The 104,885-nt window shown below is 68.2% G+C and carries 93 protein-coding genes and 3 pseudogenes (1 of these 96 only partly in view); 36 read left to right on the forward strand and 60 right to left on the reverse strand.

The window, feature by feature from the left end; all coding sequences use genetic code 11:
- Window positions 1-166, forward strand: partial view of a DUF6891 domain-containing protein gene (locus ACFO8M_RS25920; RefSeq protein WP_387980904.1) — the end only. The gene continues 749 nt to the left of window position 1, outside the view; only the last 166 of its 915 coding nucleotides appear in the window; the start codon falls outside the window, past its left edge; it ends in the stop codon at window positions 164-166.
- A gap of 56 nt (window positions 167-222) precedes the next feature.
- Here ACFO8M_RS25920 and ACFO8M_RS25925 read toward each other — a convergent pair whose 3' ends face one another.
- The gene (locus ACFO8M_RS25925; RefSeq protein WP_387980906.1) at window positions 223-1,332 is read right to left on the reverse strand and encodes a hypothetical protein; all 1,110 of its coding nucleotides are present in this window, start codon (window positions 1,330-1,332) and stop codon (window positions 223-225) included.
- Between the two features lie 63 nt (window positions 1,333-1,395).
- Between ACFO8M_RS25925 and ACFO8M_RS25930 the strand changes: the two genes are divergently transcribed.
- Window positions 1,396-2,316: an MBL fold metallo-hydrolase gene (locus ACFO8M_RS25930; RefSeq protein WP_387980908.1), complete on the forward strand. Its 921-nt coding sequence runs from the start codon at window positions 1,396-1,398 to the stop codon at window positions 2,314-2,316.
- A gap of 67 nt (window positions 2,317-2,383) precedes the next feature.
- On the forward strand, window positions 2,384-3,622 hold the full coding sequence (locus ACFO8M_RS25935) for a hypothetical protein (RefSeq protein WP_387980909.1): 1,239 nt from the start codon (window positions 2,384-2,386) through the stop codon (window positions 3,620-3,622).
- Window positions 3,623-3,698: 76 nt separating this feature from the next.
- On the opposite strand, the gene ACFO8M_RS25940 is transcribed toward ACFO8M_RS25935, so the two are convergent.
- From ACFO8M_RS25940 to ACFO8M_RS25955, 4 genes are all read right to left on the reverse strand, one after another.
- Entirely contained in the window at window positions 3,699-4,553 is an 855-nt protein-coding gene (locus ACFO8M_RS25940; RefSeq protein WP_387980911.1) for an NAD-dependent epimerase/dehydratase family protein, read from the reverse strand.
- Window positions 4,554-4,878: 325 nt separating this feature from the next.
- Window positions 4,879-5,994: a dCTP deaminase gene (locus tag ACFO8M_RS25945; RefSeq protein WP_387980913.1), complete on the reverse strand. Its 1,116-nt coding sequence runs from the start codon at window positions 5,992-5,994 to the stop codon at window positions 4,879-4,881.
- The gene (locus ACFO8M_RS25950) at window positions 5,981-6,211 is read right to left on the reverse strand and encodes a DUF1653 domain-containing protein (RefSeq protein ID WP_387980915.1); all 231 of its coding nucleotides are present in this window, start codon (window positions 6,209-6,211) and stop codon (window positions 5,981-5,983) included. Before ACFO8M_RS25950 ends, ACFO8M_RS25945 begins: the two co-directional genes overlap by 14 nt.
- Window positions 6,204-6,806 (reverse strand): GTP cyclohydrolase II, encoded by a 603-nt coding sequence (locus ACFO8M_RS25955; protein ID WP_387980917.1) that lies wholly within the window; start codon window positions 6,804-6,806, stop codon window positions 6,204-6,206. The genes ACFO8M_RS25950 and ACFO8M_RS25955 overlap by 8 nt, the downstream gene beginning before the upstream one ends.
- Before the next feature lie 402 nt (window positions 6,807-7,208).
- Between ACFO8M_RS25955 and ACFO8M_RS25960 the strand changes: the two genes are divergently transcribed.
- Window positions 7,209-8,057 (forward strand): MBL fold metallo-hydrolase, encoded by an 849-nt coding sequence (locus tag ACFO8M_RS25960; protein WP_387980919.1) that lies wholly within the window; start codon window positions 7,209-7,211, stop codon window positions 8,055-8,057.
- 15 nt (window positions 8,058-8,072) lie between these two features.
- On the opposite strand, the gene ACFO8M_RS25965 is transcribed toward ACFO8M_RS25960, so the two are convergent.
- Window positions 8,073-8,975 (reverse strand): helix-turn-helix transcriptional regulator, encoded by a 903-nt coding sequence (locus tag ACFO8M_RS25965; RefSeq protein WP_387980920.1) that lies wholly within the window; start codon window positions 8,973-8,975, stop codon window positions 8,073-8,075.
- Between the two features lie 101 nt (window positions 8,976-9,076).
- Between ACFO8M_RS25965 and ACFO8M_RS25970 the strand changes: the two genes are divergently transcribed.
- The gene (locus ACFO8M_RS25970; RefSeq protein ID WP_387980922.1) at window positions 9,077-10,495 is read left to right on the forward strand and encodes an MFS transporter; all 1,419 of its coding nucleotides are present in this window, start codon (window positions 9,077-9,079) and stop codon (window positions 10,493-10,495) included.
- Here the strand turns inward: ACFO8M_RS25970 and ACFO8M_RS25975 are convergent.
- Window positions 10,492-11,133, reverse strand: a complete 642-nt coding sequence (locus tag ACFO8M_RS25975; RefSeq protein WP_387980924.1) for a nucleoside/nucleotide kinase family protein — start codon at window positions 11,131-11,133, stop codon at window positions 10,492-10,494. The genes ACFO8M_RS25970 and ACFO8M_RS25975 overlap by 4 nt on opposite strands.
- 109 nt (window positions 11,134-11,242) lie before the next feature.
- Here ACFO8M_RS25975 and ACFO8M_RS25980 point away from each other — a divergent pair, with 109 nt between their 5' ends.
- Both ACFO8M_RS25980 and ACFO8M_RS25985 read left to right on the forward strand, forming a co-directional pair.
- A complete protein-coding gene (locus tag ACFO8M_RS25980; protein WP_387980926.1) occupies window positions 11,243-11,611 on the forward strand; it encodes a PadR family transcriptional regulator in 369 nt (122 codons plus the stop codon).
- Between the two features lies 1 nt (window position 11,612).
- Window positions 11,613-12,977, forward strand: coding sequence for a permease prefix domain 1-containing protein (locus tag ACFO8M_RS25985; protein ID WP_387980927.1), 1,365 nt, complete (start codon window positions 11,613-11,615; stop codon window positions 12,975-12,977).
- A gap of 1,416 nt (window positions 12,978-14,393) precedes the next feature.
- Here ACFO8M_RS25985 and ACFO8M_RS25990 read toward each other — a convergent pair.
- Genes ACFO8M_RS25990 through ACFO8M_RS26020 form a run of 7 tightly spaced genes read right to left on the reverse strand, consistent with a single transcriptional unit; the run spans window position 14,394 to window position 22,034 of the window.
- Window positions 14,394-15,395: a sugar phosphate isomerase/epimerase family protein gene (locus tag ACFO8M_RS25990; protein WP_387980929.1), complete on the reverse strand. Its 1,002-nt coding sequence runs from the start codon at window positions 15,393-15,395 to the stop codon at window positions 14,394-14,396.
- Window positions 15,388-16,233, reverse strand: coding sequence for a sugar phosphate isomerase/epimerase family protein (locus tag ACFO8M_RS25995; protein WP_387980931.1), 846 nt, complete (start codon window positions 16,231-16,233; stop codon window positions 15,388-15,390). Before ACFO8M_RS25995 ends, ACFO8M_RS25990 begins: the two co-directional genes overlap by 8 nt.
- 1 nt (window position 16,234) lies before the next feature.
- Window positions 16,235-17,434 (reverse strand): substrate-binding domain-containing protein, encoded by a 1,200-nt coding sequence (locus ACFO8M_RS26000; RefSeq protein WP_387980933.1) that lies wholly within the window; start codon window positions 17,432-17,434, stop codon window positions 16,235-16,237.
- Window positions 17,435-17,450: 16 nt separating this feature from the next.
- Complete coding sequence (locus ACFO8M_RS26005) at window positions 17,451-18,461, reverse strand: ABC transporter permease (RefSeq protein ID WP_387980935.1); 1,011 nt, start codon at window positions 18,459-18,461, stop codon at window positions 17,451-17,453.
- Window positions 18,458-19,459, reverse strand: a complete 1,002-nt coding sequence (locus tag ACFO8M_RS26010; RefSeq protein ID WP_387980937.1) for an ABC transporter permease — start codon at window positions 19,457-19,459, stop codon at window positions 18,458-18,460. The genes ACFO8M_RS26005 and ACFO8M_RS26010 overlap by 4 nt, the downstream gene beginning before the upstream one ends.
- The gene (locus ACFO8M_RS26015; RefSeq protein WP_387980938.1) at window positions 19,456-20,943 is read right to left on the reverse strand and encodes a sugar ABC transporter ATP-binding protein; all 1,488 of its coding nucleotides are present in this window, start codon (window positions 20,941-20,943) and stop codon (window positions 19,456-19,458) included. Before ACFO8M_RS26015 ends, ACFO8M_RS26010 begins: the two co-directional genes overlap by 4 nt.
- Complete coding sequence (locus ACFO8M_RS26020; RefSeq protein ID WP_387980940.1) at window positions 20,940-22,034, reverse strand: Gfo/Idh/MocA family protein; 1,095 nt, start codon at window positions 22,032-22,034, stop codon at window positions 20,940-20,942. Before ACFO8M_RS26020 ends, ACFO8M_RS26015 begins: the two co-directional genes overlap by 4 nt.
- Before the next feature lie 124 nt (window positions 22,035-22,158).
- Between ACFO8M_RS26020 and ACFO8M_RS26025 the strand changes: the two genes are divergently transcribed.
- The 3 genes from ACFO8M_RS26025 to ACFO8M_RS26035 all read left to right on the forward strand — a co-directional run bounded on the left by ACFO8M_RS26025 (window position 22,159) and on the right by ACFO8M_RS26035 (window position 25,005).
- Window positions 22,159-23,352, forward strand: a complete 1,194-nt coding sequence (locus tag ACFO8M_RS26025; RefSeq protein ID WP_387980941.1) for an ROK family transcriptional regulator — start codon at window positions 22,159-22,161, stop codon at window positions 23,350-23,352.
- Between the two features lie 2 nt (window positions 23,353-23,354).
- Entirely contained in the window at window positions 23,355-24,284 is a 930-nt protein-coding gene (locus ACFO8M_RS26030) for an aldo/keto reductase (RefSeq protein WP_387980943.1), read from the forward strand.
- 97 nt (window positions 24,285-24,381) lie between these two features.
- Window positions 24,382-25,005 carry an ADP-ribosyltransferase gene (locus tag ACFO8M_RS26035; protein WP_387980944.1) on the forward strand — a complete coding sequence of 208 codons (624 nt, stop codon included), beginning with the start codon at window positions 24,382-24,384 and terminating at the stop codon, window positions 25,003-25,005.
- Between the two features lie 49 nt (window positions 25,006-25,054).
- Here ACFO8M_RS26035 and ACFO8M_RS26040 read toward each other — a convergent pair whose 3' ends face one another.
- Both ACFO8M_RS26040 and ACFO8M_RS26045 read right to left on the reverse strand, forming a co-directional pair.
- Window positions 25,055-28,321 (reverse strand): DUF4132 domain-containing protein, encoded by a 3,267-nt coding sequence (locus ACFO8M_RS26040; protein ID WP_387980946.1) that lies wholly within the window; start codon window positions 28,319-28,321, stop codon window positions 25,055-25,057.
- A gap of 41 nt (window positions 28,322-28,362) precedes the next feature.
- Window positions 28,363-28,923, reverse strand: coding sequence for a TetR/AcrR family transcriptional regulator (locus ACFO8M_RS26045; RefSeq protein ID WP_387980947.1), 561 nt, complete (start codon window positions 28,921-28,923; stop codon window positions 28,363-28,365).
- 91 nt (window positions 28,924-29,014) lie between these two features.
- Here ACFO8M_RS26045 and ACFO8M_RS26050 point away from each other — a divergent pair, with 91 nt between their 5' ends.
- Complete coding sequence (locus tag ACFO8M_RS26050) at window positions 29,015-29,857, forward strand: alpha/beta fold hydrolase (RefSeq protein WP_387980948.1); 843 nt, start codon at window positions 29,015-29,017, stop codon at window positions 29,855-29,857.
- Window positions 29,858-29,920: 63 nt separating this feature from the next.
- Here ACFO8M_RS26050 and ACFO8M_RS26055 read toward each other — a convergent pair whose 3' ends face one another.
- Together ACFO8M_RS26055 and ACFO8M_RS26060 are read right to left on the reverse strand one after the other, a co-directional pair.
- Window positions 29,921-31,444 carry an Hsp70 family protein gene (locus tag ACFO8M_RS26055; RefSeq protein ID WP_387980950.1) on the reverse strand — a complete coding sequence of 508 codons (1,524 nt, stop codon included), beginning with the start codon at window positions 31,442-31,444 and terminating at the stop codon, window positions 29,921-29,923.
- A gap of 77 nt (window positions 31,445-31,521) precedes the next feature.
- The gene (locus ACFO8M_RS26060; RefSeq protein WP_387980951.1) at window positions 31,522-32,310 is read right to left on the reverse strand and encodes a TetR/AcrR family transcriptional regulator C-terminal domain-containing protein; all 789 of its coding nucleotides are present in this window, start codon (window positions 32,308-32,310) and stop codon (window positions 31,522-31,524) included.
- Between the two features lie 27 nt (window positions 32,311-32,337).
- Between ACFO8M_RS26060 and ACFO8M_RS26065 the strand changes: the two genes are divergently transcribed.
- Together ACFO8M_RS26065 and ACFO8M_RS26070 are read left to right on the forward strand one after the other, a co-directional pair.
- On the forward strand, window positions 32,338-32,862 hold the full coding sequence (locus tag ACFO8M_RS26065; RefSeq protein WP_387980953.1) for an SRPBCC family protein: 525 nt from the start codon (window positions 32,338-32,340) through the stop codon (window positions 32,860-32,862).
- Between the two features lie 157 nt (window positions 32,863-33,019).
- The gene (locus ACFO8M_RS26070; protein WP_387980954.1) at window positions 33,020-33,796 is read left to right on the forward strand and encodes an NAD(P)H-dependent oxidoreductase; all 777 of its coding nucleotides are present in this window, start codon (window positions 33,020-33,022) and stop codon (window positions 33,794-33,796) included.
- A 16-nt stretch (window positions 33,797-33,812) separates the two neighbouring features.
- Here ACFO8M_RS26070 and ACFO8M_RS26075 read toward each other — a convergent pair whose 3' ends face one another.
- On the reverse strand, window positions 33,813-34,898 hold the full coding sequence (locus tag ACFO8M_RS26075) for a DUF5937 family protein (protein ID WP_387980956.1): 1,086 nt from the start codon (window positions 34,896-34,898) through the stop codon (window positions 33,813-33,815).
- Between the two features lie 99 nt (window positions 34,899-34,997).
- Here ACFO8M_RS26075 and ACFO8M_RS26080 point away from each other — a divergent pair, with 99 nt between their 5' ends.
- Window positions 34,998-36,311: an MFS transporter gene (locus ACFO8M_RS26080; RefSeq protein ID WP_387980957.1), complete on the forward strand. Its 1,314-nt coding sequence runs from the start codon at window positions 34,998-35,000 to the stop codon at window positions 36,309-36,311.
- Here ACFO8M_RS26080 and ACFO8M_RS26085 read toward each other — a convergent pair.
- A complete protein-coding gene (locus tag ACFO8M_RS26085; protein WP_387980958.1) occupies window positions 36,219-37,004 on the reverse strand; it encodes a hypothetical protein in 786 nt (261 codons plus the stop codon). The two genes, ACFO8M_RS26080 and ACFO8M_RS26085, sit on opposite strands and share 93 nt — an antisense overlap.
- A gap of 32 nt (window positions 37,005-37,036) precedes the next feature.
- A complete protein-coding gene (locus tag ACFO8M_RS26090) occupies window positions 37,037-37,186 on the reverse strand; it encodes a hypothetical protein (RefSeq protein ID WP_387980960.1) in 150 nt (49 codons plus the stop codon).
- Window positions 37,187-37,662: 476 nt separating this feature from the next.
- Here ACFO8M_RS26090 and ACFO8M_RS26095 point away from each other — a divergent pair, with 476 nt between their 5' ends.
- Window positions 37,663-39,285, forward strand: coding sequence for an AAA family ATPase (locus ACFO8M_RS26095; protein WP_387980961.1), 1,623 nt, complete (start codon window positions 37,663-37,665; stop codon window positions 39,283-39,285).
- Window positions 39,286-39,488: 203 nt separating this feature from the next.
- Here the strand turns inward: ACFO8M_RS26095 and ACFO8M_RS26100 are convergent, their stop codons facing one another.
- The gene (locus ACFO8M_RS26100; RefSeq protein WP_387980962.1) at window positions 39,489-39,950 is read right to left on the reverse strand and encodes a hypothetical protein; all 462 of its coding nucleotides are present in this window, start codon (window positions 39,948-39,950) and stop codon (window positions 39,489-39,491) included.
- A gap of 193 nt (window positions 39,951-40,143) precedes the next feature.
- Between ACFO8M_RS26100 and ACFO8M_RS26105 the strand changes: the two are divergent.
- Window positions 40,144-40,242: pseudogene (locus ACFO8M_RS26105) on the forward strand (endonuclease NucS); the annotation flags it as partial.
- 39 nt (window positions 40,243-40,281) lie between these two features.
- Here ACFO8M_RS26105 and ACFO8M_RS26110 read toward each other — a convergent pair.
- Together ACFO8M_RS26110 and ACFO8M_RS26115 are read right to left on the reverse strand one after the other, a co-directional pair.
- On the reverse strand, window positions 40,282-40,941 hold the full coding sequence (locus ACFO8M_RS26110; protein ID WP_387980963.1) for a hypothetical protein: 660 nt from the start codon (window positions 40,939-40,941) through the stop codon (window positions 40,282-40,284).
- A 36-nt stretch (window positions 40,942-40,977) separates the two neighbouring features.
- Window positions 40,978-44,286: a DUF4132 domain-containing protein gene (locus ACFO8M_RS26115; protein WP_387980964.1), complete on the reverse strand. Its 3,309-nt coding sequence runs from the start codon at window positions 44,284-44,286 to the stop codon at window positions 40,978-40,980.
- Between the two features lie 115 nt (window positions 44,287-44,401).
- Between ACFO8M_RS26115 and nucS the strand changes: the two genes are divergently transcribed.
- Window positions 44,402-45,067, forward strand: a complete 666-nt coding sequence (gene nucS / locus ACFO8M_RS26120; protein ID WP_387980965.1) for an endonuclease NucS — start codon at window positions 44,402-44,404, stop codon at window positions 45,065-45,067.
- 54 nt (window positions 45,068-45,121) lie between these two features.
- On the opposite strand, the gene ACFO8M_RS26125 is transcribed toward nucS, so the two are convergent.
- Window positions 45,122-45,550: a hypothetical protein gene (locus ACFO8M_RS26125; protein WP_387980966.1), complete on the reverse strand. Its 429-nt coding sequence runs from the start codon at window positions 45,548-45,550 to the stop codon at window positions 45,122-45,124.
- A 188-nt stretch (window positions 45,551-45,738) separates the two neighbouring features.
- Window positions 45,739-47,829 (reverse strand): alpha-galactosidase, encoded by a 2,091-nt coding sequence (locus ACFO8M_RS26130; protein ID WP_387980967.1) that lies wholly within the window; start codon window positions 47,827-47,829, stop codon window positions 45,739-45,741.
- 253 nt (window positions 47,830-48,082) lie between these two features.
- On the opposite strand from ACFO8M_RS26130, the gene ACFO8M_RS26135 reads away from it, so the two are divergent.
- The 3 genes and pseudogenes from ACFO8M_RS26135 to ACFO8M_RS26145 form a co-directional block, all read left to right on the forward strand.
- A complete protein-coding gene (locus ACFO8M_RS26135) occupies window positions 48,083-49,165 on the forward strand; it encodes a mannose-1-phosphate guanylyltransferase (RefSeq protein WP_387980968.1) in 1,083 nt (360 codons plus the stop codon).
- Between the two features lie 8 nt (window positions 49,166-49,173).
- The gene (locus ACFO8M_RS26140; RefSeq protein WP_387980969.1) at window positions 49,174-49,710 is read left to right on the forward strand and encodes a hypothetical protein; all 537 of its coding nucleotides are present in this window, start codon (window positions 49,174-49,176) and stop codon (window positions 49,708-49,710) included.
- Between the two features lie 329 nt (window positions 49,711-50,039).
- Window positions 50,040-50,291 (forward strand): annotated as a pseudogene (locus ACFO8M_RS26145) (WhiB family transcriptional regulator); the annotation flags it as partial.
- A 315-nt stretch (window positions 50,292-50,606) separates the two neighbouring features.
- Here the strand turns inward: ACFO8M_RS26145 and ACFO8M_RS26150 are convergent.
- Window positions 50,607-51,083 carry a metallopeptidase family protein gene (locus tag ACFO8M_RS26150; protein WP_387981046.1) on the reverse strand — a complete coding sequence of 159 codons (477 nt, stop codon included), beginning with the start codon at window positions 51,081-51,083 and terminating at the stop codon, window positions 50,607-50,609.
- Window positions 51,084-51,159: 76 nt separating this feature from the next.
- Here ACFO8M_RS26150 and ACFO8M_RS26155 point away from each other — a divergent pair, with 76 nt between their 5' ends.
- The 5 genes from ACFO8M_RS26155 to manA all read left to right on the forward strand — a co-directional run bounded on the left by ACFO8M_RS26155 (window position 51,160) and on the right by manA (window position 55,896).
- A complete protein-coding gene (locus tag ACFO8M_RS26155; RefSeq protein ID WP_387980970.1) occupies window positions 51,160-51,594 on the forward strand; it encodes a DUF3499 domain-containing protein in 435 nt (144 codons plus the stop codon).
- Window positions 51,595-51,709: 115 nt separating this feature from the next.
- Window positions 51,710-53,089: a phosphomannomutase/phosphoglucomutase gene (locus ACFO8M_RS26160; RefSeq protein ID WP_387980971.1), complete on the forward strand. Its 1,380-nt coding sequence runs from the start codon at window positions 51,710-51,712 to the stop codon at window positions 53,087-53,089.
- Window positions 53,090-53,092: 3 nt separating this feature from the next.
- Window positions 53,093-53,266, forward strand: coding sequence for a Trm112 family protein (locus ACFO8M_RS26165; protein ID WP_205326859.1), 174 nt, complete (start codon window positions 53,093-53,095; stop codon window positions 53,264-53,266).
- Window positions 53,267-53,390: 124 nt separating this feature from the next.
- Window positions 53,391-54,584 carry an SIS domain-containing protein gene (locus tag ACFO8M_RS26170; protein WP_387980973.1) on the forward strand — a complete coding sequence of 398 codons (1,194 nt, stop codon included), beginning with the start codon at window positions 53,391-53,393 and terminating at the stop codon, window positions 54,582-54,584.
- A 163-nt stretch (window positions 54,585-54,747) separates the two neighbouring features.
- Window positions 54,748-55,896 (forward strand): mannose-6-phosphate isomerase, class I, encoded by a 1,149-nt coding sequence (manA, locus tag ACFO8M_RS26175; RefSeq protein ID WP_387980974.1) that lies wholly within the window; start codon window positions 54,748-54,750, stop codon window positions 55,894-55,896.
- Window positions 55,897-55,973: 77 nt separating this feature from the next.
- On the opposite strand, the gene ACFO8M_RS26180 is transcribed toward manA, so the two are convergent.
- Window positions 55,974-57,002 (reverse strand): GNAT family N-acetyltransferase, encoded by a 1,029-nt coding sequence (locus ACFO8M_RS26180; protein WP_387980976.1) that lies wholly within the window; start codon window positions 57,000-57,002, stop codon window positions 55,974-55,976.
- 342 nt (window positions 57,003-57,344) lie between these two features.
- Between ACFO8M_RS26180 and ahcY the strand changes: the two genes are divergently transcribed.
- Entirely contained in the window at window positions 57,345-58,790 is a 1,446-nt protein-coding gene (gene ahcY / locus ACFO8M_RS26185) for an adenosylhomocysteinase (RefSeq protein ID WP_387980977.1), read from the forward strand.
- A gap of 51 nt (window positions 58,791-58,841) precedes the next feature.
- Here the strand turns inward: ahcY and ACFO8M_RS26190 are convergent, their stop codons facing one another.
- The 6 genes from ACFO8M_RS26190 to ACFO8M_RS26215 form a co-directional block, all read right to left on the reverse strand.
- Complete coding sequence (locus ACFO8M_RS26190; protein ID WP_387980978.1) at window positions 58,842-59,717, reverse strand: serine hydrolase; 876 nt, start codon at window positions 59,715-59,717, stop codon at window positions 58,842-58,844.
- A 164-nt stretch (window positions 59,718-59,881) separates the two neighbouring features.
- The gene (locus ACFO8M_RS26195) at window positions 59,882-60,778 is read right to left on the reverse strand and encodes a hypothetical protein (protein WP_387980979.1); all 897 of its coding nucleotides are present in this window, start codon (window positions 60,776-60,778) and stop codon (window positions 59,882-59,884) included.
- Between the two features lie 157 nt (window positions 60,779-60,935).
- Window positions 60,936-62,114, reverse strand: a complete 1,179-nt coding sequence (gene moeZ, locus ACFO8M_RS26200; protein WP_387980981.1) for an adenylyltransferase/sulfurtransferase MoeZ — start codon at window positions 62,112-62,114, stop codon at window positions 60,936-60,938.
- Window positions 62,115-62,225: 111 nt separating this feature from the next.
- Window positions 62,226-63,065, reverse strand: a complete 840-nt coding sequence (locus tag ACFO8M_RS26205; protein ID WP_387980983.1) for a DUF3152 domain-containing protein — start codon at window positions 63,063-63,065, stop codon at window positions 62,226-62,228.
- Window positions 63,066-63,132: 67 nt separating this feature from the next.
- On the reverse strand, window positions 63,133-64,122 hold the full coding sequence (locus ACFO8M_RS26210) for an alpha/beta fold hydrolase (RefSeq protein WP_387980985.1): 990 nt from the start codon (window positions 64,120-64,122) through the stop codon (window positions 63,133-63,135).
- Window positions 64,123-64,127: 5 nt separating this feature from the next.
- Window positions 64,128-66,227, reverse strand: coding sequence for a hypothetical protein (locus tag ACFO8M_RS26215; RefSeq protein ID WP_387980987.1), 2,100 nt, complete (start codon window positions 66,225-66,227; stop codon window positions 64,128-64,130).
- 176 nt (window positions 66,228-66,403) lie between these two features.
- Between ACFO8M_RS26215 and ACFO8M_RS26220 the strand changes: the two genes are divergently transcribed.
- Both ACFO8M_RS26220 and ACFO8M_RS26225 read left to right on the forward strand, forming a co-directional pair.
- Window positions 66,404-67,030: a TetR/AcrR family transcriptional regulator gene (locus tag ACFO8M_RS26220; RefSeq protein ID WP_387980989.1), complete on the forward strand. Its 627-nt coding sequence runs from the start codon at window positions 66,404-66,406 to the stop codon at window positions 67,028-67,030.
- A gap of 154 nt (window positions 67,031-67,184) precedes the next feature.
- Window positions 67,185-67,412: a DUF3107 domain-containing protein gene (locus ACFO8M_RS26225; RefSeq protein WP_387980990.1), complete on the forward strand. Its 228-nt coding sequence runs from the start codon at window positions 67,185-67,187 to the stop codon at window positions 67,410-67,412.
- 50 nt (window positions 67,413-67,462) lie between these two features.
- Here ACFO8M_RS26225 and ACFO8M_RS26230 read toward each other — a convergent pair whose 3' ends face one another.
- From ACFO8M_RS26230 to ACFO8M_RS26270, 9 genes are all read right to left on the reverse strand, one after another.
- Window positions 67,463-69,184 (reverse strand): LpqB family beta-propeller domain-containing protein, encoded by a 1,722-nt coding sequence (locus ACFO8M_RS26230; protein WP_387980991.1) that lies wholly within the window; start codon window positions 69,182-69,184, stop codon window positions 67,463-67,465.
- The gene (mtrB, locus tag ACFO8M_RS26235; RefSeq protein ID WP_387980993.1) at window positions 69,168-70,799 is read right to left on the reverse strand and encodes an MtrAB system histidine kinase MtrB; all 1,632 of its coding nucleotides are present in this window, start codon (window positions 70,797-70,799) and stop codon (window positions 69,168-69,170) included. The genes ACFO8M_RS26230 and mtrB overlap by 17 nt, the downstream gene beginning before the upstream one ends.
- Window positions 70,799-71,488 (reverse strand): MtrAB system response regulator MtrA, encoded by a 690-nt coding sequence (gene mtrA / locus ACFO8M_RS26240; RefSeq protein ID WP_030155693.1) that lies wholly within the window; start codon window positions 71,486-71,488, stop codon window positions 70,799-70,801. Before mtrA ends, mtrB begins: the two co-directional genes overlap by 1 nt.
- A gap of 73 nt (window positions 71,489-71,561) precedes the next feature.
- The gene (locus tag ACFO8M_RS26245) at window positions 71,562-72,938 is read right to left on the reverse strand and encodes an NAD(P)/FAD-dependent oxidoreductase (protein ID WP_387980994.1); all 1,377 of its coding nucleotides are present in this window, start codon (window positions 72,936-72,938) and stop codon (window positions 71,562-71,564) included.
- Window positions 72,939-72,958: 20 nt separating this feature from the next.
- A complete protein-coding gene (locus ACFO8M_RS26250; RefSeq protein WP_387980995.1) occupies window positions 72,959-73,573 on the reverse strand; it encodes a hypothetical protein in 615 nt (204 codons plus the stop codon).
- Between the two features lie 60 nt (window positions 73,574-73,633).
- Window positions 73,634-74,992, reverse strand: a complete 1,359-nt coding sequence (locus tag ACFO8M_RS26255; RefSeq protein WP_387980997.1) for a DUF58 domain-containing protein — start codon at window positions 74,990-74,992, stop codon at window positions 73,634-73,636.
- Window positions 74,989-75,984, reverse strand: a complete 996-nt coding sequence (locus ACFO8M_RS26260; protein WP_387980998.1) for an AAA family ATPase — start codon at window positions 75,982-75,984, stop codon at window positions 74,989-74,991. Before ACFO8M_RS26260 ends, ACFO8M_RS26255 begins: the two co-directional genes overlap by 4 nt.
- Window positions 75,984-76,493, reverse strand: coding sequence for a hypothetical protein (locus ACFO8M_RS26265; RefSeq protein WP_387981000.1), 510 nt, complete (start codon window positions 76,491-76,493; stop codon window positions 75,984-75,986). The genes ACFO8M_RS26260 and ACFO8M_RS26265 overlap by 1 nt, the downstream gene beginning before the upstream one ends.
- Complete coding sequence (locus tag ACFO8M_RS26270) at window positions 76,490-77,218, reverse strand: DUF4129 domain-containing protein (RefSeq protein WP_387981002.1); 729 nt, start codon at window positions 77,216-77,218, stop codon at window positions 76,490-76,492. The genes ACFO8M_RS26265 and ACFO8M_RS26270 overlap by 4 nt, the downstream gene beginning before the upstream one ends.
- A 187-nt stretch (window positions 77,219-77,405) precedes the next feature.
- On the opposite strand from ACFO8M_RS26270, the gene ACFO8M_RS26275 reads away from it, so the two are divergent.
- Window positions 77,406-77,861 carry a helix-turn-helix domain-containing protein gene (locus ACFO8M_RS26275; RefSeq protein ID WP_387981004.1) on the forward strand — a complete coding sequence of 152 codons (456 nt, stop codon included), beginning with the start codon at window positions 77,406-77,408 and terminating at the stop codon, window positions 77,859-77,861.
- 190 nt (window positions 77,862-78,051) lie between these two features.
- On the forward strand, window positions 78,052-78,414 hold the full coding sequence (locus tag ACFO8M_RS26280) for a hypothetical protein (protein WP_387981006.1): 363 nt from the start codon (window positions 78,052-78,054) through the stop codon (window positions 78,412-78,414).
- A gap of 32 nt (window positions 78,415-78,446) precedes the next feature.
- Here the strand turns inward: ACFO8M_RS26280 and ACFO8M_RS26285 are convergent, their stop codons facing one another.
- From ACFO8M_RS26285 to pruA, 9 genes are all read right to left on the reverse strand, one after another.
- Window positions 78,447-78,875 carry a protein-tyrosine phosphatase family protein gene (locus ACFO8M_RS26285; RefSeq protein WP_387981008.1) on the reverse strand — a complete coding sequence of 143 codons (429 nt, stop codon included), beginning with the start codon at window positions 78,873-78,875 and terminating at the stop codon, window positions 78,447-78,449.
- Between the two features lie 64 nt (window positions 78,876-78,939).
- Complete coding sequence (locus ACFO8M_RS26290; protein WP_387981009.1) at window positions 78,940-80,217, reverse strand: MFS transporter; 1,278 nt, start codon at window positions 80,215-80,217, stop codon at window positions 78,940-78,942.
- A 34-nt stretch (window positions 80,218-80,251) separates the two neighbouring features.
- Window positions 80,252-82,684, reverse strand: coding sequence for a CHAT domain-containing protein (locus ACFO8M_RS26295; RefSeq protein WP_387981010.1), 2,433 nt, complete (start codon window positions 82,682-82,684; stop codon window positions 80,252-80,254).
- A 91-nt stretch (window positions 82,685-82,775) separates the two neighbouring features.
- A complete protein-coding gene (locus ACFO8M_RS26300) occupies window positions 82,776-83,306 on the reverse strand; it encodes a carboxypeptidase regulatory-like domain-containing protein (RefSeq protein ID WP_387981012.1) in 531 nt (176 codons plus the stop codon).
- Window positions 83,296-83,907 (reverse strand): RNA polymerase sigma factor, encoded by a 612-nt coding sequence (locus tag ACFO8M_RS26305; protein ID WP_387981013.1) that lies wholly within the window; start codon window positions 83,905-83,907, stop codon window positions 83,296-83,298. Before ACFO8M_RS26305 ends, ACFO8M_RS26300 begins: the two co-directional genes overlap by 11 nt.
- Before the next feature lie 9 nt (window positions 83,908-83,916).
- Complete coding sequence (locus ACFO8M_RS26310) at window positions 83,917-85,461, reverse strand: S8 family peptidase (RefSeq protein WP_387981014.1); 1,545 nt, start codon at window positions 85,459-85,461, stop codon at window positions 83,917-83,919.
- A gap of 338 nt (window positions 85,462-85,799) precedes the next feature.
- Window positions 85,800-86,099 carry a DUF397 domain-containing protein gene (locus ACFO8M_RS26315; RefSeq protein ID WP_387981016.1) on the reverse strand — a complete coding sequence of 100 codons (300 nt, stop codon included), beginning with the start codon at window positions 86,097-86,099 and terminating at the stop codon, window positions 85,800-85,802.
- Between the two features lie 77 nt (window positions 86,100-86,176).
- Window positions 86,177-86,434 (reverse strand): hypothetical protein, encoded by a 258-nt coding sequence (locus ACFO8M_RS26320; RefSeq protein ID WP_387981018.1) that lies wholly within the window; start codon window positions 86,432-86,434, stop codon window positions 86,177-86,179.
- A gap of 149 nt (window positions 86,435-86,583) precedes the next feature.
- On the reverse strand, window positions 86,584-88,209 hold the full coding sequence (gene pruA / locus ACFO8M_RS26325; protein WP_387981020.1) for an L-glutamate gamma-semialdehyde dehydrogenase: 1,626 nt from the start codon (window positions 88,207-88,209) through the stop codon (window positions 86,584-86,586).
- A gap of 213 nt (window positions 88,210-88,422) precedes the next feature.
- Between pruA and ACFO8M_RS26330 the strand changes: the two genes are divergently transcribed.
- Window positions 88,423-89,352: a hypothetical protein gene (locus tag ACFO8M_RS26330; protein WP_387981021.1), complete on the forward strand. Its 930-nt coding sequence runs from the start codon at window positions 88,423-88,425 to the stop codon at window positions 89,350-89,352.
- A gap of 47 nt (window positions 89,353-89,399) precedes the next feature.
- On the opposite strand, the pseudogene ACFO8M_RS26335 reads toward ACFO8M_RS26330, so the two are convergent.
- The 3 genes and pseudogenes from ACFO8M_RS26335 to ACFO8M_RS26345 all read right to left on the reverse strand — a co-directional run.
- A pseudogene (locus tag ACFO8M_RS26335) lies at window positions 89,400-89,780 on the reverse strand (DUF6912 family protein); the annotation flags it as partial.
- A gap of 4 nt (window positions 89,781-89,784) precedes the next feature.
- A complete protein-coding gene (gene secA, locus ACFO8M_RS26340) occupies window positions 89,785-92,688 on the reverse strand; it encodes a preprotein translocase subunit SecA (protein ID WP_387981023.1) in 2,904 nt (967 codons plus the stop codon).
- Window positions 92,689-92,867: 179 nt separating this feature from the next.
- The gene (locus ACFO8M_RS26345; protein ID WP_387981047.1) at window positions 92,868-93,140 is read right to left on the reverse strand and encodes a zinc ribbon domain-containing protein; all 273 of its coding nucleotides are present in this window, start codon (window positions 93,138-93,140) and stop codon (window positions 92,868-92,870) included.
- A 427-nt stretch (window positions 93,141-93,567) separates the two neighbouring features.
- Here ACFO8M_RS26345 and ACFO8M_RS26350 point away from each other — a divergent pair, with 427 nt between their 5' ends.
- The 3 genes from ACFO8M_RS26350 (at window position 93,568) to ACFO8M_RS26360 (ending at window position 96,956) form a co-directional block, all read left to right on the forward strand.
- Window positions 93,568-94,689 (forward strand): GNAT family N-acetyltransferase, encoded by a 1,122-nt coding sequence (locus ACFO8M_RS26350; RefSeq protein WP_387981025.1) that lies wholly within the window; start codon window positions 93,568-93,570, stop codon window positions 94,687-94,689.
- A gap of 68 nt (window positions 94,690-94,757) precedes the next feature.
- Window positions 94,758-95,726 (forward strand): GNAT family N-acetyltransferase, encoded by a 969-nt coding sequence (locus ACFO8M_RS26355; protein WP_387981027.1) that lies wholly within the window; start codon window positions 94,758-94,760, stop codon window positions 95,724-95,726.
- Window positions 95,727-95,810: 84 nt separating this feature from the next.
- Window positions 95,811-96,956 (forward strand): L,D-transpeptidase, encoded by a 1,146-nt coding sequence (locus ACFO8M_RS26360; RefSeq protein ID WP_387981048.1) that lies wholly within the window; start codon window positions 95,811-95,813, stop codon window positions 96,954-96,956.
- 159 nt (window positions 96,957-97,115) lie between these two features.
- On the opposite strand, the gene hpf is transcribed toward ACFO8M_RS26360, so the two are convergent.
- The 5 genes from hpf to ACFO8M_RS26385 form a co-directional block, all read right to left on the reverse strand.
- Complete coding sequence (gene hpf / locus ACFO8M_RS26365; RefSeq protein WP_387981028.1) at window positions 97,116-97,790, reverse strand: ribosome hibernation-promoting factor, HPF/YfiA family; 675 nt, start codon at window positions 97,788-97,790, stop codon at window positions 97,116-97,118.
- A 442-nt stretch (window positions 97,791-98,232) separates the two neighbouring features.
- Entirely contained in the window at window positions 98,233-98,874 is a 642-nt protein-coding gene (locus tag ACFO8M_RS26370; protein ID WP_387981030.1) for a ComF family protein, read from the reverse strand.
- Between the two features lie 16 nt (window positions 98,875-98,890).
- The gene (locus ACFO8M_RS26375; protein ID WP_387981032.1) at window positions 98,891-100,249 is read right to left on the reverse strand and encodes an ABC transporter permease; all 1,359 of its coding nucleotides are present in this window, start codon (window positions 100,247-100,249) and stop codon (window positions 98,891-98,893) included.
- Window positions 100,249-101,541: a peptidoglycan-binding domain-containing protein gene (locus ACFO8M_RS26380; protein ID WP_387981034.1), complete on the reverse strand. Its 1,293-nt coding sequence runs from the start codon at window positions 101,539-101,541 to the stop codon at window positions 100,249-100,251. The genes ACFO8M_RS26375 and ACFO8M_RS26380 overlap by 1 nt, the downstream gene beginning before the upstream one ends.
- A gap of 108 nt (window positions 101,542-101,649) precedes the next feature.
- Window positions 101,650-102,342: a ferritin-like fold-containing protein gene (locus ACFO8M_RS26385; RefSeq protein WP_387981035.1), complete on the reverse strand. Its 693-nt coding sequence runs from the start codon at window positions 102,340-102,342 to the stop codon at window positions 101,650-101,652.
- Between the two features lie 240 nt (window positions 102,343-102,582).
- Here ACFO8M_RS26385 and ACFO8M_RS26390 point away from each other — a divergent pair, with 240 nt between their 5' ends.
- The gene (locus ACFO8M_RS26390; protein WP_387981036.1) at window positions 102,583-104,439 is read left to right on the forward strand and encodes a DEAD/DEAH box helicase; all 1,857 of its coding nucleotides are present in this window, start codon (window positions 102,583-102,585) and stop codon (window positions 104,437-104,439) included.
- 117 nt (window positions 104,440-104,556) lie between these two features.
- Window positions 104,557-104,784 (forward strand): hypothetical protein, encoded by a 228-nt coding sequence (locus ACFO8M_RS26395; protein ID WP_387981037.1) that lies wholly within the window; start codon window positions 104,557-104,559, stop codon window positions 104,782-104,784.
- Window positions 104,785-104,885 lie beyond the last annotated feature (101 nt).

Below are 104,885 nucleotides of genomic sequence, written 5' to 3' on the forward strand. Positions count from 1 at the left end.
CTACCTCGCCTACGGGTCGCGGTCGAACGAGCCCGAGGACACGGTCGCCGTCGGGCGCGAAGTCGTGGACACCCTCCAGGCCCACGGCCTGCGCACCGCGTGGAACGGCTCCGAGAGCACCCGCATCCAGATCACCGACCTCGAATGGCAGAAGCGACTCGAGTGACCGCCAGCGCGGCCCGCTGAAGCCAAGGACGCCAGGGCGACCGGCAGCGCGGCGGGTCAGCCGGCCAGGTATTCCTGGGCGTTGGCGAGGTACTCCTCGATGCTCTCTTCCCAGGCGTAGAGCTCGGTCTCGCGTTCGAGGAGCGGGTCGACGTACTTGCGAGCCCAGGCCTCTTCGATGCCGTCGCGCAGGCCCGCGCTCTCAGCGCAGTCGGCGAAGTCGAGGGCCATGGCGAACTCGTAGGCGACGGGGTCCTCGGTGTCCTCGGCCTCGTCCGTCAGCTCGGGGGTGACCTCCGGATCGCTCTCCATGCCGGAGGTCTCGCCGTAGACCAGGTTCAGGTATTCCCAGACCGGCAGGCCGCCGAACTCGTCGAACTCCCATTCGCCGTAGCCGCGTTCGTCGACGCAGGCGAGGAAGTCGGCTTCCTGGTCGGCGTGGTCGGCCGCGAACTCGGCCTTGAAGCCCTCCTCGCCGATCTCGGTCAACGGCGTCTCCACGTCGGGTTTCGACCAGTAGACCTCCCCGGTCTCCTCGTCCTCGTCCTCCTGGACACCGCCGTAGACGACCTCGATGGTCTTCAGCTCGCAGCCGCCCGGCGGGGCCTGCTCGGGGTCGGCCTCCATGAACTCCTCAGCGTCCATCGCCTGCATCTCCTGCCAGGCCGCGAAGCCTTCCGGCCCGAGGAACGCCTCCATCCAGTCGGCCTCGTACTCCGTGCCCATGGCCTCGAATTCCTCGCGGTCGAGGTCCCACTGAGGGTTCCACCAGCCGTCCTCCTCGGCCATGTACGCGAGGTAATCGGGGTTCTCACGCATCTCCTCGGCCGCATCGGTGTCGGTGAACCGCGTGAACATCCCGAAGCCGAACAGCTCGGCCTGTTCAACCGTGGGGATGCGGGAGTACTCCGAGTCGAAGCCCACGAAGCGGTGCGGGATCCCGTTGCCGAACAACTGGATCGGATCGTGGACGGTGAAGCCCTCGTCCTGCATGCACAGGCTCGCGACGCGGGACTCGGCCCCCAGGAGTTCCCAGGAGAGCTCGGAGCCGCGGATGAGGCTCTGCTCGATGCGGGCGATGTCGTCGTCGGTTGCGACGAGTTCGTCTTCGGAGCATGCGGTGAGTGCGAGCGAAACGGTGAGCGCGGTGATCAGGAGGCGGCGCATCGACCCGGCTTTCTTCTGGGGACTCTGAGAACATCTTGAAGACGCCGTATCGAGGTGGTGCGGTTGAGCCGTTTCGTAGGAGATTCGACCGTCTCGTTCGCCGAGGAGGACACCTTGCCGTACCGACCGGTGCCGTTCAGCCCCAGCGGCTGCGAACCCGACCTCGAGGTCGACTGGCACGCGGGCGGGCCTTCGGCCAAGCACGACCCGGAGCCGGAGATCCAGTCCCACGCCGCCGACGAGCACACGATCGTGATGCGCCAGAACAAGTCCGTGAACTACGAGGCGCCGTTCATGTTCCTGCTGTTCGGCAACGACACGGCGCTGCTCATCGACACAGGGGCGACGCCCGAGCCCGAGTACTTCCCGTTGCGTGCGGTCGTGGACGCGCACATCGAGGATTGGTTGGCTCGGCATCCTCGTGAGGACTACCGGTTGATCGTGGCCCACACGCACGGCCACGGCGACCACAAGGCCGCCGACGCCCAGTTCGCCGACCGGCCAGGGACCACTGTGGTCGGTACCGGGCTCGATGCCGTGACCGCGTTCTACGGCTTCGAGGACTGGCCGAATACGGCCGGGGAACTCGACCTGGGCGGCCGCGTGGTCGATGTCGTGCCGGGGCCGGGCCACCACGACTCGGCGACGGTGTTCTACGACCGCTGGACCCGCCTGCTGCTCACCGGGGACACGTTCTATCCGGGCCGGTTGTACGTCCAGGACTGGGACGCATTCGCCGCCACTGTGGACCGTCTGGTGGCGTGGTGCGCGGCGCACCCGGTCTCGCACCTGCTGGGCTGCCACGTCGAGATGTCGGTCCGGCCGGGCGTCGACTACCCGCGCGGCTGGACCTACCAGCCGGACGAGGCGGCGCTGCCGATGCGGGTCGAGCAGCTTCAGGCGCTGCGGCAGGCCGTCCGCGAGGTCGACGGCGCACCTGGCATCCACAAGTATGACGACTTCCATATCTGGTACCGGGTTTGACGGTGCGAGGGCGCGCCCGCCGGGCGTCTTTTGCAACTTCTCGGGCGGGTGACGGCGTCTCCCGCTTATGAATCAATCCGATCGTTGTCGGTACAACCCCTCCACTCAGCAATGGAGATATCTGGCGGGCCTGCTCGGGATCGCCGCACTCGCCGCCACCGCGGCGTGCACTGATTCGGGCGGCGGATCGGACGACGGTGCGGACGGGGGCTCGGGGGGCGAAGCCGTCGACGCGGCCGCGCTGGTGGAGATGGTCAACGAGAGCGCCCGGCTCGACAAGGAACTGGCCAGGGCCGAAGACCGGATCATCGCCGAATGCCTGGCGGCGCAGGGCTTCACGGTGCACGACCTGCGCTACATGGGCCAGTACGAGCCGCACGAGGTGGAGGCGCTCACCGACTTCCGCCCGACCGATGAGTTCCTGCCCGAGGTCGATGTCGCGGCCGAGTGGGGCTTCGGCTGGTGGGCCGAGACCGCGGAGATGTTCGACTCCCAGGAGACGCAGGACTACTACGAGGCGACCTGGGCCGCTGAGTATGAGGACGAGCCCGTGTTCGACAACTCGGACTTCGAATCGCTCCCCTCCGACGAGCAGCGCGCGTGGAGCGTCGCGTACCAGGGCGAGGAGGCCACCGCGGGCCTGGAGTACACCGGCGAGGCGCCCGAAGACGACACGTCCTCTGACGACGGATCGCTCGAGTTCGGGGACGGCGCGGTGGAGTCCATTCCCAAACCCGGTGGCTGCCAACTGGAGATGATCGAGGCACTGTACGGCGAGCCCCAGCAGGTCGCGGTCGACGAGGAGGGCGACCTCTTCCACTGGGTGTGGCGGCCGGAGATGCCGCTGGTCGACGTCGACGCGATCGACACCGAGTACGCCGCCCGCATGGTCGACGCCCAGCCCGCTTTCCTCACGTGCACGGCCGATCGCGGTTACCCCGGTTGGGAGTTCAACGAGACCGGCAGGCTCGCGATGCGCGACTACTCCTCGCTGCTGTACACCGGCGAGATCTACGAGGAGGAGCCGATTCCGGGCGAGGACCCGCCGCCGGCGGACACGAATCCTCCCGTCCCGGACCTGCCCGAGGACGTGCCCGCCGACTTCGAGGACAAGCGGGCCTATGAGGTGGAGATGGCCGTCGCGTTCGCCGAGTGCGGTGACGAGTCGGGCTACCGCGAGACCGCGACCGCGACGTACGACGCGGTCACCGCCGAGCAGTACGCCGCCATCGAGGTGGACATGTACGCGTGGCAGGACGAGATCCGCGGCTTCACGACGAAGGCGCAGGAACTGATCGCGAGCTGATGCTCGTTGCGGGACTTGGCGATTGAGCAGTGAAGGGCGGGGCTTCGGCCCCGCCCTTCACTGTTCGCGTTGAGACTCAGAAGTGGTCGCGCCAGCTGTGCTGCGGGTCGAAGCCGAGGATCCTGCGGGCCTTGTCGATCGACAGGAGCGTCTCGTGGCCCTCCACGGGGCGTTTGAGTTCGAGGTCCGGGTAGTGGGCCTTGACGAGGTCCGGAGTGGACGTGGTCATGACCGTGTCCGGGGAGGCGATCACGAAGACCTCCTTACCGGCGCCTTCGCGTTCCAGGCCGAGGCGGATGGCGAGCGCGCCGTCGCGGGCGTCGATATAGGACCAGAGGTTCCAGTCGCGGAGCGTCGGGTCCTCGTTGAACGCGGGGAAGGCCGCGTAGTCCTCGACGTGCATGACGTTGGAGAAGCGCAGGCCGGTCGCCTTGAGGCTGGGGTTCCAGCGGCAGAGCTGGTCGACCATGGTCTCTTCGAGGGTCTTGACGAGCGAGTACGTGGATTCGGGGCGCGGGGCGTACTCCTCGTCGACGGGGAGGTACGGCGGCGGGGTCTCGAAGGGCAGGCCGAGCACGGTTTCGCTTGAGGCCCAGACGACGTTGTCGATCCCGGCTACCTTCGCGGCGGCGAACACGTTGTACGTGCTGAGCATGTTGTTGCGGAAGATCTCCGAGTTCGGCTTGAGGCCGGGGGCGGGGATCGCGGCGAGGTGGACGACGGCGTCGAGCTTGTCGTACCGGTCGTCGACGCCGGTGAGCGCGGAGACGACCTGGCCGTAGTCGGTCAGGTCGATCTGCAGGAACGGCGCGAGGCCGTCGAGCGAGGGCGCGCGGTCGAGGTTGACCACTTCCCAGCCGTGCTCCACCAGATCCCGCACGCAGGCGCGGCCGAGTTTGCCGCTGCCTCCGGTCACCGCCACGCGAGCCATCGCGTACCCCCTTCAGTCGTTGCCCCGGACCGCGGACTTCCGCGCGGCCTTCGGGCCGGTACGGCCCGAAGCCTAGAACCTGGAGTGGACTCCAAGACAACCGGCCTGGTCATGGCTTCGCGCGTATACCATCCCAAGCCCCCACCCAGCCGTGGACGACCGTTTCACCAATTCCATACGCCAATATGGGGCGTATCTGATGGTGACACTGGTCAAGAGGGGGTGGGATGGCAAACAAGGGAACGGCACGCCGAGCGAAGCTGCGTCGGACGGGTCTGCGGATCGTTGGGGTGGTGCGCCTGTCGCGGGTCTCGACGCTAAATACTCAAACATTTGGATCGTCAGAGATCACCGCGCTTTGTCGAACAGCGACTACTTGCGCCTTGGCTTGTTCCTGGTTCTTGTAGGCACGCCAGTCCTGCGGCAGAAAGAAGTCTTCGCTCTGTTGAGCAAAGATCTCATGCGATGCGAACAAAAGCGACAAAACAGTAGCGAGAATAAAACCGAAATGCAGCCAACCGTAGGGCTGCACTGAAAGCAGGCCAAGGCTGGCGCCGAGGAGGATTGGGAGAGAGCCCAGTTTGATTCCGCGCCAAACTTGACGGCGCTTTCTCGCATTGCGCTCCTTTTCCGCGAATTCGCCTAGGAAATCGCTACCACTGGTAAATCGAGACACGGCTACCGATTCTCTGAACTCAAGTAGGCGAATCAATTGCTCGTCACTGAACAGTCCGTCGGCAATTGCTTGATTGATATAGTCACTAACTGATCGAGGGAGATTATCCTGACCATAAGCGTCTACCACTTCTTGGACAAGGGCATCTCTCCACCATTTCGAAGGTCCCCCGTCGTCATGCATGTACCGCTCCCCCTCGCCGTAGATCCGGGAGCTCGGCTGCGTCAGCGTTACGAAGCAAAGTTGAGCAACGGGAAACAGGGGCGCGATTCGAATAGGAAGGCCGGAGAGGTTTACAAGTTGAAGTGGGTGATGACCTCGCCATCCAGGATTCATAAAATCATTTCCGCAATGCACCAGGAGGCCCAGGCGGGAATATGAAACCCGGGCAGAGAGCTTTCCGGCCATACCCTCTGGCATTGAAAATTCTTCATAGGTGCGAGCCATGATGGATTCGCCGGGGTTAATGACAATTGTGTCTCCAGGAGCTAGCCTCCGCTGTCTCCAGTGCAGTGTAGGTTGAGTCTCGTATACGTCCTGTCTCCTAAGATCCACGATATCGGCCGACCGCCAACGCTTTTCAGATGAAGTTCGGCTCCACCTCCTTGGAGGCTTGCGTTTCGGAACCCAGAACACGGTATCGATACGAATATCTACCGAGGCGGGCCCAATCTGTAGGTCCGGATTGAATGGATGCTGGGGGAGTCGGCAGCTGAAGTTGATCTCGTTCAAGTGGGCCCGGATATCGACGTCAGCCAGATACATCCGCCCTCCCGGAGGCTGCTATGTACCGGAACCGGGGTTGAGATGCGCCTCCGATTGATATGGAGTCGTTGAACATAGCCTCCGGTCGGACCCAGAGCAGGCCTTCGAGTTGATCGCGATACACAACAAGAGGCTCTCTGCTCTCGGTATGTGTAGCGACTCCAATTACTTCGTAAAGCCCGCCTTTGTAATGGCGATATAGGCCGCTCTCAGTCATCGTCCGAACCTAGTACTGAAAGATCGTATGTATGACCCAATCGCAGAGCCTTGGTTCGAATATAGTTGCGATTAAGCGGATTTACCCGAGGAGGAATTGGAACGACTTCCTCGATATTGATTCCTAGTGCGCCGAGTTCGTCCACCTTTGAGGGATTATTTGTGAGAAGTCGGATTGGTGAAACTCCGAGCCATGTCAAAATAGTGGCTACATCTGTATACTCGCGCTCATCAATTTCACGGCCGATCAGAAGGTTTGCATCAACCGTATCAGCTCCATCGTTCAATTGGCGAGCGTAAGCTCGCATCTTATCGGCTAGGCCGATGCCACGCCCCTCTTGCCATAGATGTATGACAACGCCAGCGCCGTCGGAAGTAATAGCATTCAGAGAATCGTCGCGCTGCCCTGCGCAGTCGCAAGTCAGTGATCCGAACACAAGTCCCGGCATGCATTCAGACTGCACACGCACGAGCGGTGGGCGTTCTCTGAATTCTCCAAATGCAAAGGCGATTGGGGGCTGCAATCTCCCATCATCGAAGCAGAATACTTCGAATGTACCAAGTGAGGTTTTCAACAAACTCTGAATAACGTCCATGGGCTTCTCCAGCCTGCGAGTAGCGGATATCTATCCAGCCATGAGGGTGAGACGCTTCTTCTATATAATAAACCGAATCAAAGTTTTGTTGGGGCCGGCAAACATAACAGTTCCGTATCAGCGAGGTTGTAGAAGTGACAAGATCCCAGCTAAGTCTGCTATGAATAGGTTTCAGATTAAAGCTTGTGGCAAAAGAGGCCCGGGCCTGTCTCACCATATCGGCGATCACCGCATGGACCTGGTACACACTCGTCACTCATGCGGCACCAAATTCGCCACTCTCTTCTCAAACCACCCGATTCAAAGGCCCCTCTTATCTGAAAATCGAGGCAGGCGCGCGGGTACGACAAGAACCGGGCCCCGCGGCGTCGAGGTCACCCGATCGAGTGGCAGGATCGCGGCATGACCCCTGCCGCGTCACCCGCCATCCGGATCGGCTCGACCGAGATCATCGCCCTCGCCGACGGCGTGGGCCCCTTCCCGTTCACCTCCCGGGAGGCGGCCTTCCCTGACGCCTCTGCCGCGCAGTGGGCGGCGGTCGACCGCTTTGACCCTGGTGCGGTCGACGGCGAGGGCCGCTGGTCCCTCAACTTCCGGGCCTTCGCGATCCGCGGCCCGAAGGGCGTCACCGTGGTGGACGCCGGGATCGGCCCGGCCGACGCCCCCGCCTCCTGGGCTCCCCTGCCGGGCAAGCTCCCCGAGTCGCTGGCGGCGGCCGGCATCGATCCGGCCGAAGTGGACACCGTGGTGCTCACGCATCTCCACACCGACCACGTCGGCTGGGCCGTGGTGGCCGAGGGGGCCGTCACTACGAGCGGGGACGGGCCGAGCACCGGCCTCAGCGCCTTCTTCCCCAACGCCGAGTATCTGATCCAGCAGGCCGAGTTCGACGCCGTCGACACGCTCAACCCTCAGCTCCGCGAAACGCTGATCGATCCGCTGCGGGCCTCGGACCAGCTGCGGCTGCTCGACGGCGACACGCCGCTTCGCGCGGGCCGGGTGGTGGCGACTCCCGGGCACACGCCAGGGCATCAGAGCGTGATCGTGGCGGACGGCCGCGAATCGGTGCTCATCACCGGCGACCTGCTGGTGAACGCGATCCAGCTCCTGTACCCCGAGCTCGCCTACGTATTCGAGATGGACCGCGAGACGGCAAGGCGCTCAAGGGAGCGGCTGCTGCGGTCTGGCGGGGGCGCGCTGCTCCACGTCGCCTCCTCGCACTTGACGGAGCCGTTCGTGCCGGCGCCGTGAGCGTCGGCCCGCGCCTCAACCGGCGAGATGTCGGAGGCGTTCGAGTTTGGCGGCGGTCTCGTCGTCGGACGGACTGAAGACCGTGAGCCGCATGCCGCCGCCGGGCTGCAGCCACATCCGGTCGGCGCGCAGCCGCAGGAGACCGACCTCCTTCTGGCGGAAGAGCTTGATCTCCTGCACCTTGTCCGCGACGTTGCGGCGGGCCCAGATCTCGCCGAACTCGGGCGAAGCGGCGAGGAGCCGGTCCACGAGCTCCCGCCAGTGCGGCTCGTTGAAGTGCCCGGTGCCGTGGTTGCGGAAGTTCGCGACCATGAGCTCGATGGTCTCGCGGCGTTCTACCAGGGCCCGGCTCCAGTCGGCGTCGGTGAAGGCGAGCCACATGCAGTTGCGGTCCTGCGGCGGCAGCGCGTCGAGATCGCAGAAGAGGCGGGCGAACGTGCGGTTGTAGTGCAAGAGGTCGTAGCGGCAGTTCTGGATCGAGGCGGGAAACGGTTCGACCTGCTTCAGGAGGGCCCGGAGCGATTGCGGCACTTCGTCGGAGTCCCGGCGCGGCGCCGGATCGACGGCCCCGGCCAGGCCGAACAGGTGGGACCGTTCGGAGGCGTCGAGGCGAAGCGCGCCGGCGATCGCGTCGAGGACCTGCGCGGAGACCGTGATGTCGCGGGCCTGTTCGAGCCAGGTGTACCAGGAGACGCCCACGTTGGCGAGTTGCGCGACCTCCTCGCGCCGCAGGCCGGGCGTGCGGCGGCGGCGTCCGGGCGGCAGCCCGACCTGCTCCGGGGTGAGTCGCTCGCGGCGGGAGCGCACGAAGTCGGCGAGCTCGCGGCGGCGTTCGGCGAGGTGCGGGGCTCCGGTCCCGGTCGGAGCGGTCGCGGTGTCGGCGTCCCCGGTCCCGGTGTTCGCGGTCATGGTTGCCATCCCACCAGGATGCCTCGCCCGGCCCGGCTCATCCAGGGAGTCCTGGTCCCTGGATGACGGCGATCAGGTACCGGGTTGCGAACCGCGCCAATGTCGAAGCCATGACGCAGACCGCAAGCGCGCCGACTCGCGCGCCGAACGACACCCAGCCCGCCCTGAGCAGGCTCGGCCTGTTCGCCATCCTGTTCACCGCTACTTTGTCCTCTTTGGATGCCTTCATCGTCAACGTGGCGCTGCCGACGATCGGGGACGACCTCAGGGCGGGGCCGGCCGCGCTCGAACTCGTCGTCGCCGGGTATGCCACGGCGTACGGGTCGCTCATGGTCCTCGGCGGCAGGCTCGGCGACGCCTTCGGGCGTCGGCGCCTGATGCTGCTGGGGCTCATAGGTTTCGGTATCGCCTCGCTGCTGTGCGGCCTGGCTCCTTCGGGTGGACTGCTGGTGGCGGCCCGGATCCTGCAGGGCGCCATGGCGGCTCTGATGCTGCCGCAGGCGATGGCGACGATCCAGGCCGCGACCGCCGGGCACCAGCGGGCCCGCGCGATGGGCCTGTTCGGCGCGATCGTCGGTCTGGCCATGGCCTTCGGGCAGGTCCTCGGCGGCCTCATGGTCGGAGCCGACATCGCCGGGAGCGGCTGGCGCTCGGTGTTCCTCATCAACGTCCCGTCCGTCGCGATCGCCGCGATCCTCCTGGCCCGGACCGTGCCCGAGACCCGCTCGCCGAAAGCGGCCCCGCTCGACCCGCTCGGTGCGGTCCTGCTCGGTGCGGCCATGGTGCTGCTGCTCGTGCCGCTCACCGAGGGCCGCGCCGCGGGCTGGCCGGCGTGGTCGTGGATCTGCTTGGGGGCCTTCCCTGTCGCCGCGCTCGCGTTCCTCGCCGTGCAGCGGCGGAAGGAAAGGAACGGCGGTGTGCCGCTGCTGCCGCCGAGCCTGCTCGCGCTTCCGGGCATGCGGCGCGGAATGCCGGTGATGATGCTGTCCATGGCCGGGTTCGGCGGGTTCCTGTTCGCGGCGGCCGTCGCCCTCCAGCTGGGCCTCGACTATGGACCTGTGGCCGCGGGCTTCGCGCTCGTGCCGTATGCGCTCGCGTTCTTCGCCGGGTCGGCGTTCGGGCCGCGGCTGGCCCCGAGACTCGGCGTTCGGGTGGTGACCATCGGGATCGCCGTGCAGTTCGCGGGGCTCGCGGCGCTCGCGGGGACGCTGGCGGTCGCGTGGACCGAGTCGGCGGCGTTCGCCATGGCTCCGGCGCTGATCGTGGTCGGGATCGGTCAAGGGCTGCATCTGCCGGTGCTGTTCCGGGTGGTCCTGTCGGACGTGCCGCCCGAGCGCGCCGGGGTCGCGAGCGGGGTCATGGGCACGAGCCAGCAGATCGCGCTCGCGACGGGACTGGCCCTGCTCGGGGCGCTGTTCCTGCAATTGGTTCCGGAGGTCGGCGTGGGCGAAGCGTTCGCATGGACCGTGGCGGTACAGGCCGTGACGGTGCTGGTCAATCTCGGCCTGAGCCTGCGAATCCGGGCCTAGCGGCCGATGCCGAGCGCGTCGAAGTCGAGTACCAGGTCGGCCCGGTGCTTCGAGGCCCGAATGCGCTCGGCGTTGCGCTCGTCCACGTCCGCGACCCACGCCCGTGCCGTCTCCGGCGACTTCCCGAAGCGCTCGTGGCGCGCCACGAGCCTCGCGAGCCGCAGCGGCTCGGGCGTCTCGCAGTACCAGACCTCGGTCAGCGCCGCCCGCACGCCGGGCCACGGGCCCTCCTCGTCGAGCAGGTAGTTCCCCTCGGTGACCACGATGTCGGCCTCCGGCGGCACCGCGATGGCGCCGGCCACCGGCTCGCCCACACGACGGTCGAACTCCGGGGCGTAGATCACCGCTTCCCGTTCGGCCGCAATGCGTTCCAGCAGCGACCGGTAGCCGTGGCCGTCGAACGTGTCGATCGCGCCCTTCCGCCCGCGCTTGCCGAGCCGCACCAGCTCGGCGTTCGCCAGGTGGAACCCGTCCATCGGCACCTGCACCGCCCGGTCCAGCGAGCGCGCCAGCCACGCGGCCGCGGTCGACTTGCCCGCACCCGGGCAGCCGGCGATGCCGATCAGCACCCGTCCGCCGCTCGCGGCGAGCGACTTGACGCGGTCCAGCAGCATCTGGGGGTCGTCTGCGATGTCCACGCACCGAAGCTAGCGCAATCACGCGCGCCTTGACGATCCGGGAACCCTAGATCTATGATGCATAGAACCTCAAGGCATAGAAGTACTAGGGTCAAGGAGGCTCTCTCTCATGCACATCGCCAAAGACCTCGTAGCCGCCTCGGCGACGCCGCTGGTCCTGGGCATCCTCGCCGAAGAGGAGAGCTACGGCTACGCGATCCTCAAGGAGATCGGCGAGCGCTCCGACGGCCGGCTCGAATGGACCGAGGGCCTGCTCTACCCCCTCCTACACCGCCTCGAACGGCTCGGCTACGTCGAGGCCACCTGGCGCACTCCCGAAGGCGGGCGCCGCCGCAAGTACTACGCGATCACGGCGGACGGCCACCGCGAACTGGCCGAGCAGCGCAAACAGTGGGACGCCGTCACCGAAGCGCTGCAGGACATCTGGAAGGCCACGCGGTCGATCGCACCGATCACCGCGCCGGCGCTGGAGGGTTGAGATGACCGAGAACGACACCGAGCTCGAAGCGCAGATCGCCGAATGGCGGTCTTATATGCTGCGTCGCCGCGCCGTCAACAGCGCCGATGTGGACGAACTCGAGGACCATCTCCGCGAGCGCGTCGCCGACCTCGCCGAGACCGGCCTGCGCCCCGACGAGGCCTTCCTCATCGCTGTGAAACGCATGGGCCGCATGGACGAGCTCTCGCGCGAGTTCGCCCGCGAGCACTCCGACCGGTTGTGGAAGCAGCTCGTCCTCACTGACGACGAGGACGCGCCCGCCGAGGCCGAGCGCCGCCGCGGACTGGTCGTGATGATCGTCTGCGCCGGCCTCGCGGCCGCCGGGCTGAAACTCCCGCTGCTGTTCGGCCTCGGTTTCGACGAGGACGCCGACTTCTACCTCCGCAACGCAGGGCTCCTGGTGCTCGCCCCGCTTGCGCTCTACTTCGGCTGGCGCCGCAAAGCGGGCCGCGGCACCGCGGGCGCACTCATCGGCCTCTTCGCGCTCGCGGCCATCGCCGCGAACGCCTACCCCCTCGACGACGACTCGCAGTCCATGGTGCTCACCGCGATCCACCTGCCGCTCGCGCTGTGGCTGGCCGTCGGAGTCGCCTACGCCGCAGGCGAATGGCGCTCGGGCCAGAAGCGCATGGACTTCATCCGGTTCACCGGCGAGTGGTTCATCTACTTCGTGCTCATCGCCCTCGGCGGCGGCGTGCTCACCGCGATCACCGTGGGCACGTTCAGCGCCATCGGGATCGACACCGAGACGTTCATCAGCGAATGGCTCATCCCCTGCGGCGCGGCGGCTGCCGTCGTCGTGGCCGCGTGGCTCGTGGAGGCCAAGCAGAGCGTCATCGAGAACATGGCGCCCGTACTCACCCGCGTCTTCACGCCGCTGTTCACGGTGACGCTCGTCGCCGTGCTCGTCGCGATCGCCGTGACCACCAACGCGATCGACGTCGAACGGGACATGCTCATCCTGTTCGACCTGCTCCTGGTGGTCGTGCTCGGCCTGGTGCTCTACTCGATCTCGGCGCGCGACCCCGCCGCGCCCGCCGGGTTCTTCGACTGGATGCAGCTCGCACTCGTCGTGAGCGCCCTGCTCATCGACGTGCTGGTGCTCATCGCGATCACCGGCCGCATCACCGAATGGGGCCTCACGCCCAACAAGAGCGCCGCGCTCGGCGAGAACCTCGTCCTGTTCGCGAACCTCGCCTGGTCCGCGTGGCTGTACTGGACGGTCATCAAGGGCCGCAAGAAGTTCGCGCGGCTCGAGCGCTGGCAGACCGACTACATGCCCGTGTACGCCGCGTGGGCGTGGATCGTCGTATTGGCGTTCCCGCCGATCTTCGCCTTCGCCTAGCAGGGCAAAACCCCGGACGGCGCGAGCAGCACCGGGTCGGGGTGGGTTGCGCTCAAACCGGGCAGCGACGGAGGGGTGGGTGGCGGGGGCCGGTGTGGAGGCGCGACTCGGGTCGGGTTCGGCTGGGGTGCAGTCGATCAGGCCGGGCGTGGGGTGGGGGAACGTGAATGCTTTCGCATCGTGTGGGTGATGACAGTCGGGGGCTGCATGGGGGACAATTGAGGTACGTACAGGGACAGGAAATTTGTACAGGTGTCGGGGTAGGTGTAAGCAGACTATGACAAGCCTCTGGCCGATCCGACAAACCGACTTGTTTCGAGGCGACGACCCCGCAAGCCAGGGTGCTCCTCCACTGGAGGCGTCCGATCTCACCCCCGTGCCATCGCCCGCAGCTGTCCGCGCCCCCGATGGGCCGTGACTGGGTGGACGATCCTAGTTGGGATCACCCCAACCAGAAGGCAATGCCCCACACGGGGGCACCTGCGACACAAGCACGACCCGCCAGCGTGAGCGGCGAGGCCAGACCGAGCGAATAGAGGACTCGGCCCGGCAGCACCAGCACCACGTCCATGGCGACCACCACCCCGTCCCGGCAGCGCCGCACGCGACAGCACCCGCGCGCCTGCAGGACGGACCGAAGAACAGCAAGCAAGGCAACACCGGGAGGCGAAACCACTACCGGCATCCACCGGGCGAGCCACCGGCATCCGCCGGGCGGCCGCACCACTCCCTCAAGGACGGGATACACCAGCACCCGCCCCCGGCAGGAACAGCGCGGCCAGGCGAAGACCACGGGCCGAAGCGAAGCCGAGCGAAGCGGGGGAGGCCAGGTGAAGCGGAGCGCGCGGGCGCTTCGCGGGATCGACTACGAGACCACGAGCGGAGGTGAAACGACCATGCAGCATGCGGCCCCGCCCCCAAAGCGACACAACGAAAGCCACCACGATTGCGGACCGATCCCCGCGCCCACCCGCAACATCACCCCGGCCCGCACCACCAGCGCCACCCGGCCGACGCCACCACCAGGCACCAGCGCCGTCAGCCCACCGCCCCAGCAACAGCAGGGGCAACGGCTCGATTCCGGCCGGGGCCTCAAGCGAGGCGTGGGCCCCCAGTACGCCGAGCCCCGCCGCCGGGGCCCTAACGCGGCCAGGACCCCAAGTCCCACCCAGGTCCCGCATCCGGCCCGAGCCGCTATCGCAGCGAGGGCCCCAACTCCTGCCAGGATCCCGAGTCCGGCCTCAGCGACAGCAACGCACCCGAATCCCGCCACTGCAGTCGCTGATCGCATTGACCGCGACCAGCAATCAGCTCGCACGGCGGCATCACGCCCCCGACCTGATCCTCACCGCTCCGTCGCTGACCGCTCTGACCGCGACCGACAGCCAACCCTCACGACAGCATCACGCCCGCGCCTTAGTCGGAGCTGAACGCGGCGTCGAAGGACGCGGCGGGGCGATCGAAGTTCAAGTCCCGCACGTACGCAAGGGCTTCGGGGGCGCCGCGCAGGCGGTCCATGCCCGCGTCCTCCCACTCGATCGAGATCGGCCCGGCGTACCCGATCGAATTGAGCACGCGGAAGCAGTCCTCCCACGGCACGTCGCCATGACCGGTGGAGACGAAGTCCCAGCCGCGCCGCGGGTCGCCCCACGGCAGGTGCGAACCGAGGCGCCCGTTGCGGCCGTCGAGCCGCTTGCGGGTGTCCTTGCAGTCCACGTGGTAGATCCGCTCCCGGAAGTCCCACAGGAACGCGGCCGGGTCGATGTCCTGCCACACCATGTGGCTCGGGTCCCAGTTGAGGCCGAACGCGGTCCGGTGCCCGACCGCTTCGAGCGCGCGGTGCGTCGACCAGTAGTCGTAGGCGATCTCGGAGGGGTGCACCTCGTGCGCGAAGCGGACACCGACCTCATCGAATACGTCGAGGATCGGGTTCCAGCGTGCCCCGAAGTCGTCGTAGCCCGCCTCGATCACCGACTCGGCCACGGGAGGGAACATCGCGACGTACTTCCACACCGCTGAGCCGGTGAAGCCGACGACCGTGCCGACGCCGAGTTTCGCGGCGGCGCGGGCGGTCGCCTTCATCTCCTCGGCGGCCCTTTGGCGGACCCCTTCGGGTTCGCCGTCGCCCCACACGCGGGAGGGCACGATCGCCTTGTGGCGCTCGTCGATCGGGTCGTCGCAGACCGCTTGGCCCACAAGGTGGTTCGAGATCGTCCACAGCTCGAGGCCGTGCGATTCGAGGATCGCCTTGCGGTCGGCCGCGTAGTCGTCGTCCTCGGCGGCCCGCACGACGTCGAGGTGGTCGCCCCAGCAGGCCACTTCGAGCCCGTCGTAGCCCCAGTCCGCGGCGAGTCGGCACACCTCCTCGAACGGCAGGTCCGCCCATTGGCCGGTGAACAGCGTGATCGGTCTAGGCATCAGTGAGACTCCTCAGATAGGTCAGTCCATCGACGGCGAGGGCGTCTTGGGTCGGTGCGAGAGGCCGCCAGATGGAAGCGGCCGTCGCGATAGTCGCATTGTGCGCGGTGAACGACTCGATGACAAGGGGCCCTGCGTATTCGACGAGGTCGAGCGCGTGCAGGATCGAACGCCATTCGAGGTGGTCGTTGCCCGGCGAGCCGCGGTCGTTGGCGCTGACCTGGACGTGACCGATCCGGTCCCCGGCGCGGATGATCGCGGCCGGGATGTCGGTCTCCTCGATGTTCATGTGGTAGACGTCCAGGGCCAGAGCGGTTCCGGGCAGATCGTCCAATGCGTCCAGTGCCTGGTCCACAGTGTTGATCAGGCTGGTCTCGTAGCGGTTCAAGGGTTCCACGGCGATCGTGATGCCCCGTTCGGCCGCGTACCCGGCGACGGGCTCCAGGTTCCGGCGCAGTTCGCGGTAGACCGCGGGCCGGTCCGCGATGCGCCAAGTGCGGCCGACGGAGGCGTAGGCGGGACCGGCGATCACCGGCGAGCCCACGACGGCGGCCGCGTCCACGACGCGGCGCAGGTAGTGCTGGGTCTCGGCGACCACGGCCCGCGGGGCGTCCACGAGCTCGCGGCCCGGACCCATCACCAGGACCACGGTGGCGTCGAGGCCGAGTCCCTTGAGGAGTTCGTTGGCGCGCTGGGGGTCCCAGTCGCCTGGCGACTCGACCGGGAGCTCGATGGTGTCGAACCCCCAGTCGCGCACGCGGACCGCGAGCCGGGCCAGGGCCTCGTCGTCGAGCGGCGAGGCCCAGACCCAGGTGTTGACCCCGATGGACCGGCTCAAGCTAGCGGTCCCGCCAGGCGTCGGGGAAGCCCGGCAGGTCCTCGCCGCCGAACTTGGCGTAGTGCAGTGAAGGCATGTCCGCGTTCCGTTCCAGGTAGTCGGCCAGGTCGGCGTCGGTGATCGGCTCCTGCGGCAGGACCCACTCGGACGGGACCTGCTCGCCTTTCAAGATCATTGTCGCAGCGAGGACCGGGGTGCGCCACTGGAAGTTGGAGTACACCGGGGCGATCGCGGTCATGCCCGTCTCCTCCCACTTGCGCAGGAACGACAGCTCGTCCTCCCCCGCCATCACCGGATAGGGCTTCCCGGCGTCCTCGAACGCCTCGATCGCGGCCACCGCGCCGTCCCCGGCGTCCATCCAGATGCCGTCCACGTCGCCGCGCTGCAGGTACTGCGTGACGATGTTCTTGATCTCGGCGGCGTCGCCGCCGGTGAACTCGTTGCCGAGGATCTCCAGCTCAGAGTCGCCGAAGATCTCCTGCGCGGCGGCCCAGCGGTGTTCGAGCACGTCCACGCCCGGCAGGATCCGCAGCGCGAGCACCTTCGAACCCGGTTCGAGGTTCTCGACCAGGAACTCGGCCGCGTCCGCGCCGTACGCGTAGCCGCCGATCGGGTGGATGAACGTGGTCGCGCAGTCGGTGTTCACGCCGCGGTCGAAGACGATCACCGGAATGCCCGAGGCGCAAGCGGTCTCGACGGCCGGGGTGAGCGTCGCGGTCGTGGAGGGCGAGATGATGAGCGCGTCGCACTCGCCGGAGTCGACGAACGCCTGAATGTCGGAGATCTGCTGATCGTCGTCGTCACCGGCGTCCGAGCTGCGGAACTCGCCGATCTCGCCGGCCTCCTTGAGCACCGCCACCTGCTCCTGCATGGTGATCCAGCCGGTCACGCGCCACGGGTTGGAGACCGAGGCGTTCGAGAAGCACACCGTGGCCCCGCCCCCGTCGCGCTTGAACTCGGTCGTATCGACCCATTCGGGCTCGATCGCCTGGAGCCACGGCGTGTTCGGGTCGCCTTCGGGAGCGATGTCGCGCTGGGCGAGCTGCTCGTCGTACTCGGCCTGGACGAACCATTCGTCGCCCGACTTCTCAGTGGAGGCATCGGCTTCGGGGGTCTCGGCGGGGGTGTCGGTGGTGCAGCCGGTCGCCAGCAGCAGCCCGAGGGCTGCCGCCGAAGCGAAGGCTAGGCGTGTCGTCTGCATGATGCGGACCTTCTTTTCATGAGGGAGTTGCGGTTGCGGTTGATTTGGGGGCGGCGGCTCCGGGGCGGGACCGCTGCCGGGCGGCGTAGGCGACGGCGGCGATGATGATGACGCCCTGCACCGTGGGCCGGAGCGTCGCGGGCAGCGCCATCTGGTTGAACAGCGTGAACAGGGCCTCGATGGCGAGCGCGCCGGCCATCGCGGCGAGGGCTGTGCCGCGCCCGCCGCCGAGCACGACGCCGCCGAGGACGACCGCGGTGATGACCGTGAACTCCAGGCCCTCACCGACTTGTGCGCTCACTCCGGCGAATCCGCCGATGAGGATCCCGGCGATCGTGGCCGAGAGTCCCGAGAGGACGAACGCGGAGGTGCGGACGGCGTCGACGCGGGCGCCCGAGAGCTTCGCGGCGAGTTCGTTGTCGCCCGAGGCCAGGAGGACGCGGCCGAAACGCGTGCGCATCAACAGGATCGCTCCGGCGCCGACGGCGAGCATGATAAGCAGCGCCCACGGGATCTGGCCGATGAGCGGCACGTTCTCGATGCCGAGGCGACCGGGCGTGCGGAAGGCCTCCGAGAGGCTGCCGGTGGGGGCGCCGCCCGTCCAGAGCCGGATGGCGCCGTAGAGGACCAGGAGCATCCCGAGCGTCGTGATGAACGACTGGACCTTGAGGACGGTGGTGATGAGGCCGTTCACCAGGCCCACGGCGAGGCCGAAGGCGAGCATCACGAGCAGCACGGGGAGCGTGCGGGACTCCTCGCCGTCGATGAGCCGCGCCGCGATCACGACCTGCGCGCCGACGAGCGCGCCCACCGAGAGGTCGAAGTTCCCCGAGACGATCACGAAGTACTGCCCGGCCGCGAGGATCACGAGCGGCGCTGCCTGCTTGAGGAAGGCCATGAGCGAGGGGCCTTCGAAGAACGCCGGGTTCATCGCGAGGATGCCCGCGAAGATCAGCACAAGGAGGAGGAAGACCGTTCCCGTGCCGCCGCCGAGGAGCGCGGCGCCGAGTCTGCGGACGCGGGTCATGACGCCCTCCCTTCGAGCGCCGCGAAGCGGGGTCTCCTGGCGGTGCGGTCGAGTTGGCGGCGGGCGTAGAGGGCGACGGCGGCGATGATGACCGCGCCGCGCAGCACGTCCTTCGCGAACGGGTCGATCTGCATCACGTTGAACACGGTGTCGAGTACGGCGAGGATCGCCACGCCCGCAACGGTTCCGGCCACGCCGCCCTTGCCGCCCAGGAGGAGCGTGCCGCCGAGCACGACCGCGGCGATCGCGTCGAGCTCGTAGAGGTTCGTGTAGGCCTCGGCGGAGCCGGTGCCGAAGCGGGCCGCGAGCAGCAGCCCGGCGAGCCCGGCGCACATGCCGCAGAGGACGTGGGCGGTGAGCAGCACGCGAGTGGTGCGGATGCCGGACATGCGGGCGACGTCGACGTCGCCGCCGACGGCGTACATGTGGTGGCCGGTGCGCGTGGAGCGCAGGAACCAGATCGCCGCGGCGGCGACCGCGAGCATGACGATCGCCGACACGGGGATGAACGCGATCCTGGTGTACCCGAACTGCTGGAACACCGCGGGCACGTCCCCGGCCGGACCCTTGTACTCGGTGTCCAAGTAGCCCTTGAGGATCAGACCGGTGCCGAGGGTCGCGATGAACGGGTTCACCTTGAGGAACGCGACGATCGCGCCGTTCGCCGCCCCTATGAGCCCGGAGACGAGCAGTACGAGGCCGACGGCGAGCGGGAGGTTCGCCGCTCGCCCGTCCATCGTGGTCGCGGCGACGAGGCTGGAGAGGGCGGCGACGTAGCCGACCGATAGGTCCAGGGAGCGGCACAGGATCACCAGGGTCATGCCGATGGCGAGAAACCCGGTGAGGCTGGTGCGGGTGAGCATGTCGACGAGGTTCGCGGTGGCGAAGAGGTTCCCGCCGTCCATCGCGACGGCGATGCCGCCGACGGCGAGGACTGCCGCCAGGGCCAGGTAGATGAGGGCGGTGGTGCCGAAGTTGCCGGGGTTCAGGCGCTTCATGACGACCGCCGCCCCGTCGCGTAGGCCATGACCTCTTGCTCGGTGGCGCCGCCGGGCAGCTCCCCGGCGATGCGTCCATCATGGAGGACGACGATCCGGTCGGCGAGGCCGATCACCTCGATGAGCTCGGAGGCGATGAGCAGCACCGCGAGCCCTTCGGCGGCGAGCGAGCGGATCACCGAGTACATCTTGTGCTTGGCGCCCACGTCGATGCCGCGCGTCGGCTCATCGAGGACGATCACGCCGGGCTCGGCAGCGAGCCATTTCGCGACCACGACCTTCTGCTGGTTGCCGCCCGAAAGGAACTGGACCTCCTGGTCGTCGCCGCGGGCCACGAGGTCGAGGCTGGAGAGGATGCCGCGGATGCGCGTCGGGCGCTGCCGGGAGTGAACGCGGGCGTTCGCGTCGAGCACGAGGCGGGCGTTGGCCTTCACGGACTGGCGCAGGGCCAGACCCTGGGCTTTGCGGTCTTCGGTGACGAGGGCGATCCCGGCGGCGATGGCCTTGCGGGGGCGGGAGATCCGCACGTCCCGGCCGTCGATCGCGATGGTGCCGCGGGTGAACGGGGTGATGCCGAAGACCGCTTCGGCGATCTCGGTGCGACCCGAGCCTTGGAGCCCGGCGAGGCCGACGATCTCGCCGGCGCGCACTTCGAGGTCGATGCCGTCCACATAGTCGTTGCCGCCGCCGTCGATGCGGAGGCGGACCTCGGCGATCGCAGTGTCTGGCGACTGCGGCGGGAACTGGGCTTCGATGCGCCGCCCGACCATCTTCGTCACGAGTTGGTCGGGGGTGATCGCGGTGGTGGCGACGCTCTCGACGAGGCGGCCGTCCTTGAGGATCGTGATGCGGTCGCACAGGTCGAAGATCTCGCGGAGCCGGTGGGAGACATAGAGGACCGCGACACCGCGTTCGCGCAGGCGCTCGATGAGCCGGTAGAGCAGTGCCACTTCGGCGTCGGCGAGCGCGGCGGTGGGCTCGTCCATGCAGATGAGGTCCGCGCCCTGGGAGAGGGCTTTGGCGATCTCGGTGATCTGCTGGTGCGCGACGGAGAGCGATCCGACTTTCGCGGTCGGCGAGAGGTCGTCGACGCCGAGGTCGGCGAGGCCGGTGGCGGTCGCGTCGTTCATGGCGCGGCGGTCGATGCGGCCGCGGCGGCGCGGTTCGCGTCCGAGGTGGACGTTCTCGGCGACGGTGAGTTCGGGCAGGAGGTTGAACTCCTGGAAGACGGAGGCGACTCCGGCGTTCTGGGCCTGGGCGGGATGGGTGAAGGAGACGGCGCGGCCGCCCAGCTCGATGGTGCCGGCGTCGGCGCTGTGAACGCCGGCGAGGATCTTCATCAGGGTGGACTTGCCGGCGCCGTTCTCCCCCACCAGGACGTGGACCTCACCGGGCTCCACGGTGAGGTCCACTGAGGAGAGCACAGGGACGCCGAGGAAGGCTTTGTCGATGCCGCGCATGGACAGCGCAGGCTGGGTGGTCATCGGGGCACCTCCGCCCAGTCGCGGGTGCGGGCCGAGTCCGCCACGGCCTCGGCGAGGTTCGCGGCGCGGAGTCCGTCGGCGAACGTCGGGAGGCCGTCGGGAGCGTCGCCGTTGATGGCGGCGCGAGTGTCGTTCACGAAGGCGTCGAAGCAGTCCTGGTAGCCCTGGGCGTGTCCGGCCGGGACGCGGGCGAGGCGGGCGGCGTCGGGACTGAGGTGGTCGGGGTCGCGCATGAGGACGGCGTTCTGGTCGCGGCCGCCGATCCAGAGGGTCTCGGGCTGCTCCTGGTCGAAGGCGAGGGTCGATTCGGTGCCGGAGATCTCGAGGAGGAGGCGGTTCTTGCGCCCGGCGGAGACCTGGCTGATGACGGTGGAGCCGACCATGCCTCCCTCGGTGGCGAACTGCAGCGTCACGATGTCCTCAGTGGAGACCTCGCGTCCGCCGCGGCGCCGGTTGGCCGTGGCGAGTTGGGCGTTGACCGCCGTGATGCGATCGCCCGTGACGAATTCGAGGAGGTCGCACCAGTGGGAGCCGATGTCGCCGAAGGCGCGGAGCGCGCCGCCCTTGTCGGCGTCGACCCGCCAGTTGTCGTCGCCGGGGCGCAGCAGCCAGTCCTGGAGGTAGGAGCCGTGGGCGAGGGTGAGGCGGCCGATCCGCCCGGCGGCGATGCGGGCGCGGGCCTCGCGGGCCATCGGGTGGAAGCGGTAGACGAAGGGGACGGTGGCGACGACGCCCGCCGCGGCGGCGGCCTCGGTCATGGCGCGGGCGGTGTCGGCGTCGGTGGCGAGGGGCTTCTCGCAGACCACATGTTTCCCGGCGGCGATGGCGGCCAAGGCGATCGGGGCGTGGAGGTGGTTGGGGGTGCAGACGTGGACGACGTCGGCGGCGTCGATGAGGGCGTCCAGATCGTCGAACACCGCCTCGGCCCGAAGCGATGCGGCGGCCTGGCGGGCCCGTTCGGGGGTGGACCCGGCGATCCCGGCGACCGATCCCCCGGCCACGGCGATGGCGCGGGAGTGGATGCGCCCCATGAAACCGGTGCCGACAACGGCTGCGCGGTAGTCCTGCCGAGTGATCGTGACGTGAGCCATATGTCGACCGTAGGACAGACTTATGACAGAGCACAAGCAAAAGTTGTCGGCGTTATGAAACAGTTACGTCACTTCCCCGTCCGAACCCGTGTGGTTCACTAGTCGAGTGACAGATGGTTCGCCCGTGCCTCGCCGTCCGGTCCCCGGGGCCTCGGTCGGCGCCGGCGCGCTGCTCCAACTCCTCCGCGACGGCGTGCCGCGCACCCGCTCCGAGCTGGCGACTCTCACCGGCCTCGCCCGTTCCACCGTGACCGGCCGCATCGACGCCCTCCTCGCCGCCGGGCTCATCGCCCCCACCGGCGAGACCGCCTCCACCGGCGGCAGGCCCCCGGCCACCTTCTCGTTCAACCCCGCCGCGCGCATCGTCCTCGGCGCCGACCTCGGCGCCACGCACGCCCGGCTCGCCGTCACCGACCTCGCCGGGAACGTCCTCGCCGTCTCCAACGCCGACCTCGACATCGCCTTGGGCCCCAAGGCGGTCCTCGACTGGGTGGTCGAACACGGCCTCGGCCTCCTCGACGAGGTCAGCCGCCCCGCAGCCGACCTCCTGGGCGTCGGCATCGGCCTCCCCGGGCCCGTCGAGCACTCCGCCGGACGCGCCGTCAACCCGCCGATCATGCCCGGATGGGACGGCTTCGACGTCCCCTCGTATGTGCAAGAACGCATCCCGGTGCCGGTGATGGTCGACAACGACGTCAACATCATGGCCCTCGGCGAGCACTTCACAGCCTGGCCCCAGTACGAGCACCTGCTGTTCATCAAGGCCGCCACCGGCATCGGCTGCGGCATCATCGCGAGCGGCCAGGTCTACCGAGGCGCCCAGGGCGCGGCCGGCGACATGGGGCACATCCGCGTCGCGGGCGCCGACGACGTGCAGTGCCGCTGCGGCAACACCGGCTGCCTCGAAGCCGTCGCCTCCGGCGCCGCCATCGCCAGGAAGCTCACCGAGCAGGGCATCCAAGCGGGCGGTTCCCTCGACGTCGTCGAGCTCGCCCGCTCCGGCTCCGTCCCGGCCCTCCGCCTCGTCCGCCAGGCCGGACGCGACATCGGCGAAGTCCTCGCCGGGGCCGTCAACTTCTTCAACCCGTCGATCATCGTCATCGGCGGCTCCCTCGCGCTCGCGGGCGACCACCTCATCGCGGGCGTCCGCGAGGTCATCTACCAGCGCTCACTCCCGTTGGCCACCAGGCACCTCCGCATCGCGGCCGCCCGCACCGGCGAGAGCAGCGGCGCGATCGGCGCGGGCGTCATGGTCATCGAACACGCCCTGGACCCGGCCAGGCTCGACGCGAGCAACGATTTCAAGACGAACGGATGAACATGCAGCGCAACACTCTCGGACAGACCGGCCTCGAGGTCACTCCCCTGTGCATCGGCACCAGCACGCTCGCCGGGTTCGACTCGGTGTACGGGTACGAAGTGGACGACGAGCGGGCCGTCCAGACGATCCTCGCGGTCTTCGACAGCGAGGTCAACTACCTCGACACCGGCAACAACTACGGCAAGGACGGCCTGTCCGAGCGCCGCATCGGCGAGGCCATCCGCCGCCGGGGCGGCCTGCCCGAGGGCTTCGTCCTGCAGACCAAAGTGGATGCCGATCCGGAGACCGGCGACTACTCCGGCGACCGCGTGCGCAGGTCCCTCGAAGAGAGCCTGGAACGCCTCGGCGTCGACCACCTGCCGATCCTCGCCCTGCACGACCCCGAGTTCATGCAGCAGGACGGCTTCGCGCCCGGCGGCGCGCTCGAAGCGCTCATCGAGATCCGCGAATCCGGTGTGGCCGACCACCTCGCGGTGGCCTCGGGCGACGTGCGGCTCAGCCAGCGCTACCTCGACACCGGCGAATTCGACCTTGTGCTCAACCACAACCGGTACACGCTGCTCAACCGCGAGGCCGAGGAGCTGTTCACGAAGGCCCGCGCCGGCGGCCTCGGCGTGCTCAACGCTGCCCCGTACGGCGGCGGGATGCTCGCCAAAGGTCCTGCGCAGCAACCGAAGTACTGCTACGGCGAACGCGACGAGGCGATCGGCGCCGCCGCGTTCGCGATGAGCGAGGCGTGCGAGAGGGCGGGCGTGCCGCTCATCGCGGCGGCCCTCCAGTTCTCGACCCGGTCCCCATTGGTCGACTCCACAGTGGTCGGCGTCTCCCGCCCCGAACGGGCCGTCGAGACCATCGCTCTGCTCGACGTCGAGATTCCCGAATCCCTTTGGGAGGAACTCGAGACGCTCGTCCCGAAGGCCGGCATCTGAACGAGCGCAACCGTTCGGGGACCGCTCCGGGCCCCGCGCCCGGATACACTCGATCCGCCCCTCCGATGCATTTGTCCCAGGGAGGAAACAGTGTTCCATGGTTAAATCGGGTTCCTCATCGCCGACGCGGACCGGGTCGGCGGGCGGCAAGATCCTCTCGGGGGTGCTCGACAACCCGTCGACCCTCCGCACCGCCGAGGGGTTGAAGAAGGCTCCCCCGCCGGTGAAGCCGAAGCCCAACCGGCTCAAGCCGTTCAACGACACCGACAAGGCGAATCTCCGGACCTACACCAACGGCGGGTACCTGCAGATCAACCCGTACCTGCGCAACCCGGACGGCACCGGGAAGCCCTTCCGCCAGAAGTTCCAGGACAAGGCCGACGCCGTCTCCGAGTCCCTGTCGAAACTGCCGAGCGAGCCCGGCAAGACCTACCGCGGGTCGAACCTCCAGAAGCGGCCCGAGGAGCTCGCGAAGTACCAGGAAGGCAAGATCGTCAAAGAGGACGCCTTTACGAGTACTTCGAAGAACCCGGGGATCACCGAATCCGGGCAGTTCGCGAAGGACACCAGGTTCACCGTGAACGGCAAGAACGGCAAGAACGTCACCGACTACTCCGACCACGACGAAGAGGAGATCCTCTTCGACAAGGGCACGGACTTCATGGTCGACAAGGTGACGCACAACGGCCGGTTCACCGACATCGAGATGACCGAAGTCTGAGTCTTGGGGTCGTGGATGTTCCCCGGGGCAGGCCCCGGGGAACACCGATCTAAGCGCTGCGGAGCAGTCGCGACACCACGAGCAGGATCTCTGAGACGGCGACCGGACCGACCGCGTCCCCTTCCGGCAGCGCCAGTTCGACGTTCGTGAGCGTCTGCTCGGCGCCGTTGTCGTAGCCGTAGCCGGGGTGCACGCCGGGCGCCGAGTCGAGGAACACGTAACCGCCCTCGGGGAACTCGCGGTACAGGCCGTAGCCGCCGCCGCGGGCCTTCGGCCCGCCGAACTTCCAGCCCCGGTTGAGCAGCCCGATGAGCGGTCCCCCGCCGGTCGTCGCGCCCTCGAAGCGCGGCACGCGGCCGCTCTTGCGGTCCTCTTCGGATAGTTCGAACACGGGCCGCGACAACTGGTCGAACGGCTGCAGGATCTCGTAATCGGCGAATACGGAAGCCCACGCCTCGGTCTCGTCGCCCAAGGTCAGTGGGTGCGCGAGCCGCACCGCCGAGTCCGCGGGCAGCTCGAACGGCTCGTCCTCGAGGTCGGCGAGGGTCCGGTCCTCGGCGAGCCGGAACGAGACGTCCCCGGCCTGCCAGACGAGGCGGCTCGAGAGGTGCCACATGAGCGGATGGTCGACCAGGAACTGCTGGAACTCCGCCCGCGTCCACGTGCGGCCGCTCCCCATGGCCCCTTCGAGGCGCTTCACCTGCTCGGCGGCAGTGGCCTTGAGGTCGCGGCGCAGCGCCGCGAACCGCTCGTAGGCCGGCTGCGCCAGCTCCGGATCGTCCTTCGCGTTGGGCTTCGGCGCGCTCGCCCGCTGCTTCCCCTTCTCGTCCAGCACGTACGGCTTCAGCGACTCGTCGAACTTGATCGTGAAGGAGCGCGGCCCGTAGTCGAGCACCAGCGACGCCTCGGCGAGCCCGAAGTCCGGCACCAGCCGGTCACCCAACTGGTCGAGCGTGAGTTCCAGTCGCTCGGCGATCACCTCGATCTGCTCGGTCGCGGTCTTCTTGAGCGCCTTGAACTTCGCCTTCTGCGCGATGCCGTGCACGGCGCGCAGCGCCGACTCCGAGCCGACCCCGCCCAGGACCTCCAGACCCCGGACCGCCTTGCGGTTCTGGCTCTGGCCCGGCCATTCGCGGATGCGCTCCGTCAGACGCCGCACCGCGTAGTCGTCGGCGAAGCGCCGCAACTGGTCCATCGCCCACGCGTCCTTCGACGGCGACCCGGCCGAGAGCCACAGTTCGAACAGTCCCCACGAGAACGCCGCGAGCGACTCCCGGTCGCACTCGGCCGTCAGCACGTCGACGCCCGGATACAGGCGCTCGGATTCGTCCATCGCCAGCGCGGTCATCAGGGTGCGCAGCGCCGCATCGGGAAGGGCCGCAGAGCGGTCCGCGAGGAGCACCTGCGGGAGCATGTCCGGATCGGCCCAGGCGCCCGGCTTGGGGATGCGCGGCACCTGCGGGTCGAGCGGGTCGGCGTCGAGCAGCGCGGCGACGGCCGCGGCGGCCGCCTCCCCATAGGACGCCGCCTGTTCGTCCACAACAGATCGATCGAGGTGACGGAGCGCATCCGTGGCGGCCTTGCGGAGCTTGGCGTCCTTGCCGACCGCGTCGGGGATGAGGAGCGCGGCGGCCTCGCTCGTGTGCCGGTCGAGCCAAGCCCGTCCGGTGGCGCGCTCATTGCGGGAGCGGGAGAGCCAGCCCGCGGCCAGCCGGGCGGCGTCGAGGTTCACGAAGGGCAGCAGGGCTTCACGATGGGAGGTCTTGCGTTTGAGCAGTGCCATCGCGTGCGCTTTGATTTCGCCGCCGTAGCGGGCGATGATCGCTTTGAGCGTCGTCGTCCCGAGCGATGCCGAAGTGCCGTCCCATTCCGCGAGCTTGGCGCGAGTGCGTTCGTCAGGAGCGTAGGCGATGAAGTGGTTGAAGGCCCAGTCCTTCGGGTCGTCCACATTGTTCCGATTCCAACGGTCGGGGTGGGACCAGTAGTCGTCAATGTATCCGTCAGTCTCGGACCACTCGTCCTGTTCGCCTGGGCCCCAGCGCAGGTCGTCGAGGTCGGGCGGTGCGAGCTCCAGGGCCGTCCGCTTGGAGGCGGGTTTCGCGTACGGAGTCCAAGGCGGCGTGGCGAAGACCTCCGGGACGGCCTCGGCGACGGGATGGCGCCGCTCCACCAGCGTCGTGATGCGCTCCCGTTCGGACTCGTTCAGGGCGTCGACCGATTCGAGGAGGCCGTTCGTGCGGATGAATCCGGCGAGGCGGACCCTGGTGGCGGCGTGGGCGTTCGGCGCGATCGAGGCGATCACGCGGAGCGTGCGGACCGGAAACCGACGCGCGGCCTGCACGGAGGCGGCTGCCGCGTGCGGGTTCGTGGGGTCGGTGAAGAGGTAGGAGACGGCCGCGTCGGAGGGCAGGCGGCCGATGGCGTCGAAGACCAGTTCGCGCAGATCGGCACCCGGCCGGTCTTCGCCCTCAATGGTGTTCACCAGGACGGGAAGCGCGTCGGTGCCGAGCCCGTCGACGAGCAGGGCGGTGCGCTCGACGAGGTCGCCGTAGTGCCCGAGCATCCGGGCGCTGCTGCGTTCGAGGTGTTCGGGGGTGGAGGCGATCGCCCAGACCAGGTCGTAGCCGCTTTGCCCCAAGCGAGATCCATGATGGAGGTCGCAGGCTTCGCGGACCCAGTCCTCCTGGTCGGGCATGAGCAGGGCTGCGGCGAACTTCTTCGCATCGGAGGTGCGATGCGCCGCGACCGCCTCGCGCACCTCCATGTACTCGCTTTCGGGAAGGGCGGCAAGGATTGAGCGCAGCGGCCCCACCCTGCGCAGGTAGTTGTTGAGGAGGGCGATCCGGTACACGGGAGGCTCGTCGATCCTCGGGAACCGCCGCTGTCGTCCTGAGCGCGACCAGTAATGCACCTGGTACCCGGTCATCTCGACCACGGCTCGGCAGGCGAAGGCGAGGCCGTGGAGACCGATCCAGGCATCTCGACCGCAGTCCTCGATGTCCTGGTGTGACTCCGGCGCGACCACCGCCAGGAAGGAGAGTGCGAGCGCCGCGCTGAGCGGGTCGGCCTCACCGGCCGCTCCTGCTCGGATCGTCGCCTCGTACGAGGGGTCCTCGAGGCCCTGGGCCACGAGTTCCAGTTCCTCGGCGTTCTCGGCATAGAGGGCCTTCAGCCGTTGCGGTGCATCGGGATCGACGGTGACTGATCGGGGCGTGCCGCGCCCGCGCCAGTCGAGGGTGTGCACGCGCCACTCTTCGGGGAAGTCCAAGCGGTCTTCGTCGGGGCGGGCGGGGATCGAGGGGTCAGTTTCATTCACGTTGAAGAGCATAGGATCCGAGTACGACATCGGTCTCGGGCTCAGGCCAGGGCGGCGTCGAGCAGGACTTCTGCGGCGGCACGGGCGTGGACGGCGGCTTCGGGCGTGCCCGCGATCGCGGCGGTGGTCTGGGCGCCTTCGGCGAGGATCGCGATCTGGGCCGCGAGCGTCTCGGTCCCGCCCGCGGCGCGAACGAGGTCCGCCACGTACCGCTGGAACGCGTCCTTCTGCGCGCGCACCGTGCGAGTCACGCCAGGGTTCCCGCCGTGCAGTTCGCCGTAGGCGTTGATGAAGGCGCAGCCGTTGAAGTCAGGCTCGCGGAACCAGGCGTCGAGGAAGTCGAAGACCGCCAGGATCTTCCCGCGCGCAGTCGACTCGCGCGCGGCACCGGCCGCGATCCCGGCGTTCCACTGGGCGCGGCGCCGCTCGAGCACGGCCACGATGAGCGCGTCCTTCGAGGGGAACAGGGCGTAGATGCGCTTGAGCGAGACGCCGGCCGCGGTCCGCACCGCGTCCATGCCGACCGCCTGCACGCCGTGTGCATAGAACAGCTGGTCAGCGGCCTCGACCACCTGCGTCCGGGCAACTGTGTCGTCGATCATAAAAGAACCCCTTGCCATGAGAACGATCGTTCTCTATCGTAGTCTACATCAGCAGAGAACGATCGTTCTCCATTAGGAAAGGACCGCTGTCATGGCCACCATCACCGTCGGCACCGAGAACAGCACCCCCGTCGAGCTCTACTACGAGGACCAGGGCTCCGGCCAGCCGGTCGTCCTCATCCACGGCTACCCGCTCAACGGACACAGCTGGGAGCGCCAGACCCGCGAGCTCCTCGCGGCCGGGTACCGCGTCATCACCTACGACCGCCGCGGTTTCGGCCAGTCGAGCAAGGTCGGCTCCGGCTACGACTACGACACGTTCGCCGCAGACCTGAACCAGGTGCTCGAAACCCTCGACCTGCGCGACGTCACCCTCGTCGGCTTCTCCATGGGCACCGGCGAACTCGCACGGTACGTGAAGAACCACGGCCACGAGCGGGTCGCCAAACTCGCCTTCCTCGCGTCGCTCGAGCCGTTCCTCGTGCAGCGCGACGACAACTCCGAAGGCGTGCCGCAGGCCGTCTTCGACGGGATCGCCACTGCCGCAAAGGAAGACCGCTACGCCTGGTTCACCCAGTTCTACAAGGACTTCTACAACCTCGACGAGACGTTGGGCGAGCGGATCAGCCAGGAGGTCGTGACGGCCAACTGGAACACCGCCACCGCCTCCGCGCCTGTCGCCGCCTATGCGGTCGTCTCCGCTTGGATCGAGGACTTCCGCGAGGACGTCGAAGCGGTCCGCGCTGCGGGCAAGCCGTCGCTCATCCTTCACGGGGACAAGGACAACATCCTCCCGATCGACGCCACCGGCCGCCGGTTCCACGCGGCGTTCCCCGAGGCCGACTACGTCGAAGTCGAGGGCGCGCCTCATGGTCTCCTGTGGACCCATGCTGAAGAGGTGAACGAGGCGCTGCTCAAGTTCCTCCGCGCCTAGAAGCCGCCGTGCACGAGGCCTCCTCCGCGAACGCGGAGGAGGCCTCGGCCCGTTGTCGTGCGTTCAGCAGCCGTCGTTGCCGACGAAGACGTACTTGACGCTGATCTGGTCGTCGTACCCGCTCTGCGCGCCGCCGTCCGGGGTTTGGACGGTGACCTCGCAGTTGTCGTAGGCGGGCCCTTCCTCGTCCCGGCGATCGCCTTGGGCCACAACGTTTGTGAAACCGGCAGAAGCGAGGATCCGCTTCGCGTCGGCGACGGATTCACCCACGATGTCGGGCACCTCGGCGGAGGCGTCGGCCGATTCCGAGGTCGGCATCCCGAGCGGTGTCGTAGTCGCGGACGGCGAAGGGCTCGGGGCCTCGGATTCACCGCCGCCCGATTCGTCCTCTTCGGATTGCGGTGATGCCGAGGTCGACGAATCCTCGGTCGTCGGCTCTGCGGATGGCTCAGGCGCCGGCTCAGCGGATCCCACCTCGCCGACAGCGTCCGAACTGGACGGCACGACCATGTCGGTGCCGAGTGATTCGTCGTCCGAGGCACCGCGGTTGAGCAACGCCACCCCGGCGAAGGCGACGACCGCGGTGACGACCACCATCGCCGTCACCAGCACGTCCGGGCTCGCCCGCAACCGGGTGAAGCCCGGGGCGGCGGGCTCCTCCCCGCGCTCGCTTCGGATCCGGGCGAGTCCAGCGAGCGCCGCGCCCTCGGCGATCACCAAGTCCGGCAGCTCGGGCCGCACGGGTTCGATGCCGAGGTGATGGCCGAGGACTGACGCGACCAGCGGCATCCGGCTCACCCCGCCGACCAGCAGCAGGCCCGCGATCGCATCGGTCTCGATCGCCGCGTCCCGCATCGCGTCCTCGACGAGGCCCACCGTCCGCAGGATCGCCGGGGTGAGGCACTGGTCCACGTCCTCGCGGGTCAGCCGCACGCCGCGTTCGAGCCCGGGCAGAACGACGTGGACCGACGGATGGTCGGACAGGTGCTCGCGGGCGCGCCGGACCTCGTCCAGGAGGCGCGCCTGGAGCGCGGTCTCGGCCGGATCGCCCGCCCGCGCCCAGAACTCGGGGTCGGCCGGGCGGTGCCGGCCGGCGAGGTGTTCGAGGAGCAGCCGGTCGAACTCGCGACCGCCGATGTCGTCGGCGCTCTTCGCGGCCTCGACCGTGAAGTCGTCGCCTTCGCGGCGCACGACGCCGATGTGGCACGAGCCCGCGCCGAGATTGCAGACGACGAGCGGTGCACCCGAATCCAGTTCGCGGCCTTGGGCTTCCGAGAATGCTCGCGCGGCAGCCTCGGGCTCGGACACCAGGAAGGACGCGTCGAAACCGGCGTTCGCCGCCGCTTCGGCGTGCGCCCGGCGCCGGGTGGTGCTCCAGGTGGCGGGGACGGCGAGCACCACGAGCACGGGCTCGTCCGCGTCCGGAAGGGAGACTTCGGCGTCGCCGGTCCGCGAGGCCGCGGAACGGGCGGTGCTCCGTTCGGACTCCTCGGAATCGGCCCGATGGTCGCTGCGACGGGTCGACACCGTCGTGGTGGACGACCCGAGGTCGACCCCCACGGCGACTGCTCGGGGTGAGGGTTGCATGCGACTGAGTCTATTGGGCCGAATCGAGCAGTTTCAATAGGCGCAGCCGATCACATTTTCCGGATCCTCTTGTCGCCCTAAGCGGTGCCGCGCCGATCGATGAGTCCCTCAAGGCCCGACAGGAACTGTTCGAGCCCGAATTCGAACGAGAAGTCGTGGTCGGCATCAGCGCCGGCGTCACGCCCGGCCTCCTCCGCCACCTTGCGGGCGTTGGGAAACCGTTCGATGTCGAGCACCAGGTGCAGGTAGGGCTCGTGAGCCTGCCAGAACTGCGCCTCGGTGCGACCGGTCCGCTCGTCGGCGCGCGCCCGGCTCTGGAACCGCGCCGCCCCGTAGACGAAGCTGGTCAAGGTCATGACCGCGGCGTTCAACTCCGCGGCGGTCAGGCCAGTGCCTTCAAGCGCGGTGAGATCCCGCTCGTACTTCGCGGTGATGTTGGGCCCGAACGCGGGCCGCGCCACCGGCAGCTCCAGCAGCCACGGATGACCGAGGTACCGGTCCCGGTCCAGCCTCGCGATGGAGCCAAGACGATCCCGCCACGTCCCTTGCGTCGCAAGACCATCCAGCGCGTCGGCGAAGACATGGTCGAGCATGAGCGCGTGCAGCTCGCCCTTGCCGGGCACGTGCGTGTACAGGGACATCGCGCCGACCCCGAGCCGCTCGGCGACGCTGCGCATGGTCACCGCGTCAAGCCCGTCGGCGTCCGCGATCGCGACGGCGGCGCCCACGATCGCGTCGATCGTCAGGCCGCTGCCGCGGCTCGGACGCTCCTTCGTGCGCCACAGCAGCGGCAGCGTGCTGGTCGGATCGGGCCATCGTTGCGCATTCACGCTTGCCATTCTACTGACGTACGACGTACGGTACAACGTACGACAGTGAAAGGACACCGAACGATGAGCACTCCCGAAACCCGAACCACCCCAACGAATCCGGCCCTGTACACCGGGCCCGACCTCGACACCCTCCTGGCCGAGTACGCGACCGAAGGCCGCGTCGACGACCAGGCCCCGACCCAGGCCGCGGGCGCGATCACCATCGAGGCCGAGCCGGAACAGGTCTGGGGACTCCTCGCCGACGTCACGCGGTGGCCCGAGATCCGGGCGGACATCCACGACGCCGAGACGAGCGGCCCGGCTGCGGCCGGTCGCGTCTTCACCTGGAGCGCCGGGCCGAACCGGGTCGAATCCAGCTTCGGCGCAGTGGAACCGGGCCGGCTCCTCACCTACGTGAGCGCCGCGCCGGGCGCCACGTTCGCCTCCGTCTACCGCTTCGAAGCGGAGGCCCCGGGCCGGACCCTCCTGACCTGCCGCGAATCCCTCGCGGGCCCGGTCGCGGCCGAGCTCGTCACGAGCGCGGTCCTCCAGCACGGCGTCGACACCTGGCTGGCCGGAATCAAAATGCTCGCCGAAGCGAGTTGACCGTGGCGGCGGCGGGCGTCCCGCTCGCCGCCGCACTCAATCCTCGGTCTCGGCTTCCATGCGCCGCACGATGGTGGCCCTGCCGGACCCAGGACCCGCGTTCCAGCGGACGAGCAGACTCTGGTGCGCACTCGTCAACGGGCGCAAGATCATCGCCATGAGAGCTCTGATCGTCTACGCGCACCCCGACGCCAACTCCCTGACCGGATCCCTGAAGGACCTCGCCGTCAGCGCCCTGCGCGCCGACGGCCACGAGGTCGTCGTCTCCGACCTGTACGCCATGAAATGGCAGTCGGCGGCCGACTACACCGACTTCGACGGCATCACCGGTCCGGATTTCATGCACGCCTCCGGAACCGCGTACGAATCCGGTCGCCTCAACGCGGACATCCGTTCCGAGCAGCAGAAGCTGCTCGACGCCGACCTGGTCGTCCTCTTGTTCCCGCTCTGGTGGTTCACCGTGCCCGCGATCCTCAAGGGATGGATCGACCGGGTGTTCACCTACGGCTTCGCCTACGGCGCCGACATCCCGCGCTACGGCGACGGCCCGCTCGCCGGGAAACGCGCCATGGTCGCCACCCTCACCGGCGGCAGAGCCGGCCACTACACCGCACGAGGAGTCAACGGCCCCACCGACGACCTGCTGTTCCCGCTCAACCACGGCCTCCTGCACTTCACCGGCTTCGACGTCCTCCCGCCGTTCGTCGAGCACAGCGCCGTCCACCTCGACGACCAGTCCTACAACGGCATCGCCGAACGGTTCCGGCAGCGACTCGACACCGCGTTCACCACCGAGCCCATCCCCTACCGCTCGGAAGCCGGCGGCGACTACACCGGCCTCACGCACCCGGACGGCTCCGAACTGATCCCCGGCCTCGAAACCCCCGGCACCAGCGGATTCGCCCTCCATGTCTCCGACCCGACCCGGAGTTGAGCCAAGTGGTCGCCGCTCAGCGAAGTACGGCCGCCAGCACGTCGGCCCCCAGGGCCGTCAGATCGGGCAGGTTGAGGGTGTAGCGGACGTAGCGACCGTGCCGCTGGGAGGTCAGCAGGCCCGCGCGGCGCAGGACGGCGAGGTGGCGGGAGACCTCCGGAGGCGACAGTTCCCAGGCGTGGGCCAGCTCGCCGGTGGTGTGCGGGCCGCGGGCCAGGGTGCGCAGCAGCCGCAGCCGCACCGGATGGGCCAGCGCCTCCAGCCGCAGCGAGACCGTCTCTAGCGATACCGGCTCCGATGGACTCGCCTCGGCTACCGGGTACTGGACCACCGGCGGCCACCCGGTCGCGGTGACCGCTACGAGGTGCGGGCGGCCGAAGACGCTGGGCAGGAAGGTGATCCCGGTGCCATGGGCGGCGATCGCCTTGTCCTGCAGCTTGTCCACGATGATGTGGTCGCCGTCGGGAGACAGGGCGACGGCGCTGGAGATCGACGCGAGTGCCGCACCGATGCCCTGGCGCTGCAGCAGGTGGTGCTTCAAACGCAGGTCGGTGGCGAGCGGCACGGCCGCGTTCGCCCAAGCGTCGTCGAAGAAGGCCTCGCCGCATTGTTCGAGGGTGTGCCGCACCCGCGCCCGCACGGCGGCGGGGTCCGCGAGCAGCCGTTCCGCGAAGGCCTCTTGGAGCGCGCCGCGGGCCTGGGCGAGGTCCAGGGCCCGGTCGCGCGCGGTCGCGTCGGCGAGCGGTGACGGCGCGCCGAAGTGGACCCGGTTGTTGCCGCATGTGGTGATGAGCGCGGCGGTCACGTACGTCTCGTCGTCGATCCGGTCCACATCATCCAGCTCTTCGGCGAGGGTCAGCCGGGGACGAGCGGGGACCAGGAAGCCGGCTCGTGAAGAGCGCCAGAGGAACTCCGCCTCCCGCAGCCGCTCGGCCAGCTCCGGCCGCATCCCTGCCCAGACGTCCGCGGCCCAGTCGGCGAACTGCGGGTGATGCCCGGGTTCGGCCAGCACGTGCAGCATCGCGGTCAGTTCGGCCAGCGGGGAGGCGGCGAACCGCAGTCGCTCGGACGGCAGCCCGCTGATGTCGATCTTCAGCGTCACCCCCACATCATCACGGACTTGCCGGCCGGCAACGGCGTCGGTTGACGGACATCGTCAACCGACGCGGTCGGCCCGGCGGCCGAACGCACCTTTGACGCCATGGCAACCACCACCAAGATCCGGCCGCGCGCGCTCGTCCGCGCTTCCGGAGGCCCCCGCTATGCCCTCGCCCTGGCCGTGGACGCGCTCGGCACCGGTTTGCTGCGGCCCTTTCTGCTGCTCTACGGAATGCTGGTGCTGCAGCTGTCCGCGCCGGTCACCGGCATCGCGATGACCGCGGGCATCGTCGCGGGCCTGGTGTGCATGCCCGCGGTGGGCCGCTGGCTGGACCGGGGCGCGCGGAGCACCGTGGTGGCGGCGTCGATGCTGGTGCGGGTGGCGGGCGTGGTGCTGCTGCTGGCCGCCCCGGCGGGGCACGTCTGGCTGTTCGCGGCGGCGGCGCTCTTCCTCGGGATCGGCAACCAGGCATGGCCGGCCGCGCATGCGGCGCTCGTGGCAACGGTCGCCCATGGCCGCGAACGCGACGCCGCTCTCGCGGCAGGCCGTGCCCTGCGCAACGCGGGCCTGGGCGCGGGTGCGCTCCTCGCCACAGCGTTCCTGGCAGGCGGTGCCACGGCGTTGCAGGTGCTGGCGGGCGTCACCGGGGTCGCGTATCTCGCGGCGGCGGCCTTGGCGTGGTCGGTCCGCGTGCGTGCCGATCCGGCCGCCACCGCGGCCGAGGTGGCCGAAGGGCCCGCGCCTCGGATGCGCATGCTGTTGGCCGCCAACGTGGTCTACGTCTTCTGCCTCAACGTCCCCGAGATCGCGCTCCCGTTGATCCTGGTGACCCAGTTGGACGCGTCCCCGATGTGGTCGTCTGCGATCTTCGTGGCCAACACGGTCCTGGTGGTCACCCTGCAAGTGCCCGTCACCATCCTGTTGTCGCGCTTCTCCCGGCGGGCCGTGCTGGCCCTCTCCGGCGTGGTGATCGCCGCGTCCTATCTCGGATTCCTGGCGGCCGCCTCACTGGGCCACGGCTGGGCCGCCCCGGCGATCGTCCTGATATCGGTGGTCTGCACGCTCGGCGAGATCAGCTACGCCGGCAGCGCCACCGCGCTCGTCGCCGCCCTCGCCCCGGCCCATGTCCTCGGACGCGCCCTCGCCCGCTTCCAACTCTCCGCCGGCTTCGGCCTCGCCGTCTCCCCGGCGGTCATCACCACCCTCGCCTCCCACGGACAAGCCGCCCTCTGGGGCTCCCTCGCCGCGGCGACACTCCTCTCCGCAGGCGCCGTCGCCACCGAGAAAGACCAAGGCCCGGCCCAGCAATCGCCGCCGCGCGAGTCACTCGAGCGGGAGGCGGATCGTCTCGAGGAAGTCGTCGTCTTCGTTCATCGACAGGAGCTCCGGCGGGCCGGAGACCTTGGTGCCCCATAGATCCCAGTCGGTGTAGACCAGCCAGGAGCGATCGATCGGCCACAGGTTCGCAGGGCTTCCCTGGTAGTCGAGCAGTTCCAGTTCCTCAGCATCGCGGAGTCGGCCCTGGTAGACCTCGAGGACGTTGAAATCGTCGGCGATGCACTGACACCAGTGCGCGAAAAGCTCTGTCTCCGCACCTGAATAGCTCCTCAGCACATCCATGAGCGCACGGAAACTCTCACGGTCGAGGCTGCCTTCGGTGGGCGGTTGGATCGATGTCGGCCATGAGCGGTTTCGTTTCACCGACGGGAACACGTGGTACGAGGGGTACCGGTGCTCCGGTTTCATGTGCATGGGCACCACCGGATCTCCGACACGATCCGAGAGCTCACGCCAACGCAGGCGACGCCATCCCGGCCCCGGGTCCCCTTCCCATCCCAGACCCCCACCAGGCACCGTCAGCCCAGGAGTATCAGTCTCGACCCAGTCCCCGACCCGCCACGGTTCCACTTCCCCCGAGTCGAGCATGCGCCGGTGCCGCTCGTCATGCGTCTCACCGCCGGCGGGTGTCTCCTGCTCATACATCGCATTCAAGATCCAGAGCGATCCTGGTGCGCCCCGCTCGACATCGAAGCCGGTGATCGAGCCCGGATCACGCTCGGCCAGCCAGAGGACCTCGCCGCCATCGACTCGGTTCCACTTGTCCGACACCACGACCACCTCCGAGAAGAACGCACCCAGTCTCACAGAAGACCCCCGCTCCTGCACCTGTAATCCGTGCGAGTCAGTCTCCTGAGGTCCCCCAGCAGCTCGACACGCGCAGCTTCCGAGAGCTCAAGGCTCTGCCCGAGGTCGATGTCATTGAGGTCGATTCCGGTGACGACCTCGCGCATGTCGACAATTGAGAGCGCCCCCGGGTAGCTGTTGCCGTACTTGGAGTTGCCCCATTCCTCCAGGGATTTCGGCTTGGGGTTCTCCTGGTCACCCGCTTCCCAAGGCCAGTAGAAGTTCCCCGAAGCAAAACTCGATGGTCTGCAGTCGATCAGGAACCGCTACTCCCGCCCTGTCATCACGCGACCGGCGGGAATCACACTTCCGTATGTAGCGGAGCATTTCCGACACAGATCAACTTACGCAATCTTGGAAGGGCAGCTCTGAAACGAAGCGTTGCCTAACTCAACAAATCCGATCTAAGATCGCAAGAGAGTGCCTGCACACGCCATGGCGCCGAGTATGACCAGAAATGACAACCACATCCAGAAACGCTTGGCTATGAGCGGCAAATTGATCTTGGTAATTCCTCGCCGGAGCCTTGAGCGACCACCGGACCCCACTCCTCTTCTTATGCAACGCGCAGAAAAGGTACCGCATGAGAATCCGCAGCCTCTCGATCAGGAATGTCAAGGCGATTCCGAGCCTTGACATCGACTTTACCCGACGCGTGTCGCTCCTCCATGGTGCCAACGGGATCGGAAAGTCCACTATTCTCGACTGCATAGCTCTTCTCGGTCATATCGCGACAATGGATCAGGTCGTAATCGAGGGCGATTCGGTCCGACTTCGCCCGCCAGCGGTGCATGCATTCCTCCGGTCTCATCCAAACCTGACCGAATCGGCCGCAGCCCGAATGGAGTCCATCGCAGCGTCCCCTCCCCCTCGACATGAGGCAATCAGAGCCGCGGTGGAGGCGAGGCCTTCCATCGACCACTGGTACGACGACCAGTATGTGCGCACCGATCGCATACGATACGTGTGCGATAGCGACACCACCGGATCCTTTACCATCATCGTGGCGTTCACCGGGAGCCCGGGCCTCACGATCTCACACATGTTGAATCGCACGCGGTGCGATGATCTCGACATGGCCGAGCATCTTGTGGTTATGTTCGACGGCGGCGAACTCTCGGTGGAGGAGTTCTTGTCATTCCAGTCGACCACGTCGACAAGCCTCGTCGCGGAGCCATCCGCAGAACCATCTGGACTTCGGGAGAACTTCACCGCGTTCCACCCCACGCCGGCCGCGCTGGAAGCAGAGGGCCACCGTGTTCAGGCGATCAACACAGATCTCGCCGACCTCGGAAAGCGCGACCAAATCCGTGAATCGGTCAAGGATCTGAGTCTCCACTTCACCGACGAGGTTGCGCGACTCAACCTGCCCTTCGACCAGCCCGTGAACACTGACGGGAGCAGGCTCAGGTTCAGATTCTTCAATGAGCTGCAGACGGTCATCTCACAGGTCATCACCGATCCGGCGGTGCGGCGAGGAGAAGGCCGGGAGCCGTTCCTGAAACTGATGAGCTGCGACCTGATCAATGGGCAGCCCCAAATCAGCTTCAAGCGGATCAGCGATGACGAGTCTCGCACCAACGACTTCATGAGCGCCGGGGAGAATGAGTGCTTCTTCATATTCCTGGCTCTGCTCGGAGTTCACAATATGAACGGCGTCATCATCTTGGACGAGCCCGAGCTGCACATCGCCGAGTATTGCCGACCGGCATTCTTCGAGAAGCTGTACGCCTTGGCCGAGGAACGCAACTGCCAGGTCATTGTAGCCACCCATAGCCTGTTCGCGCTGAGCGACCGCGAACCGGTGCAGTTCCTGGTGGTCGGACGCACGGTGGAGCGAGGAGGTCTGGTCGTGTACAAATGCGGTGAGAACCCCGAGTATTCGCTCTCTCTCTTCAAAGCGTATTGGCGCATCGGAACGCTATTCCTCAGCACTGCCGGTTCGATTCGGCCGTTCCGCTCGCTGGGAAGCGCCATTTACAACTCGCTCTCTCGCCTTGGAAACGAGAAGCCCATCCCCATGGCACTACTCATCGGGATCGTAACGACCGCTCTCGGCTCTCTGGTGAACGACCTGGTTGGCTTCCTGGACCTGCAAACCGGGACCGAGCACTTCGTCTTCATCCGGCTCATCCTCATCTACGGCTGCTTCAGCGCAATCGGGTGCGCAGTCCTGTTCTGGATGCGCAAGCGACGAACGAGATAACCCGGACTGCATCAACTGCTGAACATTCCGTCTTCAGCCGATCTGAGCGTCACAGGGTGTGCAGCAGTTCCTGAGCCGACCCCTGTCTTTCCCAACCTCTCGACGACCAGCTTCTCCGCAGCATCCGTCTTCCTGGACCAGACTTAGAAGCCGGTCGGCGCCTCGCCCCACGAGGCGAAGCGTTGCGCCGACGCCGAGCGGAGTCAGTCTCCTGAGTGCCCCCAGAAGACGACCAGCTCGGGCTCGCCATCTCCCCAGAGCACGAGGTGCCGGGCGCTGTCCGTGTCGGCCTCGTATTTCCAGAGATCTTCCGCCTTCACGCCACCGATGCGCTCCCAATCCTCAAGGGTGGGCGTCGCCGAGCCGAGCAACGCGACCAACTCCTCTGCGGTGAAGGCCAGACTCTGGCGGGGCAGCAGGTCGTCGAGTGCAACACCGGAGACGACCTCGCGGATATCCACGATCGAGTGCGCCCCGGGATAGTCGTTGCCGTACTTCGAACCGTCCCACTCCTCCAGCGATCGCGGCTTCGGGTTCTCCGGGTCCTCCTCATCCCAGCGCCAATACACGTCTCCCGACTCGAAGGCGTCGCGGCGCAGTTTCGTGAAGGTCGCCTCGATCGAGCCCTCCCACTTCACCGAGTAGTTCCAGCCAGATGCACCCATGTCTCGTCCAATCCAAGTTCAACGCCGAACGCATATGGAATCGCGTGAGGCAGGTTCGGAAACGTTATCGCAAAGGACCGACACCGCGGTTTTCGTCGCACCCGCAGCGCCCCCTGGCGGTATCAAACTGGTCCTCCACTGCTCCGACCCCGTCATTCCCGGCCGTCTCCTCCCCACCGGTAGGGTGCTGGGCATGCGTTTGTTGGTGGCACGGTGCCAGGTTGATTACACGGGGCGGCTCGCGGCCCATTTGCCCATGGCGACCCGCTTGATCATTTGGAAGGCGGACGGGAGAACCGCCAACACGAGCGCCTGAGAATGAGTCGCCCGCTTACGGCAGTCCCGGGTTCGCCAGCCAATTGAGATCACCCGTGAACCTCAGTGCCACACGCGACTGAGGCGCGTCGAAAGCCTCGACCTCACCCGAGCAGCAGGCGACGAGCACACCGTCGCCCCGCCACCATCTGTCGGTGATGCCCGCGACTACCTCGATGGGTTCGAGTTCGGTGAAATCGATGGTTTCCACACGGGTGCCGGTATATCGGGTGACCCGCTCGGCGTAGACGAAGGCATCGTGCGCCAGCGAGAGCGATTCAATCCATCCCTCAATCGTGCCGTGCAACGGCACCCACCGGCCCGTGTCGATCCCGAATGCACCCTCGGGCCCGATCATGAATCCGTACGGAACGGCGGTCCTCGAAGGCCCGACCTCGAACAGCCACTCGCCACTCTCGGAGCGCTCGAAACCCCCGACATCGAAGTACCTGGGACCGCCGTCGTAGAACGGACCCGGAGGCAGAACGAGGCCGCCCCAGAGCCTCTGGATCGCAACGGCTCGGTCCACCACTTCTACCGGAATACCGTGACCGATCCAGTCTTCCCGATATTGGTCCAGCAGCCGGGGCTCCGTCCGAACACCATGGGAGTAGACAAAGCCGCTCGCGCTCGGAGTCAGCCGGCCAAGCATCGCATCATCAGATCGAACATCCATCAGTAGAAAGCTCCCGAATCTCTCAGGTCGTGTGCCTCACGTCCGTAGGGATCGAGCGATCCTGGCGATTGCAGCGAGCGCTTCCGAAAACAGCACGGTATCGATCTCCTGGTTCGTAGCAGGCAGCGCCAACTCGACGTGATCCAGGGTGAGGTTGTCGTCCGGACGGTAGGACGGGTAGAAGGACGGCTCGGTCTCCATCGCGATGAAGCCGCCATCGGGGAACTCGAAGTAGACGCTACGCCGATTTCCCTTAGGATCGGGGTCGCCGTACTGCCAGCCGCGTTTGAGAAGCCCCATCAGAGGGCCGCCATCCACGACCCGGCCCTCGAATCGACTCAGCCGCCCGGACAGCCGCTCTTCCTCGGTCAGTACAAGCACAGGACGCGCGAGCTGATCGAACGGTTGGAGGATCTCGTAGTCGGCTAGGACCGCGGCCCACTGCTCGACCTCATCGCCCAAGGTGGCCGGGTGTGCGAGTTGGACGACGGCATCTTCAATCAGGACCATCGGCTCGTCTTCGAGATCAGCAAAAGTGCGGTCCTCTGCGAGACGGAACGAGGTCCGTCCTGAAGCAGAGTCGGCCCGCCAGACCAGGCGACTCGTGAGGTGCCTCAGCAGCGGATGGTCGACCATGTAGGTCTGGAACTCATCGCCGGTCCAGGTGCGGCCGTTGACCATCGCGGATTCGAGGCGCCGCACCTGCTCTACCGCGACCTTCTTGAGGTCCTTGCGCATCGCTGTGAATCGCTCATATGCCGGCTGGGCAAGCTCGAGGTCGTCCTTCGCACCGGGCTTCGGCAGGTTGGCGCGACGTTTCCCCGAGTCCTCGACCACGTAGGGCCGCAGCTGCTCGTCGAACTTGACGGTAAAGGAGCGGGGACCGTAATCGAGGATGGGCGGTGTATCCGCATCCAGGCCGAAGTCTGGGACGAAACGGTCGGCGAGCTGTTCGCGATCGAGGCCGAGCCGCTGCGCGATCGCGTCGATCTGATCGGCGGCCGCTTTCTTGAGCGCCTTGAACTTCGTCTCCTCCGCGATCCCCCGCACCGCCCAGAGCGCAGCCTCGGTCCCCGTGGCGCCGAGAACCTCGACGCCTCTGACGGCTTTGGCGCTCTGCCCCTGTCCGGGCCAGTCGCGGATCAGCGTGGCGAGGCGTCGCACCGTGTGCTCATCGGCGAACCTCGCCAACTGCGTCATGGCCCATACGTCCTTGGAGGGGCAGCCCGCGGCCGTCCACAGCTCGTACAAGGCCCACGAGAACGCGGTGAGTGAAGCCGCATCGCATTCGATAACAAGCACGTCGACACCCCCATAAGGCCCCTCGAGTCCATCGATCGCCAGCGCGAGCATCAGCGTCTTGACAGCATCCGCAGGCAACGCGGTAGCACCGCCCGCGAGCAGTACCTGCGGCAGCGAGTGCGGATCAGCCCATGTGCCGATACGCGGAAGGCTGTCGAGTTTCGGGTCGAACGGATCAGGCTCGATAAGCGCGCGAACCGCCTCCGCAGCAGGCTCGCCGTGCTGCTTCGCCTGGGTGTCCAGGACTTCCCGGCTTGGCTGGGCCAGGTACCGCAGCGCTCTGACAGCAGGTCCTCGCAACTTCGCGTCTGCACCGAGCGCGTCCGGGATGAGTAGCGCCGCCGCAGCGTCGGGATGCCGGTCGAGCCAGGCCAATGCGACGGCGCGGTCGCTTTGCGACCGCGTCATGCAGTCGGCTGCAGTCCTGGCCGCCTCGATGTTCACGATGGGAAGCATGGCCGGACGGAAGTCCTTCTTCGACCGGACGATCTGCATGACACGGTCGACGACGGCGTCCGAGTGCCGGGCGAGAATCGCCTTCACCGTGGAAACCGAGGCCGAGCTGGCCTGACCATCCCATTGGTCGAGAGCCGATCCGACCAGCTCCTCGGGGGCGTAAGCGAGGAACTCCGGGAACCACAAGTGATCGGTTCGCGGACCGTCCGGCATCGAACGTTCCCAGAACCCCTCGTGGGCGATGTAGTTCTCGTCATCGGCAAGGACCTGGAAGGCCTCCTGTTCGCCTTCGTTCCAACGCAGTTCATTCAGCGGGGGTGCAGAAAGTCCAGCGAGCGGAGTCGGTGCTGCTTGGTTCACGTAAGCCGCCCACGGCGGCGATGTGAAGCACGCTGGCAGTGTGGCTTTGCCAGCCACCGGAACCCCCGCAGACATTGCCTGGAGCTGCTCGATCGCCTGTCGATCGACTTCGTCGAGCATCGCGACCGCCTTCTGTATCAATGCATTCGACTGCGAGATTCCAGCGAGCCTGGACTTGGCAGGGCCGGTAGATGCCCCCGACACCGAGGCGATCGCCCGCAGGGTCCGGACCGGGAAGCGCTTCGCCGCTGCACGCGCCGCAGCCATCGGACGCGCTTCGCCACTGCGTTCGAGAAGGTATTCGATCGCCGGGTCAGAAGGCAGCATTCCGAGCGCGTCAACCATCGCCCGTGCTACCTCAGGACGCTTGACCGACCGGCTATCCAGGGACTTCACCAGGACCGGAAACGCCTCGACACCCAGCGCATCTACGAGGCGGGCTACCGTTCCCACTTCGCACTGATAGGCATCGATCATCGAAGCACCACTGACTTCGAGGTGTTCCCGCCTCGACACGAAGGACCACAGGGCATCCTTGCCGACGTTCAACGGGCCTTGCGACCCATGGAGCAGACAAGCTTCCTCGACCCAAGACTCCTGGTCAGGAAACAGCATGGCGCTGGCGAACCGTTTCGCATCATCCGATCGCATGCCACCGATCGAGGCAACCGCCTCGGCATACGCCGAGGAGTCAAGCGCAGCGAGCAACGACCGGATGGGGCTGATCCAGCTGGCGACTCCCCAAGTCCCTGCCAAGTGCGCGATATGCAGCGGCCCGATTCGGACCTGCTGCCGAGAAACGACCCGAGGATGCAGCCAGGAAACGCTGGTACTCAACAGCTCGACCGCGGCTTTAGCAGTAAAGCCGATTCCGTACTGTGCAATCCAGGCATCCCGGGCGAGCTCCCGGTTATCGCGAGAAGCATCCACCCAATCCAGCAGCTTCACTGCCAACGCAGCTCCGAGCGGGTCCGGTTCTCCTGCGATACCAGCGCGAATGGGTGCTTCGAGGGAGGGGTCGGGGAGCGCACGGAACGCGTACTCGAGATACCGGGCACTCTGTGTGAATCGTTTGTTGAGTTCGGCCGGGGCGTCTTGCTTGATCTCGACCGGCCGAGGCGCTCCACGGCCGGGCCGGTCGAAGGTGTGCTGCTGCCAGGATTTGGGCAGCTCAAGCAGGCTTTCATCGGGAAGTTGGCGAGGGGTCGAGGGGTTCACTCTCTTCATAGGAGTAAGGCTATGAGACAGGTGTGACACTCGTTCGCGACCCTGGACCTGTCACGCCGCACAGACGGATGCGTGGCGCGGTCTGTGCCGCAGCACGGCCGGTAGGGTCTTCTGCATGCGTTTGTTGGTGGCAAGGTGCCAGGTTGATTACACAGGTCGGCTTTCCGCCCATTTGCCCATGGCTACCCGTTTGCTAATATGGAAAGCGGACGGGAGCGTGCTGGTGCACGCCGACGGGGGGTCGTACAAGCCGCTCAACTGGATGACGCCGCCGTGCAGTGTCGTCGAGGGGGCCACCGAGTGGACCGTGACCTCGAAGAAGACCGGTGACCAGTTGAAGATCACCATTGAAGAGGTCTTCCACGATTCAAGTCATGAGCTGGGCGTCGACCCCGGGTTGCAGAAGGACGGGGTCGAGGCGCACCTGCAGGAGCTGCTCGCCGCCGACACGGGGCCGCTCGGGAAGGGCTGGTCGCTGGTGCGGCGCGAGTATCCGACCGCGATCGGGCCCGTGGACCTCATGTGCCGCAACGCCGACGGGAAGCACGTGGCCGTTGAGATCAAGCGGCGCGGGGAGATCGACGGCGTCGAGCAGTTGACCCGGTACCTGGAGCTGCTCAACCGCGACCCGCTGCTCGCGCCCGTCGACGGGGTCTTCGCCGCCCAGGCCATCAAGCCGCAGGCACGGGTCCTGGCGGAGGACCGCGGGATCCGGTGCGTGGTGCTGGACTACGACGACCTGCGCGGCGCGGTGGACGAGAGCCAGCCGCGACTGTTCTAAAAGAACGGCGAAGGGCCGCAGCGAAATCGCTGCGGCCCTGTCACGTTCAGGGGATTACTGGTCGAGCTCGAAGTCCTCGGCGTCGTCCCAGAGCTGCTGGCACTCTTCCTCGGTGCCGTAGCCGGAGTCGATGCAGTCCTGGATCGTTTCCTGCTCGATCTTGTCGGCCTCGCTCGAGAGCGTGTTGAACACGAAGACCGTCATCAGGATCGAGGCGATGATGGCCAGGAGGCCGGTGATCAGGCCGGTGCCACCGGTGCCCTTGCCCTTGCCGCCGCGCGAGCCGGCCTTGGCCAGGGCGACGATGCCGAAGATGACGGCCAGCAGGCCGATCGGGATCGCCGTGAAGAGGTTGATGCCCGGGATCCACGAGAAGATGATCAGGCCGACGAGCCCGAGGACGAGGGCGGTGACGCCGAAGCCGTTGCCCTGCTTGACGGGGGCGGGCTGCTGCATGGGGGCCGGGGCAGGCGGGTAAGCCACGGGGGTACTCCTAATAGATGTTGGTCGATCAGATTGTTCGGGCGGAACACGGTGGAGTCTAAGGCAGCAATGCAAACCCTCGAACGGGGGCCAACCGGGCAATATCAGAGATACCGCTCACCTCGACCCTCCGGACCAGCGTAATTACTCAGCGTATTTGTCCTATATGAACTAACTGAGTGGAGTTGTCATTCCACTCTGCGCAATCGCAGGATCGCCGAATCCCAATCCGACTTCTTCCAGCGCAGCGGCAGGCCGAGCGCGTTCAACGTCGCGCCCCAATGGGTCTCGCCCGTGTCCTCGTCAAGCCAGCGCGAATCCGCCGCGATCCCCTCGGGGCGCAGCGGTGCCAGCGGCCGGGCACAGTGCCACGGGGTCTTGAAGGCCAGCACCGCGATCTGGTCGCCGCGCACGTACTGCACGCCCGAGAGCGAGGAGGTCTCCGGATCGCCGAGCCGGAACTGCACGCCGTGCTGGACGACCGGCCTGAGCCGCTTGTATTGCGCCACATGCTCGGCGGCCTCCTCAAGCTCGGCCTCCGACCACTCGGTCAGGTTGCCGCCCACCGCGAGCACGCCCGCGCTCGCGACGTGGAAGCGGAACCGCAGCGAAGTGGTGCGCTGGTTGAACCCGGAGGGTTCGTCGGTGATCCAGGTGCCCATGGCGCGCGCCGGGTAGGCCTGGCCGAAGCCGTGCTGGATGTTGACGCGGTCGCCCGCGTCGGTGTTGTCCGAGGTCCACACCTGGTCGACGTAGCGGAGCATGCCCGGGTCGACGCGGCCGCCGCCGCCCGCGCAGCCTTCGATGCGCACGTCGGGGTGCGCCGCGCGCAAGCGTTCTTTAAGCGCGTAGACGGCTTCGATGTGCTCGAACCAGGCGCGGTCGGGGTCTTCGGAGTCGGGGCGGCCGGCTTCGGTGAAGGGCCGGTTGTGGTCCCATTTGATGTAGTCGATGTCGTTGTCGCTCAGGAGCTTGTCGAGCCAGGTCCAGGCCCATGCGGCGACTTCGGGGCGGCCGTAGTCGAGGACGAGTTGCTGCCGCAGCTCGGTGCGGTCGCGTCCGGCCTGGTGGAGCACCCAGTCGGGGTGGGCGCGGTGGAGGTCGGAGTCGGGGTTGACCATCTCGGGTTCGACCCAGATGCCGAACTTCATCCCGGCCTTGTGCACGGCGTCGGTCAAGCCCTTGAGGCCGTTCGGGAACCGGTCGGGGTTGGGCTGCCAGTCGCCGAGGCCGGCGTTGTCGTCGACGCGTTTGCCGAACCAGCCGTCGTCCACGACGAACTGCTCGCAGCCGATGCGGGCGGCGAGTTCGACCAGCGGCAGCTGCTTTTCTTCGGCCACATCGAAGAACACGGCCTCCCAGGAGTTGAACAGGACCGGCGCGTCCTCTTCGGCGGTGGGCATGACGTGGCGGCGCAGGTGCTCGTGCCAGGCGCGCGAGGCCCCGCCGAAGCCCGCGGTGGTGAACAGGCCGGAGTACACCGGGGTCGTCCAGGTCTCGCCTGCTCGGAGGGTCCAGCGCAGTCCCTCGTGGCCGGCGCCGCCGCTGATCGCCACGCGCCCGTTGGCGGCGCGGCGCAGCAGGACCCGCCAGGAGCCCGACCATGCGAGGTTCGCGGAGTAGACAGTGCCGTGGGTTTCGGTGGCGGTGCCGTCGTCCATCGCGATCCAGGGGTTGGCCTGGTGGCTGCTGTGGCCGCGGCGGGAGCCGATCGTGGTCTCGCCCACGGGGAGCGGGACGCGCCGCAGCTGCCACTCCGCGCCCCATTCGCCGCTCAGGTGCGAGAGCCGGTAGTCGCCCCAGTGCGGGAGGGTCCACGCGGCGGAGTCGAACCGGGAGACCTCCACGGGCGCGCCCGCTTCGATCGAGGCCCAGCGGTCGAGCACGCCGGTGTCCCACAGCCGGTAGTGCAACGTCAGGTGCAGGTCCCGGTCGGTGAAGCGGATCGCGAGGTGGTCGCCCTCAACAGCGCTTTCTTCAAGAGTGTGGTCGGCGTAGTGCCAGTCGAATCCCTTGGCGCCGTCGGGGTGCCGCAGCTGGAGGGACGGCGTGGTGAACTGGGGTCCGAGTTCGCCGAGGAGTTCGGCTCCGGTGTGGGCGCGGTCGTCGAAGGCGGTCTCCCAGGGCGGGTCGACGGCGAGCGAGGCGACGGCCTCGTCAGGGACCGCGGGGCCCCAGTGCAGCTGGCGGGGCAGGCCGTCTTTGACGCCGACGACGTAGGAGAGGCCGGGCCCGGTCAGGTGCCAGGTGAGGGCGGCTTCGTCGAAGCGGATGGACATGCAGACTCCTCGGGATCGCGTTCGGCTCCAGTCTGCCCCGCACTTCACCGCGGATAGAAACCGGTATCACAATCTGGGCGAAGCTTGCGAGCCCAGCGTTGGCGCAGCGGGCGAAGCTTGCGAGCACTGAGTTTGCAGAGCGAGAGCGGCATCGTTGCCCTGTTCTTCACCCGCCCGCAACGGCCGTGTCACTCCAGCGGCCCCGCCGCAGGCGGTGAACGGGCACGTGGGAGCGGCATGCAAGACTATTGGCATGCTTCACGCGGTGGTCCCCGCGGGCGGTTCCGGAACCCGGCTCTGGCCCTTGTCTCGCGCGCAACGACCCAAGTTCCTGCTGCCCTTGACCGGTACGGACTCGTCGCTGCTCCAAGCCACGGTCGATCGGGTCAGGCTGCTGTCGCGGCCCGACCACGTCTACGTCGTCACCGGCGCCGCCCATGCGGTCGACGTGGCCCGGCAGCTCCCCGAGGTCCCCGGCGACAACATCCTCGTCGAACCCTCTCCGCGCGACTCGGCGGCCGCGATCAGCCTGGCCGCCGCCGTCATCGCCGAGCGGGAGCCGACCGCGATCATGGGCTCCTTCGCCGCCGACCATCTGGTGATCGACGGCGGGGCCTTCGCCAAGACCGTCGAGAAGGCGATGGAGCTGGCCGCGACCGGCCTGCTCATGACGATCGGCATCAATCCCACCGGCCCCGACACCGGCTTCGGCTACCTGCGCCTCGGCGCACCGGTGGGCCCCGGCTACCAGCTCGAGGCGTTCGTCGAGAAGCCCGACCAGGTCTCGGCGGTCGAGTACGTCTCGGCCGGGAACTACCTGTGGAACGCCGGCATGTTCGTCTGGCGCGTCGACGTGTTCCTCGACCAGCTCAAGCGCCACCGCCCCGCCCTGCACGACGCGGTGCGCACCCTCGCCGCCGCGTGGGACTCCAACCGCCGCGAGGCCCTGTTCGCGCAGCTGTGGCCGACCCTGGAGAAGATCTCGATCGACTACGCCGTCATGGAACCCGCGGCCGCCGCGGGCAAGGTCGGCGTCGTCCCGGGCGACTTCGACTGGCACGACGTGGGCGACTACAACACGCTCGGCCAGGTGCTCAAGGCCAACGACAAGGTCGGCAACGTCATCGTTCGCGGCACCGGCGATGCGCTCCTGAGCGAGGCGAAGCGGAACGTGGTCGTCCCGGCCGCCGGTCGACTCGTGGCCGCCCTCGGCGTGGACGACCTCATCATCGTCGACACCCCCGACGCGCTCCTGGTGTGCCCCAGGGACCGCGCCCAAGAAGTCAAGGGCCTGGTCGAGGAACTGAAGCAGGCGAACCGAACCGATCTGGTCTAATGGCGCCCATGCAACTCGCGTCCCGTCCGCTCTCTTCTCGGCAGCGCACCGTCATCGCGGCGATCCTGCTGGCATGCGCCGTGGCCTTCATCCTGGTCGCCTTGTCCCAGTGGCTGTTCGGAGTCGGCCTCGACCCGCGTGACGACACCCTGCACCGCGCCGCCGGGATCGGCTTCACCGACGAGGCACGCGGCTCGCTCTTCTCGATCATTCCGGTCGCATTGCCCGCGCTCGCGGCGTTCCTCGCCCCCGACACGCGACCCGGACGGGTGACAGTCCGCCTTACCCGTCTCGTTTATGTCGCCTACCTCGTTATCGGTGTACTGCTGGCGCTGTCGGCAGCCCGGTACGGCATCGACACTGCCAGGCAGTTGGCTGAGGAAGGACAGGTCTTCATCGACACCCGCGCCGCCGTGGAGCGACTCGTGCTCGACGCGGTGTGGTTGACATTGGCCGTTATCGGCCTCGTCTCCGTGCGATGGAACGGAACTCGCGAGCGATCCTCCACTCCGGAACCTGTCAAGTTAAGTCCCCCACAAGCGTGAGTCTGAGGGGTCCTTCCATCATTCAGTTCACTGTGCGCTATCGTCTGATATCGAACCGTGACCGAATAGCGATGAGCACTCATCGTCCATAGCGACGAGTAATGGCGGTGCGGCCCCATCTACAGGCCGCCCGCGGGCACCGGGCTTCACCAGAAGCACAACCATGCAGGACAGACAAGAGCGGACGACCGGCTCGTCCGCTGATGGGCCGTACGCGTTTTCAGGGGAGGGGACGCGTCCAGCCACCAGTCCGCATCCCGGTGCCGCGCAAGTGATTGCAAGGGGGGAGCACCGGTTCTGCCGGTGCGCGAACGAGGAGGCGGACGTATATGGACGGCCGTGACTACTTGGCCGACCTGTTGGGTAACGTTCCGGAGTGGCAGGCTCGCGCATTGTGCGCGCAGACCGATCCGGAGGCGTTCTTCCCCGAAAAAGGGGGGTCCACGCGGGATGCGAAACGCATCTGCGCGCGGTGCGAGGTCAAAGAGAACTGTCTGCAGTACGCACTCGACCACGATGAGCGCTTTGGCATCTGGGGCGGGCTCTCCGAACGGGAGCGCCGCAAGATCAAACGCCAGGCTCGCGAGGCGGCACGTCGGCGCACCGAGCGCCTGCCCGTGGTGGTGTGTTTCCCGAGCCCGATGATCAACCCCGCGCTGACTTCGGAGGTCGTCTACGCGGCCGAGCAGCGCCACGCCGAACCCGTCCTGGTCAGGGGCGGCATCGGCGACCAGGTCGGCCTGCTGGAGGATCTGCTCGGGGCCCGCATGCCCGAGCCGATCGGTGAACTGGCAGAGGAACCGGTGGTGCAGGAGCGCATCCCGGTCGCCGCATAGCGAATCCCTACGAGCGAGCCGAGCAGGGGGCGGGACGCCGACGTCCCGCCCCTTCGCCGTTCAGAACTCCAAGTCCTCGGGCGGCAGGTTGAGCAGGGACGCGAGCTGCTCGGCCAGGACCGAGCGCACCAGCGCCCCGGTCTCGGCCTTGCCTTCGGCCCGCAGCTCGATCGGCCTGCGGTACAGCACGATCCGCGGCGAGGCCGCCACGGTGCCCGGCTGCGCCGGATAGAGCTTCGCGAGCGGTACCCCGCGATCCTCCACGATGTCGGCGTCGTAGTGCTGGGACTCCGGCGGCACCTCGTCCACCGCGAACTCGATGTGCCGCAGGTCGGTGAACTTCGAGCCCAACGTCTCGGAGAGACGGCGCTCGATCGCCGCCACCGAATCCATCACCAGAGTGTCGAACTGCTCGACGGGCGTGCGCCGCAGCGGCAGCGCCCGGGGTGCCAGCGGACCCCGCATCCCCCGTCCGTGTCGATCTCTGCGCATGGGGAAACCATAGCGTTCGCGTCCGACGAATTCGGGCCCCGCGATCGCGAACACCTCAATTCCATATGGGTCCACTGTTCAGCGCCGCTGACTTTTCCACCGCGAGTGGTAGTTTCGTGGGGTGAGGTCGGATCGGCGTTGCTCCCGGAACGGCTGCCGCCAGCCTGCGGTGGCCACTTTGACATATATCTACTCGGATTCGACGGCTGTGGTCGGCCCGCTCTCCACTACGCGGGAACCCCACAGCTATGACCTGTGTGATGCGCATGCCCGGCGCCTCACCGTGCCCCATGGTTGGGAACTGGTCCGCCATCAAGGCGATTACACGGTGCCCATGCCCACCGACGACGACCTGGTCGCCCTGGCCAACGCCGTGCGGGAAGCCGCCGTGGGCGAAAGGCCCGAGCTCGAGCCGCCCGAAGCGGCCCCGATGACAGGGGGCCGGTACGACGGGGCCGATGCGTCTCCGCGCCAAGGGCTCCGCCCTTCCGCGCCCCAGGTCGGTGCCAGGCGTCACCTCCGGGTGGTGTCCGGCGACGAGGACCTACAGCGCTAGTCTCGTCTCGGGGAATCGGGTCGTGACGAAACTCGCGAGCCGTGTATGCGTCCAGCGGCGACGACGCCGCGACGCTCCCACACCGGACCCGCAACACCGGAAAGGCGGCAACTGAGTGGCTCCCAAACTCAGCGATTTCGTGAAGGCCTACGACGTGCGCGGACTTGTCGGTTCGCAACTCACGCCCGAGGTCATGGAGGCCATCGGCGCGGCGGCCGTGGCCGTCACCGGTGAGATGACGTGGGCGGTCGGCCACGACATGCGCGACTCGGGCCCCGGCTTCGCCGCCGCCTTCGCGCGCGGGGCGACCCGCGCCGGCGCGGACGTCATCGAGGCCGGTCTCTGCTCGACCGACATGCTCTACTTCATCGCCGGCCAGCGCAATGTCGCCGGCGCGATGTTCACCGCCAGCCACAACCCGGCCGAGTACAACGGCCTGAAGATGTGCCTGCCCGCGGCCCGCCCGATCGGCCTCGACACCGGTCTGGCCGACATCCGCGACAAGGCCCAGGCGATCCTCGACGGCGAGCCCGCCCCGGTGGCCGAGAAGCCGGGCACCGTGACGAGCGAGGACTTCCTCGCCTCCTACGCCGCGTACATGCGCGAGCTCGTGGACCTCTCCAAGATCCGCCCGCTCAAGATCGTCGTCGACGCGGGCAACGGCATGGGCGGCCACACCGTCCCCGCCGTCCTCGGCGACCAGCTCCTCGCCGGTCTCCCCCTCGAGATCGACCAGCTCTACTTCGAACTCGACGGCAGCTTCCCCAACCACGAGGCGAACCCGCTGGAGCCGGCGAACATCGTCGACCTCCAGGCCCGCGTCAGGGAGGTCGGCGCCGACCTCGGCCTGGCCTTCGACGGCGACGCCGACCGCTGCTTCGTCGTGGACGCCGACGGCGAGCCCGTCACCCCGTCCGCGATCACCGCGCTCATCGCCACCCGCGAGCTCGCCAAGCACCCCGGCTCCGCCGTGTGCCACAACCTGATCACCTCGAAAGCCGTCCCCGAGATCATCGCCGAGCACGGCGGCCGCCCGCTGCGCACCCGCGTCGGCCACTCCTACATCAAGGCCGTCATGGCCGAGGAGGACGCGGTCTTCGGCGGCGAGCACTCCGGGCACTACTACTTCCGCGACTTCTGGTTCGCCGACACCGGCATGCTCGCCGCGATGCACGTCCTGGCGGCCGTCGGCGAAGGCAACCGCAGCGCCTCCGATCTCGGAGACGAGTTCGTCCGCTACGTGCCCTCCGGCGAGATCAACTCCAAGGTCACGGACCCGCACGCGAAGATCGAAGAGGTCGCCGCGCAGTACGCCGCCCGCCAAGACGTCACGACCGACCGGCTCGACGGCCTCACCGTCTCGTTCGAAGACGGCTCTTGGGCCAACCTGCGCCCGTCCAACACCGAACCGCTGCTGCGCCTCAACGCCGAGGGCCCCGACCAGGCGTCAATGGAGCGGCTGCGGGACGACATCCTCCGCACCGTAAGGAACTAGCCCATGCCCGCCACCGCTCCCAAGCCAGTGCTCCTCGAACTGCTGCGCTGCCCCGAGCCCCACCACGCCCCGCTCTCCTACGACCGCGAGGCCAACGCCCTCACCTGCTCGGAGTGCGCCAAGGTCTTCCGGGTCGAGGACGGCATCCCCGTGATGCTCCTCGACGGCCCGGAGTAAACACATCAGGCGCGGCCCGCGGGCCGCGTCTGGGCTCACCGCGGCGAAGCTCGCGAGCCGCGAGTGAGCACCGCCCGGCAACTTAGCGAAACGCCCAGGGCCGCAGGCCAAGGAGGAGTACAGCATGGGTCTTGAGGACGACGGCCTCGCCGGGATCACCGGCGATCGGCTCCCCGACGAGCGCCGTATCGAAGGCGACCTGAGCGAGTCGATCCGGCCCGGCGGCGCCCTGTGGGCGCTCGCCTCGGCCGGGCCGCAGCTCCGCGAATCAGCCGCGCTCGCCGCCGACGCCGGCCTCGCCGCACTCGCCGAGGAGGGCCGCCCCCGGGCGGTCGTCGTCGCGGGCGTCGGCACCGCCGCCCGCACCGGCGACATCCTCGCCACCGTGGCCGGACCCCGTTGCCCCGTACCGATCCTCGGACACCGCTCCGCCGGCGTCCCCGGTTGGGTGGGCGCGGCCGACGTGGTCATCGCCGTCTCGGCCTCCGGCCGCAGCCCCGAGGCGCTCGCCGCCGCCGAGGCCGCCGCGCGCCGCGGCGCGCGCCTGGTCGCCATCGGCGCACCCGACTCCGAGCTGCAGGCCCTCGCCGAACGGGCCCGCGCCTCGTTCGTGGCCGTCCCGCGCCGCGCGCCCGCGCGACTGAGCCTGTGGGCGCTCGCCGTCCCGGTCCTCATCGCCGCCAGGGAACTCGGCCTCGTGAACCTCGTGGAGGCCGACATCGCCGAGGCCGCGAGGCGGCTCGACGAGGACGCCGAACGCTGCCGCCCCGACGCCGACGCCTACGTGAACCCGGCGAAGGAACTCGCGATGAACCTGGCCGGGTCGATTCCCGTGGTGTGGGGTTCGAGCCCGCTCGCGGGCGTGGCCGCCCGCCGCTTCGGCGACATGCTCGCCGCGAACTCCCGCTACCCGGTGGTCTCCGGCGAACTCGGCGAGGTCGGACGCGGCCGCGTGGGCCTCCTCGACGGCGTGTTCGGCTCGCTCGCCGAAGGCCAGACGGACATCTTCGCCGACCCCGAGGACTCGGAGCTGACGCGGCTGCGGATCGTGCTCATGCGCGACGACGGCCTCGACGGCGACGACACCGTCCCCAAGCCCGACGTCCGCCGCGCCGACGCCGTGGCCGACCTGGCCTCGCGCCGCGGCATCCGCTGCGACGTGCTCCCGGCCGAGGGCGGCTGCTCGCTCGAGCGCCTCGCCTCGCTCATCGCCGTGCCCGACTTCGCGTCGGTCTACCTGGCGCTCGCTCACGGCCTCGACCCGATGCGCGTCCCGGCCGTCTCGGAGATGAAGGACGCCATGCTCGGCTCGGAGTGACCGAACCTCAAGGCCTGCAAAGGATTCACGGCCGTGGACGGCGAGACCGTCCACGGCCTTCCGTTTCCCCCGCCCGCGCATACGTGAGGCGGGCCGGGGTCGCGGGGCGCGCGGGCCGAACCGTTAGAGTTGAGGCCTTCAACCCGAACAGTGAGGAGCGGCGGTGCAGGGGCTCTACGGTGTCATCCGCAACTACGCGTGGGGATCGCAAGTCGACATCGCCCGGCTGCAGGGCCGGGAGGTGCCCGCCGACCTCCCTGAGGCCGAAGAGTGGCTCGGGGCCCACCACAGCGCCCCCTCGACCCTCCACGACGGCCGCCCCCTCGACGACGCGATCGCCTCGGCCCCGGTCGAGATGCTCGGTCAGCGCGTCTACGACCGCTTCGGCGCGAAGCTGCCGTTCCTGCTGAAGCTGCTGGCCGCGGGCAAACCGCTGTCGCTCCAGGCGCACCCGAACTCCCGCCAGGCCCACTCGGGCCACCAGCGCGAACTGCGCATCGGCATCGACGCGGCCTACCGGAACTACGTCGACGACAACCACAAGCCCGAACTGCTGGTGGCGCTCACCGAGTTCCGCGCGATGTGCGGCTTCCGCGACCCGCTCGCGGCCGCCGCCGACATCGAGGCCCTCGGCGTCCCCGAGCTCGCGGCGCTGTGCGCCACGCTGCGGGACCCGAAGGCCGGCCTGCACCGGGCCGTGCCGGACCTGCTGGGCCTCAGCCGCAAGGAGTGTCGCGGGATCATCGACGCCGCCGCGAAGGCCGCCGCCGAACTCGACACCGAAGACGCGGCCGACCTTGTGAACCTGGCCCGCTCCTACCCCGACGACCCGGGCGTCCTGGTGAGCTTGCTGCTCAACCACATCACGCTCCAGCCCGGCGAGGGCGTCTACCTGCCTGCTGGGAATCTGCACGCCTACCTCAAGGGCTTCGGCGTGGAGATCATGGCCGCCAGCGACAACGTGCTGCGCGGCGGTCTCACCAACAAACGCGTCGATGTGCAGGAGTTGTTGCGGGTCTTGGACTTCCGCAAGATCGACGAGCCGCGGGCCATCATCGAGGACGCCGGTCCGGTGCGCTCGTGGCCGGTACCGATCGAGGACTTCGGACTCCGGCGCATCGAGCTCACGGGCGAGCCGCAGACCATCGACATCGACGGCCCCCGGATCTGCCTCAGCACCGGCGGCAGCGTCACCGTCGCCGACGACCGAGGCGAAGTGACCCTCTCCCCCGGCCGCGCGGCCTTCTCGGCGGGTACCGCCGGACCTATCGTCGCGAGCGGCGAAGGCGAACTGTTCATCGCCAGCGCGTAACCCCCACAAGCGAAAGACCGGCCCCGACGTAAGACGTCGGGGCCGGTTCCCATTGCAACGCGGGAACTCCTGAGTGTTTAGGAGAGCTTCTTCTGCACGTCGATGTCGCGACAGAGGCGCCGGTAGCCGACTGCCTCGTTGATCGCGATCATGTGGGTATTGACCTCGGCGTTCCAGGTGTGCACGTATCGGAGCTTCGGCCGGTATTCGCGCAGGAGGCGCTGGTTGGCGATCTTGAGGATGGTGCCGAGGCGCTTGCCGCGGTGGGCCGGGTCGACGATGGTGTCGTTCTGGCCCGCGTGGTCTTCGCTGCCGGGGAACACGAGGATGTCGGTGAGCCCGGCGACCTCGCCGGACTCGACGTGGCGGACCGCGGCGGCGAGCTGGAGTTCGCCGCGGTCGGCGCGCACGCGCTCCTCGTCGCGGACGCGCTCGACGTCGAAGACGGCAGGTCGGATGTCCAGCTCCTCGCCCATCGGCGGGTCGGTGTACATCCGGGCGCGCATGGCCGCGATGCCCTCGACGATGTCGTCGGGCGCGTGGTTCACCCACTGGATGAGCTCGTACCCGGCGGCCTTGTCCCAGGCGTCGACATAGAGACGGGCCAGGTCGTCGTCCTCGACCGCGAAGAGGTCGTTGCGGCGGTGGATCTCGTTGTCGACGCTGGCGTAGCCGCGGGCCTTGGCGAACTCGCGGCCCGCGTGGTCCATGGCGGGGGCGTCATCGACGGTCTCGGCGACGCCGGACAGCAGCGTGTCGCGGCCGAGTTCGGCGACGCGCTGCTCTAGGAATTCGAGCAGGCGGGTGCCGATGCCGCGGCGGCGGTGGTCGGGGTGGACTTCGAGTTCGAAGCTCGCGAGGTGCTGGTTGTCCTTGAGGAAGAGGACGAGCTCGAAGCCGCCCACGACCTTGCCTTCGACACGGGCGACATAGCGCTCGACGTCGACGGACGCGGGATAGAGGAGCAGGCGGAGCCGCTGGTGAGCGGGGCTGTAGGGGGCGTCGCCGGGCCGGTCGTGCGCGATGACGGCGTTCTGCATGGTGATCCACGCCCCGACGAGGTCGGCGTCGAGGGGATCGATCGGGAGAATGTCAATGTCGCTCATAGCCCCCGTACCGTCTCGCATTACGGGAAGGGGCGCAAGCGAATTAGGGAGCGGGCACAAAAATGTGCCGGGCGGCCACCCCAGACCGCCCGGCACTCCCCCCGGTTTGGTATTCCCGCGCGCCGCCGGTGATGGTTCAGGACCCTGTGGATCCCCCGCATCTCCGTGACGCTGCGTATTTGCAATATTACCCACAGCCTCAGCAGTGTCAAGCAGAAACACGCTTTGCTGGAAAATTTTTTTCCGTGGCGTCCGCCGCAGTGCTTCAGGCAACAGTGCTCCAGGCGTCGGCCCCAGTGGCGTTCTTCAGGGCGGCGAGGCGCGGCGCGTAGCATTTCTGCCATGACGAACACGCTGCGAGCCGACGACTACAAGGTTGCCGACCTCAAGCTGGCCGACTTCGGCCGACACGAGATCCGCCTGGCCGAACACGAGATGCCCGGCCTCATGGCCCTGCGCGAGCGTTACGGCGCGTCCCGCCCGCTGGAGGGTGCCCGGATCACCGGGTCCCTACACATGACGATCCAGACCGCCGTGCTCATCGAGACGCTGACCGCGCTCGGCGCGCGCGTCCGCTGGGCCTCGTGCAACATCTTCTCCACTCAGGACCACGCCGCCGCCGCGATCGCGGTCGGCCAGGGCACTCCTGATGCGCCGCAGGGCGTCCCGGTGTTCGCCTGGAAGGGCGAGACGCTGGAGGAGTACTGGTGGTGCACCGAGCGCGCCCTCGACTGGGGCGACGAGGAGCCGAACCTGATCCTCGACGACGGCGGCGACGCCACGATGCTCGTGGTCAACGGCGCCAAGTTCGAGGCCGCCGGGGCCGTGCCGGACAGCGCCACCGCCGAGAGCGAAGAGGAGGGCATCGTGCTCGCGGTGCTCGCCCGGAACCTCAAGGAGAACCCGAACCGCTTCTCGCGCAAGTCCGCCGCGATCAAGGGCGTCACCGAGGAGACCACCACCGGCGTGCACCGGCTCTACGAGCTGGAGCGCGAGGGCCGCCTGCCGTTCCCGGCGATCAACGTGAACGACTCGGTGACCAAGTCGAAGTTCGACAACAAGTACGGTGTGCGCCACTCGCTGCCGGACGGCATCAATCGCGCCACGGACGTGCTCATCGGCGGCAAGACCGTCGTGGTCTGCGGCTACGGCGACGTCGGCAAGGGCTCGGCGGAGGCGCTGCGGGGCCAGGGCGCACGCGTCATCGTCACCGAGGTCGACCCGATCTGCGCGCTGCAGGCGGCGATGGACGGCTACCAGGTGCTGACCCTTGAGGACGCGGTCGAGTACGCCGACATCTTCATCACCACCACCGGCAACCGCGACATCATCAACATCGACCACATGCGCCGGATGAAGCACCAGGCGATCGTCGGCAACATCGGCCACTTCGACAACGAGATCGACATGGCCGGCCTCGCCGCCGAGCCCGGCGTCAAGAAGCTCGAGGTCAAGCCGCAGGTCCACGAGTGGCAGTTCGCCGACGGGCACTCCATCATCGTGCTCAGCGAGGGCCGCCTGCTGAACCTGGGCAACGCGACCGGGCACCCGAGCTTCGTGATGAGCAACAGCTTCACGAACCAGGTGCTCGCGCAGATGGAGCTGCACACCAAGCTCGACGAGTACCCGATCGGCGTCTACACGCTGCCGAAGAAGCTCGACGAAGAGGTCGCGCGCCTGCACCTCGACGCGCTCGGCGTCAAGCTCACCGAGCTGAGCAAGAAGCAGGCCGACTACATCGGCGTGGAAGTCGACGGGCCTTACAAGCCCGACCACTACCGGTACTAGGCAAGAGGAAGCGGCCCGGACCTTTCGGTCCGGGCCGATTTTTTCGTGTCCTTAGAGCTCGGCCTTGTCGATGACCGAGCGGGTGATCTTGGCGATCTCCTTGACGATCGTGACGCCCGTGGACTCGTTCGGCGCCTTGCTGGTCAGGATCGCCATGCGAACGGAGGGCTGGTTCGGCACGTTGATGACCCCGCAGGAGTTGACGACCCAGAGCCCGCCGAGCGAGGTGCGGGTGTCCCAGCCGTTCTTGATCCAGACCTTCTCGCCGGTCTTCGCGGCGGCGCTGACGCCCCAGGCCTGGACGGCGGCGACGCCGCCCATGAGCCAGCGCGCGTGGTCCACTTCGTCCTTCGTGAGCCTGTTCCTGTAGAGCAGCTGGTTCATGATCTTCAGCTGGTCGGTGGCGTTCGTGGTGGTCAGGCCCCAGCGGCAGTCGGAGGAGGACTTCGTGTACTGCAGGCCGTAGCGGGTGTGGGCCGCCGAGAGCGCGCTGCAGCCGCCGAGGTGGTTGTACACCGTCGTGGTCGAGTCGTTGTTGGACCAGACGATCATCTGGCGCGCGTGCTCCTTGATGTCGGAGGGGATCGCCGAGACCCCGTTGTACTTCTCCAGCAGCATCAGGAGGATCTCCATCTTCACGATGGAGGCGGTGTCGTGGATCTGGGTCTTGTTGGCCGTGACGAGGCGGGAGCCGCGCTTGACGGCCACCGAGGCCTCGGTCTGGGTGCCCGTGGTGGCCAGGTAGGTCTTGACGCGGCTCGCGAGCTCGGTGGAGAGCTCCGCGTCGGTGGGTCCGGCCGCGAAGGCGACGGTGGCGCCGTAGACGGCGCTGCCTCCGGCGAGTGCGACCGCGGCGGGGATGCCGATGCGCAGCAGGGTGCGTCGGGAGGGGCGGCGGGGGTGTCGTTCGGGGGCTTGCTGAGTCATGTGGCTAGGTTATGAAATCGGCTCAAGTCCTGTGACGGCGGTCGCGTCCGTCCCATTGCGAATGGATGGGTGTCATTGGCGCGCAGGCCGAAGCGCGGCGCGGGCGCCCGGCTGGAGCCGGGCGCCCGCTGGTTTCGCTTGGGCCGCCGTAGAACCGGCGGTCGCTACTCGGTTTCGATGACCTCGCGGGCGATCTTGGCGATCTCCTCGACGATCGGGATGCCCTCCACGTCGTCGACTGCGCCGCTGGTGAGGACGACGAGCTTGACCGGGTCGTCGCCGTCGCCGCCGAGCACGCCGATCGAGTTGACGACCCAGAGGCCGTCGAGCTGCGACTCGACGTCCCAGCCGTTCTTGATCCAGACCGTCTCGCCTTCCTTGGCGGCGGCCGAGATCCCCCAGGACTGCTCTTCGACGACGCTGCCCATGAGCTCGCGGCCGAGGGCGACCTGCTCGTCGTCGAGGTAGCCCGCGTCGGTGTAGAGGTTGAGGTCGGTGATGACGAGCTGGTCCGGGGCGCTGGACCAGCCGACGCCCCAGCGGCCTTGTGCGTCGGGCGTCGTGTTCTGCAGCTTGTACCGCTCGTGCGCGGCCACGAGCGCTTCCACCCCGCCGAGGTAGTTGTAGAGCTCGGACGTCGCGTCGTTGTCGGACTCGGTGATCATGAGCTGCAGCAGTTCCCGGTGGTCCGCCGGAATCGCGTCGACCGAACCCCAGTACTCCTGGACCATCGCCAAGATCTCGGCCTTCACGATCGAAGCCGTGATGTGGGTCTGGTCGGGGTTGTAGTCGAGGCGCATGTCGCCGCGTTCGATGGCGACGGAGGCCTCGACCTTCGTGCCGGTACTGGCGAGGTATTCGTCGATCCGGGTCTTGAGATCGGCCTCGAGGTCCTCGCGGGAAGGGCCGAAGATCGAGCCGATCCCGTTCCCCGCGGCGTTCGCTGCGACCGTGGTGGCGACCCCGGCGCCCGCGAGCACGACGGCGGGCACGCCGAACCGCAGCAGATTGCGGCGGCTGGGGGTCAGGCGACGGAAGAGTGGTTCGCTTTTGCGGATCATCCTTGCGAGGGTACGGAACCGGTCAAGGTGCGGTCAATGCCCCAAGATCGGAAATCCTTGAGGAACAGGGTCCGAAATCTCATAACCGCCTGAGGCAACCATAAAGCGTGACAAAGGGCGTGCAGTCGGTGACCGCACGCCCTTCGTTGCTCTGGTTCTAGTAGGTCGGCAAGCTCGGGTCGACCTGGTTGATCCAGCCGAGCACGCCGCCTTGGACGTGGACGGCGTTCTTCAGGCCGGCGGCCTTCGCCGCGGCCAGGGCCTCGGCAGAGCGGACGCCCGCCTTGCAGTAGAAGACGGCCTGCTTCTCGGTCGGCAGCTGGCTCAGCGCGGCACCGGAGACGATGTCGCCCTTGGGGATCAGCCGGGAACCGGGGATGCGCACGATCTCGTACTCGGCGGGCTCGCGCACGTCGATGAGGTCGATGTCACGGCCTTCCTTGATCCACGTCTCGAGTTCACGGGCGGTGATGGTGGATCCGATGACGGCCTCCGCGGCTTCGTCGGTCACTGAACCGCAGAAGTCCTCGTAGTCGATGAGTTCGGTGACGGTGGCGTTCGGGCCGCAGACCGCGCAGTTGGGGTCCTTGCGGACCTTGATCTTGCGGTAGGTCATCTCGAGCGCGTCGTAGACCATGAGCGAGCCGACGAGCGGGTCGCCGATGCCGGTGAGGAGCTTGATGGCCTCGGTGACCTGGATCGAGCCGATCGAGGCGCAGAGGACGCCGAGCACGCCGCCCTCGGCGCAGCTCGGGACCATGCCGGGCGGCGGGGGCTCGGGGTAGAGGCAGCGGTAGCACGGGCCCTGGTCGGCCCAGAAGACCGAGGCCTGGCCGTCGAAGCGGTAGATCGAGCCCCACACGTACGGCTTGCCGAGCAGCACGGCCGCGTCGTTGACCATGTAGCGGGTGGCGAAGTTGTCGGTGCCGTCGACGATGAGGTCGTACTGCCCGAAGATCTCGAACACGTTGTCGTTGTCGAGCACCGTGTTGTGGATGACGACGTTGACGTACGGGTTGATCTCGCGGATCGAGGCGGCGGCGGACTCGGCCTTGGGGCGGCCGATGTCGGACTGGCCGTGGATGATCTGGCGCTGGAGGTTCGACTCGTCGACGGTATCGAACTCGGCGATGCCGATCGTGCCGACACCGGCGGCGGCCAGGTACATCAGGGCGGGAGACCCGAGGCCGCCCGCGCCCACACAGAGCACCTTGGCGTTCTTGAGTCGTTTCTGACCGTCCATGGCGACGTCGGGGATGATGAGGTGGCGCGAATAGCGGCGCACCTCGTCGACCGACAGCTCTGAGGCTGGTTCGACCAGCGGCGGCAAACTCATATTGTCAATAATGCATGTCCACGGGGTGGATATTCCACTGGGAAGCGCGATGTGCGGTTCTTCACCCGCATGAGACGGATCGTCTCATCATCCGGAACACCGGACGGTCGTTCAGCGGTCGATGAAGTCGTCCGGCGGGAGCTCGGGGCCGCTGTAGTCGCCGGCCGGCCCGGCGACGTAGGTCGAGCCGTCGGGGAAGGGCCAGGCGTTGCCGACGCAGCCGGCGAGCTGGTAGGTCTGCTGGGCCATCACCGGCGAGAGCTCGCCGTCGGAGGGGCAGACCTCGTGGCCGTGGCCGAGCCGGTGGCCGACCTCGTGGTTCACCGCGTACTGGCGGTAGGTGTCGAGGGTGCCGTCCCAGTGCTCGACACCGGTGATCCAGCGGGCCGAGTTGATGACGACGTTGTCGCCGTTGCGGCACGAGACCGTCGTGTTCTGGGAGCCGCACAGGATCGCGCGCTGCTCGGGGCTGGCGAGGTAGACCGTGAAGTCGGCGCCGCCGCCCTGGGGGACCTGCTGGAAGCGCCAAGCGCCCCCGGCGGTCCAGGAGCGGGCGTCGGCGAGGGTCGCGTTCACGAAGTCGCCGAACTCGGTCGCGTCGAGTTCGAGGCCGTTCTCGACGGCCACGTCGTACTTCAGGAGGGTGCCCGCGTTGCCGACGACGGCGTTGCTCACCGGGGTGGCATAGCTCCAGGTGCCCGTGCCGGAGAAGTACAGCGGCGTGGCCACGGTTTCGGCCTCGAGCTCGGATGCGGGGTCCTCTGCGGTGGACGGGTCGGCGACCGTGGTCGGCGCGACCCGGTCCTCGTCGAGCGCCTGCGGCGTCTCGGTGTCGCCGATGCCGAACGCGAAGTACAGGCCGGCGCCCGCCATGAGGATCAGGATCGCGAAGAACACGAATCGGCGCCGCTTGCGGAGCCTGCGATTGCGTTCCAGCCGTCCCTCTGCCACCTGCCGAGTCTAAGACAGACTGAGCCGCCGCGGGCCGACACCTGAGGTTGAAGTGGCGGCTCAGTGTTCACATTACGGACAAAGCATCATCTGTCGAGTCAGGTGCGGCCGCATGGGATTCCTCGAGCATCGCGACCATCGCGCGCGCCACGGCCTGCGGGCGCTCCATCATCGCCACATGCCCGGTCTGGTCCAGGATGAGCAGCCGCGAATCGGCGATGGCGAGCGCGGTCGGCGGGGCCTGGCGCACGTCGATCACCTTGTCCTGTTTGCCCCAGATGACGAGCGTCGGGCACTGGACGTCCTTGGCGAGCCGCCACAGCGAGTGCGTGCCGGGCACGAACGCCTGAAAGAACGAGGCCATCAGGCCCCGGTAGGTCTGGATGTACGCGCGCGAGTTCCAGGGGACGGCGAGGCGGCGGCGGGCCTCGGCGATCGCCTCGCGGCGGCGCTGCGGGTGGATCGTCGACGGGTCCTGCCAGGTGCCGAGGACGATGTCGTCCACGACCTGCTCCGGGGTGCGCGACCGCATGGCGCGGTCGGCGAACCAGGCCATGCGCGGGACCGCGAGCATCGGCACGAAGCGCGACTGGTGCGAACGGCGCGGGTTCGCGAACGGCATCGCCGGCGAGACCAGCGTCAGGGAGCGGACCAGCCCCGGGCGGGTGGCGGCCAGGTAGACCGAGACGGCGCCGCCGAGCGAGTGGCCCGCGAGGTGCACGGGGGCGCGGCCGGACTCGATGATCCAGGCCGCGACGTCCTGGGCCAGGAGCGGGATCGTGACGCGCGGGGCCGGGGCCGAATGCCCGAAACCGGGCAGATCGATCGCGTCGACCGCGAGGTGGTCCGAGAGCGCGTCGGCGAGGTCCGTCCAGTTCTGCGCGGAACCGCCGAGCCCGTGGACGAACACCGCGGGCTCGGCGCCGGGCGCGGTCGCCGGCGTGTGCCGGATGAAGAGGCGGCGGCGGCTGAGCTGGTGTTCCATACCCGGGAACGGCGGGTGGGGGCGGGTCGGATTGCGAACCCCGCCCGCCTCGGCCAGCCGTGCCCGTTTCATGGGACCTAGTGTGACACTTCGTCGGCCAGCGCGCCCAATGTAGCCGAAACCACCGCGCGGGACCGTTCGGCGGTGACCACCGCGGCCCCCGAGAGGCGGCGCACGGAACGGCCGTCGAGCCAGAGGATGACGACGACGGCGGTCTTCACCGGTCCAGTGGGGACGATCGAGGCGTGCTCGACCTCGACGCGGATGTCGCTCGCGCCGAGCCGGGGACGCAGGGCCTCGACCGTGGCCGCGGCGGCGGCGTGCTGGATGTGCCAGTCGATCGGCGGGACGGCCACCTTGCCGGTGGACTCGGCGTCGCCGAGCGCGAGCGTGACGCTGACCTCGGCTTCGAGCCCGGCGGACTCGATCTCGACGCGGCGCAGCTCGACCGGGCCGACCTTCGCCACGTCGATCTCGGACGAAGGCGACTCGACCTGGTCGTGGACCTCCGGCTCATCGGAGGACTGCGGCCCGGGCTCGACGGCGCGCTGCTCGTTGACGACGGCGGAGACCACCGCGTGGACTTCGTCGGGGTCCACGCCGTCCTCGAGTTCGAGGCGCAGGCTGGAAGCGCCGTCAGGGGCGGTCACGTGGAAGGCGTCGCGGACGCCGGGGACCTGGCGCACGGCGTCGACGAGTCTCGCGGATTCGGGGTCGTTCACGTCTTTTTCCACTGTCGCGGGAGGGGTGGGCTCGGCGAGCGGCGGGCGGTTCGCCGGGGGCGTGCGCAGCGGGGCCTGCTCGGTGACGGGCGGGCTGGGGACCGCTGCGGGCGACACCTCGGTGACCGGCGGCGCGGGCTGCACGATCGGGAACTGCTCGGTCTGCTGGTCGGCGCCCATCGGCGGCTGCGGGGCGGGCGCGCTCGTGGTGGGCGGCGGGGCCTGTTGCGGGACGGCGATCGGGCCGGTCTGCTGCTGCGGGTGCTGCTGCGCGGGAGTCGGCGCGGTTCCGGCCGGTTCCTGAGGCGCCTCCGGTGCCGCGGGCGGTGCCGGGGGCTCCTGCGGAGTGGCGGGCGCGGGCGGCACGCTGCGGTCGTGGGCTGGCGCGCTGTACTCCTGGGTCGCACCGGGGGTCGCGCCGTTGGCGCTGGGAGGCGCGATGAACTCCTGGTTCGCGCGGGGGGCGTTGAACTGCTGCGGCGCGGGCGAGGGGCTGAACTCCTGATTCGCGCCCGGCAGTTGCCCGGTGTACTCCTGGTTCACGCCTGGCGGCGCGCTGTACTCCTGGTTCACGCCCGGCGGCGCGCTGTACTCCTGGTTCACGCCTGGCGGCGCGCTGTACTCCTGGTTCACGCCCGGCGGCGCGCTGTACTCCTGGTTCACGCCCGGCGGCGCGCTGTACTCCTGGTTCACGCCCGGCGGCGCGAACTGCGGGTTGGCGGGCGGTGCGCTCGGCAGGGCCTGGTGCGGGGCGGAGTAGTACTGCTGCTGCGCGCCTTGGTCCTGGACGGGCGGCGCACTGAACTCCTGGTTCGCGGCCGGCGCCGCGCCGTTGGCGCTCGGCGGTGCGATGTATTCCTGGTTCGCACCTGGCGGCGCACTGTACTCATGGTTCGCACCTGGCGGTGCGAACTCCTGATTCGGTTGCGGCGGGCCCGGGTTGGGGTGCTGCTGGGGCGCGTAGTCGCCGGGCATGGGCGGGGCGCTGTAGCCCGGGTGCTGTTGCGGCGCACCGAAGTCCTGCTGGGGAGGCGCGCCGTGGTCCTGGTTCGGCGGCGACGCGGCGTTCATGGACGGCGGCGCGAACGGCGACTGCTGCTGTTGCTGCTCGCCCGAGAAGTTCTGGGGCGCTTGGGAATGCTGCGGGGCGGGCGGGATCGGCTCGAACTGCTCGCCGGGAGAAGGACGACGCGTGGCCGGGACCATCGGGCCGGTCTCGGCGATCTCGACCGGCACCTGGCCGGTCGGATCCTCGCTGTAGCGGTGGCGCCGTCCCCGGTCCGGGTCGAACCGGTACTGCTCCGGCGACTGCCCCATCCCCTGCCGCGCCTCTTCGGCGGGCTCGGGAGCCTCCTCGGCGGGCGGGCCCCACGACCTGCCGATGCGCCTGCGGGCGGGCCGGTCCTCCCCGCTCGGACGCTGCGGCTCATCCGGTCGGTTCTGGTCATACACCACTAGACAACTCCTTCATATTCCCGCCCTCAAGGTACCGTGGCGCGGCCAGTGACTCGAACCCGCGTTTGTCGCCCCCGTACGCTGGGAGACTGTATTCAGGTTTCCGTAAACTTCGTTCGGGTCGCAAGAGCGGGCGACTGACGGATGGGCGACATGAGCCGAGGAGAGGTGCCGGAGTGAACAGCGCTGGTGAGGGCCGGGTCCGACTGCCCAGAAGCGAACGCCGGGCGCAGCTGCTGCGGGCCGCCCAGGACGTCTTCGTCTCCAAGGGGTACCACAGCACCTCCATGGACGACATCGCCGAGAACGCCGGGGTCTCGAAACCCGTGCTGTACCAGCACTTCACGTCGAAACTGGAGCTGTACCTGGCACTGCTCGACGGGCGCGCGGCCGAACTGGTCGGGCAGGTGCGCCATGCCCTTGAGTCCACTGAGGATAATAAAGAGCGGGTCAACCGCGCCATGCGGGCCTACTTCGAATTCGTGGACGCGCAGGGCGAGGCGTTCCGGCTCGTCTTCGAGTCCGACCAGCGCAACGACCCCGAAGTGTCCGAGCGGGTCCTGAAGATGGAGGCCGACTGCGTGGCCGCGATGGCCGAGACCATCATGGGCGACACGCACGTCGACAAGGCCCGCGCCGAACTGCTCGCGACCGGCCTGCTGGGCATCGCCGAGATCTCGGCGCGCAAATGGATCGCCTCCGACCGCGCCATCCCCAAGGACGAGGCCGTACAGCTCATGAGCACCCTCGCTTGGCGGGGCATCTCGCACTTCCCGCGCGAAGGCGAAGCCGAGCACCAGTAGTCACGGCTCGTCGAAGCGATTCACGTGAGCCCTGCCACGTTCTGGGCCCGGCCCCGTTCGCTCTCGGCGCACTGCGCGGTGCCGGTCCCCCGCGAGCCCCGCGAGTAGTCTTGCAACCGTAGAGACGTCACAGTATTTCGATTGAGGAGGGCCCGTGGAGGTCAAGATCGGTGTCCAGTACGCCCCACGCGAACTGGTGTTGGAGAGCAAGCTGTCGCCGAAGGACCTGACCGAGACGATCGAGCAGGCCGTCTCGAACGGCGGCGTGCTCCATCTCGAGGACGACAAGGGCCGTCAGGTGTACATCCCCGTCGAGAAGATCGCCTACGTCGAGGTCGCCGCGACCAACGTGCGGTCCGTTGGCTTCACCGTCGACAAGTAGGGCAATAGCGCCGCAAAGGCCCGGAGCGATGCTCCGGGCCTTTCGCATCGCTACAGGACGGTGAACGGGGCGGTGCCGCCCACCGGCTCGCCCTCGTTGGTCACCTCGTTCGGGCCGGCATTGAAGACCCGCCACAGGGTCGAGTTCGCCACGATGATGACCGGCTCGCCGCGGCCGGGAACCGTGTTCTCCGGGGCCGCCGGGTTCGCCGCGATCTCCGTGATCTGCGGGAACGGCTCGGTCCCCGTCTGCGCCCTGGCCTGCGAATTGTCGATCGCGACCCGGAACAGCTTGTCGTCGTCCCGCTTCCCGGCCACCCACAGGAAGTTCTCAGAGCTCCAGGCCACGTCGGACACGTCCTCGATGTCCGGGCCGATCTGCCGCGCATCGCCCACCGTGAGGTTCCCGTCCGGGTCGAGGCCCAGCGGAACCACCCACGCGAGGCCGTCCTCGACGTACGCCAGGCGCCGCCCGTCCGCCGCGAGCGTCATCGCGGTCAGCTGGTCCCCCACGCCCAACTGCTGCGTCGCCCCGGTGGCCGGGACGACGAGCATCGGCACGCCGTCGACGATGACGAGCACTCGGTCCCCGTCGAGCCACTGCGGATCCTCGAGCTCACCGTTCAGGCCCGTGATGGAACGCATCGCCGAAGGGGAAGCGCCGATCTGCAGGACCTCGCCTCCCGATCCGGCCACGACCGCGGCGATCTTGTCGCCGGGACCGATCGCGACCTGCCGCAGGCCGGCGGCACTGAACCCGACCCACGGGTGGGCGGCGGACTCCGTGGTGACCTTCCCGTCGGTCGTGTACTCCCACACTTCGTCGTTCGCGATGAAGTAGGCGGTCTCGGGCAGGTCGGGCGGGATGGCGTTCCAGTTGCGCCATTGCGCCGCCTCGCCCTCGGCCCTGGTCTCGCCGTCGGTGGTGAGCTTGAATTCGCCGTCGACGCCGAGGCTCCAGACGAGCTGCGCGGCAATCGCCTGAGCGGTCTCGTCATCGATGGCCTCGCCGAGCGAGAGGTCGACTTCGACGTCTCCGTCCGAAGGGGTGATCTTGCCGTTCGTGCCGCTCGGGATCGCGTCGCTCCCCGACTGCCTGGCGAAATCCGAGGGCCCCAGGACCATCATCCACTCGAACAGCAGGCGCTGGCGGGTCTCGACGTCGAGCTCGGCGTAGATCCAGCGCAGGTCGGGGACGAGGAGTTCGGCCTGTCCGGCCTGGTAGTACATCGGGGCCTGCACGTAGGCCTCGCCGAAGTAGTCGTAGTCGAGCGCGACCTGGACGGGCAGGGTGCTCATCTCCCACGCGTCCTGGGTCTGCGCGCGCTGGAGGGTGAAGGTCTCGCTGTAGCCGCTGGGGCTCGGGTTCATGCGGACCGAGCCGTCTTCGTTGTACGTGCCGACGACCGAGCCCGTCACGGAGACCGTGGCCGAGTAGAGGTCGTTCGCGTCGACGGCGAAGGCGAGGCCGGCGACGAGGCGGATGCCCTCCTTGGCGCCGGAGAACTGCGCATCACCGCTCGCCGTGAAGCTGTTGAGGCGGTCGTTGGTGCTGGCCGGGTCGCCCGCGGCGGCCCTGAGGAAGTTCTCGACGGTCCCCGCGGCGTCGGTCGTCGGCGCGAACGTCTCCGGGTTGGCCCCCGTGGACGAGTCGAAGTCGGTGGGGGCGTCGCCGACGACCTCAGGCGACTTGTCGGTCGGGATGCCGCAAGCGGCCAGGGCCCAAGCGGCGCTCAACGCGGCTGCGGCGGCGAGGCTAGTCCTGCGTCGCATGCGGGGCCTCCTTCGTCCGCTCGAGTCGCAGCGGGATCGGCGAGTTGATGACCCGGTTCCCGGACTGCAGCGGGAGGGTGAGCACGAACAGGGTGCCCTCGCCCGCCTCGCCGGTGGCCTGGAGGGTGCCGGAGTGGAGCTTCGCGTCCTCGAGGCTGATGGCCAGGCCCAGACCGGTACCGCCGGTCTTGCGGTTGCGGGAGGGGTCGGCGCGCCAGAACCGGTCGAAGACGCGGTCGGCATGTCCGGGCTTGAGGCCCACCCCGTGGTCGCGCACGGCGACGGCCACCGCCGTCTCGCTCTCGGCGACGGTGATCGCGACGGGCCGGCCTTCGGCGTGCTCGATCGCGTTCGAGACGAGGTTGCGCAGGATGCGGTGGACGCGGCGCGGGTCGACCTCTGCGATCACGCGGCGGTCGGGCTTGGCGACGTCGACCTCGACGCCGCATTCGTCGGCGAGGCTGGCCAGTCCCTCCACGACGTCCTCGGCGATGCGGCCGACGTCCACGGCCTCCACTTCGAGCGAGGCGAACCCGGAGTCGAAGCGGGAGATCTCCAGCAGCTCCTGGAGCAGGTCCTCGAAGCGGTCGATCTCGTGCTGGAGGAGCTCGGCCGAGCGCTTCGTGACCGCGTCGAAGTCGTCGCGGTTGTCGTACAGCAGGTCGGCGGCCATGCGGATGGTGGTCAGCGGGGTGCGCAGTTCGTGCGAGACGTCGGAGGTGAAGCGCCGCTGCATCATCGACATCTCCTCGAGCCTGCGGATCTGGCTCTGGAGGTTCTCGGCCATGAGGTTGAACGAGCCGGCGAGACGGGCCAGGTCGTCGGACCCGCGCACCTCCATGCGCTCGTGGAGCAGCCCGGCGGCCAGGCGCTGCGACGTGCGGGCGGCCTCGCGCACGGGCGTGACCACGAGCCTCGTGACGAGCGCGGCGATGACGCCGAGGAGCAGCACGAGGGCGACCCCGGCGAGGGCCAGGTTGGTGCGGAGGAGGCTGATGGCCTCCTGCTGCGATTCGAGCGGGTAGAACGCGTAGATCTCGTACCCGAAGTTCAGGTCGATGTACGAGCCGACGACGAGGTACGGCATGGTCTCCTCGTCGCCGTCGATCGCGAACTCGCCGTACTGGGTCGCGACCTTGCCTTCGCCCACGGTCTCCTGGAGCGCCGCGCTCGGCTCGGCGCCGCCCGAGATCGGGTGCGTCTTGGTCACGTCCCCTTCGGCGGTGCGCAGCATGATGTACGGCGAGAAGACCGGGTCCTGGCCGAGCTCGTCCACGATCCGCTGCATGGTCGCGGGCAGCGTGTTGTCGGACGCGGAGGTGAAGGTGCCCAGTTGCGCGGCGGCGCGGTTGGCGGCGTTCTGCGTCTCTTCGATCGCCGTCTCCTGGCGTTCGTCGAGGAGGCCCGAGGTGACCGATCCGGCCACCACGAAGCTGAAGATGAGGACGAGGATCGTGGAGGCGATCAGGGTCGAGGAGACCACGCGCAGCTGCAGGGAGGCGCGGAAGCGGTCGACCAGCGGCCGGGAGACGCGGCCCGCGAAGCGGCCGGCGCCTTGGGCGAGACGCCGGAGCCAAGCCGGCCTCTCGCGAGTCCGGCTCCGATCCGATCCCACTAGCCCAATCCGGCCTTGTACCCGACGCCGCGCACGGTCTGGATGAGCTGGGGGCGCTCGGGGTCGGGCTCGATCTTGGCGCGCAGGCGCTGGACGTGGACGTTCACCAGGCGCGTGTCGGCCGAGTGCCGGTAGCCCCACACCTGCTCCAGGAGGACCTGGCGGGTGAAGACCTGGCGCGGCTTCCGGGCGAGCGCCACGAGCAGGTCGAACTCGAGCGGCGTGAGCTTGACTTCGGCGCCGTTGAGGGTGACCTGGTGGGCGGGCACGTCGATCTGGACCTGGAGGCCGGGCTTGCCGATCTCGAGGCGTTCGGGCGTGACGTCGTCGCCGCGGCGCAGGCGGGCGCGGATGCGGGCCACCAGCTCCTTGGGCTTGAACGGTTTGACTATGTAGTCGTCGGCGCCCGATTCGAGGCCGAGCACGATGTCGACCGTGTCGGACTTGGCGGTGAGCATGACGATGGGCACGCCGGACTCGCCGCGGATGGCCTTGGCGACGTCTATGCCGCTCATGCCCGGGAGCATGAGGTCGAGCAGCACGATGTCGGGTCGGTGCTCCTTGAACGCGGCGAGCGCCTTCTCCCCGTCGGTGACGAACGTGGGTGTGAAGCCTTCGGTCCGGAGGATGATGCCGAGCATCTCCGCCAGGGCCGGGTCGTCGTCTACGACGAGTACACGTGCTCTCATGGACACCAGTTTTCCACCTCGCTAAAGGCTAAAGCACCACGGGTGTCTACCCGTGGTGCTCTAACTGTAACGACTATCCGGCGGACTTGACGGCCCGTGCGGGGTCAGTGCCTGCGGCGATGGCTTCGAACGGCTCGCGGCCGGCCTGGATTTCACCGAGTTGGACCATTTCGCGCTTCGTGAAGAAGCCGACGATCCAGTCCGCGAGGACCCGGCCCTTGCGGCCGGTCCCGGGCACGCGCGACAGGTGGTAGCCGCGGTGCATGAGCCATGCGAGCAGGCCCTTGGCCTTGAAGCCGTAGGTGTTGGCGACGCCCTTGTACAGGCCGAGGCCGGCCACCGAGCCGATGTACTTGTGCTCGTACGGCTTGAGTTCGCGGCCGACGTGCTTGAAGTACACGTTGTCGGCCAGGATGCGGGCCTGGCGGACGGCGTGCTGCGCCGACGGCGTGCACCAGTCCATCGGGAAGTCCGAGGTGTCGGGGACCTGCGTGGAGTCACCGGCGCCCCAGGCGCCCTCGACGACCTCGCCGATGGTGTTCTTGCCGGCTTCGACACCGGTGGCGACCTGGAGGCGCGTGTTGCACTCGAGGTGGCCGCGCGGGCCGATCGGCAGGTCCGACTGCTTCAGGACCGGGTTCGGCATGACCCCGGCGGTCCAGATGATGGTGTCGGAGTCGAACTCCTCGCCGTCGGTGAGGACGACGTGGCCGCCCTCGCAGGACTTGAGGGTGGTGCCGAGGCGGATGTCGACGCCGCGCTTGGTGAGCTGGCGGGCGGCGTACGCGCCCATCTCCGGGCCCACCTCGGGCAGGATCTTGTTCGCGTACTCGACGAGGTACCACTTGATCTCGTCGGCGTCGAGCATCGGGTAGTTCTTGACGATGTTCGCCGTGAGGTCCTCGAGCTCGCCGAGGGTCTCGGCGCCGGCGAAGCCGCCGCCCACCGTGAGGAACGTCAGGGCCTTGCGGCGCACGTCCGGGTCTTCGGTCGTGGCGGCGATGTCGAAGCGCTGGAGCACGTGGTTGCGCAGCCAGATGGCCTCGCCCATCGACTTGATGCCGATGGCCGTGTCGGCCAGACCGGGGATGGGAAGGGGCCTGGAGACGGAGCCGGGGGCGACGATGACCTCGTCGTACTCGATCTCGCGGGCGGGGCCGACGAAAGGCTGCACGAGGAGCTTGCGCTCGGCGTGCTTGATCTCGGTGACCGCACCGGTGAGGATGGTGCAGAGCTTGAGGGCCTGTCGGAGCGGCACAACACCGTGTCGCGGGGAGATGGATCCAGCAGCCGCCTCGGGCAGGAACGGCTGGTAGGTCATGTGCTGGTTGGGGTCGATGACCATCAGTTCCACTTGACCGCGCTTGATGTCGCCCTTCAAGAGCTTGCTCAAGCGTTCGGCAACGTAAAAACCGACGTGACCGGCACCTATCACGACAATACGTTTCACGCGCTCAATTCTGGCCTTACTCAGGGGTTCTTGTGTAGTGAACGCGCGAGGACGTAGATCACTGTTACCGCTGCCACGATTCCGGCCCCGATGACGAGGCCGGCGGCCAGGCCGGTGAAATACGCGGTGAACAGGGCCAGGGTGCCGGCGACGACCACAGTCGACCCCAGGACGAGCCCCAGGTGGCGGGCCCAGGTGAGGATGATCTCACCGTCCATTGCGGTAGTCGTTCGGAATCGTTGCGTCACGGCCGCCGTGGCGTGGGCGATATACAGCAGGCAGGCGATGGCGGTGGTCGTCCACAGGGAAGCGTCGCCGTCCGCCATGGCACTGCTGAGGAGCCAGGCGGCGAGGACGAACAGGATCGCGGCGACCGGGGCGATCCCGGCCGGGAGCAGAGCCGCGGCAAGGGCGAAGAGCGCGGCGGCGGCGACGTAGCCTCCGGCGGCGGCCCACTCAGGCGGGACGGCCAGCTCGGCGGCGATGAACAGCGACAACGCGACAGCGAGGCGCAGCACGACCGGGGCGGGCGCGACGCGCCGGGCCCAGGAGACGCCGCCGGCCTTGCCGGCTTTGAGGCGCTCGCGGGCGCCGTCGGTGAGGGCCTGGACGAGGCCGCGGCTGGCGTCGCTCATTCATGACTCGCAAGCTTCGAGGGGCTCATTTATGACTCGCAAGCTTCGTCAAGGCGGGGCTCATCGGTAGCGCCTCCGGTTGAGTTCGGCGAGCACGTTGTCGAGCGACGCCGAACCCTGCCAGGGCTCGACCGCGACGCCGAGGTCGCGCAGCTCCATCACGGTGTTGGCGCGCGCGAGCCGCCACAGCCGCTCCGCGTAGGGCGTCCAATGTGTCCGGTCAGGCGGCGAGACGTGCGGCGGGAGGGTGTCGACGCAGAGCACGGGCCGGCCGGCGCGGGCGATCGCGGCGATGAGGGCGACCGAGCGGTCGGTCAAGAGCGGTGTGAACACCACGTTCAGGCTGCGCTGCCCGGCGAGCTGGCGACGCAGCATCTCGGGCGAGGGCGGGAGCGGGTCCGGCGGCATGTCGACCGAGGCGAGCCAGCGGAGCGTCGCGGCGGCGTGCCTCCTGCCGGCCCCGGCGCGCATACGGCGGCCGCGCGCGCCGAACTCGACGCAGGCAACGCGGTCGCCTTGGAGGGCGTAGTGGGAGGCCACGGCCCCGGCCGCGCGCACGGTGAGGTCCGCGATCGAGGCGGCGCCGTCCAGGCCGCCGGAGACCCCGGCCTCGACTTGGAGGTCGAGGACCAGGGTCACGTCCGTGTCGCGTTCGGACAGGGTGGCGTTGACGTAGAGGTCCTGGGTGCGCATCGAGGTGCGCCAGTCGATGCGGCGCAGGCGGTCGCCGGGCTGGTAGAGGCGGACTTCGGCGAGCTCGCCGGAGTCGCCGCCGCGCCGGGAGCGGTGCACGCCCGTGACGCCGTCGGCGAACGGCAGGGACTCGGCGGAGTCGAACCAGTCGGGGACCGGCAGGACCCAGACCGTCGCGCCCGGCAGGCGCTGCACGGTGGTCTCGAGCAGGCCCCCGCACGCGATCGAACGGACGTGGATCGGCCCGAGGTGGTGGCCGCCCCAGCGCCGGGCCCGCCCGGCGACGACCATGTCGCGGCCGGAGGAGGCGCCGATGCGTTCGGCGAAGTCGCCCTTGCCGGTGTGCAGGTCGATCCAGGGATCGGCGGCGGCCGTGACGAGCGTGGTGATCGGGACCGGCTCGGGGTTGACGACGGTGAGGCTCGCGGCCGCGGTCGCGCCTTCGGCGGTGGTCGCGTCGTCGTGCGGGACGAGCCTGGCCTCGGGCGGGTGCGTGGGCCGGCGCTGGAGGAGCAGCGCGGTGCCGATGGCGAAGGGCGTGGCGATGAGCACGAGGTCGATCCGGCCGAACGCGACCGCGACGAGCAGGCAGACGGCGACGAGCGCGACCGCCCGCGTCAGGGCCGGCGTGCGACGCCACGTGACGGGCGGCTCGGTCGGCGCCTTGCGGACCGTCTGCGGGTTGTCGGTGCGCAGGTTGAGCGCGGGATTCCCGGCGAGACTCATTGCGGAACTGTGTAAGTGGGGGCCTGAGCGGTCTGCGGCGCCTCCACGCCGTGGCAGATGTCGGCGACGACGGCGGCCGGATCGATGCGGCGCATCCAGAGCTCGGGCTTGAGGGTGATGCGGTGGGCCAGAGCCGCGCCAGCGACGCCCTTGACGTCGTCGGGGGTCACGAAGTCGCGTCCGGAGAGGACGGCCAGCGCGCGCGAGGCGAGCAGCAGGGCGAGCGACCCGCGGGGCGAGGCGCCGACCTGGACCTGGGCGTGGCCGCGGGTGGCGGCGGTGATGGCGACCATGTAGCGGCCGACGGAGTCCTCGACGGTGACGTTCTCCAGGGCCCGCTGCATGGCGACCAGGGTGGGGGCGTCGATGACCGGCGCGAGGTCCACGGTCTCGGCCCGGCGTGAGAGGCGGCGCTGCAGGACCTCCCACTCCTCGTCGGGGGTGGGGTAGCCGAAGGAGACGCGGAGCAGGAAGCGGTCGAGCTGCGCTTCGGGCAGCTGGTAGGTGCCCTCGAACTCGACGGGGTTGGAGGTGGCGAGGACGGTGAACGGGTTCGGCAGCAGGTGGGTCTCGCCTTCGACCGAGACCTGGCGCTCCTGCATGGCCTCGAGGAGGGCGGACTGGGTCTTGGGGGGCGTCCGGTTGATCTCGTCGGCGAGGAGGAGGTTGGTGTGGACGGGGCCCTTGCGGTAGACGAATTCGCCGCTCTTCTGGTTGTAGAGCAGCGAACCGGTGACGTCGGCGGGCAGCAGGTCGGGGGTGAACTGCAGGCGGCGGAAGTCGAGGCCGAGGCTCTGGGCGAAGCAGCGGGCCGTGAGCGTCTTGCCGAGGCCGGGGAGGTCTTCGAGGAGGATGTGGCCGCCGGCGAGGATCCCGGCGAGCACCAGTCTCAGCGGCTCGTCCTTGCCGACGATGACCGTCTGGACGGATTTGAGGACCGCGCTCGCGTGGTCGGCGACCTGGTCGAGGCTGATGGACGGGGCGTCAGACATTAAATCTCCTCGATGGCTTTCAGGTGTTCGCCGAGCTGCCGAGGGGTCGGGCAGTCGGGCGTGGGTTCGGTGAGGAACAGGAAGGCGGGCTCGCCGAGCAGGGCGCGGCACTGGTCCGGCTGGCCGGTGAGCGAGAGGCCGCGTCGCAGTCGGAGGCGCTCGGAGGCGACCTCGACGAGTTGCTGCTTCGCGTTGGTGGCTTCGAAGCGGCCGGGTTTGGCCTCGGCGAAGATGAGCCGGTCCTCCCAGCGGTTGACCTCGGAGAAGGGCCGCCAGCTGGGTTCGTTGACCGCGCGGGTGACGATCGGCGGGGCCTGCTCGGTGTCGGCGCGCATCCCGTTCACCACGGAGTTGGCGAGCAGGCCGGCCAGGGCGAGCAGGACCAGTTGCCAGATCGCGAAGTCGACGCCCGAGATCAGGGCGGCGGCCCAGAACAGGAAGGCCAGGGCGACGGCTCCGACCGCGGGCCACAGCTTGAGGGGCCCGAAGGGCGCGAGGAACTCGTTCATCGGGCCTGCCTGACGCCGAGCTGGGCCTGGAGCGCGATGAGCGCGTCGCGGGCTTGGTCGCGGTCGGCCTCGCCGACCTGGTGCGGGGAGTAGCGGGCCCGGAGGTAGGCCTCGGAGAGCCGGCGCAGCGCGCCGCCGTCGAGCTCGTGCCGGACCAGGAGTTTCCTGACGAGATCCGCTGGGGTGTCGGAGGATTCGCGTTCGATGCCGACGGCTTCGGAGGCGCGCTCGAAGTGCAGCCAGCAGGCCATGATGGCCGCCCGGGGGTCGGTGCCGAGGTTCATCTCGGCGAGCGCGGCGTTGACGGCCTCCTCGACGAGCGTGAAGTCCCGGTGCAGGTATTCGGGTTCGGGGTCGCCGATGCCGCTGCTCGGCGGCGCGTGGACCAGCCACTCGATGAGGCGGCGGGTGAGGAACAGCAGCAGGAAGAACGCGGGGACGCCCACGAGCAGGCCGAGTACCACCCAGGAGACCCAGGACGGCAGCGTGTAGCTCTCGCGCGGCTCGCCCGTTCCCAGCTCGGTGGGCAGCTCCGGTGTCGGCTCCTGTTGCGCCGGGGGCGATTCCCCCTCGCCCGTCGCCGCGGGAAGCTCCGCTTTCTCCCACTGCAGCCCGGCCCCCTGCGCGGCCAACCCGACCACCAGCAACGCGGCCACGACCACGACGATCGGCAGCCAGCGCCGCATCACCGCGGATCGACGCCGCTGCGTATCGGGTTGCGCCATACGGGACCTCAAGGGGTGCTCAACGGTCGGGGTTACGCGCCCCACCCTATGCCAACCACGCTGCAACCGCCTACCAGCCCAAAGCGCACAACGTGTCGGTGCGCGCAAATCCCGAATGCAAGGAACATAGCCGTGTAGCGTTGCGTTTATTGCGAATGATTCGTATAATTCATTTAGGAGGTGCAGCATGACTAGACCCCTGATAGTCAGCTCCGTACAGCCGGAAGAGGTAGATGCCGAGACGGTTCAGCGCGCCCTTCGGCGAATCAAGGACTTTCTCGTGAAGCAGCATGAGACCGAACTGGTCGAGATTCTCGTGGAGCACGGGCAGACTTCGCTGATCCTGCCACGACCGACGGTGACACTGTTTGCTCAGATCCTCACCCAGTTGGCCGACGGGCGAGGCGTATCGGTCATTCCTTCCGAAGCCGAACTGACAACACAGCAGGCCGCAGACCTTCTCGGGGTCTCCCGGCCGTACATGATCCGTCTCCTTGAGAAGGAGAAGATCCCACATCGCAAGATCGGAAGGCACCGACGGGTACCGCTGGCCGAGATCCTGGCCTATCAGCGGCGCGACGATGAACATCGTCGCAAAGCGGTCGACGAGCTCGGCGAGCTGGGCCAGGAGCTAGGGACCTGACTGTGCCGCTTCGGGCGATATACGACGCGAACGTTCTCTATCCGAATACGCTGCGCGACATTCTCATCCGTGTCGCCCAGGAGGGCCTTGTCCAGGCGCGATGGACCGATCGGATCCTCGATGAGATGCAAAATGCGCTCACGAGGACTCGGACATCCCGCCGGGGAAGCTCCTTCGGCTTCGGGAACTCGTGATCGCTTCCTTGCGGGACTGCCTGGTCGAAGGGTACGAACCGCTGATCGATGCGCTCAACCTCCCAGACAAGGATGACCGGCATGTACTCGCGGCGGCGATCGCCTGCCGCGCCAATACCATCGTCACTTTCAATCTGAAGGACTTCCCGTCTGAGTGCTTGGCTCCGTTCGGAATCGAAGCATGGAGTCCCGACGAATTCCTCCTGGAAATGATTGACCTCGACGCAAAACGCGTGTGGGGATGCCTGCAGCGCATTGCCGACTTGCGCCGCACGCCTCCTGCGACCATCGAAGACGTTCTCGGGCAACTCGAACAATCCGGCCTAATTGAAGCCGCCGCAGCTCTCCGTCTTAGTTGACCAGCCGAACGGCCCGGCACAGCGGGGGTAAGTCAGGCGAAGCGGGTGACGAAGCGGCGTTGCCAGGGGGTTTCCACTGCTTTCTGGGCGTAGTGCTCGCGGATGAAGGCGACCGCTTCGGTTGCGGGAACGCCGTCGAGGATGGCGAGGCAGGCGAGGGCGGTGCCGGTGCGGCCGTGGCCTCCGTGGCAGGCGAATTCGACGCGTTCGGTCGCGGCGCGGGCCCAGGCTTCGCGGAGGGCTTCGGCGAAGGCGGCCTTGTCGCTCGGGAGCCGGAAGTCCGGCCAGCGGATCCACTTGGATTCCCAAGCGACCGCGGGCGGTTCCTTGCCGAGGAGGTAGAGCGCGAACTGCGGCGTCGGTCCGTCCGGCAGGGGCCGGGCGAGTCCGCGGCCGCGGACGGTGCGCCCGGACGGCAGGCGCAGGACGCCGGGGGCCGCGGGATCCCAGGTTTGGTTCATCCTCAGGAATCTACTGCGCGGCAACGACTTGGAGATCGGCTGCAATGCATCACGTACCGGGCTGCTATTGCGAGGCCAGCAGCGAGTCTTCTTGGGGGATCTCCCGGAGTCTCCGCAGTGGTGTGCGCAGCAGCGGCAGGCACCCGGCGAAGAGCATCGCGGCCGCGATCAGGAGGGCGACGCGGGCGCTGAGCAGGTCGCCGGTGAGGCCGCCGACGATCGAACCGACCACCAGCCCGGCCCAGCAGATCACGCGCTGCGTCGCGCCGACCCGACCCTGCATGTCGTCCGGGGTCACCGCCTGTCGGTAGCTGATGACGTTCACGTTGAACACGACGATCGCCGCCACGTACACGACCTGCCCGGCGAAGGCCACCGCAGCGCCCCAGCCGGGGCCGGAGGCGGCCACGATCGCCATGCCCGGCCCTGAGATCGCCAGCGCCGCAATCGCGGTCGGGCCGACGCCCGCGCGCTTGGAGATGCGGCCGACCAGCATCGCACCGAGCACGCCGCCGACCCCGGAACCCGCGAGGACGAACCCGGCGACCTCGCTCGACTGGCCCGCTTCGCGGATGAGGAACACCATGAGCATGGCTTGGAAGGCGCCGATCGACAGGTTGCACCAGGCGCTCACGAGGGCGATGTTCCGCAGGATCGTGTCGCCGAAGATGAACTTGAAGCCCTGGACGATCTCGCCCCAGAGGTGCGGCTTCTCGGGCAGTTCCGGTTCGTCTTCGCGGTACTCGATCCGGGCGACGGAGAAGGCCGACACTGCGAACGACACCACCGCCACGATGATCGCGACCGGAGCGGTCAGCAGCGATACCAGCGGACCGGCGGCCAGCGGCCCGCCTGTGTCGGAGGCCGATCGAATCCCCTGGATCCGCGAGTTGCCGCCGGCGAGGCGCTTGTTGTCGATCAGCCTGGGCACGAAGCTGTTCTGCGCGACATCGAAGAACACCGAGGTCAGCCCGAGCAGGAACATCGCCGCGTAGACGTGCCAGACGGTCACCATGTCGAGCGCCCACGCGACCGGGACGCTCAACATCACCACCGCTCTGAGGATCTCGCTGACCACGATGATCGGCTTGTCCCGCATCCGGTCGACCCAGACGCCGACCAGCAGCCCGAACATGACCAGCGCGATCTGGTCCATCGCGTACAGAACCCCGATCTGGGTCTCGCTGAGGTCCAGGACGACGACCGCGATGATCGAGATCGAGAAGTACGCGACCTGCAGACCGATCTGGCTCGCTCCGACGGAGACGAAGATCTTCCGGTAGTCGGGGTTGCGGAACATGGATTTGGGACTGGGCTTGGAATCGGGTCGGGGTTCGGTCATCAGGGCGGACCTTCTCAACAGATGGCGGGCGGGGTCAGGCGCCGAACGCGACGAAGGGATGCCAGGGACGGTGCTCCCCCACGGCCGCAAGGGCTTCGGCCGGAGTCGCGCCTGCGGCGCAGCGGCGGTGGTAGTCGATCATCATCTCGGCGGCCATCTCGTCGGGGACTTTGGCGAGGCTCGACACCACGGTCGACGTGCCCGCATGCAGGAGCGCGGCAGTGAAGCCGAGCGTCTCGTTTCCGACCTCGACAGTGGAGCGGCCGAGATCGCACGCCGACAAGACCACCTGCGTGGGAGGCTGGTCGAGCCCGAGAAGCTCGTACGCGTTGAGTGGACCCAGCCCGAAATCCAAGCGAGAGAACAGGACGTTGTCCGGCTCATGGTGCCCGTGCGCGGCGAGGTGCGCGACCGAAGCGCCGTCGAGGGCCTTGAGCACCTCCTCGGGGTCGGATCGCTCAGCGCGGATCAACTTCGCGTCACGGTAGAGGCCACCGATCGACGCGATCTCGCTGTCCGCCCGGACGAGCCGAGGCCCGGCCGCGACGAGCGCGGGGCCGTTCGCGGCGGGACGATGAACCGCGCGCCACCAAACTTCGGCTGAGGGGACGACCGTCAGGGGGCGGCCCCGCAGCGGAGGAAGCAGCGGCCACGGCACCCACGCGAGTTTGCTGTGCGGGATCATGACGACCTGCCGGTCGCCGACATAGTCGGCGATCGGTGTCCAGATCCCTTCGGCCAGCGCGGCGGCATTTCGGCGCATGGAACCTTCGACGCTCTGCCGGAGGCGCTCCGGGTGGTGGAACGTCCGTCTGAGTGCATCGAGGTCGGCGCCGAGCCGTCGTTCGAGTTCAGTCGCATCGGCGAGCGGCATGAGCTGCACATGCCGCAGCGCCACACCACCGGCGAGGACCGCACGAACCATCCCGCCGACTTCGAATAGGCTCACCACAGCGGTTTCTCGAGACCTCGCCAGCTCGTGGATCTCTTCCGGCGCGATCCGCTCGGCCTGTTCTCTCGGACCGGGCTTGGCGCGGTCGTGGTCGCGGATCTCGGCTTCGAGTTCGCTGACATACGCGAGTATCTCGGCGGCATCCTTACCTTCGACCTGGAGATCCCAGAGTTCTTGACGTGCTTGCCGAAGGCGACCGAGCGCCTCGAGCGCGTCGGGGTGGGCGGACGACTTGACCGGCGGGATGCGCAGCGCCTGTGCGCGGCAGCGCTCCGCCCATCGCAGCATGTCGGCGGGGGTGCCGTGATTGGTCGTATGAGTCAGGCCCTTGCTCGACAACTGGACGCCGAGTGCCGAGACTCCCGCCTGGAACTCGACCGACCCGAACGTGGTCCGGTACTCGTCGAGGAGGTCGAGACCGGTCTGAAGCCCGGGCATGGGGTCGAGTCCGCGGGCGGTCGCGAGTTCCGCCGTCGCCAGGCAGCGCGCCAGGCCCTCGGACAGTACGTCGTATCCGGGACCGCCCGGCTCTTCCTGCAGCAGTTCCTCGATGCCGTCGAGGTCCCCCGCCCTGATCTTCGCGCGGATCGCCAGGATTTTCGCCTGTCCGAGTCTGAGCGTCCAATCGCGCTGCTCGAGCGCATCGCAAAGCCGCTGCACCTTGTCCGCGAAACCAGGCCCTTCGTTCTTCGAATCGAACTGCCCTTGGAGGATCAGGAGGCGTGCCAGAAACGCCATCGGTTCATTGCCCTGCTCGTATAGGGAGTTCATCGCACGGCGTGCCCATTGCTCGGCCACTTCGAAGTTGTCCCATTCGAATGCGGCCACCGCCCGCCAGAATTCGGAGATGGCGGCGCTGCTGCGGTCCCCGGCGAGCCGCTGTGTGGCGATCGCGGCCTCCCAGCGTTCCGCCGACTGCCGCCACAGACCGACGTGCAGCAGGGCGACGGCATACGACCCGTCGATGAAGGACTCGAGTTCCGGTGCGTACCTCCGGTACTGCTCGCGAACCTCGTCCAGGCCGCTCAAGGCCTTGTGGACTTCGCCGAGGTCGAGCCGGATCAGCGCCTCGATATGGATCGCCTTGGCCCGGTTGATGGGAATGTCGACTCGCTTGTAGACCTCGATTGCACGTTGAATGTCCTCGAGTGCCCGGTGCCGCTCGCCCAGGTCGCGCCAGAGCGAACCCCGGTTGTGGAAGAGGGCGGCGTGCATGTAGTCGGGGCCGTTCGCCGCCAGGTGCGGCTCGGCCTCCTCAAACCATCGCAAGGCGTCGGAGAGCCGGCCGCTCTGCCAGAGGTTGTAGGCGCGCTGGTGCAGCAGCACGCCTCGGTCGACCGGGGCGACGAACCCGTCCGCGAGGTCGAGCAGCCGCAACCCCTCCGCGGAATCTCCGAGGAGCGCCAGGTCGACCGACAGCACCATGATGATCTTCGCCGTCAGCCGTGCCCGTGCAGTGCCCGGTTCGGGAAGACGCGCAGGTTCCCAGTCGAGCAGGTCTAGCGCCTCTCTCAACACCGCGGCCGATTCGGCGATACGGCCTCGGCGGTTCAAGCGCTGGCCACGTGTGAACAGACGCCAAGCGCGATGAAGCATTCTTCACATGTTACAGACGAACGGCCGGTGTCACGACCACCGCTGGGAGCCCTTCCCTTTGCAGGACTTCGCCGGGACGAATCACGAGTTGGAACATCTCGTCATTGGGAAGGCCCTCGAGAACGAACCTTCCGCTCTCGTCAGTCGAAGCCCTCCGAGTCCCCTGCGGGCTTCTGAGCTCGACGGCATAGGTCCCCTCAGGGCCTATCCAGCCGTCGAGACGGATTTCCTGAACAGCGGAGGGCCGAGGTGTGACCATCACCGTGACTGTCTCGCAGTCGAAGGTGATCGAGGCGGGATCTCCCTGGTTCACCGTCATTTCGGTGTCCCCGCGCATCAGTGCCGTTTCAGCGGGGCGGAACACCGAAGCGACTTTGGCGTCCATCAATGCCTCGAGTTCAAGCACGAACTGCACTCGCTCATTCAGATCGTTCGGGATCGGATCGTCCCGATGGTGCAGTTCGTTGATGACCGACAGAATCCGCTCGTCGCAGGAGTCCATCGGTTCGAACTCTCCCTGGTTCCCAGTCTCAGGTTTCATCTGCATCCCGCTCCTCACCTGAAGCCCAGGACGGATCATCCATGAGCGTCTTCCTCAGTTTGTCCAAGCAGCGGCCCCGAGTGGGTCCGATGCTCCCCCTTTTCATCCCGAGTGCCTCGGAGATGTGGTCGTAATCGGGCCGGGCGACCGCCGCTATGAAGGCGAGCAGTCGCCGGCACCGTTCTGATTGGGCAAGAAACGCCCGGCGCACGGCCTCGCGCTCGGCATCGCGGACCATGCCGTCTTCGATGCCCTCGATGACCGGCTCCTGAATGTCGAGCGGGTCTGAGGCGACTTCGCGCTTCGCGTGTCCGGCGACCTTCCATGCCTCCCGGTTGACCGTGGTGAGCAGCCACTTGGTCAACGCGCGCGGCTGGTTCAGCCCGTTCTCGGTGCGCCACAGTCGGAGCCATGCGGTCTGCACCACGTCAGCGGCGCTGTCGCGGTCGAGGCCGGCGCGCCGGGCCGCCCGCCAGAGCAACTCGTTGAGTTCCTCGAACAGGATGCGCTGCGCGACACGGTCCCCGGCACGCGCAGCCGTGTAGAGCTGCGCGTGCCGTTCGTAGTCGACCGCTACCGAGTGAGCTGAAGTCGCGTTCATGAATTCAGGCTAGCGACTCTTCAGCCGCGTTAGCGCCGCGTGCGCGCGCTCGGCCGCCTTGACCGCATCTTGAACCTCTTCCACGCCGGACTCCGACATTGCATTCAGCAGGTACGCTGCTGCGACCGGGGCCGCGAACGAGGTGCCACTCCAGACCGCGTAACCGGAGGAGAAGTCGTCGAAGTCGTAGCTCTCGCGAAAGCGGTTCCGCATGGTGGACTTCGATCGGCGCTCGGGTTCCAGCGAACCCTCGGCCTCGCACGGGTACGTGCTCACCAACCCGGCCCCGGTGGCGTAGCACGAGACCCACGGGCCCTCGTTCGAAAACATCGCGATCTCCAAGTTGGGGTTCAGCGCCCCAACGCTCAGGATCGGCGCCGCGTTCTGGGGCTGCTCGTGCGCCGCATAAGCCGCGGGGTAGAACGGCCGGTCTGAGGACTGGTTACCGGCGGCAGCGACCACCGGGATGCCCAGTTTGGCCAGCCGGTCCACCGCACCACCCATCCAGCCGCCCGGGATGTCGTCGGCGGATTCGTCCACATAGCCTGTCGCGAGAACGACCGCGTCCACCGCGAAAGCCTCGGCGTCGCCCGCACGAGCTGCTTCGACCTGGTCCGCGACATGGTGGAGCGCGCCGATGATCTCGTGTTCGTAGGAGAGCCCGTCATTGTGGACCACCCGCAGCGAGTAGACCTGGACGTCCGGGGACATCTGACGCAGCAACCCGGTGATGAAGGTGCCGTGACCGAAGTGGCTGGCGACTTCGCCGATAAGGGTCGGCTCGTGGACCGGGCCGTCCCAAGGGTCGTCGAGGGGCGGCGCGGGCGAGTCGTTGTGCTCGCCGAGTCTGGTCTGGAAGGCGTGGTCGACGACCACGAAGGTGTCCTTGCTCTCCGTCCGGTCAGAGATGTCGAAGGCGGGGTGACCACTAGGGACACCCGTGTCCAACATGGCAACGCGGAGACGCCGGTCGAGCTTCCTCCGTTCGGGCATCGGGGCGACCATGTCGACTGGGACGCGGCCGAGCGAGAAGCGGTGGCCGCCACCGATCGGGGGCTCGCCGGTGCCGACACTGGGGCCGCCGCCTTTGGAGCAGATCATCAGGTGCTCCAAGCGGACCTTGGCGAGCAGGTCCTCCGGGAGGCTCTCATCGCTGGTGTCAGTCTTCAGCCGTTGGAGTAGGGACCAGGCGTCGACGCCGGCCTGATCGCCGTGAGTGCTCACGACCGGAACGCGGTACGGGCCCTGGCCGGTGACGATGGCGCTCGCGGCCTGGCTCTCCAGCGACATGCCCGACGGGCGGACGGCACCTTCGAGACGGCGGCGGGCCTCGTCGTCGTGGATGACCGACTCGTCCACGAGCAGACGGTCGTACCGGTAGATGGTCCCGACCGGGGCGGACTGGCCCGCAGTGCGGACGACCTGGCCGGGGGCCAGGACGCGGCCGCCGTGGCGGTCCAGCGTGGAGTAGGACAGCTCGGGCACGCCGCTCATGTGGTCGCGACGGGGGTTGGGCTTCAGATGGGGTTCGTGATCGGCGAACACCAATCGCATGGGAGCTCCTCTGCTTGTCTCGGGGGTCTATTCGGTTGTTCGGTGAGGAGGGGGATCCTTCGCGATCCATTCTCCTCGCCCATCGCCACGCGCAGGGTTCACGCGTAGCGCCGATAGGTCGGGAGGCACTCAAGCCCGGAATGCCGTGAACGCCACGGGCTGGACGGGTATCACGTCATTCACCAGGGAAGAGACCGCCGAGTCCGTTCGGATACTCGGACGCTCGGGGATTTTGAAGTTGGCACATCTACAACATGTATGAAAGCCGAACGACCGCGCGGGCGATCGAAAGCGCCGGCGCGGTCGTGAGGTCTCGGATTCGGTTGTGGCCCTGTGGATTACTTGTTCGCGGGCGCGTCTTCCTCATCGTCTTCGATGATCTCGACGATGGGCTCGTCGTCCCAGGTCTCGATGTCGAACTCGCCGTCGCGGACGCCGTCGACGAAGGCCTCCCACTCGGACGGGGTGTAGATGAGGATGTCGCCTTCGGGGTCCTCGGCCATGCGGAGGGCGACCAGGCCGTTGTCGGCGTAGCCGATCTCGAGCGCGGCGGGCGTCCCGTCCTCGTGGGTGGTGCGTTCCCAACGGGCGGTGGCAGTGTCGAATTCGCCCTTGAGCGGGTGCTCACGCTTCGTCATGGCCCAAGCATAAAAGGGCCCGAGCCGAGCGATCGAGGGCCCTCACCGCAGTCAGTGCAGCCCGAGCATTCGCCATCTCACTCGTATTCGCTCCAGTCCTCCGGTTCGAGGCCATCGCGAAGGGTTCCCTCCAGCAGGTCGGTTTCCCGTTGGAGATCCGCTCGCGCTTCGGGTGTACCCATCGTTGCCCGAACCTCGGACCAGAACGCCTCGGTTTCGGCGGTTTCGATTGCGCGCCTCAGGACCTCGACCATCGTGATGTGTTGGCGGCTTGCCAGGTTCACAATGCGGTCTCGCAGCTCGACCGGCACTTCGATAGTCACCATGACAGTCATTCCAAGAGCATTTCGCACCAACCGTCCTCGCGCAGACGAGGGGCCCGGACCGTTCGGTCCGGGCCCCTCGTCTGCGGTGGCGTCGGCCAGCCTCAGCGATGCCAATTCATGGCTCGCAAGCTTCGCCAAGAGTGCTTGCGAGCCGTCCGTCAGCCCTGGTGGGGGTAGCGGTAGTCGGTGGGCGGGAGGAAGTTCTCCTTGATGGAGCGCGGGCTGACCCAGCGGACGAGGTTCTGCCAGGAGCCGGCCTTGTCGTTGGTGCCCGAGCCGCGAGAACCGCCGAAGGGCTGCTGGCCAACGACGGCGCCGGTGGGCTTGTCGTTGATGTAGTAGTTGCCTGCGGCGTAACGGAGTTCCTCGCTGGCGCGGGCGATCGCGGCCCGGTCGGTGGCGAAGACCGCGCCGGTGAGGGCGTAGGGCGCGATGTCGGCGGCCTGGCGGACCACCGCGTCGAAGTCGTTGTCGTCGTAGACGTAGACGCCGTTGATCGGCCCGAAGTACTCGTCGGTGAACAGCTCGTGCGTCGGGTCGGTGGACTCGATGAGCGTGGGCTGCACGAAGAAGCCCTGCGAGTCGTCGGCGGTGCCGCCGGTGAGAACGGTGGCCTTCGCGTCGCCTTGCAGGCGTTCGAAGAGCGCGGTGTGCTTGGCGAAGGCTCGCCCGTCGATCACGGCGCCGCCGAAGTGCGAGAAGTCGGTGACGTCGCCGTAGCCGATGTCCTCGGTCATGCCGACCACCGCGTCGCGGAGGCCGTTCTTCCACAGCGAGGCCGGGACGTAGCTGCGCGAGAGCGCCGAACACTTCTGGCCCTGGTACTCGTACGCGCCGCGCACCATCGCCACGGCGAGCGACTGGAGGTCCGCGCTCGGGTGGGCGACGATGAAGTCCTTGCCGCCGGTCTCGCCGACCAGGCGCGGGTACGTGCGGTACCCGGCGATGTTCTGGCCGACCGTCTGCCACAGGTGCTGGAAGGTCCTGGTGGAGCCGGTGAAGTGGATGCCGCCGAGGTCGGGGTCGAGGAGCGCGGCCTCGCTGTGCTCGCCCACGCCGGTGACCATGTTGATCACGCCGTGGGGCAGGCCCGCCTCGAGGAGCACCTTCATGATGAAGTGCGCCGCGAACTGCTGGGTCGGCGAGGGCTTCCACACGACGGTGTTGCCCATGAGCGCCGGGGCCGTCGGGAGGTTCCCCGCGATGGCGGTGAAGTTGAACGGGGTGATCGCCAGGACGAACCCGTCGAGGGGCCGGTGGTCGGTGCGGTTCCACAGGCCCTTGGAGGAGTTCGGCTGCTGCCGGTAGATGCCCTCGGCGAAGCTGACGTTGAAGCGGAGGAAGTCGATGAGCTCGCACGCGGCGTCGATCTCGGCCTGCGTCGCGGTCTTCGACTGGCCCAGCATGGTCGCGCCGTTGAGCACGTCGCGGTACGGTCCGGCGATGAGCTCGGCGGCACGCAGGAAGATCGCGGCGCGGTCGGCGAAGTCGGTGCGGATCCAGTCGTGGCGGGCGGCCTTGGCCGCGGCGACCGCCTCGGACCACTCGCCGCGGGTGGCCTCGCGGGTGACGCCGAGGACGTGGGCGCGGTTGTGCGGCTGGACCACCTTGATCTCGGCACCCGTGCCGCGCCGCCACTCGCCGGAGAGGTTGAGGTCGAGTTCGAGCTGGGTGCCGGCGAGTTCGGCGAGCTTCTTCTGGAGGCTTTCGCGCTCAGGAGTGCCAGGTGCGTATGAATTGACCGGTTCGTTCTCCGGAGTGGGGACCGTAAACAAGGCGTCCATCGCGCCCTCCCAATGATTCGATGGCTACTTCGATTTAATGACTTTGATCAGTAGGCTACAAGATGTGCCGCTCTGCCGCCATCCTCGCACAGTTCGAGGCCCGCGACCTGCTGCGATACAAACAAAACCCGGTCCGACAGGGCACCGATTCGCGCAGCCCACACTCGCGGCTCCGCAGGAATGCCCCGGGAACGCAGTACGTACCCTGGGCGGGTGACTGAAACGCAGGGAGCACAGGCGCCAGAGCAGGAAACCGAAGCGGCGGCCGAGACCAGCGCCGCCCCGACCGAGGTCCGACCGGGCCGCGTCGCGCTCTGGGTGCTCGGCGTCGCCGCCGCCCTCTCGCTCGGCGGCGTCGTCTACTCGCTCTACCGCGCCACCGGCATGACCGACGGGCTCGACGACACCGGCATCGTGATCCTGGCGCACAGCCTGTTCAGCCCCATCATCATCGCCGCCTTCGCCGGCGCGGTCGCGGGCGTCGTCACGCCGCGGCTGCTCAAAGGGCCGAAGCGGGCCACCGCCGCGCTCGGCTTCACGATCGTCGGGCTCGCCGCCGCGGCCGTCGCCTACGCGAGCTTCGCCGTCGACGCCTCGATCGCGCTCATCCTGGCGCTCGTGCTGCTCGGCTCGGCGATCATCGGCGGGCTCTTCTCGCTGCCGAGGCGCGGCGTCACCGTCGTCGCCGGCCTGAACGCGACCCTGCTGCTCCTGGTGCTGATGTACGCGCGAGGCATCTTCGAGTCCTCCTCGGTGAGCCTCTTCTCGGACCCGCTCGACCAGTACGGCGCGCTCGGCAGGGCCATCCCGTTCATCGCCGGGCTCGCCTGCGGCATCTGCGCGTTCCTCTACCTGCGCAGGAAGCAGGCAGGAGTGAAGCTCCTCGGGCACCTGGTCGCCGGGGCGATCCCCGGCGGCATCTGGCTGGCCTCCACGGTCATCGCCCAGATCGGCGTCGAGGTGCTCCTCAACACGGGCCTGGACGAGGTCTCGCCGCTCGACTCGGCGTTCCTGGCCCTCAGCTTCCAGTGGCAGTACAACGGGTCGATGACCGCGATGTTCGCCGGAGCGTTCTGCGCCGTCCTCGCCTTCGGGCTGCTGATTCCCAAGGCCCCTAAGGCCAAGGCCGCCAAGAGCTCCTGAAGCTCCGAGGGCGCATACCAGTCGAGCACGTTCGACTCGATCGCCGCGAGGTCCGGCTCATCCGAGGCCAGCTCGGCGGCGATCTCCTCGGCGGCCGACGCGTCGTCCATGTGGATCGCCGCGGCCTTCTTCAGCTTCACGCTGCCGTCGAAATCGGCGGCGGTGCCCTCGGACTGCGCTGACACCAGGTCGTCGGGGACGTCAGCGGAGATCACCACGCGCCTCGCGGGCTGACCCGCGAGTAGCGCGACCGAAGTCATCGCCGCGTCCAAGAACGCCGTGTACTCCAGATCTTCAACATCGGCACCGGGCGCCTCGCGCTCGAGCCAGGCCGTCACCGTGTGGACGACCGACACCGGCTTCACCTCGCCGTCAGCGGCGAGGCGAGCCAGCATCTCCGCGTTCGCGGGTACGTAGATTCGCGTCATGCCCTTAGTTTGCGGCACCGGGCGCGCCGTGGCAGCGCTTGTACTTCTTGCCCGAACCGCACGGGCAGAGCTCGTTCGGCCCGACCTTCTCGGAATGACGCTGACCGGGATTGGCCTGCTGCGCGGGAGGCGCCGTCGAGGCCTTGCGCGGACCGCTGGAGCGGGCCGACTTCGGGGCGACCTTCGCCGCGCCCTTCGAACCCGCGCCCGGGGTGCGCTTCACCGCACGCTTCTGGCCCGGAACCGGCTTCGGCGGGCGCTTGAACACCGCACCGTCCTCGGTCGTCTGCTCCTGGTGCACCGCACCCGAACCGTCCGCGCCGTCGATCGACGGCGCCGACTGCAGCAGCATCTCCGGCTTCTTCAGCGGCTCCAGGCCCCGGATCTGAGCCTCCGGCTCCGCCTGTCCCTCGGTCTTCGGCTTCAGCTCGGCGTTCATGAGGAACCGGACCGACTCCTCCTTGATGCCGTCGAGCATCGTCTGGAACATGTCGAAGGCCTCGCGCTGGTACTCGATCACCGGGTCGCGCTGCGCGTACGCCCGCAGGCTGATGCCCTGCTTGAGGTAGTCCACTTCGTACAGGTGCTCGCGCCACTTCCGGTCGATCGTCTGCAGCAGCACGCGCCGCTCCAACTTGCGGAGGATCTCCTCGCCGAACTCCTCCTCGCGGGTGGCGTAGACGGCGTGCGCGTCCTCCTTCACCGCGGCCAGGAGCGTCTCGGCGTCGAGCTCGGAGCGACCGCCGGCCTTCTTCACGAGGTCCTTGTGGCTCAACTGGATCGGGTAGAGCTGCTTGAACGCGCTCCACAGCTCGTCCAGGTCCCAGTCCTCGGCGTAGCCGTCGGTCGTCGCACCCGCGACATAGGCCTCGAGCGTGTCGTCGATGAAGTGCCCGATCTGCTCGGAGACGTCCTCGCCGTTGAGCACCTTGCGCCGCTCGTCGTAGATGACGGTGCGCTGGTTGTTCATGACCTCGTCGTACTTGAGGACGTTCTTGCGGATCTCGCCGTTGTGGCCCTCGATCTGCGACTGCGCCGACTCGATCTGGCGGGACACGAGCTTCGAGACGATCGGGACGTCATCGGGCACGCGCAGCCGGTTCATCATGGCGCGCACCGCATCGGCGTTGAACCGCTTCATCAGGTCGTCGGAGAGCGACAGGTAGAACCGCGACTCTCCCGGGTCGCCCTGGCGCCCGGCGCGACCGCGCAGCTGGTTGTCGATGCGCCGCGACTCGTGCCGCTCGGTGCCCAGCACGTAGAGCCCGCCGGCGTCCTTGACGTCCTCGGCCTCGGCCTTGGTGGTCTCCTCGAACTTCTCGAGGGCCTCCGCCCAAGCGACCGAATAGGTCTCCTCGTCGGCCTCGTCGACCCCGCGCGCACGCAGGTCCGAAGCGGCCAGGTACTCGGGGTTGCCGCCGAGCATGATGTCGGTGCCGCGACCGGCCATGTTGGTGGCCACGGTGACGGCGCCGCGCTGACCCGCCTGGGCGATGATGTCGGCCTCGCGCGCGTGGTTCTTCGCGTTGAGCACGTTGTGCGGGATGCCGCGCTTCTTCAGGAAGTTCGCGAGCATCTCCGACTTCTCGACCGAGACGGTGCCGACGAGCACCGGCTGGCCGGTCTCGTGGCGCTCGGCGATGTCGTCCACGACCGCTTGGAACTTGGCTTCCTCGGTCTTGTAGATGACGTCCGACTGGTCCTTGCGGATCATCGGCCGGTTCGTCGGGATCGGGATGACGCCCATGCCGTAGACGTTGTTGAACTCGGCGGCCTCGGTCTGGGCCGTACCGGTGATCCCGCCGATCTTGTCGTACATGCGGAAGTAGTTCTGCAGGGTGGTGGTGGCGAAGGTCTGGTTCTCCTGCTTGATGTCCACCTTTTCCTTCGCCTCGATGGCCTGGTGGATGCCCTCGTTGAAGCGGCGGCCCGGCAGCACGCGGCCGGTGAACTCGTCGACGATGAGGACTTCCTTGTCCTCGGAGACGATGTACTCGCGGTTGCGCTCGAACAGCTCGTGCGCCTTGATCGCGTTGTTGAGGTAGCCGACCAGCGGGGTGTTCACCGAGTCGTAGAGGTTCTCGATGCCCAGGCGGTCCTCGACACGGGCCACGCCCGACTCTGTGATCGCGATGGTGCGCTTGCCCTCGTCGACCTCGTAGTGCTCGTCGCGCTTCATCGAGCGCACGATCTCCGCGAACTCCTTGTACCAGCGCGGGGTGTGCTCGGCGGGGCCGGAGATGATGATCGGGGTGCGGGCCTCGTCGACGAGGATCGAGTCCACTTCGTCGACGAGCGCGAAGTGGTGGCCGCGCTGCACGAGGTTGTCGGCCGAGCTGGTCATGTTGTCGCGCAGGTAGTCGAACGCCAGCTCGTTGTTCGTGGAGTACGTGATGTCGCAGTTGTAGGCCTCGCGGTGCTTCTCCGAGCCCTCGCCCGGGAGCACGACGCCGACGGTGAGGCCGAGGAAGCGGTGGATCTCGCCCATCCACTCCGCGTCGCGTCGCACCAGGTAGTCGTTGACGGTGACCTGGTGGACGCCCTTGCCGGTGAGCCCGTTGAGGTAGACCGGGAGCGTCGAGACGAGGGTCTTGCCCTCACCGGTCTTCATCTCGGCGATGTTGCCCTGGTGCAGGGCCGCGCCGCCCATGAGCTGCACGTGGTAGTGCCGCATCCCGCGGACGCGCTTGGCGGCCTCGCGGACGGTGGCGAACGCCTCGGGCAGGAGGTCGTCGGTGGTCTCCCCGTCCTTCAGGCGCTCCTTGTACTCGTCGGTGAGCGCGCGGAGCTCCGCGTCGGTCATCGACTCGTATTCATCTTCCAAGGAGTCGATCGCGTCGGCGATCGCATTGAGCCGCTTGAGCGCACGGCCCTCGCCGGCTCGCAGTACCTTCTCGAACAACGACACGGAAGATCAGCTCCCACAGCAACGTCTCGGCCAAATCGGGTGGATTTCCCGGTCAATAGTACGCGTCGTCGGCGGCTGGCCCCGATGCCCGTTGGTGGGGGCACAATCGGACCCTTTGACATCCTCCCCTCCCTAGAGGGAGGGGATTCCAACCATCGCTGGTTGAGGTTCACGGACGCTCACCCGATGCATCGGGGTCGCCCCTCCGACACCGGCTGATCGCCGGGAGCGAGGTGCCCCGCCCTGTCCTGTCCTGCCGCGATGTTGATAGCTGCGTTGATATCGGCGTTGCACTCGTACCCGCAGGAAACGCAGGAGAACTCGGCTTGGCTCTTGCGCGAGTCCTTCTCGATCCATCCGCAGTGAGAACAACGCAGACTGGTGTAGGGGGCAGGGACGTCCTCGACCCGGCCGGGGCCTTCTGCTCGGTGCGTCGCCGCAACCGGCCCCAGCCCTGAGCCAGGATTGCCCGGTTGAGACCAGCCTTGGCAGCGACGCTCCGGCCCGGCTCGACCGCTTTGCCTCTGGCCGAGCTGGTCATGTTCCTGATGTTCAGCTTCTCGAACCGAATCGTATCGAACTCGGTCGGGAGCATCGTCGAGGTCTTCTCAACCCAGTCGCGGCGCCGAGCCGCCTCTTTGGCCTTGATCTTCGCGGCCTTGGCCTCCGGCAGGCCCCGGCCCTTGGAAAAGCGGAACCGGACCTGACCACAGCCGGGCACATTCGCTCGATGAACGCGCAACTAGTGCACCTGCTGAAACGCGCGGTGTCCGACTACGAACGCGGTCAAGCACAGAAGGACTAGCAGCTTCGCTCCACTTCGCAGGGGCTCACATTCCCCCCTTCCAGGGGAGCGAAGTTCCCTGCGAGAATCGAGGGATGGAACCCGTCACCCTCCGCGCCGACGGCCTGCGACTCGTCGCGTGGGAGCAGCGGCACATGCCCGATCTGGCCCGGATCTACGCCGACCCGCTCATCGAGCGCTTCCTCGTGATGCCGCTGCCGTGGGCCGGCACGGCCCGCGAGCGCTTCGTGTGGCTGCAGGAGCGCCACTGGCAGGCGGGGAACCCCCGCTGGGCCGTCGAGGACGAGGACGGCTCGCTGGTCGGCTCGATGGCGCTCACGAAGTCCTTCCCCTATGAGTCGACGATCACCTACGTGACCGCGCCGTGGGCGCGGGGCCGCGGGGTCGCGCAGCGGGCGATCCGCGCGGCCGTGCAGTTCGGGTTCGACAACCTCGGCGCCAAGCGCATCGCCTGGGACGCGATCGTCGGCAACCACGCGTCGCGGCTCGCCGCGATCCGCACCGGCTTCACCGTCGAGGGCATCGCCCGCAACGGCGTCTACCAACGCGGGGAGTCGAAGGACTGCTGGGTCGGCGGCGTCCTGCCCGGCGAGGTCCGCGGGCGCGAGAACCCGCCCGGAGGCTACGAGATCCTCAAGAAGCAGGCCGGGTTCTTCATGGCCGAACGGCAGGAGCTCGAGACCGACGCGACCGGCCTGCGGCTGCGTCAGATCCGCGAGACGGACCTGGACGACCTCGCGGCGAGCTGCGCGGACGAACTCACGCAGCGGTGGGTGGACCTGCCGAAGCACTACGAGCGCGCGGACGCCGACTGGTGGTTCGGCATTTGCCGCCAGCGCTGGGAGCGCGGCGAGACCGTGCTCTTCGTGCTCGCGGACGATGCGGATCGGTATTGCGGTTCAGTCGAGCTGTCGCTGGGCGCGCTGGGCGAGGCCGAGCTGGCCTACTTCTGCTCGCCGTGGGCGCGCGGCCGAGGCTGGATGACTGCGGCGTCCCGGCGGCTGTGCCGACTCGGTTTCGAGGAGTTGGGCCTGGAGCGGATCGAGTGGCGCGCGGTCGTCGGCAACGAGGCCTCGCGGCGTGTCGCCGAGAAGGTCGGGTTCGCGATCGAGGGCACGCGCAGGCGGATCCCGCACGGCGCCGACGGCCGCCTCGACTCCTGGGTCGGCAGCCTCCTCCCCGAAGACTTGAGCTGAGGCCCGGGACCTGAATCGCATTCCGGGAACGGTTGACGGAACGGTGTCGTCCCTGCTTGTCTGATGGCGTGTATTTCTTCGAGCCCGTCGAGTCGGCGGCGTTCTCACTGCGCGCGGCGCCCGAGGACGCGAAAGTCGACTGCGGATTCGCGCCCGACGCGATCGCAGTGGGGCCCGAAGGCGAGGCGGTCTGGGGCGCGCTGGGCTTCGAGGGCACCGACGTCGTGAACGTCCGGTTCTGGGTCGCCCCCGAGCGCCGCGGCAAGCATCTGGCGGCGTTGATGCTGCGGGCGGCCGCGCCGGGGCTGTTCGCCTCCGGCGCGCGGCGCATCGAGGTGCGGCCGCCGGTGCGCGACCAGGCCGCGATCCGGTCGGCCATGCGCGCCGGGTTCCGGCCCGACGGCGGCGTGGCGCGCGGCGGGGCCTGGGACGGCACCGAGGGGCTGATGCTCGGGCTGCTGCCGATCGACGGGCCGGGTCCTACGCCGCGGGTGCTGCCGGACCTGCCGGGCGGGGTGCTGCAGGACGATCTGATCTCGCTGCGGCCCCTGGCCGTTGACGATTTCGAGGCGCATTTTCGGCACCGTTCCCGGCCGGACGTCTACGCGGGCGCGGTCCTACCGCTGCCGCCGAGCATCGTGGAGGCCCGCGAGGTCTGCGAGTGGCGGGCGGCGATCGACTGGCTGCGAGGGCGCAGCGCGCTCATGGTGATCGACGACGGATCCGGTTATCAGGGCACGATCGGGCTCTACGACGTGGCACGCGTGGTCGGCTCCGGGATGATCGGCTATGACCTTCGTCCCGAGACGCGCGGGCGCGGGTACGCGACACGCGCGGTGCGGCTGGTGCGCCGGTGGGCTTTCAGTGAGGTCGGTCTCGATCGCGTGTGGGCGGGGACCGATGTGCACAACACGGCTTCGCAGGCGGTGCTGCGCCGCGCGGGATTCCGCCTGGAAGGGGTCGAGCGGGGCGGTCTGCCCACGCTCGCGGGCCGCCGGAGGGACACATTGTTGTGGGCTTCACTAAGTAGCGATTGACGTGCAACCCAAGGGGTGGCGTCAGGCGTCGAGGATATAGTGATTGAGTCACTTCGCCTTGTGGAGGAACACCCTTTGAAGCTCATGCCCGTGCGCGCGTTGGCGGTGCTGACCCTGCTGCTCATGGCGGGGGCCTGCGCCGCGCCCCAGACCGGGACGTTCACGCCGGCCCCGATCGTTCCCGAAGTCACAATGGACGCGCTTGCCGAGGCGCAGGATCCGGCCGCGCCGTTCACCCTTTCGGTGGTGGACGGCATCCTCGAAGAGGTCAATGTCACCTCTGACCGCTCCGAGACGATCAACGGCTCGTTCTCGGAGGATCTGACGACGTGGACCTCTGAGGGGATCCTCGACGCCGGTTCGACCCATACGGTCGTCGCGAAGGCCGTCAGCTCCGACGGCACCGTCACCGAGTTCGAGCAGCAGTTCACCACTGAGGCGAAGGAGAGCTCGGGCTTCGAGGTCGCCGACGTCACCCCGGTGGCCGAGGGCGAAGAGGTCGGCGTCGGCGCGCCGATCATCGTCACGTTCACCGAGGACGCCCCCGACCGGGCCGAAGTCGAGAAGCACCTCATCGTCGAGTCCGAGAAGGGCCACGAGGGCGCCTGGCGCTGGATCAGCGACAACCAGGTGATCTACCGCACCAAGGAGTACTGGGACGGCCACCAGACCGTCACGTTCACCGCCGACTTCGAGGGCGAGTTCCTCGGCGACGACACGTGGGGCGGCGAGGACTACACCGCCGAGATGGTCATCGGCGAGTCGCAGATCTCCTACGCCGACTTGGACACCCACACCATGACCGTCGAGGTCGACGGCGAGGTCGCCAAGGAGATGCCGATCAGCGGCGGTTCCGGCGAGGAGTTCGAGTACTACACCGCCACGGGCACCCACCTGGTGATGGAGAAGTTCGCGAAGAAGACCATGGTCTCCCCCGGCAAGGAAGAGGGCGACGAGGGCTACTACTCGACCGACGTCAACTGGGCTACCCGCATCAACGCCTCCGGCGAGTTCGTGCACGGCGCCCCGTGGAACGGCAGCCTGGGATCGGCGAACCTCTCGCACGGCTGCCTGAACGCCAGCGAGTCGGACGCCGAGTGGTTCTACAACATGGCCCAGCGCGGCGACCCGGTCGAGGTCGAGGGCTCCCCGCGCGAGATGCCGTGGGACAACGGCTGGGGCTACTGGGTGATGTCGTACGACGAGTGGAAGGAAGGCTCGGCTCTCTAGGCCGCGCGTTCCTTCACCAGAGTGAACATCGATCGAGGCCCCGGGCTTGCGCCCGGGGCCTCGTCTGGTCTGGATGCCACCCCTCAACAACATCCGGACCGAAGAGGAAAGTCCCCCCTCTTCATCGGCGCCGGTGTGTGCGGCGCCGAGGCGTTCCGGCTAGAGGTCGAGTCGCAGCAGGCCGTAGTCGAAGGCCCGGCGGCGGTAGACGACGGAGGGGCGTCCGCTCTCCTTGTCGTGGAACAGGTAGAAGTCGTGTCCGACCAGCTCCATGTTCTGGAGGGCGTCGTCGACGGTCATCGGCTCGCCGGGGTGGATCTTCTCGCGGACGATCCGGCCCGGGAGGTGGTCCTCGACGAGGCCGTCGAAGTGGTCGACGTCCTCGGAGATGAAGTGCGCGGCGGCGGCGTCCTTGACGGCGGGCTCGGCGAGCAGGGTGCCGCCGTTGAGCTTGCCGTTGCCGTTGCCGTTGGAGGTCGCCTCGGCGACCGACATCGGGGCCTTGGTCCCACCTCGGTGGACGCGCTTGCGGTCGGTGTTCTTGCGGAGCTGGTGCCCGAGCTTGGTCACAGCGAGTTCGAAAGCGGACCGGAAGTCTCCGGCGCAGGCCTCGGCGCGCATGACAGTCCCCTTAGGACGGCAGGTGATCTCCACTCGCTGAGCGTGGTCGGCCTGCCGGGGATTCGGCTCGTGATAGAGCTCGACGTCGATGTCGATCGCTTCCCCGTCGTAACGGGCGAGGTATTTGGCGATCTTGGATTCGATCTTTTCCTCGACGAGCTCGCGGTAGTGGTCGGGAACTTCCACGTTGCGGCCCTTGACGACGATGTCCACCTCTGAACCTCCCAGGTGCATCCCGCGCTACGCGGCGGCGATGCGGACGAAGTTGTGCGTGCTGGGTCCGGAGCCGATGGTCCGGTACGGCGGATGGAGCGACCTCCTCTCACGGGTGGGACGAACTGGGATTCCGCACCTCTGGAACTGGGGGCGTTCACCTTTGAGCCATCTGGCCTCTGTCGTCTCTTTACCGATCTGAGATTTCGAGACTATCCCTTAGCTCACCGAAAGTCGACCCTTCGGCTACCGGAATTCTCCAATGCGAATGGGCGCGCCCGCGCGAATATCGGCGGACCCGAGACAACTCTTCGCATTCACGGCCGAAGCGGCGTACTTCGGGTTGTCGCAGTCTCGGCGAAGCTTGCGAGCCGTAAATCGGTGGAGCGGACACCTGGAGGGGTACCCGCCGGTATCGCCACGTGAACCACATTGGCCCCTTTCATGCGGCGGCGACCGCGATCGCGGCGGGCACTCGGATGCCCGCCTCGCGCAGGAGCGCGGCCGCGGCGGCGAACGTGGCGCCGGTGGTCACGATGTCGTCCACGAGGACCACGGGGCGGGCGGTCGCCGCCAGCGCCGCAGTGCGGCGCGGGACGGCGTGGAGGCTCTTCCGGGCCGCGGCGGCGCGCTGGGCCGGGGTCAGGCCGACCGAGTCGGGGCGGGCCCTCGCACGCAGGCAGGAGCGCAGGTCCCCCAGGCCCGCGCACGCGGTCGCCACGTGGTCGAAGCCGCGGGAGCGGCGGGCGGCGCGGGTGGGCGGGATCGGGACGAGCAGGGCGTTCGGGACCTCGGCGGTGACGACCGCGAGCGCGCGTCCCAGGAGACCGCCGAGTGCGGGGGCGAGTTCGCGGCGGGACCGCTCCTTGTACTCGTTGAGGGCCTCGGCGAGCGCCCCGGCGTAGGGCCCGCCGGCGACCACTGGCGGCGCGGCGCGCACGGCCGGGGTGGCGAGGATCGGGCGGAGGGCGAGCAGGTCGGCGGCGCAGTCGGCGCACAGACCGGTGCCCGCCGCCGGCGCGCTCCGGCAGGAGGCGCAGGCGGCGGGCAGGAACAGGTTCCGGGCGTCCTCGGCGACGTTCACCGGGGACTAACGAGTCTCAGGCCCGGAGGGTGACCGCCGGCGGGATGCGGCTGGCGCGCCAGGCCGGGTAGACGCCGGCGACGACGCCGACGACGGCTCCGATGACGGGTCCGGCGCCGAACAGCATCGGGTCGACGACGATCTGCCAGTCCCGGTAGAGCGAGACGATCGCGGTGACGTTCACGCCCAGCACGGTGCCGAAGAGACCGCCGATGAGGCCGATGAGCGTCGACTCCCACACGAACTGCATGGCGACCGCCCGCCGGGCGGCGCCGACGGCTCGGCGCAGGCCGATCTCACTGCGGCGCTCCATGACCGAGACGAGCGCGGTGTTGGAGACGGAGACGGCGCCGATGACGAGCGAGACGCCCGCGAGGCCGAGCAGGAGGGCCTGCATCTCGTTCTCGACGCCCTTGCGGAAGCTGCGGAGGTCCGAGGGCTTGGAGACCGAGAGGTTCTCGGCGCCTTCGGGGAAGACCGCGGTCGGGGCGGTGTCGGCGACCTTGTCGGCCGCGCCGAGGTCGGTGCGGATGAAGACCTCGGCGGCGCCGTATTCGGGGTCGGCGGTCATGCAGGGGGTCGGCGGGATGATCACGGCGCCGGTGAGCTTGGCTTCGCCTTCAGGAGCGGTGTAGACGCCGATGAGGGCGTACTCCTCGCCGTCGAGGTAGACCATCGGTCCGCCTTCGAGCGAGGAGTAGCCGAGGTCGCGGGCGGCGGACTCGTCGATGACGGCGACCTTGTCGTCGCGCGACACGTGGCCGAGGTCGAAGGCCCCGCCTTGGCTGAACGTGAACCCGAACGCCTCCATCGCGCCCGGTTCCATGCCGAAGACCGGCACGTCCCGCACGTAGTCGGCGGACTCGGTGCGGGAGGCGGCCCGCTCTTCGCCTGAGGCGCAGAAGATCCCGGCGTTCTCGACGCCCGCGATGCTCCGCACCCGCTCGCTCGAATCCATTGTGGGCGCGAAGCCGGCGTCACGCATGTTGTTGGAGAACGAGACGGTGACCTGGGTGGCCTCGGTGGCGTCGAAGCGCTCGGCGATCGCCGCGGCCGAGGTGGACGAGAGGCCCACGGTGGCAACGGTGGCCGCGATGCCGAGGGCGATGCCGATCGCGGTCATCCAGGTGCGCATCGAGCGCCCGCGCAGGGACTGGAACGCCTCGTAGGCGATGCCCATGGTCAGGACCCCGAAGCGGCCCTGGCGTTTCGGTATCGCGGCCTTGACGGCCTTGCGTTCGGCCTTGTCCGCCTTCTTGGCGGCCCTGCGGCCCTTGCGCCCGAGCGGTTCGGCCGCGACCGATGCTTCGTCCCCTGTGGAGACGTACTCCAGGAGCTCGGTGTCGGTCTCGGGCTTGCGGCGCCTGCGGGCCATCAGCCGTTGCCTCGGTCGCGCCAGGCGATCACGACCTCGTCGTCCTTGGCGAGTTCGCCGTCGACGGGCTCGACCACTCCGCGGCCGTCGTGGCGCAGGCTGACGGCCACCTCGACGTGGCGCTCGGTCTGCTCCTCGCCCTCGAGGACGGTGAGCATGGTCTTGTCCTCGGCGTCGGTCCACAGGGCCGAGAGCGGGACGATGAGCGCGTCCTCGGCGGAGCGGGCGAGCACGAGCGTGAGCTCCTGCTCCTCGCCGGGGGCGAGGTCGTCGATGCCCTCGACCTTGTCGGCGTCGAACTCGAAGACCGCGAAGGTCTTCTCGACCGTGGGGGTCTCCCCCTCCTCGCCTTCGTACATGCCGCCGCCCTCGGTGTCCTCGACCTCGCGGTTCTCGAGCTCGAACGCGCCGACCTCCTGGCCCTCCATGGGGCCGTCGCCGAACTCGAGCTCGGCTTCGTCGCCGAGCTTGTTGAGCTCCGTGGCGGTCGCCTCGTCGAGCTCCGCCTCCAGCTTCCAGTCGCCGGAGGCGAGGGTCATGACGGTGCCGGTGACGGGCGCGGACTGCTTGGCCTCGATCTTGCCGACCTGCATGGGCAGCTCGGGCAGGAACACGACCTCCGCGGCGGGCATGGTCACGCGCTCCACAGTGGTGGTCTGGCCGCCGCCGGTGTTCTCCTCGCCCTCGGTGTCGCCTTCAGTCCCTTCGCCTTCGGTGTCGTCGCCCGCGGGGGGCTCCTCGACGGTCTCCTCGGAGGTCGTCGGGTGGTCGTACCCGGCGTGGTCGTAGAGCTTCTTGACGTCCGCGACGGTGCGGGCGTCGAACGTGCCGGTCTTGGGGGTGCCGTAGATCTGCTGGAGCGCCAGCTGGAGCTGCTCCACGTCCGGCCCGGAGTCGCCCTCCTTGAGGTCCCGGTAGGCGGGCACGTCCCCTTCCAGGGCGATCATCGGGCGGCCGGAGACTTCCAACAGCACCGTGCCGGCCTTCACCTCGTCACCGGTCTCCACCGGGATCTTCGAGGCCAGCGCGGTCTCGACCCCCTCGGGCGGGTTGGCCGGGGCCGTGACGGGGAAGTCCCCGGTGCGGTCGAGGACCGCGTCGAAATCGAGTGTGTCGATCAGCTGGTCCTGGTCGACCCGGACGGTGATCACACTGTCATCGGGTTCGGCCGTCTCCTCGGCGCGCTGCGCCGGAGTGCGCGCCTGCGCTGCGAAGTACCAGGCGGTACCGGTCGCACCGAGCAGCGCTAGGGCAAGAACCCCGCTGACGACATGGCTTTTCGTGAGCCGCATGTTTGTGTCCTCCTCCGCTGCCAAGACGCGTGGAGCGAAGGATCAAGTTGCGGCCAAATCATCTCGATTCGGTAACACCACTTGCGGAGCAGTCTCGGCTGCGGGGCCTCAGTTGTTCAGGCCGACCGATTTCATGCGGTCCTGGTGCGCCCGGGTGAGGCGCCGCAGGAGGGCGTCGAGGCTGCCGCCGTCGCCGACGATGATCGCGGTGAGGCGCTCGTTGGCGGCGGCCACGCCCTGGGCGCGGTTGATGCCCTCGCCGACGAGGCGGCGGGCCCACAGCGACAGGCGGCCGGTGACGGAGGCGTCGGCCTCGACGGCGGCCCGGATCTCCTCGGCGGCCAGGTCGGAGGCGCTGGTCTCGGCGAGCACGGTCTCGATGAGGGTGCGGTCGGCCTCGTCGAGGCCGGCGGAGACGACGCGGAAGAAGTCGTCGGCGACGGCGTCGCCGAGGTAGACCTTCACGAGCGCTTCGAGCCAGTCGCGGGGCGAGGTGGAGGCGTCGAAGGAGCGGAAGGCCTCTTTGAACGGCGCCATCGCCTCGCCGGGGTCGGCGCCGAGCTCGGTCAAGCGGTCGGCGAGGAGCCGGTAGTTGCGAATCTCACCTACCGCCGCTTCGGAGAGGGCGGCACGACGGCCGAGGTCGGGGGCCAGGCGGGCGTCGTAGACCATGCGCTCGAACGCGAGCAGTTCGCCGAGGGCAAGCAGCCCAAGCAGATCGATGACGGCTTCGCGGCTGGGGGCAACGGCGGCGGAGGCCGGGCCGTCGGTTTCCGCGGCGGGATCAGTTGTCTCGGACACGGGGGCAGGTTACCACTGGCCCGGAGTGGCCTTCGCCTTCACGGGCTTGTCGCGAACCGGACCGATATCCGCGTCTTCGCAGGTCGGCGCAGCCACGAACGGGTGAGTCCGCCCACGTTGGAGGCCTGACCGCAGCGGCGCACCGAGACGGAGGTGTCTCCGGGGCGTACGATGGACGGGAGCGACCGCGGCCACCAGGTGGCAGTCCCCTCGACGAAGCTCGCAATCCTCTAGTTGGCAATGCGAGCACGGCGATGCGAGAGCGGTCCTCGAATGCGGTTCTGGCGCCAGGCGCCGAGCCGCTCCTGCGAAGCGGCGACTTCCCGAATCCGGCGGTCGTCGCCGCTGTATGACGAGACTGAATGTGGCGCCGAGTTCCCCGGATCTGGTGACGTCCTCCGCCACGAGGTGAACAGAGTGAACGAAGTGAACAACGACCGGCCCAAGAACGAGGGGCCGACCTTCGCCCAGCTGGGCGTGAGGGAAGAGACCGTCGAAGCGCTTGCAGCGCTTGGGATCGAGCGGGCTTTCGCCATCCAGGAGTACGCGATTCCGATCGCCCTCCGCGGTTCCGACATCATCGGCCGCGCCCCTACCGGCACCGGCAAGACCTTCGGGTTCGGCCTGCCGATCATCGACCGGATCATCTCCGCAGAGGAGGGCGCCGACGGCAAACCGCAGGCGCTGATCCTGGTCCCCACCCGCGAGCTGGGCCTCCAGGTCTCGCGGGACCTCGAGGACGCGGGCAAGACCCGCGGCATCCGGGTCCTGCCGATCTACGGCGGCCGCGCTTACGAGCCGCAGGTCGACGCACTCAAGGCGGGCGTCGAGATCATCGTCGGCACCCCCGGCCGGCTCCTCGACCTCCACAAGTCCAAGCACATCAAGCTCGACCAGATCGCGCACTGCGTGCTCGACGAGGCCGACCGGATGCTCGACCTCGGGTTCTCCGAGGACGTCGAGAAGATCCTGAAGCTCCTCCCGACCGAGCGCCAGACGATGCTGTTCTCGGCGACGATGCCCGACACGATCATGTCGCTCTCGCGCCGCCACATGCACCGGCCGATGACCGTTGCCGCCGACGTGACCGGGCCCGACCAGGAAGCGGCCAACAACACCCGCCAGCTGGTCTACATGACCCACGCGCTCAACAAGGTCGAGGTCACGGCCAGGATCCTCCAGGCCCGCGGGCGCGGCCTGACGATCCTGTTCTGCCGCACCAAGCGTGCCGCGCAGAAGCTCGCCGACGAACTGGACTTCCGCGGCTTCGCGGTCGGCTCGGTCCACGGCGACCTGGGTCAGAACGCACGCGAGCGGGCCCTGCGGGCCTTCCGCGCCGGGAAGATCGACGTGCTGGTGGCGACCGACGTGGCCGCCCGCGGCATCGACGTCCCCGACATCACCCACGTGATCAACTACGACGCGCCCGAAGAGGCCGAGACGTACGTCCACCGCATCGGCCGCACCGGCCGCGCGGGTGCGACGGGCATCGCGGTCACCTTCCTGACCTGGGAGGACCTGCCGCGTTGGAAGATCATCGTCAAGGCCAACAACCTGGACCTCGGCGACCCGGTGGAGACCTACCACACCTCCGACCACCTCTACACGGACCTGGACATCCCCGAGGGCGCACCGTCGTCGCTGCCGAGCGACCAGCGCAAGCGGGACGGTCTCAGCGCCGAGCGCGAGGAGAACGTCGAGGGCGACAGCCGCAAGCCCTCTCGCGGCAAGGGCCGCGGCCGCGGTGACCGCGACCGTGGACGTGGCGGCAGCGACCGCCGCGGCGGCGGCCGTTCGGGCGGCGGACGCGACGAGCGTCCCGCTGCCACGAGCGAGCGCATCACGGTCGACGACAACGGCTCGGTCGTGAACGGTGCGGCGGACAGCGGCGAGGCCTCGGCCCCCCGCAGCCGCCAGCGCCGCCGCATCCGCACCGAAGGCGAAGGCGCCGAGGCGAAAGCCCCGCGTGAATCCAAGCCTGCCGCCGACAGCGCCCCGCGCGCCGAGTCCGACGCCGACGGCGAAGCCCCGGCAAGAAGGCGCCGCCGTCGCCGCCGCCCCACGGGAGGCAACGACCGCCCGGCAAGCGCCGAATAGGCAAAGCGAACGGCTCGGGCCGTTGGGACCGATTGGTCCCAACGGCCCGAGCCGTTTCCGTACCGGCGATCGTCACGACCCCACGGGGCGTCCTGTGTCGGGCGCTAGGCTTTTCCCATGAGCGACCGCAAGGATTACGACGGCCCGCCCGTCAACGTCCCGCCGCCTCCCGGCTGGCGGGTCGAGGCGGTGGCCCTGCCCAGTGAGCCCCGGCGGCTGCCGCACCAGGACCACGCCGCGATCGACGTGGCCGAGCAGCGCGCCCGCCTCGTCACCCAGTGGCTCACCCTCATCACCGTGGCGCTCATGTTCACCGCCCTCATCGTCGGCCTCCTCTCCGGCTGACCCGCGAACGCGAACGGCCCCGGCCGGGCATCCTTGGGTTCTAGGAGTCGTTGCAACACCTTGTTCTACAAGGGATTGCGATGGGTTTCGAGATCCGTGGG

Origin of the sequence: Glycomyces rhizosphaerae, from assembly GCF_042647865.1 — a bacterium.
Classification (GTDB): domain Bacteria; phylum Actinomycetota; class Actinomycetes; order Mycobacteriales; family Micromonosporaceae; genus Glycomyces; species Glycomyces rhizosphaerae.

Bases quoted from the DNA above. Each gene is read 5' to 3' on its own strand.
- ACFO8M_RS26360 (WP_387981048.1), top strand. From the start codon at position 95,811: ATGCCCGTGCGCGCGTTGGCGGTGCTGACCCTGCTGCTCATGGCGGGG.
- ACFO8M_RS26275 (WP_387981004.1), top strand. From the start codon at position 77,406: ATGACTAGACCCCTGATAGTCAGCTCCGTACAGCCGGAAGAGGTAGAT.
- ACFO8M_RS25935 (WP_387980909.1), top strand. From the start codon at position 2,384: ATGAATCAATCCGATCGTTGTCGGTACAACCCCTCCACTCAGCAATGG.
- ACFO8M_RS25980 (WP_387980926.1), top strand. From the start codon at position 11,243: ATGCACATCGCCAAAGACCTCGTAGCCGCCTCGGCGACGCCGCTGGTC.
- ACFO8M_RS26190 (WP_387980978.1), bottom strand. From the start codon at position 59,717: ATGACTCAGCAAGCCCCCGAACGACACCCCCGCCGCCCCTCCCGACGC.
- moeZ (WP_387980981.1), bottom strand. From the start codon at position 62,114: ATGAGTTTGCCGCCGCTGGTCGAACCAGCCTCAGAGCTGTCGGTCGAC.
- ACFO8M_RS26315 (WP_387981016.1), bottom strand. From the start codon at position 86,099: ATGACGAAGCGTGAGCACCCGCTCAAGGGCGAATTCGACACTGCCACC.
- ACFO8M_RS26310 (WP_387981014.1), bottom strand. From the start codon at position 85,461: ATGCGATTGGTGTTCGCCGATCACGAACCCCATCTGAAGCCCAACCCC.
- ACFO8M_RS26255 (WP_387980997.1), bottom strand. From the start codon at position 74,992: ATGAGTCTCGCCGGGAATCCCGCGCTCAACCTGCGCACCGACAACCCG.
- ACFO8M_RS26300 (WP_387981012.1), bottom strand. From the start codon at position 83,306: ATGAAACCTGAGACTGGGAACCAGGGAGAGTTCGAACCGATGGACTCC.
- ACFO8M_RS26110 (WP_387980963.1), bottom strand. From the start codon at position 40,941: ATGGATGTTCGATCTGATGATGCGATGCTTGGCCGGCTGACTCCGAGC.
- ACFO8M_RS26270 (WP_387981002.1), bottom strand. From the start codon at position 77,218: ATGGCGCAACCCGATACGCAGCGGCGTCGATCCGCGGTGATGCGGCGC.
- ACFO8M_RS26305 (WP_387981013.1), bottom strand. From the start codon at position 83,907: ATGAACGCGACTTCAGCTCACTCGGTAGCGGTCGACTACGAACGGCAC.
- ACFO8M_RS26035 (WP_387980944.1), top strand. From the start codon at position 24,382: ATGGTTAAATCGGGTTCCTCATCGCCGACGCGGACCGGGTCGGCGGGC.
- ACFO8M_RS26230 (WP_387980991.1), bottom strand. From the start codon at position 69,184: ATGCGACGCAGGACTAGCCTCGCCGCCGCAGCCGCGTTGAGCGCCGCT.
- ACFO8M_RS26115 (WP_387980964.1), bottom strand. From the start codon at position 44,286: ATGAAGAGAGTGAACCCCTCGACCCCTCGCCAACTTCCCGATGAAAGC.
- ACFO8M_RS26090 (WP_387980960.1), bottom strand. From the start codon at position 37,186: ATGCGCGAGGTCGTCACCGGAATCGACCTCAATGACATCGACCTCGGG.
- ACFO8M_RS26010 (WP_387980937.1), bottom strand. From the start codon at position 19,459: ATGAAGCGCCTGAACCCCGGCAACTTCGGCACCACCGCCCTCATCTAC.
- ACFO8M_RS26180 (WP_387980976.1), bottom strand. From the start codon at position 57,002: ATGAGCGACATTGACATTCTCCCGATCGATCCCCTCGACGCCGACCTC.
- ACFO8M_RS26265 (WP_387981000.1), bottom strand. From the start codon at position 76,493: ATGAACGAGTTCCTCGCGCCCTTCGGGCCCCTCAAGCTGTGGCCCGCG.
- ACFO8M_RS26170 (WP_387980973.1), top strand. From the start codon at position 53,391: ATGGGTCTTGAGGACGACGGCCTCGCCGGGATCACCGGCGATCGGCTC.
- ACFO8M_RS25985 (WP_387980927.1), top strand. From the start codon at position 11,613: ATGACCGAGAACGACACCGAGCTCGAAGCGCAGATCGCCGAATGGCGG.
- ACFO8M_RS26100 (WP_387980962.1), bottom strand. From the start codon at position 39,950: ATGGGTGCATCTGGCTGGAACTACTCGGTGAAGTGGGAGGGCTCGATC.
- ACFO8M_RS26195 (WP_387980979.1), bottom strand. From the start codon at position 60,778: ATGATCCGCAAAAGCGAACCACTCTTCCGTCGCCTGACCCCCAGCCGC.
- ACFO8M_RS26395 (WP_387981037.1), top strand. From the start codon at position 104,557: ATGAGCGACCGCAAGGATTACGACGGCCCGCCCGTCAACGTCCCGCCG.
- mtrA (WP_030155693.1), bottom strand. From the start codon at position 71,488: ATGAGAGCACGTGTACTCGTCGTAGACGACGACCCGGCCCTGGCGGAG.
- ACFO8M_RS26375 (WP_387981032.1), bottom strand. From the start codon at position 100,249: ATGGCCCGCAGGCGCCGCAAGCCCGAGACCGACACCGAGCTCCTGGAG.
- ACFO8M_RS26130 (WP_387980967.1), bottom strand. From the start codon at position 47,829: ATGTCCATCCGCTTCGACGAAGCCGCCCTCACCTGGCACCTGACCGGG.
- ACFO8M_RS26095 (WP_387980961.1), top strand. From the start codon at position 37,663: ATGAGAATCCGCAGCCTCTCGATCAGGAATGTCAAGGCGATTCCGAGC.
- ACFO8M_RS25965 (WP_387980920.1), bottom strand. From the start codon at position 8,975: ATGGCAACCATGACCGCGAACACCGGGACCGGGGACGCCGACACCGCG.
- ACFO8M_RS26135 (WP_387980968.1), top strand. From the start codon at position 48,083: ATGCTTCACGCGGTGGTCCCCGCGGGCGGTTCCGGAACCCGGCTCTGG.
- ACFO8M_RS25950 (WP_387980915.1), bottom strand. From the start codon at position 6,211: ATGACTGAGAGCGGCCTATATCGCCATTACAAAGGCGGGCTTTACGAA.
- ACFO8M_RS25970 (WP_387980922.1), top strand. From the start codon at position 9,077: ATGACGCAGACCGCAAGCGCGCCGACTCGCGCGCCGAACGACACCCAG.
- ACFO8M_RS25945 (WP_387980913.1), bottom strand. From the start codon at position 5,994: ATGTATCTGGCTGACGTCGATATCCGGGCCCACTTGAACGAGATCAAC.
- ACFO8M_RS25960 (WP_387980919.1), top strand. From the start codon at position 7,209: ATGACCCCTGCCGCGTCACCCGCCATCCGGATCGGCTCGACCGAGATC.
- ACFO8M_RS26080 (WP_387980957.1), top strand. From the start codon at position 34,998: ATGGCAACCACCACCAAGATCCGGCCGCGCGCGCTCGTCCGCGCTTCC.
- ACFO8M_RS26000 (WP_387980933.1), bottom strand. From the start codon at position 17,434: ATGCAGACGACACGCCTAGCCTTCGCTTCGGCGGCAGCCCTCGGGCTG.
- ACFO8M_RS26390 (WP_387981036.1), top strand. From the start codon at position 102,583: ATGCGAGCACGGCGATGCGAGAGCGGTCCTCGAATGCGGTTCTGGCGC.
- ACFO8M_RS26250 (WP_387980995.1), bottom strand. From the start codon at position 73,573: ATGAGCGACGCCAGCCGCGGCCTCGTCCAGGCCCTCACCGACGGCGCC.
- ACFO8M_RS26320 (WP_387981018.1), bottom strand. From the start codon at position 86,434: ATGACTGTCATGGTGACTATCGAAGTGCCGGTCGAGCTGCGAGACCGC.
- pruA (WP_387981020.1), bottom strand. From the start codon at position 88,209: ATGGACGCCTTGTTTACGGTCCCCACTCCGGAGAACGAACCGGTCAAT.
- ACFO8M_RS25925 (WP_387980906.1), bottom strand. From the start codon at position 1,332: ATGCGCCGCCTCCTGATCACCGCGCTCACCGTTTCGCTCGCACTCACC.
- ACFO8M_RS26045 (WP_387980947.1), bottom strand. From the start codon at position 28,923: ATGATCGACGACACAGTTGCCCGGACGCAGGTGGTCGAGGCCGCTGAC.
- ACFO8M_RS26260 (WP_387980998.1), bottom strand. From the start codon at position 75,984: ATGTCTGACGCCCCGTCCATCAGCCTCGACCAGGTCGCCGACCACGCG.
- ACFO8M_RS26140 (WP_387980969.1), top strand. From the start codon at position 49,174: ATGCAACTCGCGTCCCGTCCGCTCTCTTCTCGGCAGCGCACCGTCATC.
- ACFO8M_RS25955 (WP_387980917.1), bottom strand. From the start codon at position 6,806: ATGGACGTTATTCAGAGTTTGTTGAAAACCTCACTTGGTACATTCGAA.
- ACFO8M_RS26070 (WP_387980954.1), top strand. From the start codon at position 33,020: ATGAGAGCTCTGATCGTCTACGCGCACCCCGACGCCAACTCCCTGACC.
- ahcY (WP_387980977.1), top strand. From the start codon at position 57,345: ATGACGAACACGCTGCGAGCCGACGACTACAAGGTTGCCGACCTCAAG.
- ACFO8M_RS26005 (WP_387980935.1), bottom strand. From the start codon at position 18,461: ATGACCCGCGTCCGCAGACTCGGCGCCGCGCTCCTCGGCGGCGGCACG.
- nucS (WP_387980965.1), top strand. From the start codon at position 44,402: ATGCGTTTGTTGGTGGCAAGGTGCCAGGTTGATTACACAGGTCGGCTT.
- ACFO8M_RS26030 (WP_387980943.1), top strand. From the start codon at position 23,355: ATGCAGCGCAACACTCTCGGACAGACCGGCCTCGAGGTCACTCCCCTG.
- ACFO8M_RS25940 (WP_387980911.1), bottom strand. From the start codon at position 4,553: ATGGCTCGCGTGGCGGTGACCGGAGGCAGCGGCAAACTCGGCCGCGCC.
- ACFO8M_RS26065 (WP_387980953.1), top strand. From the start codon at position 32,338: ATGAGCACTCCCGAAACCCGAACCACCCCAACGAATCCGGCCCTGTAC.
- ACFO8M_RS26050 (WP_387980948.1), top strand. From the start codon at position 29,015: ATGGCCACCATCACCGTCGGCACCGAGAACAGCACCCCCGTCGAGCTC.
- ACFO8M_RS26165 (WP_205326859.1), top strand. From the start codon at position 53,093: ATGCCCGCCACCGCTCCCAAGCCAGTGCTCCTCGAACTGCTGCGCTGC.
- ACFO8M_RS26015 (WP_387980938.1), bottom strand. From the start codon at position 20,943: ATGACCACCCAGCCTGCGCTGTCCATGCGCGGCATCGACAAAGCCTTC.
- ACFO8M_RS26380 (WP_387981034.1), bottom strand. From the start codon at position 101,541: ATGCGGCTCACGAAAAGCCATGTCGTCAGCGGGGTTCTTGCCCTAGCG.
- ACFO8M_RS26285 (WP_387981008.1), bottom strand. From the start codon at position 78,875: ATGAACCAAACCTGGGATCCCGCGGCCCCCGGCGTCCTGCGCCTGCCG.
- ACFO8M_RS26020 (WP_387980940.1), bottom strand. From the start codon at position 22,034: ATGGCTCACGTCACGATCACTCGGCAGGACTACCGCGCAGCCGTTGTC.
- ACFO8M_RS25990 (WP_387980929.1), bottom strand. From the start codon at position 15,395: ATGCCTAGACCGATCACGCTGTTCACCGGCCAATGGGCGGACCTGCCG.
- ACFO8M_RS26055 (WP_387980950.1), bottom strand. From the start codon at position 31,444: ATGCAACCCTCACCCCGAGCAGTCGCCGTGGGGGTCGACCTCGGGTCG.
- ACFO8M_RS26350 (WP_387981025.1), top strand. From the start codon at position 93,568: ATGGAACCCGTCACCCTCCGCGCCGACGGCCTGCGACTCGTCGCGTGG.
- ACFO8M_RS26210 (WP_387980985.1), bottom strand. From the start codon at position 64,122: ATGAAACGGGCACGGCTGGCCGAGGCGGGCGGGGTTCGCAATCCGACC.
- ACFO8M_RS26290 (WP_387981009.1), bottom strand. From the start codon at position 80,217: ATGACCGAACCCCGACCCGATTCCAAGCCCAGTCCCAAATCCATGTTC.